The 109,889-nt window shown below is 65.0% G+C and carries 115 protein-coding genes, 2 tRNA genes and 3 pseudogenes (1 of these 120 only partly in view); 45 read left to right on the top strand and 75 right to left on the bottom strand.

The window, feature by feature from the left end:
- The 17 genes from OCK02_RS19435 to OCK02_RS19355 all read right to left on the bottom strand — a co-directional run.
- On the bottom strand, window positions 1-579 hold the 5' portion of the coding sequence (locus OCK02_RS19435) for a hypothetical protein (RefSeq protein WP_263814466.1). 75 nt of this gene lie to the left of the window's left edge; 579 of the gene's 654 nt are visible here — the first part of the coding sequence; it begins with the start codon at window positions 577-579; the stop codon falls past the left edge of the window.
- Between the two features lie 3 nt (window positions 580-582).
- Entirely contained in the window at window positions 583-3,741 is a 3,159-nt protein-coding gene (locus OCK02_RS19430) for a phage tail length tape measure family protein (RefSeq protein WP_263814465.1), read from the bottom strand.
- Between the two features lie 38 nt (window positions 3,742-3,779).
- Window positions 3,780-4,070, bottom strand: a complete 291-nt coding sequence (locus OCK02_RS19425) for a hypothetical protein (RefSeq protein WP_263814464.1) — start codon at window positions 4,068-4,070, stop codon at window positions 3,780-3,782.
- A 71-nt stretch (window positions 4,071-4,141) separates the two neighbouring features.
- Window positions 4,142-4,561 (bottom strand): hypothetical protein, encoded by a 420-nt coding sequence (locus OCK02_RS19420; protein WP_263814463.1) that lies wholly within the window; start codon window positions 4,559-4,561, stop codon window positions 4,142-4,144.
- Window positions 4,561-4,755 (bottom strand): hypothetical protein, encoded by a 195-nt coding sequence (locus tag OCK02_RS19415; protein ID WP_263814462.1) that lies wholly within the window; start codon window positions 4,753-4,755, stop codon window positions 4,561-4,563. Before OCK02_RS19415 ends, OCK02_RS19420 begins: the two co-directional genes overlap by 1 nt.
- Window positions 4,752-5,684 carry a phage tail tube protein gene (locus OCK02_RS19410; RefSeq protein ID WP_263814461.1) on the bottom strand — a complete coding sequence of 311 codons (933 nt, stop codon included), beginning with the start codon at window positions 5,682-5,684 and terminating at the stop codon, window positions 4,752-4,754. Before OCK02_RS19410 ends, OCK02_RS19415 begins: the two co-directional genes overlap by 4 nt.
- 29 nt (window positions 5,685-5,713) lie before the next feature.
- Complete coding sequence (locus tag OCK02_RS19405; protein ID WP_263814460.1) at window positions 5,714-6,142, bottom strand: hypothetical protein; 429 nt, start codon at window positions 6,140-6,142, stop codon at window positions 5,714-5,716.
- Window positions 6,143-6,145: 3 nt separating this feature from the next.
- Entirely contained in the window at window positions 6,146-6,823 is a 678-nt protein-coding gene (locus OCK02_RS19400; protein ID WP_263814459.1) for a hypothetical protein, read from the bottom strand.
- A gap of 35 nt (window positions 6,824-6,858) precedes the next feature.
- Entirely contained in the window at window positions 6,859-7,263 is a 405-nt protein-coding gene (locus OCK02_RS19395; RefSeq protein WP_263814458.1) for a hypothetical protein, read from the bottom strand.
- Window positions 7,263-7,928 carry a hypothetical protein gene (locus OCK02_RS19390; protein ID WP_263814457.1) on the bottom strand — a complete coding sequence of 222 codons (666 nt, stop codon included), beginning with the start codon at window positions 7,926-7,928 and terminating at the stop codon, window positions 7,263-7,265. The genes OCK02_RS19395 and OCK02_RS19390 overlap by 1 nt, the downstream gene beginning before the upstream one ends.
- Window positions 7,928-8,110, bottom strand: coding sequence for a hypothetical protein (locus tag OCK02_RS19385; RefSeq protein ID WP_263814456.1), 183 nt, complete (start codon window positions 8,108-8,110; stop codon window positions 7,928-7,930). The genes OCK02_RS19390 and OCK02_RS19385 overlap by 1 nt, the downstream gene beginning before the upstream one ends.
- A 59-nt stretch (window positions 8,111-8,169) precedes the next feature.
- Window positions 8,170-9,447 (bottom strand): phage major capsid protein, encoded by a 1,278-nt coding sequence (locus OCK02_RS19380; RefSeq protein WP_263814455.1) that lies wholly within the window; start codon window positions 9,445-9,447, stop codon window positions 8,170-8,172.
- A 50-nt stretch (window positions 9,448-9,497) separates the two neighbouring features.
- On the bottom strand, window positions 9,498-10,100 hold the full coding sequence (locus OCK02_RS19375) for an HK97 family phage prohead protease (RefSeq protein ID WP_263814454.1): 603 nt from the start codon (window positions 10,098-10,100) through the stop codon (window positions 9,498-9,500).
- Window positions 10,087-11,340, bottom strand: a complete 1,254-nt coding sequence (locus tag OCK02_RS19370) for a phage portal protein (RefSeq protein WP_263814453.1) — start codon at window positions 11,338-11,340, stop codon at window positions 10,087-10,089. The genes OCK02_RS19375 and OCK02_RS19370 overlap by 14 nt, the downstream gene beginning before the upstream one ends.
- Window positions 11,337-13,148, bottom strand: coding sequence for a terminase large subunit (locus OCK02_RS19365; RefSeq protein ID WP_263814452.1), 1,812 nt, complete (start codon window positions 13,146-13,148; stop codon window positions 11,337-11,339). The genes OCK02_RS19370 and OCK02_RS19365 overlap by 4 nt, the downstream gene beginning before the upstream one ends.
- Complete coding sequence (locus tag OCK02_RS19360) at window positions 13,123-13,554, bottom strand: P27 family phage terminase small subunit (protein WP_263814451.1); 432 nt, start codon at window positions 13,552-13,554, stop codon at window positions 13,123-13,125. Before OCK02_RS19360 ends, OCK02_RS19365 begins: the two co-directional genes overlap by 26 nt.
- Window positions 13,555-13,688: 134 nt before the next feature.
- Window positions 13,689-14,015 (bottom strand): hypothetical protein, encoded by a 327-nt coding sequence (locus tag OCK02_RS19355; RefSeq protein WP_263814450.1) that lies wholly within the window; start codon window positions 14,013-14,015, stop codon window positions 13,689-13,691.
- A gap of 104 nt (window positions 14,016-14,119) precedes the next feature.
- Between OCK02_RS19355 and OCK02_RS19350 the strand changes: the two genes are divergently transcribed.
- Complete coding sequence (locus OCK02_RS19350; protein WP_263814449.1) at window positions 14,120-14,335, top strand: hypothetical protein; 216 nt, start codon at window positions 14,120-14,122, stop codon at window positions 14,333-14,335.
- A gap of 602 nt (window positions 14,336-14,937) precedes the next feature.
- Here OCK02_RS19350 and OCK02_RS19345 read toward each other — a convergent pair.
- The gene (locus tag OCK02_RS19345; RefSeq protein ID WP_263814448.1) at window positions 14,938-15,432 is read right to left on the bottom strand and encodes a ferritin-like domain-containing protein; all 495 of its coding nucleotides are present in this window, start codon (window positions 15,430-15,432) and stop codon (window positions 14,938-14,940) included.
- Window positions 15,433-15,892: 460 nt separating this feature from the next.
- Between OCK02_RS19345 and OCK02_RS19340 the strand changes: the two genes are divergently transcribed.
- A complete protein-coding gene (locus tag OCK02_RS19340; RefSeq protein ID WP_263814447.1) occupies window positions 15,893-16,075 on the top strand; it encodes a hypothetical protein in 183 nt (60 codons plus the stop codon).
- Between the two features lie 8 nt (window positions 16,076-16,083).
- Window positions 16,084-16,335: a hypothetical protein gene (locus OCK02_RS19335; RefSeq protein WP_263814446.1), complete on the top strand. Its 252-nt coding sequence runs from the start codon at window positions 16,084-16,086 to the stop codon at window positions 16,333-16,335.
- 299 nt (window positions 16,336-16,634) lie between these two features.
- On the opposite strand, the gene OCK02_RS19330 is transcribed toward OCK02_RS19335, so the two are convergent.
- The 8 genes from OCK02_RS19330 to OCK02_RS26155 all read right to left on the bottom strand — a co-directional run bounded on the left by OCK02_RS19330 (window position 16,635) and on the right by OCK02_RS26155 (window position 22,220).
- Complete coding sequence (locus OCK02_RS19330; RefSeq protein WP_263814445.1) at window positions 16,635-17,516, bottom strand: transcription termination/antitermination NusG family protein; 882 nt, start codon at window positions 17,514-17,516, stop codon at window positions 16,635-16,637.
- Entirely contained in the window at window positions 17,516-18,532 is a 1,017-nt protein-coding gene (locus OCK02_RS19325; RefSeq protein ID WP_263814444.1) for a hypothetical protein, read from the bottom strand. Before OCK02_RS19325 ends, OCK02_RS19330 begins: the two co-directional genes overlap by 1 nt.
- A 13-nt stretch (window positions 18,533-18,545) precedes the next feature.
- Window positions 18,546-19,253 carry a ribonuclease H family protein gene (locus OCK02_RS19320; protein WP_263814443.1) on the bottom strand — a complete coding sequence of 236 codons (708 nt, stop codon included), beginning with the start codon at window positions 19,251-19,253 and terminating at the stop codon, window positions 18,546-18,548.
- Window positions 19,250-19,552: a DUF6074 family protein gene (locus OCK02_RS19315; RefSeq protein ID WP_263814442.1), complete on the bottom strand. Its 303-nt coding sequence runs from the start codon at window positions 19,550-19,552 to the stop codon at window positions 19,250-19,252. Before OCK02_RS19315 ends, OCK02_RS19320 begins: the two co-directional genes overlap by 4 nt.
- Before the next feature lie 91 nt (window positions 19,553-19,643).
- Window positions 19,644-20,240 carry a hypothetical protein gene (locus OCK02_RS19310; protein WP_263814441.1) on the bottom strand — a complete coding sequence of 199 codons (597 nt, stop codon included), beginning with the start codon at window positions 20,238-20,240 and terminating at the stop codon, window positions 19,644-19,646.
- A gap of 194 nt (window positions 20,241-20,434) precedes the next feature.
- Entirely contained in the window at window positions 20,435-21,214 is a 780-nt protein-coding gene (locus OCK02_RS19300) for a hypothetical protein (protein ID WP_263814439.1), read from the bottom strand.
- On the bottom strand, window positions 21,211-21,912 hold the full coding sequence (locus tag OCK02_RS19295; RefSeq protein WP_263814438.1) for a phage regulatory protein/antirepressor Ant: 702 nt from the start codon (window positions 21,910-21,912) through the stop codon (window positions 21,211-21,213). Before OCK02_RS19295 ends, OCK02_RS19300 begins: the two co-directional genes overlap by 4 nt.
- On the bottom strand, window positions 21,909-22,220 hold the full coding sequence (locus OCK02_RS26155) for a hypothetical protein (protein ID WP_318530144.1): 312 nt from the start codon (window positions 22,218-22,220) through the stop codon (window positions 21,909-21,911). The genes OCK02_RS19295 and OCK02_RS26155 overlap by 4 nt, the downstream gene beginning before the upstream one ends.
- Before the next feature lie 24 nt (window positions 22,221-22,244).
- Here OCK02_RS26155 and OCK02_RS19285 point away from each other — a divergent pair, with 24 nt between their 5' ends.
- The 3 genes from OCK02_RS19285 to OCK02_RS19275 all read left to right on the top strand — a co-directional run bounded on the left by OCK02_RS19285 (window position 22,245) and on the right by OCK02_RS19275 (window position 24,078).
- Window positions 22,245-22,739: an Arc family DNA-binding protein gene (locus OCK02_RS19285; RefSeq protein WP_263814437.1), complete on the top strand. Its 495-nt coding sequence runs from the start codon at window positions 22,245-22,247 to the stop codon at window positions 22,737-22,739.
- Window positions 22,739-23,974, top strand: coding sequence for a tyrosine-type recombinase/integrase (locus tag OCK02_RS19280; protein WP_263814436.1), 1,236 nt, complete (start codon window positions 22,739-22,741; stop codon window positions 23,972-23,974). The genes OCK02_RS19285 and OCK02_RS19280 overlap by 1 nt, the downstream gene beginning before the upstream one ends.
- A 30-nt stretch (window positions 23,975-24,004) precedes the next feature.
- A tRNA-Thr gene (locus tag OCK02_RS19275) sits at window positions 24,005-24,078 on the top strand.
- A 155-nt stretch (window positions 24,079-24,233) separates the two neighbouring features.
- Here OCK02_RS19275 and ureG read toward each other — a convergent pair.
- The 15 genes from ureG to urtA all read right to left on the bottom strand — a co-directional run bounded on the left by ureG (window position 24,234) and on the right by urtA (window position 36,874).
- Window positions 24,234-24,848 (bottom strand): urease accessory protein UreG, encoded by a 615-nt coding sequence (gene ureG / locus OCK02_RS19270; protein WP_263814435.1) that lies wholly within the window; start codon window positions 24,846-24,848, stop codon window positions 24,234-24,236.
- A 43-nt stretch (window positions 24,849-24,891) separates the two neighbouring features.
- Window positions 24,892-25,563, bottom strand: coding sequence for an urease accessory protein UreF (locus OCK02_RS19265; RefSeq protein ID WP_263814434.1), 672 nt, complete (start codon window positions 25,561-25,563; stop codon window positions 24,892-24,894).
- A 6-nt stretch (window positions 25,564-25,569) separates the two neighbouring features.
- A complete protein-coding gene (gene ureE / locus OCK02_RS19260) occupies window positions 25,570-26,070 on the bottom strand; it encodes an urease accessory protein UreE (protein WP_263814433.1) in 501 nt (166 codons plus the stop codon).
- Between the two features lie 103 nt (window positions 26,071-26,173).
- Complete coding sequence (gene ureC, locus OCK02_RS19255) at window positions 26,174-27,883, bottom strand: urease subunit alpha (protein WP_263814432.1); 1,710 nt, start codon at window positions 27,881-27,883, stop codon at window positions 26,174-26,176.
- Window positions 27,884-27,886: 3 nt separating this feature from the next.
- Window positions 27,887-28,534: a Urease operon accessory protein gene (locus OCK02_RS19250; protein WP_263814431.1), complete on the bottom strand. Its 648-nt coding sequence runs from the start codon at window positions 28,532-28,534 to the stop codon at window positions 27,887-27,889.
- Between the two features lie 13 nt (window positions 28,535-28,547).
- On the bottom strand, window positions 28,548-28,970 hold the full coding sequence (locus OCK02_RS19245; protein ID WP_263814430.1) for a lysozyme inhibitor LprI family protein: 423 nt from the start codon (window positions 28,968-28,970) through the stop codon (window positions 28,548-28,550).
- Between the two features lie 24 nt (window positions 28,971-28,994).
- The gene (locus OCK02_RS19240; protein ID WP_263814429.1) at window positions 28,995-29,351 is read right to left on the bottom strand and encodes a GFA family protein; all 357 of its coding nucleotides are present in this window, start codon (window positions 29,349-29,351) and stop codon (window positions 28,995-28,997) included.
- A 1-nt stretch (window position 29,352) separates the two neighbouring features.
- Window positions 29,353-29,658, bottom strand: a complete 306-nt coding sequence (locus OCK02_RS19235) for an urease subunit beta (protein ID WP_230803948.1) — start codon at window positions 29,656-29,658, stop codon at window positions 29,353-29,355.
- A 21-nt stretch (window positions 29,659-29,679) separates the two neighbouring features.
- Window positions 29,680-29,982, bottom strand: coding sequence for an urease subunit gamma (locus tag OCK02_RS19230; protein WP_263814428.1), 303 nt, complete (start codon window positions 29,980-29,982; stop codon window positions 29,680-29,682).
- A gap of 21 nt (window positions 29,983-30,003) precedes the next feature.
- Entirely contained in the window at window positions 30,004-30,816 is an 813-nt protein-coding gene (locus OCK02_RS19225) for an urease accessory protein UreD (protein ID WP_263814486.1), read from the bottom strand.
- A 79-nt stretch (window positions 30,817-30,895) separates the two neighbouring features.
- Window positions 30,896-31,591, bottom strand: coding sequence for an urea ABC transporter ATP-binding subunit UrtE (gene urtE / locus OCK02_RS19220; RefSeq protein ID WP_263814427.1), 696 nt, complete (start codon window positions 31,589-31,591; stop codon window positions 30,896-30,898).
- 181 nt (window positions 31,592-31,772) lie between these two features.
- Window positions 31,773-32,525 carry an urea ABC transporter ATP-binding protein UrtD gene (urtD, locus tag OCK02_RS19215; protein WP_263814426.1) on the bottom strand — a complete coding sequence of 251 codons (753 nt, stop codon included), beginning with the start codon at window positions 32,523-32,525 and terminating at the stop codon, window positions 31,773-31,775.
- 5 nt (window positions 32,526-32,530) lie between these two features.
- A complete protein-coding gene (gene urtC / locus OCK02_RS19210; RefSeq protein WP_263814425.1) occupies window positions 32,531-33,694 on the bottom strand; it encodes an urea ABC transporter permease subunit UrtC in 1,164 nt (387 codons plus the stop codon).
- On the bottom strand, window positions 33,691-35,322 hold the full coding sequence (gene urtB, locus OCK02_RS19205) for an urea ABC transporter permease subunit UrtB (protein WP_263814424.1): 1,632 nt from the start codon (window positions 35,320-35,322) through the stop codon (window positions 33,691-33,693). Before urtB ends, urtC begins: the two co-directional genes overlap by 4 nt.
- A gap of 259 nt (window positions 35,323-35,581) precedes the next feature.
- A complete protein-coding gene (gene urtA / locus OCK02_RS19200; protein WP_263814423.1) occupies window positions 35,582-36,874 on the bottom strand; it encodes an urea ABC transporter substrate-binding protein in 1,293 nt (430 codons plus the stop codon).
- A 223-nt stretch (window positions 36,875-37,097) separates the two neighbouring features.
- Here urtA and OCK02_RS19195 point away from each other — a divergent pair, with 223 nt between their 5' ends.
- From OCK02_RS19195 to OCK02_RS19175, 6 genes and pseudogenes are all read left to right on the top strand, one after another.
- Entirely contained in the window at window positions 37,098-40,487 is a 3,390-nt protein-coding gene (locus OCK02_RS19195; protein ID WP_263814422.1) for an ATP-binding protein, read from the top strand.
- Window positions 40,480-41,011: pseudogene (locus tag OCK02_RS26215) on the top strand (response regulator); the annotation flags it as partial. The gene OCK02_RS19195 and the pseudogene OCK02_RS26215, both read left to right, overlap by 8 nt.
- 74 nt (window positions 41,012-41,085) lie before the next feature.
- Window positions 41,086-41,397: pseudogene (locus OCK02_RS26210) on the top strand (helix-turn-helix domain-containing protein); the annotation flags it as partial.
- 81 nt (window positions 41,398-41,478) lie between these two features.
- Window positions 41,479-41,613: a hypothetical protein gene (locus tag OCK02_RS19185; protein WP_263814420.1), complete on the top strand. Its 135-nt coding sequence runs from the start codon at window positions 41,479-41,481 to the stop codon at window positions 41,611-41,613.
- Window positions 41,614-41,766: 153 nt separating this feature from the next.
- Window positions 41,767-42,111: a hypothetical protein gene (locus OCK02_RS19180; RefSeq protein ID WP_263814419.1), complete on the top strand. Its 345-nt coding sequence runs from the start codon at window positions 41,767-41,769 to the stop codon at window positions 42,109-42,111.
- Between the two features lie 362 nt (window positions 42,112-42,473).
- The gene (locus tag OCK02_RS19175; protein WP_263814418.1) at window positions 42,474-42,815 is read left to right on the top strand and encodes a hypothetical protein; all 342 of its coding nucleotides are present in this window, start codon (window positions 42,474-42,476) and stop codon (window positions 42,813-42,815) included.
- A gap of 58 nt (window positions 42,816-42,873) precedes the next feature.
- Here OCK02_RS19175 and OCK02_RS19170 read toward each other — a convergent pair whose 3' ends face one another.
- From OCK02_RS19170 to pcsA, 11 genes are all read right to left on the bottom strand, one after another.
- Window positions 42,874-43,632 carry a FadR/GntR family transcriptional regulator gene (locus OCK02_RS19170; protein WP_263814417.1) on the bottom strand — a complete coding sequence of 253 codons (759 nt, stop codon included), beginning with the start codon at window positions 43,630-43,632 and terminating at the stop codon, window positions 42,874-42,876.
- A 53-nt stretch (window positions 43,633-43,685) separates the two neighbouring features.
- Window positions 43,686-44,654 (bottom strand): galactofuranose ABC transporter, permease protein YjfF, encoded by a 969-nt coding sequence (yjfF, locus tag OCK02_RS19165; protein ID WP_263814416.1) that lies wholly within the window; start codon window positions 44,652-44,654, stop codon window positions 43,686-43,688.
- On the bottom strand, window positions 44,651-45,676 hold the full coding sequence (locus OCK02_RS19160; RefSeq protein ID WP_263814485.1) for an ABC transporter permease: 1,026 nt from the start codon (window positions 45,674-45,676) through the stop codon (window positions 44,651-44,653). The genes yjfF and OCK02_RS19160 overlap by 4 nt, the downstream gene beginning before the upstream one ends.
- Window positions 45,673-47,205, bottom strand: a complete 1,533-nt coding sequence (gene ytfR, locus OCK02_RS19155; protein ID WP_263814415.1) for a galactofuranose ABC transporter, ATP-binding protein YtfR — start codon at window positions 47,203-47,205, stop codon at window positions 45,673-45,675. The genes OCK02_RS19160 and ytfR overlap by 4 nt, the downstream gene beginning before the upstream one ends.
- Window positions 47,206-47,360: 155 nt before the next feature.
- On the bottom strand, window positions 47,361-48,323 hold the full coding sequence (ytfQ, locus tag OCK02_RS19150; RefSeq protein ID WP_230803925.1) for a galactofuranose ABC transporter, galactofuranose-binding protein YtfQ: 963 nt from the start codon (window positions 48,321-48,323) through the stop codon (window positions 47,361-47,363).
- 389 nt (window positions 48,324-48,712) lie between these two features.
- Window positions 48,713-49,783, bottom strand: a complete 1,071-nt coding sequence (locus OCK02_RS19145; protein ID WP_263814414.1) for a BMP family ABC transporter substrate-binding protein — start codon at window positions 49,781-49,783, stop codon at window positions 48,713-48,715.
- Between the two features lie 46 nt (window positions 49,784-49,829).
- On the bottom strand, window positions 49,830-50,750 hold the full coding sequence (locus OCK02_RS19140; protein WP_263814413.1) for an ABC transporter permease: 921 nt from the start codon (window positions 50,748-50,750) through the stop codon (window positions 49,830-49,832).
- Window positions 50,750-51,847: an ABC transporter permease gene (locus tag OCK02_RS19135; protein WP_263814412.1), complete on the bottom strand. Its 1,098-nt coding sequence runs from the start codon at window positions 51,845-51,847 to the stop codon at window positions 50,750-50,752. The genes OCK02_RS19140 and OCK02_RS19135 overlap by 1 nt, the downstream gene beginning before the upstream one ends.
- Window positions 51,837-53,411 carry an ABC transporter ATP-binding protein gene (locus OCK02_RS19130; protein ID WP_263814411.1) on the bottom strand — a complete coding sequence of 525 codons (1,575 nt, stop codon included), beginning with the start codon at window positions 53,409-53,411 and terminating at the stop codon, window positions 51,837-51,839. The genes OCK02_RS19135 and OCK02_RS19130 overlap by 11 nt, the downstream gene beginning before the upstream one ends.
- A 42-nt stretch (window positions 53,412-53,453) precedes the next feature.
- A complete protein-coding gene (locus tag OCK02_RS19125) occupies window positions 53,454-54,425 on the bottom strand; it encodes a quinone oxidoreductase family protein (protein ID WP_263814410.1) in 972 nt (323 codons plus the stop codon).
- 15 nt (window positions 54,426-54,440) lie between these two features.
- The gene (pcsA, locus tag OCK02_RS19120; RefSeq protein WP_263814409.1) at window positions 54,441-55,166 is read right to left on the bottom strand and encodes a phosphatidylcholine synthase; all 726 of its coding nucleotides are present in this window, start codon (window positions 55,164-55,166) and stop codon (window positions 54,441-54,443) included.
- A gap of 261 nt (window positions 55,167-55,427) precedes the next feature.
- On the opposite strand from pcsA, the gene OCK02_RS19115 reads away from it, so the two are divergent.
- Window positions 55,428-56,633: a UbiH/UbiF family hydroxylase gene (locus tag OCK02_RS19115; protein WP_263814408.1), complete on the top strand. Its 1,206-nt coding sequence runs from the start codon at window positions 55,428-55,430 to the stop codon at window positions 56,631-56,633.
- Here the strand turns inward: OCK02_RS19115 and OCK02_RS19110 are convergent.
- Both OCK02_RS19110 and OCK02_RS19105 read right to left on the bottom strand, forming a co-directional pair.
- The gene (locus OCK02_RS19110) at window positions 56,601-57,563 is read right to left on the bottom strand and encodes an AEC family transporter (protein WP_230803914.1); all 963 of its coding nucleotides are present in this window, start codon (window positions 57,561-57,563) and stop codon (window positions 56,601-56,603) included. The two genes, OCK02_RS19115 and OCK02_RS19110, sit on opposite strands and share 33 nt — an antisense overlap.
- Window positions 57,564-57,672: 109 nt before the next feature.
- Window positions 57,673-58,440, bottom strand: coding sequence for a cytochrome c biogenesis CcdA family protein (locus OCK02_RS19105; protein WP_263814407.1), 768 nt, complete (start codon window positions 58,438-58,440; stop codon window positions 57,673-57,675).
- A gap of 282 nt (window positions 58,441-58,722) precedes the next feature.
- Between OCK02_RS19105 and OCK02_RS19100 the strand changes: the two genes are divergently transcribed.
- The 3 genes and pseudogenes from OCK02_RS19100 to OCK02_RS19090 all read left to right on the top strand — a co-directional run bounded on the left by OCK02_RS19100 (window position 58,723) and on the right by OCK02_RS19090 (window position 60,405).
- Window positions 58,723-58,798, top strand: a tRNA-Lys gene (locus tag OCK02_RS19100).
- A 284-nt stretch (window positions 58,799-59,082) separates the two neighbouring features.
- On the top strand, window positions 59,083-59,856 hold the full coding sequence (locus OCK02_RS19095; protein WP_230803912.1) for an NAD kinase: 774 nt from the start codon (window positions 59,083-59,085) through the stop codon (window positions 59,854-59,856).
- 46 nt (window positions 59,857-59,902) lie between these two features.
- Window positions 59,903-60,405: pseudogene (locus tag OCK02_RS19090) on the top strand (hypothetical protein).
- A 115-nt stretch (window positions 60,406-60,520) separates the two neighbouring features.
- On the opposite strand, the gene prfB reads toward OCK02_RS19090, so the two are convergent.
- The 3 genes from prfB to OCK02_RS19075 all read right to left on the bottom strand — a co-directional run bounded on the left by prfB (window position 60,521) and on the right by OCK02_RS19075 (window position 65,756).
- Window positions 60,521-61,652 (bottom strand): peptide chain release factor 2 gene (gene prfB / locus OCK02_RS19085; RefSeq protein WP_230803908.1). Its coding sequence is split into 2 segments (ribosomal slippage): window positions 60,521-61,582 and window positions 61,584-61,652, totalling 1,131 coding nucleotides; the frame shifts between segments, so codons are not numbered across the junction.
- A 123-nt stretch (window positions 61,653-61,775) separates the two neighbouring features.
- A complete protein-coding gene (locus tag OCK02_RS19080) occupies window positions 61,776-64,226 on the bottom strand; it encodes a penicillin-binding protein 1A (RefSeq protein WP_263814406.1) in 2,451 nt (816 codons plus the stop codon).
- Between the two features lie 273 nt (window positions 64,227-64,499).
- Window positions 64,500-65,756 carry an N-acetylmuramoyl-L-alanine amidase gene (locus OCK02_RS19075; RefSeq protein ID WP_412178864.1) on the bottom strand — a complete coding sequence of 419 codons (1,257 nt, stop codon included), beginning with the start codon at window positions 65,754-65,756 and terminating at the stop codon, window positions 64,500-64,502.
- A gap of 710 nt (window positions 65,757-66,466) precedes the next feature.
- Here OCK02_RS19075 and OCK02_RS19070 point away from each other — a divergent pair.
- Window positions 66,467-69,352: an Rne/Rng family ribonuclease gene (locus OCK02_RS19070; RefSeq protein WP_263814404.1), complete on the top strand. Its 2,886-nt coding sequence runs from the start codon at window positions 66,467-66,469 to the stop codon at window positions 69,350-69,352.
- A 133-nt stretch (window positions 69,353-69,485) separates the two neighbouring features.
- Window positions 69,486-70,250 (top strand): SDR family oxidoreductase, encoded by a 765-nt coding sequence (locus OCK02_RS19065; RefSeq protein ID WP_263814403.1) that lies wholly within the window; start codon window positions 69,486-69,488, stop codon window positions 70,248-70,250.
- Between the two features lie 34 nt (window positions 70,251-70,284).
- Here the strand turns inward: OCK02_RS19065 and OCK02_RS19060 are convergent, their stop codons facing one another.
- Window positions 70,285-71,436 (bottom strand): pyridoxal phosphate-dependent aminotransferase, encoded by a 1,152-nt coding sequence (locus tag OCK02_RS19060; protein ID WP_263814402.1) that lies wholly within the window; start codon window positions 71,434-71,436, stop codon window positions 70,285-70,287.
- Window positions 71,437-71,654: 218 nt separating this feature from the next.
- Here OCK02_RS19060 and OCK02_RS19055 point away from each other — a divergent pair, with 218 nt between their 5' ends.
- From OCK02_RS19055 to OCK02_RS19030, 6 genes are all read left to right on the top strand, one after another.
- Window positions 71,655-72,419: a DsbA family protein gene (locus tag OCK02_RS19055; protein ID WP_263814401.1), complete on the top strand. Its 765-nt coding sequence runs from the start codon at window positions 71,655-71,657 to the stop codon at window positions 72,417-72,419.
- Window positions 72,420-72,629: 210 nt separating this feature from the next.
- Entirely contained in the window at window positions 72,630-73,067 is a 438-nt protein-coding gene (gene aroQ, locus OCK02_RS19050; protein WP_263814400.1) for a type II 3-dehydroquinate dehydratase, read from the top strand.
- Between the two features lie 24 nt (window positions 73,068-73,091).
- On the top strand, window positions 73,092-73,547 hold the full coding sequence (gene accB / locus OCK02_RS19045; protein WP_263814399.1) for an acetyl-CoA carboxylase biotin carboxyl carrier protein: 456 nt from the start codon (window positions 73,092-73,094) through the stop codon (window positions 73,545-73,547).
- A gap of 10 nt (window positions 73,548-73,557) precedes the next feature.
- The gene (gene accC, locus OCK02_RS19040; RefSeq protein ID WP_263814398.1) at window positions 73,558-74,901 is read left to right on the top strand and encodes an acetyl-CoA carboxylase biotin carboxylase subunit; all 1,344 of its coding nucleotides are present in this window, start codon (window positions 73,558-73,560) and stop codon (window positions 74,899-74,901) included.
- Window positions 74,902-74,910: 9 nt separating this feature from the next.
- Window positions 74,911-75,525, top strand: a complete 615-nt coding sequence (aat, locus tag OCK02_RS19035) for a leucyl/phenylalanyl-tRNA--protein transferase (RefSeq protein ID WP_263814397.1) — start codon at window positions 74,911-74,913, stop codon at window positions 75,523-75,525.
- 250 nt (window positions 75,526-75,775) lie between these two features.
- Complete coding sequence (locus tag OCK02_RS19030) at window positions 75,776-76,654, top strand: GGDEF domain-containing protein (RefSeq protein ID WP_263814396.1); 879 nt, start codon at window positions 75,776-75,778, stop codon at window positions 76,652-76,654.
- Between the two features lie 90 nt (window positions 76,655-76,744).
- Here OCK02_RS19030 and OCK02_RS19025 read toward each other — a convergent pair whose 3' ends face one another.
- The 5 genes from OCK02_RS19025 to gatB all read right to left on the bottom strand — a co-directional run bounded on the left by OCK02_RS19025 (window position 76,745) and on the right by gatB (window position 80,350).
- The gene (locus OCK02_RS19025; RefSeq protein ID WP_412178863.1) at window positions 76,745-77,164 is read right to left on the bottom strand and encodes a DUF2155 domain-containing protein; all 420 of its coding nucleotides are present in this window, start codon (window positions 77,162-77,164) and stop codon (window positions 76,745-76,747) included.
- Between the two features lie 108 nt (window positions 77,165-77,272).
- Window positions 77,273-77,671, bottom strand: coding sequence for an NADH:ubiquinone oxidoreductase subunit NDUFA12 (locus OCK02_RS19020; RefSeq protein ID WP_230803865.1), 399 nt, complete (start codon window positions 77,669-77,671; stop codon window positions 77,273-77,275).
- Window positions 77,672-77,777: 106 nt separating this feature from the next.
- Complete coding sequence (locus OCK02_RS19015) at window positions 77,778-78,242, bottom strand: GNAT family N-acetyltransferase (RefSeq protein WP_263814395.1); 465 nt, start codon at window positions 78,240-78,242, stop codon at window positions 77,778-77,780.
- Window positions 78,243-78,345: 103 nt separating this feature from the next.
- Window positions 78,346-78,843, bottom strand: coding sequence for a GNAT family N-acetyltransferase (locus OCK02_RS19010; protein ID WP_263814394.1), 498 nt, complete (start codon window positions 78,841-78,843; stop codon window positions 78,346-78,348).
- 4 nt (window positions 78,844-78,847) lie between these two features.
- On the bottom strand, window positions 78,848-80,350 hold the full coding sequence (gatB, locus tag OCK02_RS19005; RefSeq protein ID WP_230803858.1) for an Asp-tRNA(Asn)/Glu-tRNA(Gln) amidotransferase subunit GatB: 1,503 nt from the start codon (window positions 80,348-80,350) through the stop codon (window positions 78,848-78,850).
- Between the two features lie 170 nt (window positions 80,351-80,520).
- Here gatB and OCK02_RS19000 point away from each other — a divergent pair, with 170 nt between their 5' ends.
- Both OCK02_RS19000 and OCK02_RS18995 read left to right on the top strand, forming a co-directional pair.
- The gene (locus OCK02_RS19000; RefSeq protein WP_263814393.1) at window positions 80,521-80,829 is read left to right on the top strand and encodes a DUF1294 domain-containing protein; all 309 of its coding nucleotides are present in this window, start codon (window positions 80,521-80,523) and stop codon (window positions 80,827-80,829) included.
- A 197-nt stretch (window positions 80,830-81,026) separates the two neighbouring features.
- Window positions 81,027-81,284 (top strand): YjhX family toxin, encoded by a 258-nt coding sequence (locus OCK02_RS18995; RefSeq protein WP_263814392.1) that lies wholly within the window; start codon window positions 81,027-81,029, stop codon window positions 81,282-81,284.
- A 64-nt stretch (window positions 81,285-81,348) separates the two neighbouring features.
- Here OCK02_RS18995 and OCK02_RS18990 read toward each other — a convergent pair whose 3' ends face one another.
- Entirely contained in the window at window positions 81,349-81,861 is a 513-nt protein-coding gene (locus tag OCK02_RS18990; RefSeq protein ID WP_263814391.1) for a GNAT family N-acetyltransferase, read from the bottom strand.
- Between the two features lie 136 nt (window positions 81,862-81,997).
- Between OCK02_RS18990 and OCK02_RS18985 the strand changes: the two genes are divergently transcribed.
- Together OCK02_RS18985 and OCK02_RS18980 are read left to right on the top strand one after the other, a co-directional pair.
- A complete protein-coding gene (locus tag OCK02_RS18985; RefSeq protein ID WP_263814390.1) occupies window positions 81,998-82,315 on the top strand; it encodes a type II toxin-antitoxin system RelE/ParE family toxin in 318 nt (105 codons plus the stop codon).
- Window positions 82,299-82,601, top strand: coding sequence for an addiction module antidote protein (locus OCK02_RS18980; protein ID WP_263814389.1), 303 nt, complete (start codon window positions 82,299-82,301; stop codon window positions 82,599-82,601). Before OCK02_RS18985 ends, OCK02_RS18980 begins: the two co-directional genes overlap by 17 nt.
- 12 nt (window positions 82,602-82,613) lie before the next feature.
- On the opposite strand, the gene gatA is transcribed toward OCK02_RS18980, so the two are convergent.
- The 4 genes from gatA to OCK02_RS18960 form a co-directional block, all read right to left on the bottom strand.
- Window positions 82,614-84,095, bottom strand: coding sequence for an Asp-tRNA(Asn)/Glu-tRNA(Gln) amidotransferase subunit GatA (gene gatA, locus OCK02_RS18975; protein WP_263814388.1), 1,482 nt, complete (start codon window positions 84,093-84,095; stop codon window positions 82,614-82,616).
- 18 nt (window positions 84,096-84,113) lie between these two features.
- The gene (locus OCK02_RS18970; protein ID WP_263814387.1) at window positions 84,114-84,593 is read right to left on the bottom strand and encodes a GNAT family N-acetyltransferase; all 480 of its coding nucleotides are present in this window, start codon (window positions 84,591-84,593) and stop codon (window positions 84,114-84,116) included.
- Between the two features lie 4 nt (window positions 84,594-84,597).
- Window positions 84,598-84,885, bottom strand: coding sequence for an Asp-tRNA(Asn)/Glu-tRNA(Gln) amidotransferase subunit GatC (gene gatC, locus OCK02_RS18965; RefSeq protein ID WP_230803840.1), 288 nt, complete (start codon window positions 84,883-84,885; stop codon window positions 84,598-84,600).
- Window positions 84,886-85,033: 148 nt separating this feature from the next.
- On the bottom strand, window positions 85,034-85,738 hold the full coding sequence (locus tag OCK02_RS18960) for a metal-dependent hydrolase (protein ID WP_263814386.1): 705 nt from the start codon (window positions 85,736-85,738) through the stop codon (window positions 85,034-85,036).
- Between the two features lie 191 nt (window positions 85,739-85,929).
- Here OCK02_RS18960 and OCK02_RS18955 point away from each other — a divergent pair, with 191 nt between their 5' ends.
- Together OCK02_RS18955 and ruvX are read left to right on the top strand one after the other, a co-directional pair.
- On the top strand, window positions 85,930-86,235 hold the full coding sequence (locus OCK02_RS18955; protein WP_263814385.1) for an alkylphosphonate utilization protein: 306 nt from the start codon (window positions 85,930-85,932) through the stop codon (window positions 86,233-86,235).
- A gap of 7 nt (window positions 86,236-86,242) precedes the next feature.
- Window positions 86,243-86,716: a Holliday junction resolvase RuvX gene (gene ruvX / locus OCK02_RS18950; RefSeq protein WP_230803824.1), complete on the top strand. Its 474-nt coding sequence runs from the start codon at window positions 86,243-86,245 to the stop codon at window positions 86,714-86,716.
- Here ruvX and OCK02_RS18945 read toward each other — a convergent pair.
- Window positions 86,674-87,012 (bottom strand): DUF6105 family protein, encoded by a 339-nt coding sequence (locus OCK02_RS18945; protein WP_263814384.1) that lies wholly within the window; start codon window positions 87,010-87,012, stop codon window positions 86,674-86,676. The two genes, ruvX and OCK02_RS18945, sit on opposite strands and share 43 nt — an antisense overlap.
- Window positions 87,009-87,167, bottom strand: a complete 159-nt coding sequence (locus OCK02_RS18940) for a hypothetical protein (protein ID WP_263814383.1) — start codon at window positions 87,165-87,167, stop codon at window positions 87,009-87,011. Before OCK02_RS18940 ends, OCK02_RS18945 begins: the two co-directional genes overlap by 4 nt.
- A gap of 232 nt (window positions 87,168-87,399) precedes the next feature.
- On the opposite strand from OCK02_RS18940, the gene OCK02_RS18935 reads away from it, so the two are divergent.
- Window positions 87,400-88,332 (top strand): AEC family transporter, encoded by a 933-nt coding sequence (locus OCK02_RS18935; protein ID WP_263814382.1) that lies wholly within the window; start codon window positions 87,400-87,402, stop codon window positions 88,330-88,332.
- Here OCK02_RS18935 and OCK02_RS18930 read toward each other — a convergent pair.
- Window positions 88,317-89,966 carry an acyl-CoA dehydrogenase family protein gene (locus tag OCK02_RS18930; protein WP_263814381.1) on the bottom strand — a complete coding sequence of 550 codons (1,650 nt, stop codon included), beginning with the start codon at window positions 89,964-89,966 and terminating at the stop codon, window positions 88,317-88,319. The two genes, OCK02_RS18935 and OCK02_RS18930, sit on opposite strands and share 16 nt — an antisense overlap.
- A gap of 171 nt (window positions 89,967-90,137) precedes the next feature.
- On the opposite strand from OCK02_RS18930, the gene OCK02_RS18925 reads away from it, so the two are divergent.
- The 4 genes from OCK02_RS18925 to dprA all read left to right on the top strand — a co-directional run bounded on the left by OCK02_RS18925 (window position 90,138) and on the right by dprA (window position 94,379).
- Window positions 90,138-91,091 (top strand): aspartate carbamoyltransferase catalytic subunit, encoded by a 954-nt coding sequence (locus OCK02_RS18925; RefSeq protein WP_263814380.1) that lies wholly within the window; start codon window positions 90,138-90,140, stop codon window positions 91,089-91,091.
- On the top strand, window positions 91,088-92,380 hold the full coding sequence (locus OCK02_RS18920; protein ID WP_263814379.1) for a dihydroorotase: 1,293 nt from the start codon (window positions 91,088-91,090) through the stop codon (window positions 92,378-92,380). The genes OCK02_RS18925 and OCK02_RS18920 overlap by 4 nt, the downstream gene beginning before the upstream one ends.
- Window positions 92,381-92,610: 230 nt before the next feature.
- Window positions 92,611-93,225: a glycerol-3-phosphate 1-O-acyltransferase PlsY gene (gene plsY / locus OCK02_RS18915; protein WP_263814378.1), complete on the top strand. Its 615-nt coding sequence runs from the start codon at window positions 92,611-92,613 to the stop codon at window positions 93,223-93,225.
- Between the two features lie 14 nt (window positions 93,226-93,239).
- A complete protein-coding gene (gene dprA, locus OCK02_RS18910; protein WP_263814377.1) occupies window positions 93,240-94,379 on the top strand; it encodes a DNA-processing protein DprA in 1,140 nt (379 codons plus the stop codon).
- Here dprA and OCK02_RS18905 read toward each other — a convergent pair.
- On the bottom strand, window positions 94,311-94,565 hold the full coding sequence (locus OCK02_RS18905; protein ID WP_263814376.1) for a hypothetical protein: 255 nt from the start codon (window positions 94,563-94,565) through the stop codon (window positions 94,311-94,313). The genes dprA and OCK02_RS18905 overlap by 69 nt on opposite strands.
- A gap of 264 nt (window positions 94,566-94,829) precedes the next feature.
- On the opposite strand from OCK02_RS18905, the gene topA reads away from it, so the two are divergent.
- The 6 genes from topA (at window position 94,830) to rpmG (ending at window position 102,514) form a co-directional block, all read left to right on the top strand.
- A complete protein-coding gene (gene topA / locus OCK02_RS18900) occupies window positions 94,830-97,520 on the top strand; it encodes a type I DNA topoisomerase (RefSeq protein ID WP_263814375.1) in 2,691 nt (896 codons plus the stop codon).
- Complete coding sequence (gene rnr / locus OCK02_RS18895; protein ID WP_263814374.1) at window positions 97,517-99,862, top strand: ribonuclease R; 2,346 nt, start codon at window positions 97,517-97,519, stop codon at window positions 99,860-99,862. Before topA ends, rnr begins: the two co-directional genes overlap by 4 nt.
- A 54-nt stretch (window positions 99,863-99,916) precedes the next feature.
- On the top strand, window positions 99,917-100,375 hold the full coding sequence (locus tag OCK02_RS18890; RefSeq protein ID WP_263814373.1) for a DUF983 domain-containing protein: 459 nt from the start codon (window positions 99,917-99,919) through the stop codon (window positions 100,373-100,375).
- Complete coding sequence (locus OCK02_RS18885; RefSeq protein ID WP_263814372.1) at window positions 100,372-101,043, top strand: NUDIX hydrolase; 672 nt, start codon at window positions 100,372-100,374, stop codon at window positions 101,041-101,043. The genes OCK02_RS18890 and OCK02_RS18885 overlap by 4 nt, the downstream gene beginning before the upstream one ends.
- A gap of 16 nt (window positions 101,044-101,059) precedes the next feature.
- Window positions 101,060-102,244, top strand: a complete 1,185-nt coding sequence (locus OCK02_RS18880) for an MFS transporter (RefSeq protein ID WP_263814371.1) — start codon at window positions 101,060-101,062, stop codon at window positions 102,242-102,244.
- A 102-nt stretch (window positions 102,245-102,346) separates the two neighbouring features.
- Window positions 102,347-102,514, top strand: a complete 168-nt coding sequence (gene rpmG / locus OCK02_RS18875; protein ID WP_097138867.1) for a 50S ribosomal protein L33 — start codon at window positions 102,347-102,349, stop codon at window positions 102,512-102,514.
- Window positions 102,515-103,294: 780 nt separating this feature from the next.
- Here rpmG and OCK02_RS18870 read toward each other — a convergent pair.
- Both OCK02_RS18870 and OCK02_RS18865 read right to left on the bottom strand, forming a co-directional pair.
- Window positions 103,295-104,662 (bottom strand): PleD family two-component system response regulator, encoded by a 1,368-nt coding sequence (locus OCK02_RS18870; protein WP_263814370.1) that lies wholly within the window; start codon window positions 104,660-104,662, stop codon window positions 103,295-103,297.
- A gap of 16 nt (window positions 104,663-104,678) precedes the next feature.
- Window positions 104,679-105,050, bottom strand: a complete 372-nt coding sequence (locus tag OCK02_RS18865; protein ID WP_097138872.1) for a response regulator — start codon at window positions 105,048-105,050, stop codon at window positions 104,679-104,681.
- A gap of 141 nt (window positions 105,051-105,191) precedes the next feature.
- On the opposite strand from OCK02_RS18865, the gene OCK02_RS18860 reads away from it, so the two are divergent.
- The 4 genes from OCK02_RS18860 (at window position 105,192) to OCK02_RS18845 (ending at window position 109,020) form a co-directional block, all read left to right on the top strand.
- Window positions 105,192-105,491 carry a DUF3572 domain-containing protein gene (locus OCK02_RS18860; RefSeq protein ID WP_263814369.1) on the top strand — a complete coding sequence of 100 codons (300 nt, stop codon included), beginning with the start codon at window positions 105,192-105,194 and terminating at the stop codon, window positions 105,489-105,491.
- Window positions 105,488-106,162 (top strand): hypothetical protein, encoded by a 675-nt coding sequence (locus OCK02_RS18855; protein WP_263814368.1) that lies wholly within the window; start codon window positions 105,488-105,490, stop codon window positions 106,160-106,162. Before OCK02_RS18860 ends, OCK02_RS18855 begins: the two co-directional genes overlap by 4 nt.
- A gap of 138 nt (window positions 106,163-106,300) precedes the next feature.
- A complete protein-coding gene (locus OCK02_RS18850) occupies window positions 106,301-107,587 on the top strand; it encodes a DNA polymerase IV (RefSeq protein ID WP_263814367.1) in 1,287 nt (428 codons plus the stop codon).
- A gap of 86 nt (window positions 107,588-107,673) precedes the next feature.
- A complete protein-coding gene (locus tag OCK02_RS18845) occupies window positions 107,674-109,020 on the top strand; it encodes a L,D-transpeptidase family protein (RefSeq protein WP_263814366.1) in 1,347 nt (448 codons plus the stop codon).
- 34 nt (window positions 109,021-109,054) lie between these two features.
- Here the strand turns inward: OCK02_RS18845 and hutC are convergent, their stop codons facing one another.
- Window positions 109,055-109,804, bottom strand: coding sequence for a histidine utilization repressor (hutC, locus tag OCK02_RS18840; protein WP_263814365.1), 750 nt, complete (start codon window positions 109,802-109,804; stop codon window positions 109,055-109,057).
- Window positions 109,805-109,889 lie beyond the last annotated feature (85 nt).

Below are 109,889 nucleotides of genomic sequence, written 5' to 3'. Positions count from 1 at the left end.
GGGAACAATCCTCATCCGCGCGACCGGGCTTGTGAAGTCGAGGGCGATCCCCGTGGCGACGCCCGGCCTGAAGTGGGGCCGGACCTCGACCCCGCTTGCGACACCCGCGCCGTTCGCGGTGACCGGCGAGACAATTCGATGGAGCGCGAGCCGTTGCGTGCCGGAACCGTATGGGAAGAAGAACATGTCTCCGCCCGAGAGCTTGTAGCCGGCCGGAAGGTCCGAGATCTCCAACACCTTGTTGTTGCTGCTCAGCGACGAAATGATCGGCGTGGAGCCTGCGATCATAGTTCCGTTCGGGTCGGCGCGGGGGTAGCGATTGCGCGGGTCGTAGAGGTTGAAGGCGTTAATTGAGCCATCAAGGCTCTCGATAAGCGCCTGCACCTCAGCCGCGTCATCATGGCTCATGCGGATAAGCGTGACATCGGCACGCCACAGGCGCGGCGCGAGATCGGCAACGAGGAAATCGCCGCCGCCAGTCATCGAGCTTTCCTGATACTCCTGCAGCCACCAGCGAACGGTCTGGATGCGGAGCTTGTTGGCGAACTCGGACGCATTAAGGGGGTGGCTTAAGGCCATAGCTTATGCTCCCCGCGCATACGGATCGTCGTTGTACCGCTTGATGTCATCCTGCACGCCATTCCGGCGGTACTCGCCAAGCCCCTGCTGGACGGTGCTGGTGCTTTCCTCTCGAGAGATTTTCCTGACATGCGCATCCAGCGTGCCATCCTTTTTCATGAAGACCTCCACGTCGACCTTGACCGAGCCGCCGCCGTTGCTGTTCGCCGCGGACGAGAGCAGGTGTTCGGTCTTGTGGTTGGGGACCACCTGCGACCCACGCGGCAGATTGACGAGCTCGCGGCCACGCTCGCCGACGATCGCCAGGCCACCAGGTGCCGATTGCGTTCCGTCGGCAAACAGACCGGGCAGCAGGCTTCCGGAAACGGCCGCCGCCCACTGCGTTCCTGCGCCGTTGGTCAGGTTGCCCGCGAGATTTCCAAGCCATGTGCCAAATCCGCCGCCGCTGACGCCCCCGCCCGGAGCCGCCGGGAAGAGGCTGGCGAGATTGCTTCCCAGCGCACCGAGACCAGATCCGAACTGGCCGAGCCCCTGCGTCGCCCCGGTGGAGGTCGCCGTAAGACTTGCCAGCGCGTCCGAGGCTTCGGTTGCGCGGCGCACCTGCAGATCCACGGCGTTGAACCACCCTTTACCCACGCCGCCGCTGTAGTTCCCGGACAGCATCTCGAGCTGGGACTGTCCGTTGGACATTCGCGTCGCGCCGGTCGCAAAGCCGACATGACCGCCGGGCTGCGAGGCAGAAAGGCCGTTTGCCTTGAGGAGCACGTCGCCACGCAGCACTTGGCTCGGATCGATCTGACTGCCCCAGTTCTGGAATGAGTTGGCAACCAGCGAACCACTGCCGTCGACCCCGATCTGCTGCAGCGACGAGTTGACGAAAGCCGCACACCAGGCAGTGCGCGCGGCATCGATATCGACGCCGCCCTGCTTCAGGAAGCTGTTGATCTGTGACGCGTTCGTGGACTCGGTCGAACCCAGCAGCGTGCCAGCCAGATCGACGGCGGAGCCCGCACCGGAGACGTTCGAGTTTGCCGGGTTGAACATGCGCGTTGCGCCGGCCGCCGAACCGCGCGATCCGAAGATCGAGCCCACGAGCGAACCTGTGACACCACTGCCGCCACCACTACCGGCAGAGCCACTGCCGAACAGCGCGTTGGTGATGGCGTTGCCGACAGCCTCGAATGCCTTGTCCGCCCAATTGTTCAACTGATTGATGAGGGCGTTTTTCAGGGCATCGCCAAGCGCCTCGCCGATATCACCGCCGTTGCTCTCCAGCGCGCTCTTGAAGTCGGAGAAGAACGAGTTGACGGCGTCCTTCGTCTCCTGGATGCGCGCGTTCTCGCGCATCATTTGCGCTTCCTGCGACTGGAGATCGACCGGAAGACCAGCACCGCGCAACCTGACTGCGATGGCCTGGTCGGCACTCGACCGGAACATCTGTTCGCGCTCGAACATCAGATCCTGCTGCAGCTTTGCCTTCGCGGCAGCCTCGGCGGCAATGCGGTAGTCCTCGGCAAGCCCCTTGATCTCTTCGCGCTGCTGCGCCGTGACCTCGCGGCCCTTGTCCTGCGCCTTCTGCAAGAGATCGAGTTCAAACCGCAGCGCCTGCGCCGCAATGCCTGCCTGTCCCGAGACGTCGGCCTCAAGCCGCATCTGCGCCACGCGGTCGTTGGCGGTCTTGATCAGATCGCGATAGGCGTTCGCGGCGCGCTGTGCCTCGCTCTCGGCCTTCCTGTCCGGATCGCCGGCAAGCGGAGACGGCTTGCGCTCCGGAACAGGCACGCCGACCGTGACGCCGTCCGAGTTCGTGATCGTTGCAGGATCGGGATCGCGGTCGAGTTCGTAGAGCGGCCGGCGCTCCGGGACCGGCGTGGAGCCACGAGGACGGAAGGCATCGCTTTGGTAGGTGCGCCCGTCCTCGGAGAAGGTCGAGCCCGCAAGGATGTCCTGAACGGTGGAGCCACCAGCAGTCGCAGCGATCCACTCGTCGCGCGCCTTCTGGGCTGCCTCAAAGCTTCGATAGAACGCAGACGTGACATCGTCGACGCCGGCGCTGAAGTCCTTGAGCGCCTGAAGTCCGAACTTGGCGATGGCATCGTCGAGCGTGTTCCTGGCCCTGTCGAAGTCGGTAACCGTCGCTGTGCCGGCGGCGACGCGCTCCCTCAGATCGTCCCAGGCATAGCCCAGCGCACGCACGGTGTCGTCTGAGCCCGGTCGCGCCCGCAGCGCGGAGAAGGCCGAGACGGCCTTGTCGCGCAGTGCGTCCAGTTTCGGAGACATCTCCTCCAGGATCTTGGTGGCGAGCACCCCGCCGGCCTCGCGGCCCTGGTTCAGCTTGTCGGCGCGATCAAGTTCATCCACATAGGCCTTGAGCGCAGGCGTTGCGTCACCCCAGAGCTTGGCAGCGTTGCGGATGATGTCGTTCTGCTCCTTTAGAAGCTTGTTCGCCTTCTCGCTGGCGCTCTCCGCGGTCATGAAATACTGGATCAGCGCGGCGCTGCCCGCCACAAGACCAATCGTGATGAGTGAGAGCGGACTTATGACCGAGGCAAAGGCGGTAGCCAGAGCCGAGCCAGCGCTCTGCCCGCTCGCCTTCATCTGCTCGAATACCATCGACAGCTGCGTGCCCTGCTGCAGGGCGATTTGCAGCGGCGCCATGCCCATTGCCGCGGTGACGCCAATGTCCTGAAACTGCGCGGCGATGTTGGCGGTCTGGAAGCTCCCAGCGTTCATGTTTGCCGGTCGCTGGCCGAGGGCACCATTCTGGTTCGCAGGCGTGATCTTCTGCTGCGCCGCCAACCGGGTATTGGCCTGCTCGACAGCGCGGGCAAGATCCAGTTGGCCGCGCTGCGCGATCTGCGCAGCATCAGCCATCAGCCCGTATCGTTTATAGATGCCGTCGAGGATGACGGTCGCCTGCGTCATCTCGATCTTGCCGAGCTCGACGCCGCGCGTCAGCTGGTTGATGGCGGCATTGAAACGCTGCGCGGAGGCGAAGCCGTCGACATACTGCCGCGACAGCCGCGCAAGCACGTTGCCGGTCTGGCTGACCTTCTGGTCGGTTTCCGTGAACTGGAAGACGACCTCTTTGCCAGACGCGGCCATGGCCTTGTCTGCCGCGACCTTGCGGGCGGCGCCGGCGGTATAGCCGCTTTCGTCCATGCCGGCGACGACGCGAAGACTGCGAACCTCAGTGACCATTACCGCTTCGCCTCATCTTGCCTTTTCTGGCGTTCGTCGGCATCGGTCTTCTCCTTCTGGAGCTTCAGCCATTCGCCGTCGACGGCGTTCATGAACAGGTGGAAGTGGCGAAGATCGTCACCGTGGATTTGGTGATCGCGCGCATACTGGCTGAGGGCGAGGTAGCTGATCGGCCCCTCGCCCCCGAATGCCCCATAGAAGCGGTCGTATTGAAGCGCGTCGAAGGCGCGGAAATAGAGTTCGTGCCAAAGCTCCGGCTCGAACTCCTCGTCGTCTCCCTCCGGCTGCAACCATTCCTCGTCGGGAAAGGCTGCGGCCAGTTCGTCGAGCCATTCAAAGAAGGCGACCGCCCCCGCCCGCTTTATGCGACTGCGGAAGGCTTTGCGGAGTTTCCCACTTCGTCCTCGACGAACTCGATATCCGTCTCGGAGACCCTGCCGGCGCAGTATTCGACGGCGGCGACCACGTTGCGGTATTCGGGGTCGGTCATGATCTCCAGCGCCATGTCCATCGAATAGGCGACGTCCAGACCGCGCCAGCCGTGCAGGATGTGCTTGGCGTAGAGTTTGCCCAGTTCCGTCGTCATGACCGCAGACGGGATCGCCGTCTTCTTGTGCTGCCGCGACAGACGCTTGAAGAGGATATCACGGGCGGTCTGGTAGGCCGGCAGGTGGAGCGACGAGACATTGAATTCCACGCCGGGCCAGTCCGGAAACTCGATCCAGTCGCCTTTTTCTTCGCGCTTCAGATCTGCCTTGAGAGAGGAAAGCTTTACGACCATCAGAGATTACCTTTGGGGATGGAGACGAGGCCCTTCTCACGCATCAGCTGCGCGAAGCCGGCCGGGACCGGGGCGCTTTCCACCCCGGCGATGAACTGGACCGGCGTTTTCCCATCCGGGTAGCCGGTGAAGGAAACCGCCGGAACAAAGGTTTCGGCAGGCGTCGAGGACGGAAGTTCACGCTTTCTGGTCATGCCGGCGTCCGCGTGATCGTGATGGAGGCGCCCGATGTGCCGTCGTAGCGCGCCTGGAATGGCACTTCGAGCAGCACAGCCCGCCCGTTGCCGCCCACGGTCGGCCCGCCGTCGAGAAGCTTCACCTTCGGCAAGGCGATGGCGTAGGAATTGCCCAGTTCGTCGGTGAGCGTCGTGGAAAGTGCCACGTCGTCATGATCGAGAATGGCCTTGTAGGTGTCCATGTTCTCGAACAGCGTCGTCAGCGAACCCGTCACCTCGAAGCGACCGAGGCCGTGCGAATAGGGCTCGTAGGAGCCGATGACGTCGTTCGCATAGATGTTGTTGCGGATGCTGACGTTCATCGCCTGCACCTTCGGCGCATTGGCGATCCCGGTGAAGGACATGGCGGAGACGTTGAGGCCAGCATTCATGACCGGCGTATCGGTCGCAGCCGTATACGTGGCCCCAGACAAGATCGCGCTCGTCGGAGCGGGCGAGCGGAGGCCCATGATGCCCCAGTTCGCGCCGATCGACTGCCTCGAAGAAAGGCGAAGGTCCAGCGTGTTCCAGCGGCAGCCGACGTAGCGAATGAACGTGTCCGTCGCGCCCTGCTCGAACATCTTTTCCAGCGTGCCCGCCTGGTGCAGAACGCCGTTCTTCAGGACGTTGGTCGCCCAGTTGGCGCAGAGCAGCCGTTCGAACCATGTGTCGTAGGTTCCGTAGGACAGCAGCGTGTTGATGGTGCCCTGAACCATCCGGCCGACGTCGACGATCGAGGCGACGTTGCGGTCGGCGCGGATCTCGTCGGGAATGTCCGTCTGCTTGGAAATGCGGATGTCCGACGACACATAGCGCATGGTCTGGAACGTGGGAGTGGCCGGCGTGGTGCCGATGACGGCTTCCGTCACGTCGGCAAGGCGGACCTGTGAGCCGTCAGCTACGGTCATGGTAAGCTCCTGTGGTTGAGAGTGCCGCGTTACGGCGTGGGAAGGCTGGTGATGTCGCGGCGATACCAGCGGATGGTCGCTGCGATGGAGAAGTAGCCGGGGAAGTCCTGGCCGGGCTCACCCGCTCCGATCGACATTTCCGGCATGAACAGCGAGCCGATCGGCTGCTCGCGAAATAGGTTGAGGAGGTCATTCGCCCAGACGCGTGCCTGGCGGCTGCCTTCGCCCGATTTGGTCATGACATGCAGGTAGGTCACGCCCTCTTCGAGGAACTGGTTCGCCTGCGGTGCTCCGAATGTCTCCTGCGCGTAGCTGTCTCCGTAGATCTCGACGAAGACGAACGGCGCGCCGGCATCGAGCAGGTGTTGCGCGAACTCGTTTTCGAAGACGAGCGCGGTTGCCGCCCAAGCCGTCTTCAAACGGTTCTCGAAGGCGTCGAACGTTGCGGGGCTTGCCATGTGTCAGACCTGATTGATGACGACGGCGGGATAGGTGATCGGCATGTCGGCTTGCCTGTCCCTGCGCGGGGCGAGCGTGGTGCGGCCGGCCCGGAAGGCGCTGGATCGGTTGCTCGTCTTCGCGGCGACGCCTGCCCCGCTTCCCTTCAGGATGTACGGCATGGCCGGATGAAGGCCCGACCCCATTTCCAGCCAGCGCGTCTCGAAGCTGAACGCCGATGAATTGCGCCCCTCGTTGCCGAAAGCTCTTGCCAACGCCCGCTTCGTGCCGTCGAAGATGGCAAAGCGTTTCGTGCTGAGGACGCCGCCTTCTGCCTTGCGGATGTACGGCTGGAAGTTCGTGATAATCACTTCGTCCTCAGCCCCGATGCCGTCGAAATTGGTGACGATGGCGCCCCGGACGATGACGATGAAGGAATTCCGGAACCGGCCACTCTTGACGGGTGACCGCTTACGCAGTTCCTCGAGCGCAAAGGTGATGATCGGCTCCCATAGCGAAAACTCGTAGACGATCGGTCCGGGAAGCTGCACCGCCTCCTCAGGCAGGCCGCGCCGGCTGTTCACGTACCGCTCAAAGCGAGGGCTCGCCCTTCCCGAGGCGATGATCTCGGAGACGCTGCGTTTGGCAAACGCGGCGAGCGCGACGCGGATGGCCTCCGGTTCCAGTCCCTCGGTCGCCATCCGCAGCTCCCGGTCGAAAGCATCGAACCCAGCCATCAGCCGGCCACGATCATATCGGTTCGAACCCAGACGTTCGCCATCAGGATCGGCTTGGAGACTTTCACCTGGCGATGCCGCCCTTGAATGACGACCTTGTCAGTGGTTCTCGGTACCCGCGGATCAACAACGCTGCCAGACACAATGTTGTCGTCCTGCCCCGGCCAGCCAGCGGCGGCGATCTCTGTTGGCGACAGCGTGACGCTGAGGTCGTTTTGCGTGATGGTCCCTGCTATCTGATCGGCGGAGACGGCTCGCACAAGTGCCCGACACGCTACCTCAACCTTGACGCTCGCCGCGCTGCGCTTCACCATGCGGCTGATCACGATGTCCTCGCCGCGACGCGAGAGCGCAGCGTCCAGGCGGGCAATGGAGCCGGCCGGAGTGTCGGAAAGCTGAAGCATCAGGCCACCGGATTGAAGAAGCGACCCAGACGGGCCATGAATTCGGGCGGCAGGCCAGCAGTATCAGCGCCCGGCGTGGAGCCGACCCACCGGTCTGTTTGGACGGTCTCGACATCGACGATCTCGACCCTCGTCGACTTCACAAGAGGATCGATCGAGGCTTGCGAGAGCCGGAGGCGGACGAGGTCCACGGCCACGCCGGCCAGGCTGAACGGCACCGTTTCAAAGCCGGCCTCGTACTCGACGACAATTTCGCGCGCGCTCCAGAACGACTGATGCCCATCGACCCACCGATAGAGAAGGCCGGGCTCGGAACGCAGTGCCCGCGCATCCAGCGTGACCGGCCTACCGTCTTCCGTGATGGTGAGGATTTTCACGTTGTGGCGGCGCGCGAGGACGAGAACGTCGCGACCGTAGCCGCAGAACGTCTCCTTGACCGTCTCGCGTCGCAATGTCGGTTCGGCGCCCTCTTCCTCCTCCGTTTCCCCGACCGAAATCCGGCAGGCCTCGACGATCTCGGCAGACACGCGTTTGCCAAGCTCCGTCAGCTCCGCGTCCCGGCTCGTGTCATTGGCGGCGAGGCCGGCGGCGGAGCGAAGGGCCTCGATCGGCGCAAGCAACAGATCCTCTGCCGGCGTGCTGATCTGGAGGAAGGAGGTAGCCATCAGCCGCGTTTCTCGTTCGCACGCGGCTTCACGGCGCGCTCAGTCGGCTTTTCGTTGACGGGAACGGCATAGCCTGCCTCGACAAGACGCGACGCCTCCTTGCTGTCGAAGCGATCGGTCTCCTCGTTCGGAGAAAGCGCGAAGTTGATGCCGGCCAGGCCGACAAGCATCCTGATTTTCATGATCGCCTCCATGGGAGATAGGCGAGCGGCCCGAAAGCCGCCCGCTTCTGTTTCGCCGCTTACGTGGCGGCCGTGATGAGGTGCTTGATGGCGGCGGTATCACCGAGCTCACCGTCGAACCGGATCAGGCCGGCAATGCCGAGATCCGGCCAGAAGCGTTCGCGAAGAACGCCGATGACCGGAGACCCGACCTTGCGGACGAAGTACTTGGAGAAGTCGCCGAACAGCATGACCTTCTTGGCCGCTGCCAGCGCGTCCATGTCGTCGTTGATGCTGTAGGCGTAGCCAAGCAGCGTGCCCGGCTGCGACGTCTTCACGTCACCCATCTGCCAGAGGTAGTTGCCCTGGCCGTCCTTCAGCTTGCGGATGGCGGCGAGCGTGGTATCGGCGAACATGAACCGAGCCTTCGGTGAACGGCGGTATGCCGAATTGACCGAGTGCAGCAGATCGATGATCTCGTCGGCAGTGATCGCACCCGTTGCGGCTGCAGTTCGGCCGAGCGAGGACGCCGTCGCAACGCCGTTCGGATCACCGGTGCCGTCGCCGACCGTCAGTTCCTTGTTGGCGATGCGGGCGAGACGTTCGCCGAGGAGCGAGCCGATCAGGCTTTCCATGTTGAAGACGGAATCATGTGCCAGCTCCATCGAGAACTTCACGAACTCGGTGTCGTACACGTAGGCATCGAGGCGCTTCTGCGCGAAGGTCGCATCCTTGCCGCCGTCGTCGGTCAGCGCAGTGCCTTCCGTGTGCTTTTCCGCGGTGACGGCGGTGTCATCGACGGTCGGAAGGTTGATCTGGTTGCCGGATGCCGTGTTGAGGACGGTGCAGATGTCCTCGTCGTACATCGGGCCCCAGTCCTTCATCGTCTTGATGATCTGGTCGGCGAGTTCCACCGGCACGGTATAGCCGCCGGGGCCGCCGCTGGTCGTGACCTGCGTGCGGAACTCCTCCTTGGCGACGACACCGGCCTTCAGAACGGCGCGTTCCTCGCTGGTGAGTTCCATGGGATCGGCGCCGCAGGCAAGGAACTTGTGGAAGACATGCCGGTATTCCAGCTTGTCGCCCTCGTCCTGGCCACGGCCCTCACCGTCATTGGTGGAGACGGGACGCTTTTTCGCCCGCTCCTCCTCCGAGCGCTTTTCGAGGCGGGCAAGGTTTTCCTCGCGCTCGATCTGCTTTTCGAGGCGGTCGTGTTCGGCCATGGCCGCGTCATGCGCCGTTTCCAGTTCCTTCGCGCGCGCCTCATCGGTCGCCGCATTGATCTGGTCGAGACGTTCGCGAGCTTCGGTGACGATGGTCGCCTGTTTCTCGCGCAGTTCCTTGATCCGATTGCTCATCGGTTCATCCTTTCAACGATGTGTTGTGGGATTGGGCTTCGGCGCGAGGCCTAGGCTTTACTCCTCGCCCGCGTCTGCAGGTCGAGGGAAACTTTCATGCCGACGCGATGGGCGGCGGCGTTGAAATTCTGCTGGCGCTTTTCCTTGCGCGCCGCATCCAGGGAGCGCATCGCTACGCTCGTGCCTTCATAGGCGGGCTCGGAAACGATGCTGACCTCGCCGATTTCGACTTCGAGCAGGGTGCGAAGGGGCTTTTCGCCGGATTCGTCCCACATCTCCCTGACAACATTGAACCGGAACGACATTCCCGAGACGTCGCCGCGCTCGATCAGCGTGCGGACGTCGCGGCCGTCAGAGGTGTCCGGAAGGTCGATCTCAACGGCGAGGCCCTTGGCATCTTCCTTCACCCGCAGCGTACCCGCCGACACTCGGCCGAGGACGCGCCCCCGGTCGTGGTTGAAATAGGCGCGCACATCGGCAGTTTTCAGCGAGTTCGTGAAGGCACCGCGTGCGATGACCTCGTCGAAGTATCCCGCAATGTCGGCGACCTCACCGAAGATCACGGCGTAGCCGGTAGCTGTCGTCTTTTCACCATCGGCGCGATGCTCGACCGGTGAGACGAGCGACCGGACTTCGGTCTCAGGCATTGTCATCGTTCTTGTCTCCGTCGATGTCGTCGGCTGATTTGGCAGGGCCCGCCGGCTGCTGGCCGAGCACGACCGTTGCGCCCTGCACCAGAAGCTCGTCCGCGGACGGGTTCTTGTGCTTCGGACGGTTCTCCAGCGCACGCGCCTCGTTCGGCGTAAGCTGTCCAGTCTGGATGCCGCGTGCGATGCCCTCGATCCGGCTCTTGAAGTCCCCGCGCATCAGGCCGTCCAGATTGTGTTCCACGTACTGGCGGCCACTGAACCGCCCGAACAGCTTCAGGTTCATTTCGCCCTCGTAGGCCGACACCCATTGGCCGATCAGATGCTTGACGAGATGCAAATCCTGCTGCTCGGCATTGTTCAGTGTCGCCCGGGTAAGATCCTGCAGGAACACTGGCGGCAACTGCCAGCTGCGGGCGATTTCCTCGACCTGAAACCGGCGCGCGTCCGTCATCTGGCCTTTTTCCGGGTCGATCCCGACCGCATTCAACTCGTGCCCCGGCGGAACCGGGAAGATCGGTTTGCTGCTCTTCTTGGCCTCCTGGATGGCGTCGTGGACGTCGGCAAGTGCACGCTGCACGTTCTTACCAGTGGCGCCGGCCCCGGTGAGTGCCAACGGCGGGACGCCGCCGCCTGCAAAGAAGGTGCTGCCATAGTCGTTCATGGCGATGGCAAGCTGGATCGCCTTCGTTGCCATGGCGATCGGGCCGCGGTGCGAAATCTGGTCCTCTTTCAGCATGAACGGGACGTCGATCACGTCCTCGGCCGGGTATTCCTTGTTCTCGTACTTGTAGACCAGCGAGAAACCGGAGCGCCGGATCGTCGTCTTTCGCGGGTTCATCGGCCAGAGTGCTTCGATCTGGTTGCCGTTCCGCTCGATCCAGGCCAGCCCGCGGCCGCCGGTAAACACCTGCTGCCAGAACCACTGGTCAAACTTGAACTTGTCCATCAACGGGTTCGGGTTCTCGTGGAGAACCATGGCCGTCCGGCCGCTCATCCGCTCGGCACCGTCCTTCGTCCGCCGATAGGCGTGGCGGGGGATCGCCGCCATGGTGCGCGATAGGAAGGTAACCGCAGCCAGCACGGCCGGCACCGTCAAGGCGGATTCGATCGTGACGCTCGGAAGATTGACCGACTGGAGACCGAAGAACGCGAGGAAGTTGCTGTCACTCACCGGAACGGACGGGTTTTCCGGCGAGTTCGCAGAGCGGGTTTCCCTGCTGATGTTGAAGCCTAGGAGTTTCATCGTGCCACCAGTGAGAAGTTAGGATCATCCCAGGGCGACACAGGCGCCTGATACGTCTCCACGACCTCGCTGGCGCCGGCGAGCATCGCCAGCACCACAAGGCCGTCAATTCTGCCGCGCTGCGCCTTCTTGACGAAGAAGCGGTTGTTCTGCGGGTCCGCCTGAATGGCCGCGTTGCCGGAACACCATTTTGTCACCGGGCTTTCGTCGATCGCGATCTGCTTCGTCAGGATCATGTCTTCGAGCTGCTGGAGGCTGCGCGGCATCCAGAGTGCCTTTTTCGACTGCATGCCCATCCGGCCTTGGCCATGGATCATGATCTTGAGACCGGAGCCGTACTCCTCTTCAGGCGACCACACCCAGGTTTCGAGGCCGATACGGTCGCACGCCTGGCGGAAATCAGTCAGGAATGCGGGGTCCACGACCATGACCTCGACGTCGAAGTCATTGACCAGTTTCTGCACCTCGGCCGCCACGAAATCGTACTCGATCGAACGGCCGGGGACGGCATTGATCAGCTTTGCCGCTGCCCACTCGACATATTGGGCGTGATCCTCTTTGGCCCGCTCGGCGAGCTTGTATTCGGGCTTCCAGTATCGGATGCTGGCATGAAGCACCTCGTCATCGTCCCGGAAGCCGATGCCAAGCGCGGTAAGGTCGTTCTTCTTTGACAGATCGAGCGACAGGAACACCGTCCGGTGCTTCGCCTGCCTCATGTCGACTTTCTGCTGAACCCCTTCCCAAGCATCCAGATCGATCCAGTATTCCGACGAGCCGACCGGCACGCCGAAGTAGAGCCTTTCCGTCTGCAGCCGCGTCCCCACAGAATGCCGAGAGGAGTTGACCTCAATCCGGACGTTCTCGATCGGAAACGTGATGCCGAGGCACGGCATGGACTTCGGCCAGCAGCTTTCGTCCTCGAACGGTTTGTCCTTCGCATCCACCCTGGCGATGAATGCGAATGCTGAATCGTCATCCGCCTCGCCGCGCAAGATGCGCTGATGCGTCTCGCTCCATTCGGTGGCGATGACCTGGTCGGCGGCCGGCGTGTTCGTGCTCATCCAGAGCAGGAAGTCGCCCGGCATCTTCGCGCCTGCAGAGCGCCAGGTCTTCAACGGGCCGTCCGACTTCCATTCATGGATCTCGTCCGCCGCGACAAACGATGGCCGCGGGCCGTTCACCTTCTCGTCACCTGCAAGCGCCCGAAACTTGGACCCGCTGGCCGGATGCTCCAGCATCCATGTCATGTCGCCAGTGCCGCGCGGCAGGACGTCGCCGCGGCCAACGAGCGATTCACCTTCATATGCCGCGTCTGGCATCTCGGCGTTTGCCATCGCGACGGCATCACCGAATAGGACGTTCGCCTGGTTCCGGTCCTTCGCGATCGCGTAGCATTCGGCGCGCGGGATGCCGCGATAGGCCAGCGTGTAAAGGCCGATGGCAGCAGCTACCGGCGATTTGATCTGGCCCTTCCCCGCCTCGACCCAAGCGGTGCGGAACCGGAGCCGGCTGCTTTCCTTCCGGAACCATCCGAACAGCGATCCGACGACGAACGTGGTGTAGCTCGGCAGGTTGAACGGCTCGCCAGCCTTGGCGCCGGCCGTCACGGTCAGCATCGCCGGGAAGAAGCCAAGCGCATGGGCTGCCTTCTCCGGACGCCACACCAGGCCGCGCTTGTGGCCGTTCTCCAGATCGTCGAGGTGGCGCCGGCAAGCGCGTACCGCAAACTCGCCAGCAACAATCCGCCCTTCCACGACATCGCGTGCCCAGGCGGTCGTCGGATCAGCCGGCGCGGCTGGTGTAGGCATCTGCTGCCCTCGGCTTGGCCTTCTTCCGTTTGACGGGCACCAGCTTGCCGCGCCGCGTCGGTGTAAGCCCCAGTTCTCCCTCCGCAGTCGCGATGATCTCAGCGCTCTGCCGGAGGACCGTCCAATAAGCGGAATGCGACGGCACCTTTGTCTTCCTTGCTGGAACGACGGCCCCCTGTTCGGCGACAGTATCTGCCGTGCGATCGTAGATGATGCGGAACACAACAAGCCTTTTGATCGCATGGCCATTGGCAACGGTCAGCGCCTCGGCCTCCTTGAGTTCCGTGACAATCGCTGTCCATTCCTCATGGGCGCGGATAACCTCGGCAGCATCCGAGAATGTCAGGGACCAATCCGGCTCTGGGGGCGTCCCTGCCCCACCATCGATAGCGGTCAGAATGCTCATGGGGCGAAACTCCCCCTTTCCAAATTTCTTGCCACTGCAAACGATGGCCCCGGATGGTCGGGCCCCCTAGCCGCCCTTGAAGGCGACCCTCCCCCTCCCCGATGTTTCACGCGATGTGTTTCACGGGGTCCGCATCAGGTCCGGTGCCATGGGTGGTTCGGGTCGAGCGGCGTCCCGTCCGATCGGGCACCCTTCACTATCAGTCTGCCGTCCTGCCTGCGCTTCCCTGCGGCCGTCTCCTTCACGAGGGCGTCGTGGTAGCCGCAGAGCGTCCGGGTGTTGCCCAGCACGTCATAGGCGGTCGGGTGATCGACGTTCGGGCGACGCTTGATGTGGTCGCAGGTGAGACGGTGTGTCGGTGTCTGGCAGCCAGGTACGATGCAGCGCCATCCGTCCCGCTCGTGTGTCGCTTTCTTCAGCGCTCTCCAGTGGGTGGAGCGGTAGTAGGTGTTACGTGCCACGAAATGGATCCTCAAGACCGGCCAGCACCGATCCTCTTGCCGCCTCTCGACATGTTTGATTTCCTAATGCAAGCTTTGATTGTTTTTCAAAGGAGCACGGCAGCATGACCGAAGATGAAGAGCGGGAGTTCGACGCATTGGCGGCTCGCCTCAACGAGATCAACCGCGAGGTCGCATCCTACGTACCTTCGTTTCGACAAGCAGGCGGCGGCATGGCGCAAGCGCGAGCGGACGCAGCTACATGGTTGGGCGTTTTGGACCCGCTGTTTGAGGAACATGCGCGGGTTGTTGATAGGCTTCGTGAATTGAGTAGCAAATAGAAGAAAGTCATTCTCCGCCCGCTGCCGTCAATACTACGGATAGAACAGGGCGGGCTCAGGCGCTACCCTTGGGTGGCGGGGTGCAAACTTCGAGGCTGGGGCTTCCCCACTCCGCGCCGTAGACCGGTATGTTGACCCGTTCCGCGCCTCGCTATCAGGCTTGTGGCCTCCTGTTGGAGCACCTTGCCTGCCGGTCTGTCGATTCATCATAGGCCCGGTTGACCGGAAGCGAACCTATGACTAGCCGGGGTTAACCCGGCGCTGGGTAACTGATCAGGACGGGACGACTGGGCACATCCCCCCGGTCTTCACGAACAACTGTCCGCCGTCCTGAATGGTTGCGCCGTATGCATCCGACGACTTCGCGGGAACCGGACGAACCGAAGGGCCGCGCGCCCCGCCGATGAGAAATTCCCATCAGCAACCTATGCCGGGAGGCTGGGCATTACGCGCCGGTCACTGGCTTCCCAGCTTCCGCTTCTACCCGACGCGCTGCTCCAGAACTGTGAACTGCTGCCGGGCTACCCTCCCGGCTTGGCCGCTGGCGATCGTGCATGCCGATCGTTCTCTATAGCGGGGCGCAGCGGCTTCCCCTGGCATCATTAAGCTGCCTTCGTCGCAGGCGACACCTTGTTGATTGACGTCACTGCGAGGTTGGTGAGCTTGTTGTTTGTCGCCTTCTCCTGGTCGAGGATCTCGCTCAGGAGCGTATGTGCCTCTTCGTGGCCGAGATCCTTCGCCCATTCACGGAGCGAACCATACCGTGCGATCTCGTAGTGTTCGACGGCCTGGCATGCTGCGAGAAGACCGGCATCAAGCGCGGTTCCTTCGGCTTCCTGCATGAGCCCATCGGCTTCCTTGATCAGCCCTTCAATCGCATCGCACTTCTCGCCCGATGCCTTCTTGCCGATTGACTTGAAGACCTGATCCAGCTTCTTTATTTGATCCTTCGTTTCCGCGAGATGCTCTTCTGCGGCCTTCTTCAGTTCCGCATTTTTGGCGGCCTTCGCGACCTTCGGCAGCGCCTTAGTGATCGCATTTTCCGCATAGTAAACGTCTTGCAGGGTGTGCTCGAAAATCTCAGCCAGCGATTTCATAGGGTTCCTCCTTCACAATGAAATGCGATCGAGAAACCCATTTGAACCCGAATCGTTCCAATGACGAGGCTTAACCCAATTGGGTGAGACAGGGCGGGTTGGCCCTCGGACCATGGGTTGCAGGAAACAAAAAAGGCCGGGGCGTAGACGCACCGACCTTCCTTACCAATCGCTATTCCTCCAGTGCCAGTACATCCGTGGTCAAAGTCAGACTGCGATTGCGGCATTCGCGAGCGGCAGATGCATCCAGCGCTCTTAGCGGTACCGATAGTGGTCATATAGAGGACCATTGTGCTCGAAACAAGTCCGGCTCGCAAAAATGCGGCCTTCATTGAGACGCAATTGTTTTCTTGCTAATCAACTCACTTGCGCGCACTGTTCGGTCTTCAGCAGCCAATTCCCAGGGCGCTGCTGCTTAAGGGCCCTCACACCCTAGCCCCCCACGCGAAAGGAGGACTTCATGTCTTCCAACGTGCAGCATGTCGAGTTCGCGGCAAGCGACCTTCGAATTCTTCAACGAATGCTCAAACACGCCTCTTATCTCACGGCCAACCTGCGACCTTTGGAAGGGCCGCTGTTTTTCCGGTCGAACAAAGTTCTTAGGCGCTTCCTGACGACGGTTGTCCAGGTTCCTGCCGAATGAGGGCCCCGATGACCAAGACCCATTATGAGTCTCGACAGGAGTCCAACGGAACATGGAGCGTATTCGACCTCCGGTCGGGCATGCCCGCAACCCAGTCACTTCTGCCCGTCTGCGATCTCACAGAGCTCAAGGCCAACGATATCGCGATGGCGATGAACCGAGCTCCTTCGGTCTCACCGTCACGCTTGCACCGCTACGCGATCCAAGGACTGCCGCCGCAATTCCTGCCTTCAGATCAAAGCCGCGGCCGAGTGTCCTAACCGGGATGCGGTTTTGGGGGCAGGAGCAGGCTGTGGTGAAAGCCCACACTCTGTTCGCGGATCAAACCGCCGTGTTGGCGAGGTACCCCACGCCAGCATGCTGCCCGTGCTTATGTACGGCGTGCCCGGGCGCGCCGGGGTTCGATTACTCGTAGCGATGCAAGAGCAGGCTCAAACCGTTCGCCTATAGGCACACCTCTTCCTTCGCGCCGAATGCCATTGTTCAGCATTTGGGACCGGCAGCAGCCCAGCGCGAGGCATGGGGAGCGCAAAGGAATTCTGTCATCCCGCGTAGGAATTTATACCGCTTCGCGATATTCATCAAGGACTTTGTCGTCCTCGATCGCGTCCAGAGCGGACATTATTCCCAGAACTCTTTCGCGTACCCGATCCGGAAGCATCTCAATGCAGGCGTCGGCATGGGACCGCAAGGATACAGTTCTGCTCCGGCCACGAGGCAGGAGGCGGCCGAGCTCGCCGTGCAGGTTCTGCCGCCTCTTGAAGCGCGCCGTTTCGATCTTGTGCTGCCGGTGAAGGCGGTAGTCCTGGTGCCGGTGGAACATCTCCATCATCAGGAACTGAATGTCCTCCTCGTTCAGGTCGGCCGGCGCCCGACCGTTGGTCACGACGTCGAGGACACCGTCAACATCTCGCACGGCCGCGAAGCCGCGCGAAGGATCTCGCCTGATGAAGACGTAGCCAACCAGAAGCGGGAAGCGCCTTTCGCGAAGCTTCCGGCTGCGGTGAGCCCGCTGCTCACGCCAGAAGGCAGGCATATATACGTCGATGCCGGCCTCACGCAGATTGCGCTCGATGATGGTCTCGCCTCGCCGATGAGGGAGAGGGTCGGGCAGTTGCCGCGCCATTGCCTGCGCGCCCGGCTTCGTTCGCACCGCATACCACTTCTCGCCAGTGGCGCGGGCGGTCTCAAGGAAGGCCCAGTCGACGAGGACGACACGACGAGCAGAAGGACGCCGGCCGGGAGCGCAGAGCTCCTGTTCTTCCTGGACGGCCGGAAGGACGCGTGCGCGATCGATGCCGGCGGCACGAACCAAGGCATAGGATCGGTCTTCTGTGAAGCTGTCCGGCACAAGGCGCCACCCGGCCATGCGGTCCTGAGTGACGATCGCGTATCCGGCGGCCGATTTCTTCACGGTCACTGTCTCGTTGGGCGCGAGCATCAAATTTCCAGTCCTTTTGTGAACGTCGGCACGGCAGCATCGTAGTCAGGGTGGACCAACAATTCGCAGTAGTATCTATCCTTGTAGCTCGTGCAGCTCAGCATCACTTTCGTTCCCTGCCATCTGAAAATCATGTCCGCAAAAGGAGACTGTCCACCGGCGACCCAGCGCTCAAGCGTGCGGAGGTTTCGTGGGGCGAGGAACTTCTGCGCGTCGACGACCCGGTCACGGATCGACCGGAGTTGCTTCAATGCTTTCTCTGCGCCCCGGCCGCGGCGGATGATTTCCTTCGATGCCTCGCATTCGCTGTCCTCGACTACCCACGCCGGCAGAGGCCTTCGTAGGTCTCGGCATGCGTCCAGAGCCTTCTCCAGTTGGCGAGCGGGGTCGAAATCTGGCGTCAGGAACACGAGGCCATGAAGATCCTTACTTGCGGCCCTGTGTCCTTGTCCGAACGCCAGCTGTCCGGTGTTGTGCATCCGGTCCTTAAACAGGAACTCGGCAAAGCCCTTGGCCCGCAGATCCAGGTATTCGCGCGTGAACTGAAGCGCCTTTGCGGGGGTCAACAGACCTTTGATGAATGCCTCCAAGGCGTTGAGCTTGTCCGCGGTTCGTACCCACATGGCCTGGTATTCGAGGCATTTCGTTTCGATCGCGAAGACGCGCTCCGCGGCCCGGTAGTTTTCGCCGAGATAGTGCTTCGCGCATTCGTGCCCGATAAACCGGACGTCCATGCTTTCGGGGAAGTAGGCCATCCTGCCGGTCCCGAACTTCGGTGCGGTGGGAGAACACAAAGGACAGGACACGCGCTCGCCACCTCGTTTGCCGAGAGGCACCTTGATCTCCTCGGACAAGAGCTGGACCTGAGCATTGCGGGGCGGCTGATTGGTGGAGACGTTCTTGAAGGTCTCCGGGAAGCCTGTCTTTTCTATGTGTTGACGCCAACGGCTGATGTATTCAGCGCTCGGCCTGGACGCAAATACGGGGAAATTTCTGAGAGCGAATTGCTCCATCACCTAAACCCTCGTTCTAAATCCTAGGTGGCAAGTATACCGCAGTTGCTCCTGATCTGTTCGTGTCTCGTTCCAGTTTCCCCAAACTATCGGTTGAATTAGCTTGGCGTCCGATCTCAGCGAGCTCATCAGCACGCTCGTTGCCGACGATACCGGCATGGCCCTTGACCCAACTGATGGTGATGCCGCCAGACCTGGACGCATCTACGAGAGCCGCATCGATGGCCTGCCAGAGCTCGGCATTCTTGACGAACTCGGTCGCTCGCGGGGATTTTCGCCAGCCGTGGCGCTTCCACTTATGCCGCCAGTCGTTCGCGCCGTTGACGCAATACTGGCTGTCCGACCAGATCGTGACTGGTGCGCCAAAACCCTGGGCGGTCTCGATGGCAACGAGGAGGGCCGTCATCTCCATTCGATTGTTTGTGGTAACGGGGTCACCACCGCTCAGAGCCTCGACCTCGATGCCGTCCAAGTAAACGACGACACCCCAGCCGCCTTCGCCCGGGTTCGGCACTGCCGCTCCGTCAGCGAAGATGTGATAGCCGCGACATCTATCGGGTCGGTCTTGGAACGTCTCCGTAACGTTACCGTAACGCGTTACATCACGTGACGTCACGTGAAGCGGTTCGAGATATCGCGGTTGTGGTGTTTCCGCAGATTCCGCGGAATTCCGCAGACGGTTGCGCACTCGGTGAGCGCGGTTCGCATCGAAGCCCTTGGTCAAGCTGCACCTTTTGGATTGTTGCTGCCGGCCGCGCAATGCGTTCTGCGGGTCATTTCGTCCTGAACCTTCTGCCAGAAAGCTCCGAGCTGCTCGTCCACCTCATTTTCGGACAGGCCAATGCGGTCCAGATGTTTGATCAGCGCCTCTGTGACCTGATTGCGGTAGTGTTCGGCATGCCGCTCGGTGCTCTTGTCCAGCATCTTCACTGCGACATCGCGGATCTTGCCGACACGGTTCACCATTGGGAATGCGAGCAGCTTCCGGGGTGGTTCCCAAGAGAAGAGGGGAAGGTCAGACATCGCGGCCTCCCACCATATTATGTATATCACTTCGGAATCCCGAAATTGGCTGGAGCATTGATTTCATGATGTTTTTCTCCATTGCAAAACCTCACGAAGCCCTTCGAATTTCGGAATCCCGAAGTGGGCGAATTTCGGAATCCCGAAGTGGGGATTTTTTCTTACGGCCGACAATTCCGCGTTTCTCGGCCGCAATCTTACGATCGATGTCAGACCACTTCCGGCACCGCTCGGGAGTGCACTGCTTCCACTCGTTCGTAGGTGGCGCGCCTTCGTGGTCGCCAACGAAGGTCAGCGTGAACCTGTTGGGATGGGCAACGCCCGATCCCGCACGTCCGCGAAGCACCTTGATCAGCCCCTTGTATTCCAGCTCGTCCAGGGCGTCGGCAACGTACTCACCCGTCACCCCATATGCGACGAACTGAGGATGAGTTACGACCAGCTTGCCGTTCTCCAAGGCGGCGTGCGCCGTATGTTGGATAAGCAGGCGGAAAAATGCCCTGATGGCGTTTCCGCTCAGACTAGTGAATGCTGGCGACTCCATCAGTTCAATAGTCAGCCATTGCCAGCGCTGCTTTCCGTCAACACTGCCGTGCTCCGATCGGGGAGGCGAAGTGAATTTTCGGACGTTCGCGCGGGTCTTCCCTGGCGAGGTTCGGCTCTTGTCGCGTGGGTTGAACTCAGCCATTTATGCGTGCGCCTTTCTCAAAACACGGAACCGATCGGCCATGGCGATGGCTTCGCATGCCTGTAGTGCTGAGAGCGAGAACCGCTCTTTCAGCGCTGGGACGGCTAGCCTCGGCGGTGGGACTTGTTCGGCCAGCCACTGGGCGGCCGCTAGGACCGCCTCGCTGGAGTTGCCTGAGTTTCTGGGGGCGACCGTCATGCCTCGCCTCCCGGAAGCTCGTAGGCATAGATGCACGCCGACGTGTATTCCTCGGACATCGTGAACCAGAGAGACTTCCCGCTGACGTCCCGCATGGCATGAGCGGCCTTCTTGAGGTGCCAGTATGCGCGGTCCTTCGCCTCAAGCCGTTCGACTTCGATCGGGATCGTCACGTCGTTGCATTCAGCGGTGGCGAGAAAGGCGATGGCGTACTCTCGCTTCTGGGAGGGATAGACGACGGCATGGAAGCGCTTGTCGGCGTGTTCGTTCAGCGCCTCCGACAGCTCGGCTGCCAAACGGTTTACGCGCTCGGTCGGATGCTCTGCTTTTCTCCACTCGTCGGAGTGTCGGACGAACGCAGCTGCCGCAGCATATCTGTTGATGATCGAGAAGAACCCGACACGATGGCCGTTCGTCGCACCGTTCGCCTCCATCGCCGCAACGATCTCGGTCAAAAGAGACGAGACCCCCGCGGAGCGGTTCGCCGCCATGAAGAGGGCAAACTCCTCCGCCAGGGCATTGCCGGTATCGCAGTCGCGGACGTAGTCGAGCGCAGGCACGTCGGCCCAATAGTTGTAGCCGCGCCCTCGGCCAGGATTGCGCTTGATGAACGAGAGGTCATCGAGGCGGACGACGGCACCTCCTTCACTTTTCACTTCCACGGTGGTATTAGCTGCCTTGTTCATTTTCGTATCCTTCTCGGGATTGTTTGAACCGTGGCTCGGAGAGGTTGCCGCCTCTGCCGGGCCTTTTGCATTCAAGCTGGACGTGATCATGCCACCCTCGCGATTGCTGGTTTGATGAGGCTGGCAAGTTTCGTCAGGCCTTTGGGCGTGATCCGGACCTGCTCGGTCACCTTCTCTGAGCCGTCGGCGCGAAGGACCGTCGTCACCTTGTGCTCAAGGAGACCCGCGGTCGTCTTCGACTGATAGCCGAGGTCATGACCGGCGCCGGGGCGGCGATAGATCCAGCCATTTTGCCGAAGCCACTGGAAAAGGTCCTTCGGCCGGAGCTGCAGTACCTTTGCTGTCTCTGTGATGCAGAGAGAGCCATCGGCCGTAGCGATGCGCTCCAGTGCTTCCTGGGCCGGGCGAAGTTGGCTGACCTCAGCCTCCAGCGCGATCACCTTCTCCACGTTCTGCAGAAGGATGGTCCGAAGCACGGTCGGATCGGTCAGGGCCTTGGCCGGGTCTGCGAGAATGCCCTCAAGCTCCCGCAAACGTGCGAGCACTTTGCGGCGAAGTGTTGCGCTGTAGCCGAGAAGGAGGATTTCAGTCAGTTCCCGGTCAAGGCGATACTCTGTCTGCTCCCGGTTCATGCTGTCGAAATAGATGCCCTGAAAGTTCAGGACATCTTCACCAAGCTCGTTGAGCATCTTTTTGATGTCTGCAACGACGTTGTCGTGGCGCTTTCCGGTCAGTTCCGCGATCTCGCGGCTCGACATAGTGATGGTTGAGAGGGAGAGCGCGGTCACGTTGCAGTCTCCATGAAGAAACGCACGAGAGTGTTGCGTTCGGCAACCCAGCGACCACCGACTTTCTTCGCAGGCAGCGCTCCGGTGTTGAGAAGGTGGAACGTCACCCGCGGTGTGCGGCCGATCACCGTCGCAATGTCTTCCGCGCCCCAGACGAGGTCTATTTTTTCAGCTACCGCTTCCATTGGTAATCCTCTGTTAATGGTCGGTGTGCCATTGGTGTGGCATGCAATGTGTGGCATGCGTGCGGCATTGCTGTCAACATAAATGTGTGTCATTGGTGCGGCATGGCTAGAGAAGATCTGCATTTCCGGCTTCGGATACCCGAAGACTTGAAGAGGAAAGTCGAAGAGGCGGCTGAAAAATCCGCGCGCAGTATGACGGCGGAGATCGTTGCCCGCCTCGAAGAAACCTTTTCTGAGCCAAGCAGGCTGGAACAGCTTTTCGACGCCTACAGCGACCTTGGCGACGAAGTCAAAGAGCTAAAAGGGACAATTAAGTATCTCGAAGAAGTTCGAAAGACGCTCGAAACTGAACTGCAAAATAAAGAGAACGATCGCGAGTCAGGCAAAGCAACGGAAGAAGATGAACCCATCTTTAACATCGTTCTTGACGCGAAGGGGCATCCTCTTGATTGGCCGAATATAGCAGCACACATTCACAGGACTGCCAAGGCGGCGGGCCTTGATAGCGTTGGCTTCCGCGCGGCTATATTCGATACAAAGAAGCTCGATGACCCGTACGACCAAGAGTATCGTCGGCTCGTCCGGTGGTACCAGGAACAAACACGCAAGCACAAAGCCGAAATACGCGGTGAGGAAGACTGATGTCCGTGCGCAAGCGCGAGTGGACGACACCAAATGGCGTGCAGAAATCCGCCTGGGTGGTCGACTATACCGACACCACCGGCAAGCGCCGGCTGAAGACATTCAAGCTGAAGAAGGCAGCAGACGCGTTTGCCGCAACGGCAAGCGTAGAGGTCAGGGAAGGAACGCACGTCGCCGATCGGGAGACCGTGACGGTCGAGGCGGCGAGCAAGCTCTGGATCGCGTCGACGAATGCGGCGGGGCTGGAACGATCTTCGATCGAGGACTACGAGCGCACGCTGCGCCTACACATTATCCCGTTCATCGGGACCCAGCGCCTGAACGCGCTGACGACGGCTCGGCTGAGAGCGTTCGAAGATCAGTTGAGGGAGAACGGCCGATCGGCATCGATGACGAAGCGGGTACTGACGTCGCTCGGTACGATGCTGGCAGACTCGCAGGAGCGAGGCCTCGTGGTGCGCAATGCCGCCCGGGAGATGCGCGCTCGTCGAGGACGGGGCGCGGATCGGCAGGAGAAGCGCCAGAAGGGCCGATTGAAGGTCGGGGTAGATATTCCCACGCGAGATGAGGTGAAGGCGCTCCTGGCGGCTGCTGATGGCCGCTGGCGCCCTCTCCTTCTGACGGCCACGTTCTGCGGCCTTCGGGCTTCGGAACTGCGCGGGCTGAGGTGGAAAGACGTCGATCTGCAGAAGCGCGAGATCAAGGTCCACCAGCGGGCCGATCGCTTTAACGATCTGGGCCAGCCTAAATCGATCTCAGGGGAACGTACCGTGCCGGCCCCTCCCCTGGTCATCAACGCCTTGCGGGAATGGAAGCTGGCGTGCCCGAAGAAGAGCACAGCGAAAATGGATGACGAGGGTAAGCCGGTGATGGTTCACGACCTCGTCTTCCCGAACGGTAGCGGAAAGGTCGAACAGCTCAACAACATCCTGAGGCGCGGCCTGCACCCGACATGGGTGGCGGCCGGTGTAGCGGTAGAGACCGGGGAGTTCGACAAGAAGGGCAAGCCAGTGCTCGTAGCGAAATACTCAGGCTTGCATTGCCTGCGGCACTGGTTCGCGTCGTGGTGCATCAATCGTCGGGAGGATGGCGGGCTCGGGCTGCCGCCGAAGGTGGTTCAGGAGCGCATGGGGCACTCGACTATCGCAATGACGATGGACACCTATGGCCACCTCTTCCCGCGGGATGATGATGGATCAGAACTTGCGGCAGCGACGGACTTTGTCCTCGCTTGATGCGACATGACTGCAACATGGACGGCCGAAGCCCCTCATTTTCAAGGCTTCGGCCATGATTTGTAATCAGGGGGTCCCGGGTTCGAGTCCTGGTGGGGGCACCACTTCGATTTTTCAGCATTGATTTTGCTGAATTTTTTTCGCTCTTTTTGCCCCACTTTCTCCAACCCTGCTCGATGCGGGGACACAGTTTGTCGCCCGATTGTTCCTGCCCTTGAGGGAGGCCCCGGAAACGGGCTTCCATCCGGTCGTGCGCGGCTCAGGCCAGGCCGCCCTCGATCGTCAGGAAGTCGACGATCCGTTCGATCCCCTCGCCGCGCTTCATGTCGGTGAAGACGAAAGGCTTGGTCTCGCGCATGCGGGTTGCGTCGCGGTCCATCACGTCGAGATCGGCGCCGACATGGGGGGCGAGGTCCTTCTTGTTGATCACCAGAAGATCGGAGCGGGTGATGCCCGGGCCGCCCTTGCGCGGGATCTCCTCGCCCTGGCAGGTGGAGATGACATAGATGGTGATGTCGGCAAGGTCGGGCGAGAACGTCGCCGCCAGGTTGTCACCGCCCGATTCGATGAAGACGACGTCGAGATCGGGGAATTTCCGGTTGAGGTCGGCGATCGCCTGCAGGTTGATAGTGGCATCCTCGCGGATCGCCGTGTGCGGGCAGCCGCCGGTCTCCACGCCGATGATGCGGTCCGACGACAGCGCCTGCATGCGCACGAGCGCCTCGGCGTCCTCGCGGGTATAGATGTCGTTGGTGACGACGGCGACCGAATAGCGCTCGCGCATCGCCTTGCAGAGCTTCTCCGTCAACGCCGTCTTGCCCGAGCCGACCGGTCCGCCGATACCGACGCGCAAGGGGCCGTTTGCCGATTTCATGTGCTGTCCCTTTCCATGGTCGAAGCGCAGCTTAGACCCGCCCTCAGGAGCGGAAAAGCCGCGAATTCTGTGTTTCGTGTTTGAGCGAGGCGATCTCCGCGTGGATCGCCGCACCGCCGAGATCGTCGAGCGTGGACCGGCCGGCGCGTTGCGCCGTCCCGGCCAGTGCGTCCTCGAGGGCGGCGAGGATGGCCACCCCTTCCGCCTGCCCGCAGACGCCGAGCCGGATTCCGGCCGAGACGGACTGCGAGATCGCGGCGTGCAGGTAGGCGGCGAGCGCATCGTCGACGGGTACGCCATGTGCGGCGGCCACAGCCCCCACGGCGACGGGGAAATTCACCGCCTCCGGCAGGCGATCGAACACCGGATCCGGCCAGGCCGACGCCGCCGCAACGAAGGCCGTGCCGAGCGAGAGGGTTTCGGCATGCCGCTCCGCCGAGCCGGCCAGGGCCAGCCCGAGTTCAGCGACCTCCTGCAAGGCTTCGCCGTCTTCGAACACCCGCCAGGCCTCGGCGAACAGCACCGCATCGTTCCACAGTGCACCATGCGAAAGCAGCGTTGCAAGCCAGCCCGACAGGCCGGCCGCATCTTCGATCTGCCCGTCGTGCACCGCCCGCTCCAGCCCGCCGGACCAGGCAAAGCCGCCGATCGGGAAGGCCGGCGACAGCCACGCCATCAGCCGCAGCAGCGCGCGGGTATCGAGTTCCCCGCTCATCGAGGATCAGTCATGGGCGTGATGATGGCCGTGCCCGTGCCCATGATCGTGACTGTGGCCGTGATCGTGGCTGCCATGCGCGTGATAGGCCCCCCGCGCCGGCTGGAACGGCTCCTCGACCTCCTCCACCGTCGCCCCCAGTCCCTCTAGCATGCCGCGGATCACGTGGTCGCGCGGCACGAGGATGCGCGTCTCCTCGATCTGCGCCGCGAGATGCCGGTTGCCGAGGTGCCAGGCGAGTTCGATCAGATGCAGCGTGCCGAGGCCCTTGATCGCGAAGAGCTTCTCGGGGGCAGCATGGATTTCGACCGTGTCGCCGTTGTCGAGCACCAGCCGGTCGCCGTGATGGAACAGCACCGCTTCCTTGAGGTCGAGCATCACCATGTCGCCATTGGACAGGTGCAGGACCTTGCGGCGCAGGTGGCGCAGGTGCGAGGGCAAGGTGACGGTGTCCACCGGCGGGTCGGATATCTCGCCGGCCGGGCGATAGGAATGGACGTGCTGCATGGAAATCTCCGGTCGAATGGCATGGGTCGGGGATAAGGTTACGCGGCCGCGGATGCAGTTTCCAGAGGCTGGCGACCGCAACACGGCGCCGCCCGCAGCCGCCTCAGAACAGGAAATAGCGCTGCGCCATCGGCAGCACCGTCGCCGGCTCGCAGGTGAGCAACTCGCCGTCCGCGCGCACCTCGTAGGTCTCCGGATCGACCTCGACATGCGGGGTGGCGGAATTGTGGATCATCGAGGCCTTGGAAATGCCGCCGCGGACGTTCCTTACCGCCACCAGCTTCTTGTCGACGCCGAGGCGGCGCGCCAGCCCGCCGTCGAGCGAGGCCTGGGAGACGAAGGTGACCGACGAACTGGTCCTGAGCTTGCCGTGGGCGGCGAACATCGGCCGGTAGTGCATCGGCTGCGGTGTCGGGATCGAGGCGTTCGGGTCGCCCATGGGGGCCGCCGCGATCGAGCCGCCGAGCAGCACCATTTCCGGTTTCACGCCAAAGAAGGCCGGGTTCCAGAGCACCAGGTCGGCGCGCTTGCCGACCTCGACCGAGCCGATCTCGTGGGAAACGCCGTGCGCGATCGCCGGGTTGATCGTGTATTTGGCGATGTAGCGGCGGACGCGGAAATTGTCGTTGTCGCCGGTCTCTTCCTTCAGCTTGCCGCGTTGGCGCTTCATCTTGTCGGCCGTCTGCCAGGTGCGGATCGCCACTTCGCCGACGCGCCCCATCGCCTGGCTGTCGGACGAGATGATCGAAAAGGCGCCGATATCGTGCAAGATGTCTTCCGCCGCGATCGTCTCCTTGCGGATGCGGCTTTCGGCAAAGGCGATGTCTTCGGGGATCGACGGCGACAGGTGGTGGCAGACCATCAGCATGTCGAGGTGCTCGGCCAGCGTATTGACCGTGTAGGGTCGGGTCGGGTTGGTCGAGGACGGAATGACGTTCGGATGACCGCAGACCTTGATGATGTCGGGCGCATGGCCGCCGCCGGCGCCTTCGGTATGGAAGGCATGGATGGTGCGGCCCCTGATGGCGGCGACCGTGTCCTCGACGAAGCCGCTCTCGTTCAGCGTATCGGTGTGGATCATCACCTGCACGTCGAAGGCATCGGCCACCGTCAGGCAGTTGTCGATCGCAGCCGGCGTCGTTCCCCAGTCCTCATGCAGCTTCAGCGACGAGGCGCCGGCGAGGATCATCTCCTCCAGCGGCGCCGGCAGCGAGGCGTTGCCCTTGCCGGCGAGCGCGAGGTTCATCGGGAAGGCGTCGAAGCTCTCGATCATCCGCTCGATGTGCCAGGCGCCGGTGCAGGTGGTGGCGAGCGTGCCGTGCGCCGGGCCGGAGCCGCCGCCGAGCATGGTGGTGACGCCGCTCATCAGCGCCTCCTCGATCTGCTGGGGGCAGATGAAGTGGATGTGCGCGTCCATGCCGCCGGCCGTCAGGATCCTGCCCTCGCCGGCAATGGCTTCCGTGGACGGACCGACGATGATGGTGACGCCCGGCTGGGTATCGGGATTGCCCGCCTTGCCGATCGCGTGGATGCGCCCGTCCTTGAGGCCGACGTCGGCCTTGTAGATGCCGCTATGATCGACGATCAGCGCGTTGGTGATGACGGTGTCAACCGCACCCTCGCCGCGCGTCGCCTGGCTCTGGCCCATGCCGTCGCGGATGACCTTGCCGCCGCCGAACTTCACCTCATCGCCATAGGTGGTGAAGTCCTTCTCCACCTCGATGAAGAGCTCAGTATCGGCAAGCCGCACCCTGTCGCCGGTGGTCGGGCCGAACATGGAGGCGTAAGAGGCGCGGGACATCCTGTAGGACATGGATCAGGCTCCTTGGGAGGGAGAGAGCGAAGGCGAAGAGGTAGCCAGGAGGCGCAGGCGCCCCTCGGCGGCGAGGCCGGCGACGAGGCGGCGCTCGGCGGCGAAGGGATGACCGTCCCAGCCCTCGTGGCCGAAACCGGCGAGCACGATCTCAGAACCGGAAAATTCGGTTGCGGAGAGGACATGAAACAGCGTGACGAGGCCGCTGCTCGGCACCACGTAGGCGCCGGGCGAATGCGCCGCCAGCGCGGCATCGGCCGCCTCGTGCGCGGCTGCGGGAACGATCCGGTGCAGCTTGCCGCTTGCGGTCGCGAACCGGGCAAAGTCGTCGGTGCGGTCGTCGCAGAAGTCGTCGAGTTCGGGGTGGGTCACGGCCAGATGCGGACGCAGGCGCGCGAATTTCTCCGGGTCGCGCACCGACCAGATCTCGCGGCTGGCCAGGACCGGGGCGCTCTCGCGCCATTCGGGACCATCCAGCATCTCGTTCGCCGGACGCCCGGTGTTGCAGACGGCGACCGCATCGGTGCGCGTGCCCGATTGCCCGGCATTGCGGCTCAGGTTGAAGCGGACGACGAAATCGGCAGCGTCGATCACCGCGTCCGCGCCCTCCGCCACCTGCCCGTTTCCCACGATCACAATGCGCCGCCCCATCCCGTTCCGCCCGTCAGTTCCCGAAGCTGTCCGCAAGCGTCGCGAGTTCCTCGGTCCGCTTGCGGGTCAGGTCGGCCAGGCAGGCGGAGACGACCATCGGCTGCATCGATCCGCCCCCGACCATGAAGCCCGCCGCCGCGCACTGGCTGTCGCGATAGGCGAGCCAGGCACGCTGGGCCTTCAGCAGGTGTTCCTCGGCGCCGCGCGGCTGCTCTTCGGACCTGGCATCCCATGCGGCCGCGGCCTTTTTCGTCGCCAGCCACCGCGCGTTCAGGGCCTTGTCCGCCTTCTCGTAGTCGGCGGCCGCGCAGGCGTTCATGTCCATCTGCGTCATGGCGTCATTGCAGTCGGCGGGCAGTGTGTCCTCGCCCGAGGCCGGGGCGTCCATCAAAAGGACGCAGCCGCACAGCATCGTCAGAATTCCGGCCTTCGTCATCGCCTTCTTCCCTTCATGCGACGCTCACGCCGAAGCGCCGTCGTGGGCGTGGGAGGCGAGTGCGCGGGGGTCCACGCCTTCCAGGCAATTGACGTTGATCGCGACCATGGACGCGCCGTCCGGCTTGTCGCCATAGGCGAAGCCCTGGATGCCGCAGGTCCTGCAGAAAAGGTGATGCACCGTCCTGTTGTTGAAGAGATATTCCGACAGGTTCTCCTCGCCCGACGTCAGCGTGAACGCCTCGCGCGCCGTGAAAGCAAGCACGGAGCCGAGCCGCTTGCAGCGCGAGCAGTTGCAGACGATCGTCCGGTCGAGATCGACATCGGCCTCGAACGAGACGGCGCCGCACTGGCAGCTGCCGCGGTAGTGCGCCATTCCCATGTCACAATCCTCCCATGACCTGTTGGCGGAAACCGTAGATCTCGCGCTTGCCGGCAAAGGGGACCAGCCGCACCGTGCGGGTCTGGCCCGGCTCGAAGCGCACCGCCGTCCCGGCCGGGATGTCGAGCCGCAGGCCCCGGGCCCTGTCGCGGTCGAAGGCGAGGCCGGCATTGGTCTCATAGAAATGATAGTGGCTGCCGACCTGGATCGGCCGGTCGCCGGTATTGGAGACGTCCAGTTCCGTGACCGGCAGGCCGGCATTGAGTTCGATATCGCCGCTTGCGGCGATGACTTCACCGGGGATCATCGTTTTCCTCCTCCGTGCCTGTCAGCGGATCGGTTCGTGGACGGTCACGAGCTTGGTGCCGTCCGGAAAGGTCGCCTCGACCTGGATGTCGTGGATCATCTCGGCGATGCCTTCCATAACCTGGTCGCGCGTGACGACATGAGCGCCGGCCTCCATCAGGTCTGCGACCGAGCGGCCGTCGCGCGCGCCTTCCACCACGAAATCGGTGATCAGCGCGATCGCCTCGGGATGGTTGAGCTTCACGCCGCGCTCCAGGCGTCGGCGGGCGACGATGGCCGCCATCGAGATCAGCAGCTTGTCTTTTTCGCGGGGGGTCAGGTTCATGGAGGGTTCGTCCGTTTCATCTTACAGAGTCCAGACTTTCGGCAGGCCGGCGCCGTTGCGCAAGTGCGAAATGACGGGGATCAGGGTTTTTCGCATGGCGAAGCCGTGAGGCGCAGTCATGCGCACAACCAGCTTGTCCTGCCAATGGCTTGCACCGGCGAATGCCCCGCCGAGCAGCGCGCGGGTTCCGGCAAGCATCGCTTCCGCCCGCACGCCGCAATAGAGGAGCGTGGCAAAGGCCCCTGCCCCGGCAAGGACCGCAGGCTGCAAGACCTGCTCCGCGATGGCGCCGGACAGCAGAACCTCCTCGGCATGGATCAGCCGGCCGGCGCGGCGGATCCGCCAGCGGTCGCGGAAGAGGCCGTTCGCCATCGTCTCCCCCATCGCCCTGCGTCCGAGCAGCACCGCCTCGACGGCGACGAATTCGGCATCCGGCGCGAGATCGACCGTCAGCGTCCGGGAAAGCGCGGCGCGGTCGAACAGGATCGTCTCCTGCGGCAGCCAGTCCACGCGCGCGCCGGCGCCGACGACAATGCGCGTGCCGACCGAAGCGGTTCCCGCGGCGGCCTTGTAGATCTTCTCGCAGGCCTGCGTGGTCAGCGTCAGTTGCGTCGCCTCGCCCGCCTCGAACGACCAGTCGACGGCGTCGCCGCCCGTAAGCCCGCCGGAGGTGTTGATCAGCACCGCCTCCATCCCCGCATCGAAGGTTTCGGGCAGCCGGATCTTGGCGCAGCCTTCCTGGTAGAACGTCTCGAGACGTGTGCGCCCGTCGCGGGCCCTCGTCGAAAGACGTCCCGACCCGCGGGCGCGCTGGGGAGCGATCGTCGCTTGCATCGTCACGTCGGCTCTCCGGCTGCATCCTGCGGCCTCTGCGATGGCGGCTGTTCCGTCGACCATGTCGATACGCAAGCCGTCAGACCGTCATGTGCCGCCGTGCCTCGGGCGTATCCAGCGTCTCGGCCGGCCCCTCGTGCACGATTTCGCCACGATCCATGATGTAGACGTGATCCGCAAGCTCACGGCAGAAATCAAGGTATTGCTCCACAAGCAGAATTGCCATGCCGGTGGAATCGCGCAGGTATTTGATCGCCCGGCCGATGTCCTTGATGATCGACGGCTGGATGCCCTCGGTCGGCTCGTCGAGCACGAGGATCTTCGGCCGCGTCACCAGCGCCCGGCCGATCGCCAGCTGCTGCTGCTGGCCGCCGGAGAGGTCGCCGCCGCGGCGGCCGAGCATGGTCTGCAGAACCGGGAACAGGCTGAAGATATCGTCGGGGATGAACCGCTCCGCCCGCTTCAGCGGCGCATAACCGCTTTCCAGGTTCTCCTTGACCGTCAGGAGCGGGAAAATCTCGCGCCCCTGCGGCACGTAGCCGATCCCCTGCTTGGCGCGATTGTAGGGCGCCAATCCGTCGAGTGCCACGCCGTTGAAGCTGACAGATCCAGACGACAGCGGATGCTGGCCGGTGACGGCGCGGAGCAGGCTCGACTTGCCGACACCGTTGCGGCCGAGCACGCAGGTGATCCTGCCCATTTCGGCGTTCAGCGAGATGCCGCGCAGCGCCTGGGCGGCGCCGTAGTGGAGACTGGCGTTTTCGACTGTCAGCATGGCACTTCTCTTCTCATCGTTCGTTTGCCCCTCATCCGGCTGCCGCCACCTTCTCCCCGCAAGCGGGGAGAAGGACATATGCCGCACCGCCCCACCCGGATCGTGAAGGCGGGACTGCGTCCCCTCTCCCCGCTTGCGGGGAGAGGGTTAGGGTGAGGGGCAAGTTCCGCCGGCCGAACCCTCATCGCCCCAGATAGTTCTCGATCACCTTCTGATCGGCACTGACGAAATCGATCGAGCCTTCCGCCAGCACCGAGCCTTCCGCCAGGCATGTCACCTTGACACCGAGTTCGCGGATGAAACCCATGTCGTGCTCGACGACGACGACCGAGCGCGTCTTCGCGATCTCCTTCAACAGCACCGCCGTCTCGGCCGTCTCGGCGTCAGTCATCCCGGCCACCGGCTCGTCGACCAGCAAGAGTTCCGGCTCCTGCGCGAGCAGCATGCCGATCTCCAGCCACTGCTTCTGGCCATGGCTTAGGCTCGCGGCGAGGTCGTTCTTGCGGTTCGACAGGCGCACCGTCGATAGGATCTCCTCGATCCGGGCGTTGTCTTCCGCCGTCATGCGGTAGAACAGCGTGGCGAAGACGCCGCGCTTGCGGTTCAGCGCCAGTTCCAGATTGTCCCAGACGGTGTGGCTCTCGAACACCGTCGGCTTCTGAAACTTGCGGCCGATACCGAGCTGGGCGATGTCGGCCTCGTCGCGCCGGGTCAGGTCGATATCACCCTTGAAGAACACTTCGCCGCTATCAGGTCGGGTCTTGCCGGTGATGATGTCCATCATCGTCGTCTTGCCGGCGCCGTTCGGGCCGATGATGGCGCGCAACTCGCCCGGCTCGATGACGAAAGACAGTGAATTCAACGCCTTGAAGCCGTCGAAGGAGACGGAGACGCCGTCGAGATAGAGCAGGCTGGTGGGTTTCTTCTCGTTCATGTCGGTCACTCCGCCGCCACAGGTTCGGCCACGGTCTGGCCCCTTGCCGCCTCGTCGGCTGCGGCCTTGCGATAGTCCTTCCGCTTTGCCCGCCACGCCTGCACCGTGCCGACGATGCCCTTCGGCAGGAACAGGGTAACGAGGACGAACAGGCCACCGAGCGCAAACAGCCAGAACTCGGGAAACGCCGCAGTGAAGACGCTCTTGCCGCCGTTGACGAGAATAGCGCCGATGATCGGGCCGATCAGCGTGCCGCGGCCGCCGACCGCCGTCCAGATGACGACTTCGATGGAATTGGCCGGATCGAACTCGCCGGGATTGATGATGCCGACCTGCGGCACGTAGAGCGCGCCGGCGATGCCCGCCATCATCGCCGAGACGGTGAAGGCGAAGAGCTTGAAGTGCTCGACTCGGTAGCCGAGGAAGCGGGTGCGGCTCTCGGCGTCGCGCACGCCGACGAGGATCTTGCCGTACTTGGAGCGGACCATGCCCGAGGTGAGGATCAGGGCGGCGGCCAGCGCCACTGCCGATGCAGCGAACAAGGCGGCGCGGGTGCCGTCGGCCTGGATGTTGAAGCCCAGGATGTCCTTGAAGTCGGTCAGGCCGTTGTTGCCGCCGAAGCCCATGTCGTTGCGGAAGAAGGCGAGCAGCAGCGCGAACGTCATCGCCTGGGTGATGATCGACAGATAGACGCCGTTGACGCGCGAGCGGAAGGCGAACCAGCCGAAGACGAAGGCGAGCAGGCCCGGCACCAGCACCACCATCAGGGCGGCGAACCAGAACATGTCGAAGCCGTACCAGAACCAGGGCAGTTCCTTCCAGTTGAGGAAGACCATGAAATCGGGCAGCAGCGGGTTGCCGTAGGAACCGCGCGCGCCGATCTGGCGCATCAGGTACATGCCCATGGCATAGCCGCCGAGCGCGAAGAAGGCTGCATGGCCGAGCGAGAGGATCCCGCAGAAACCCCAGACGAGATCGAGTGCGAGCGCCAGCAGCGCATAGGTCAGGTACTTGCCGAACAGCGAGACGAGATAGGTCGGCACATGCAGCGGATGGTCCGGCGCCGTCAGCAAGTTCAGCGCCGGCACCAGCACCGCGAGCCCGAGGATGATGGCGACGGCGATGAAGATCGTGCGGTCGAAGGACTTGAGCAGAAACGAGGTGATCATGCTTCGACCGCCCTTCCCTTGAGTGCGAACAGCCCGCGCGGCCGCTTCTGGATGAACAGGATGATCAGCACGAGGACGAGGATCTTGCCGAGGACGGCGCCCGCATAGGGCTCGAGGAACTTGTTGAGGATGCCGAGCGTGAACGCACCGACCAGCGTGCCCCAGAGATTGCCGACGCCGCCGAAGACCACGACCATGAAGCTGTCGATGATGTAGCCCTGGCCGAGGTTCGGCGAGACGTTGTCGATCTGCGAGAGCGCGACGCCGGCGATGCCCGCGATGCCGGAGCCGAGCGCGAAGGTCAGCGCATCGACCCAGGGCGTGCGGATGCCCATGGAGGAGGCCATGCGACGGTTCTGCGTCACCGCCCGCATCTGCAGCCCCATCGGCGTCTTCTTCAGGAGGAACAGCAGGGCCGTGAACACGGCAAGCGAGAAGACGATGATCCAGAGCCGGTTCCAGGTGATCGTCAGGCCGCCGAGCTCGAAGGCGCCGGACATCCACGAGGGATTGCCGACTTCGCGGTTGGTCGGGCCGAAGATGGTGCGCACCGCCTGCTGCAGGATCAGCGAGATGCCCCAGGTGGCGAGCAGCGTCTCGAGCGGCCGGCCGTAGAGGAAGCGGATGACGCCGCGCTCGATCGCAAGCCCGACCACGCCGGTGACGAGGAAGGCGAGCGGCAGGGCGATCGCGAGCGACCAGTCGAACAGGCCCGGAAAGGAAGTGCGGATCACCTCCTGCACGACGAAGGTGGTGTAGGCGCCGAGCATCACCATCTCGCCATGGGCCATGTTGATGATGCCCATGACGCCGAAGGTGATGGCAAGGCCGATCGCAGCCAGCAGCAGGACCGAGCCGAGCGACAGGCCGTACCAGACGTTCTGGCCGGCCGACCACAGCGCCTGCCGCTCCTTGATGCTCGAGATCGCGGCCTCGAGGTCCGGGCGGAGATCGTCGTCGGCGGAGGAAAGGGCTGCCGACAGGAGCGACAGGGCATCCTGTCCGCCGGCATCGGCGATAACGGCGACGGCCGCCTTTTTCTCGTCGTCCGGCCGGTCGGAGACGAGCAGGGCCGCGGCGCGGGCGCGCTCCAGCACCGGTTTGACCCTGGCATCGGTTTCGGCGGCGAGCGCCGCCTCGACCTGTTCGAGCGCGTCTGCGGATGGCGTGCGCAGCATGGTCTGTGCCGCCTGCAGGCGGACGCCGGCGTCGGGGCTCATCAGCGTCAGGCCGCCGAGGGCGGAGCGCACCGCGCGACGCAGGCTGTTGTTGACGCGGATCTTCGTGAGTGCGCCTGCGGATTCGGTGCCGACCTCGGCGCCGGTGAGCGGATCGACGACGGTCAGGCTGCCGCCGGCCGGCTTCGTCAGGAACACCTGCCTGTCGGATTTGCGCAGGTAGAGGTCGCCCGCGGCCAGCGCCTCCAGCGCCGGGACGATCCTCGGATCGCCGGTTCTTGCCAGCGCCTCCACCTGCTCGATGGTCTTTGCAAAACTGCCTTCGCCGAGCGCGTCGATCATCGTGCGGAGGTCTTCCTGCGCCCGCAGATCGGTCGCAAACACGGTAATCAGGAGGCAGAAGGTCACCAGCAGGGACTGGAGCGATCGATAGGCTAGCCGCGTCAACATGAGATCATCCTTGCCAGCCGGGCCTTGCCGTTTCCGGAGGCCGGCATGTGCAGTCAGGGTCGCACCGCGAACATGGCCACGGCGAGGACGGGCGGCCGGTGGCCGGCCCGGCAGTTCGGATCCGCTGCGACCCTCCGCCCAAGGGACGGGACAAGGGAAGCAGCCTCAAGCCCGGATGCATCCCGCCACCGGAGATGACGGGACGCATCCGGCCGGCCGCGCAGGACATCCCGCGTGGCCGACCGACCCATCAGGCAGATCAGGAGCCCTTGCCGCCGCACTTGCCGGTGGCGACGTTGAAGTTGCCGCACGACATTGGCGCGCGCCAATCGGAGATCAGGTCCTTGGAGTCCGGCAGGTAATCCGACCATTCGTCACCGACCACGAGGCCGGGGGTCTCCCAGACGGTCTCGAACTGGCCATCGGCCTGGATCTCGCCGATCAGCACCGGCTTGGTGATGTGGTGGTTCGGCATCATCGTCGAATAGCCGCCCGAAAGGTTCGGCACCGAGACGCCGATCATCGCGTCGAGGACGGCATCGGTGTCGGTGGTGCCGGCCTTCTCGACCGCCTTAAGCCACATGTTGAAGCCGATGTAATGCGCTTCCATCGGGTCGTTGGTCACGCGCTTGTCGTTCTTGGTGTAGGCCTTCCAGGTCTTGATGAACTCGGCATTGGCCGGGTTGTCGACGGACTGGAAATAGTTCCAGGCGGCGAGATGGCCGACGAGCGGCGCGGTGTCGAGACCGGCGAGTTCCTCTTCACCGACGGAGAAGGCCACGACCGGGATGTCCTCGGCCTTGACGCCCTGGTTGCCCAGTTCCTTGTAGAAGGGAACGTTGGCGTCGCCGTTGATGGTGGAGACGACGGCCGTCTTCTTGCCGGCCGAGCCGAAGCCCTTGATGTCGGAGACGATCGTCTGCCAGTCCGAATGGCCGAACGGGGTGTAGTTGATCATGATGTCTTCGGGCGCGACACCCTTGGAGATCAGATAGGCCTCGAGGATCTTGTTGGTCGTGCGCGGATAGACGTAGTCGGTGCCGGCGAGCACCCAGCGCTCGACGCCCTCGTTCTCCATCAGGTAGTCCACGGCCGGGATCGCCTGCTGGTTGGGGGCGGCACCGGTATAGAAGACGTTGCGCTGGCTCTCCTCGCCCTCGTACTGGACGGGGTAGAACAGGATCGAGTTCAGTTCCTCGAAGACCGGGAGCACGGACTTGCGCGACACCGAGGTCCAGCAGCCGAACACGGCCGAGACCTTGTCGACGGAGACGAGCTCGCGCGCCTTTTCGGCAAACAGCGGCCAGTCCGAGGCCGGGTCGACGACGACGGCCTCGAGCTGCTTGCCGAGCAGGCCGCCCTTCTTGTTCTGCTCCTCGATGAGCATCAGCATGGCGTCCTTCAGCGTCGTCTCGGAGATCGCCATGGTGCCGGACAGCGAATGCAGGATGCCGACCTTGATCGTGTCATCGGCGGCAAAAGCGCCGTTGAGCGCCGTGGTGGAGAGAACGGCGGCGACAAATGCGCCGGTCAGGCGTGCCTTGATAGTCATTGTTGTGAACCCCTCTAGCTCTGACGGACAACGGACGGTCTGGCCGCTTAGCCGTTGCTCAAGGGATCATCGGACGATCGCGTTGCAGTGCACATACGTCATTCTACGTAGACGCCGGGGTAAAGAACGGCACCTCTGCCGCAGCGCACCAATTCTCGCCGCCGCCGCGATGTGCTAGGACCGGGTCACGGGCAGGGTCTGCCCGCCCGCTCGAAGGAAGCCCATGGCCGCACGCCAGCGCATCATACCGGTCCGGCGCCAGTACAACCGTTGGGTCGCCGACCAGACGCTGGAGGACTATGCGCTGCGGTTCACCGCCAAGAGTGCGCGGCGGTTCTCCTCGGAGCGCATCTCGCAGACGGCGATCGGGGCGATCTCGTTTCTGGCGCTGGAGGCGATCGGCGGCACGATCACCATGTCCTACGGCACGACGAACGCGATCGCCGCGATCCTCGTCGCCAGCCTGATGATCCTGCTCGTCGGCCTGCCGATCAGCCGCTACGCGATCCGCCACGGCGTCGACATCGATCTCCTCACCCGGGGCGCGAGCTTCGGCTATATCGGCTCCACCATCACCTCGCTCGTCTATGCGAGCTTCACCTTCATCCTGTTTGCCATCGAGGCCTCGATCATGTCGGGGGCGCTGGAGCTGGCGCTCGGCATCCCCTTGTGGATCGGCTACATCATCAGCTCGGTCGCCGTCATCCCGCTCGTCACCTACGGCGTGCGGCTGATCTCGAAGTTCCAGCTGGTTACCCAGCCGTTCTGGATCGTGCTGAACATCCTGCCCTTCGTCTTCATCGCCTTTGCCGACTGGAACGCCTTCGGCGAGTGGCTCGCCTATTCCGGCATCCACCATGCCTCCGGACCATCAGGTACCATCGCGCCGTTCCACCTGGTCGAATTCGGCGCGGCGTCCGCCGTCATCTTCGCGCTGATGGCGCAGATCGGCGAGCAGGTCGACTTCCTACGCTTCCTGCCGCCGGACGGGCAGCGCAAGCTCAGCCACCGCATCGCCGTCTTCCTCGCCGGTTCGGGCTGGGTCGTGGTCGGCGCGCCGAAGCTTCTGGCCGGCTCCTTCCTCGTCGTGCTGGTGCTGAATTCGGGCGTGCCCTCGACCCGGGCGGCCGACCCGGCGCAAATGTACTACACCGCCTTCGGCTACATGATCCCCTGGGAGACGGCGGCGCTGCTGCTGATGGTCGCCTTCGTCGTCGTCTCGCAGCTGAAGATCAACGTGATGAACGCCTATGCGGGCTCGCTCGCTTGGTCGAACTTCTTCTCGCGGCTGACCCACAGCCATCCTGGCCGCGTCATCTGGCTCGTCTTCAACGTGGCGATTGCGCTGCTGCTGATGGAGCTCGGCATCTACCGGCTGCTGGAGGAGACGCTCGGCATCTTCTCGATCGTCGCCATGGCCTGGCTGTGCACGATCTCGGCCGATCTCTTCATCAACAAGCCGCTCGGGCTATCGCCTCCCGGCATCGAGTTCAAACGCGCCCATCTCTACGACATCAATCCCGTCGGCCTCGGTGCGATGTTCTGCTCCGCGAGCCTGGCGTTGATCGCCCATTTCGGCGCCTTCGGCGACATCGCCGCCTCGCTCGCGCCCTACATCGCCGCCGGCGCCGCCTTCGTCGCCTCGCCGTTGATCGCCTGGAAGACGGGGGGCAGATACTATCTTGCCCGCAAGCCGCGGCGGAACTGGCACCTGGAAAACACCATCACCTGCTCGATCTGCGAGCATCCCTTCGAGCCCGAAGACATGGCCTGGTGCCCCGCCTATGCCGCGCCGATCTGCTCGCTCTGCTGTTCGCTCGACAGCCGCTGCCACGACATGTGCAAGCCGAAGGCGCGCTTCCATGCGCAGGCCGCCCATGTCGCTCGCGCCGTGCTTCCCGAGCCCGTGGTCGACAAGCTGAAGACTCGGCTTGGCCGCTACGCGCTCTCGGCCGCACTCTCGATCGCCGGCATCGGCGTGATCCTCGCGATGATCGCCCACCAGGCGGGCGGCGCCTCGCCGGAAACGGCGGCCGTGGTCGAGGGCACTGTCGCGATCGTCTTCTTCGTCTTCGCGGTCGCAGCCGGCGTCGTCTGCTGGTTCTATGTGCTCGCCCATGACAGCCGGGTGGTGGCAGAGGAGGAATCGTCCCGCCAGAACACGCTGCTCCTGAAGGAAATCGCGGCGCACAAGAAGACGGACGCAGCCCTGCAGGAGGCGAAGGAGGCGGCCGAGGCGGCCAACCGCGCCAAGAGCCGCTATGTCGTCGGGCTCAGCCACGAGTTGCGCACGCCGCTCAACGCCGTGCTCGGCTATGCCCAGTTGCTGGAACGCGACGAGACGATCCCTGCCCCGCGCCAGCCGGCGGTAAAGGTGATCCGGCGCAGCGCCGAGCACCTGTCCGGCCTGATCGACGGGCTCCTGGATATCTCGAAGATCGAGGCCGGCAAGCTGCAGGTCTATTCCAACGAGATCAACATCCACGATTTCCTCGACCAAATCGTCGACATGTTCAGGCCGCAGGCGCAGGCCAAGGGCGTCGCCTTCGAGCACGTGCGCAGCCCCTCCCTGCCCCAGTTCGTGCGCACCGACGAGAAGCGGCTGCGCCAGATCCTCGTCAACCTCGTCTCCAATGCGCTGAAATTCACCGACAGCGGCCATATCCGCCTCGACGTCGGCTATCGCAGCCAGGTTGCGACCTTCACCGTGGAGGACAGCGGCCGTGGCATCGCGGAGAAGGACCTGCCTCGCATCTTCGATCCCTTCCAGCGCGGCGCGGCGGAACATCAAAGCCGCATGCCCGGCCTCGGCCTCGGGCTCACCATCACCCGGCTTCTGACCCAGACGCTCGGCGGCGAGATATCGGTGACGAGCGCCAAGGATCGCGGCACCGCCTTCCGCGTCCGGCTGATGCTGTCGGCCGTCGACCGCCCGCAAACCCTGCTGGAGCCTGCCAGCCGCATCCGCGGCTATGGCGGGCGGCGGCGCAGCATCCTCGTCGTCGACGACAACGAGGACCATCGCAACCTGATGGGCGAGACGCTCGCCCCGCTCGGCTTCAACGTCATGACCGCCGGCGACGGGGGCGAATGCCTGGCGCTGACCGAGGCGCTGCGGCCGGACCTGTTCCTGATCGACATCCAGATGCCGGGCATGAGCGGCTGGGACCTCGTGGACCGGCTGCGGCAGGCCGGGCAGACCGCGCCGATCATCATGCTGTCGGCGAATATCGGCGACGGCTCGACACAGGGCGGCAGCGGCGGCCACGACGACGCCATCGCCAAGCCGTTCGACCTCGGCCAGCTCTGCGACAAGCTGGCGCTGCACCTGAAGCTCGACTGGATCACCTCCGACGCGCAGCCGGGCCAGCCCGTTCCGGCAACGCTGCGGCGGATCGTCGATCCCGGCCCCGCCCACGTCGCCGAACTGATCCGGCTCGGCGAGATCGGCTATGTCCGCGGCATCGAGGCCAAGCTCGCCGAGATCGCCCGGGCGCCCGAACACAAGCCGTTCGCCGATGCGCTCAGGGACTATGTCCAGGCCTTCGACCTTTCGGGCTACGATGCCTTCCTGAAGAACATTTCCGCAGAAAGGACCGAACCGCGTGACTGAGATAGCCGGCCCGCGCGACATCGTACTCCTCGTGGACGACAGCCCCGAGGCGCTCGGATTTCTGACCGAGGCGCTGGAACAATCGGGATTTTCGGTGCTGATCGCCACCTCGGGCACCTCCGCGCTCGGGATCGTCGAGCGGATCACCCCCGACATCATCCTGCTCGACGCCGTCATGCCGGGCCTCGACGGATTTGAAACCTGCGAGCGGCTGAAGGCGAACCCGGCCGTCAGCCAGACGCCGGTGGTGTTCATGACCGGGCTGACGGAGACGGAGCACGTCGTGCGCGCGCTGGAATCAGGCGGCGTCGACTATCTGACCAAGCCGATCAACATCGACGAGTTGCGGGCGCGCATCCGCGTCCACCTGACCAATGCCCGCTCGGCCCAGAGCGCGCGGGTGGCGCTCGACGCCGCCGGCCGCCACCTGCTCGCCGTGCGCGGCGACGGGCGGGTGCGCTGGTCGACGCCGCAGGCGACGCGGTTGATCAATGCCGCCACCGGCTCCGACGACGGGCTGGAAACGCTGACCGCCCATGTCGGCCGCTGGATGAAGGAGAGCGAGACGACGGGCAAGGACGGCAGCTTCACCATCCGCCAGAGCGGCCAGGCCACCCTGCAGCTCTCCTATCTCGGCGCGATCGGGGCGGACGAGTACCTGTTTCGCCTCAGCGCCGAGAACAGGCTCAGCGACGACGAGATCCTGCGCCAGCATTTTTCGCTGACGCAGCGCGAATCCGAGGTGCTTCTGTGGATCGCCAAGGGCAAGGCCAACCGCGACATCGGCGAGATCCTCGGCCTCAGCGCCCGCACCGTCACCAAGCACCTGGAGCAGATCTACGTGAAGCTCGGCGTCGAGAACCGCGCTTCGGCGGCAGTGAAGGCGGCGCACGTCCTGCACGCGGTCTGAGACGTGGCAGAAACCATAGATTTCGAACCGGTTTCCGACTTCCGCCTACCCATGCTATCCTTCTTGCGGGGAGGAGCTGTGATGGAAAACTTTTTTGCATTGTCTGCCATAGTCCTTGGAACCGCCGTGCTGGGCTTCGTGCTCGCACAGGCGATGCGCCGCCAGCGCGAGCACCAGAGGCCGCACCATCATGACGAGATCACGCCGCCGTTCTGACGGCCGTTCTCCATGCCGAAGACCGCCGGCCGTTGCGACGGGCCTTGCCAACGGCAGGCTTTCGGGACCAACATGTGCGCAGCGGGCCGGCCAATATGAGTGACACATGACCCGGCTACGCTAACGGGCAACCGTTCGAGACCGGGAGACGGCATGGATACGAGCGAAGACCACAAGGGCGAACCGGAAGTGGGCGTCCTGTTCCGCAACGGCAACCTCACCGTGTTCGGGATCGTCCTCTCCTTCTCGCTCGGTTTCCTGAACACCTGGGCCAGCAATCCGAACGAGTGGCAACTGACCGACCTGCCGACGCTCATCCTGATCTCCACCGGCATCGTCTTCCAGGCGCGCGCGCTCTGGCGGCTGCTGCGTCCCAATTCGCTGCAGAAGACGGTGTTCGAGGCCGGCAACCGGCTGTTCGCCGTCGGCCTGCTTTTGACGGCGGTCGGCGTCATCATGTCGATTGCGATCGACCTGGCGCGGATGGCGGTCGACTGATACCAACCTGCACTGATATTGACCGATTGCGCCGGAGCGATTTTGACCTGCGGCCAGGAGAAAACCGCAGTCGGACCTGCGGTCCGGCGAGGATTTTCGACGCCGTCCGTAGGTCAATATCGCCCGGCCCTCCGGGTGGGCCGTCTGTCGGCCACCGGCAGCGTCGCAATCCTCGACCGATGCCAAGGCATCGCTCTGCGGTATGCTCCTTGCCGGATGACCGCAGGCGGTCCCACGCAATCGGTCAATATCAGTGCAGGTTGGTATGACGACCGGAACCAAAGGCTGATGGCGGCGTTGCCCGTCCGATGCCCGCGCCAAGAGCGCTCGACAGTCCACCCACGCTATGAGAAACTCCGGCCATGATCGAAAGCAGCGATATCGAAGTCGAGGACGAGCGCCTCAAGCTGATTGCCGAACTGGCGCAGGCGAAAGGCACCTCATCGGCCGAATTGCTGGCGCGCAGTGCCGCGGGCACGCGATCCTGTCATGAGGCGACGCACACGGCGTCCATCGTCCTCGACCTGGTCGACCAGCACCTTTTGCACCATCCGGCGATCGCCGCCAATCCGGAATGGTTCCGCTACGTCTCGAAGGCGAGCGAGGCGCTGTTCAACCTCTACCAGTCCATGGGCGAGGCACAGCTGGAACATCACGGCGACGGGCTGCGGCCCGAGGAACTGAACGCCAGCAACGACGACTGAACGGGCGCGCATCCGGCGGAACCGGATGGCTGCGGCGCTTCGTCGACAAGCCGCCTTCTCACGGCGACGACGCGCGCCGGCGTTCGTTCAGCGCTTCCACCACACGGTCGCGGCCGACGCGGATGACGTTTTCCATGGCGCGGCGCGCGCCTTCCTCGTCCCGCTTGCGGATCTCCTCGACGATGCGGATATGCGTCGCCGCCACGTCGTCGATCTTGCCGCGGTCGCGGGCCGGCGAACTGAGGCGGAAGACGCCCACCAGCGCTGCCTCGATCAAACTGCCGATGGTGCGGAAGAAGGGGTTGCGCGAGGCGTCGAGCACGCTGAGGTGAAACCGGAGGTCGGCCAGCGCCAGCGTCTCGGCGGTGTGTTCCGGGTCGCCCATCGCCACTGCCAGCCGCATCATGTGGCTGATGTCGGCGTCCGTGGCGAAGCGGGCCGCAAGCACGGCGGCGTGTGGCTCGAAGGCCAGCCGGACTTCGCTGAGGTCGAGCAGGAAGACCTCGTCCACGCCCTTGGCCAGCTGCCAGGTGAGAATGTCGCTGTCGAACAGGTTCCATTGCGAGCGCGGGGTGACGCGGGTGCCGATCCGCGCTCTCGGAACGATCAGCCCCTTGGCCGCGAGCGTCTTCATCGATTCCCGGAGCACCGTCCGGGAGACCTTGAAGCGCGCCGCCAGTTCGGCATCGCCCGGAAGGGTCGCGCCGACCGGAAACTCGCCGGCGACGATCGCGCGTCCGAGCTCGTTGACCACCTGGGCATGACTGGTGCGCGTGTTGGCGCCCGTGATGACGGTTTCGAGAAGTCCCTTGCGCAATCGACCCGTTCCTCCCCCATCCGGCCACTCCCGACCGGTTGCATTCCATCTCGTCACGCCAGCCGCCTGCCACCCTTCGACAGATAGAGAAATCCCTTCTGCATCAGGATGAATCCGAACAGAAGTAGCCCAATCAGGATCTTCGTCCACCAACTTGAGAGCGAACCGTCGAAGGTGATGTAGGTCTGGATCAGCCCCATGATGAGGATACCGATCAGCGTGCCGCCGACGAAGCCGGACCCGCCGGTCAGGAGCGTGCCGCCAATGACCACGGCCGCGATCGCGTCCAGTTCGACGCCGACGGCGGCCAGCGAATAGCCGGCAGAGGTATAGAGGGAGAAGACGATGCCCGAAAGACCGGCCAGGAGCCCGGAAAACGCGTAGATCGCGATCGTCGTGCGCGCCACCGGAACACCCATCAGCCGCGCGGTCTGCGCGCCGCCGCCGAGCGCATAGACATTGGCGCCGAAGCGGGTGCGGTGGGCGATGAGGATGCCGGCGGCGAAGACCAGCAGCATCAGCCCGCCGATCAGCGTGATCCGCCCTCCTCCCGGCAACCGGTAGTAGAACGCCTTCATCGTCGCATAGAACGGATGCTTCACCGGCACCGAATCGATCGACAGGACGAAGGCCATGCCGCGGGCGAGGAACATGCCGGCGAGCGTGACGATGAAGGGCGGCATCTCCAGATGGTGGATGATCGCGCCCATCAGTGCGCCGAACAGCGTGGCGATCCCGAGCGCCAGGACGAAGACGACGAGCGGATGCAGGCCGGTGCTCTCCAGCACCACGGCGATGAAGACGCCGGTAAAGGCGATCACCGCGCCGATCGACAGGTCGATGCCGCCGGAGAGGATGACGAAGGTCATGCCGACGGCGGCGATGCCGAGGAAGGCGTTGTCGGTCAGGAGGTTGCCGATCACCCGTGTCGACAGCATGTTCGGGTACTGCAGGATGCAGAGCGCATAGGCTGCGAGGAAAATCGCGACGGTGGCGGCGAGCGGTACGTAGCGCGGGTTCATTTCGCCTCCTGCTTGACGGATGCCTCGGCGCTGTCGGCCCGGCCGAACAGGGTGGCGAGATCGCGGATCCGCGGCGACTGGATGACGAGGATCAGGACGATGATCGCCGCCTTGATGATGAGATTGAACTCGGGCGGGAAGCCCGACAGCAGGATGCCGGTGTTGATCGACTGGATGATCAGGGCGCCGAGCAGCGAGGCTGCGATGCTGAAGCGACCGCCGAGCAGCGAGTTGCCGCCGACGACGACGGCCAGGATCGCGTCGAGCTCCAGCCAGAGCCCCGCATTATTGGCGTCCGCACCCCTGATGTCGGCGGCGGCGATGATGCCGGCGATCGCCGCGCACAGGCCGCTCAGCACATAGGCCGCAATCAGCAGAACGCCGGTCGATACGCCCGAAAGCGTGCTGGCGCGGCGGTTGATGCCGAGTGCCTCGACCAGCATGCCGAGTGCCGTGCGCCGGACCAGCAGCGTGACCGCGATGCCGAAGACCAGCCAGATGACCACCGGCATCGGCAGGCCGAGGAACGCGCCGCTACCGATGAAGATCAGGCCGGGATCGTTGAAGGTCAGGATCGCGCCCTCGGTAATCAACTGCGCGATGCCCCGGCCGGCGACCATCAGGACGAGCGTGGCGATGATCGGCTGGATGTCGAGGACGGCGACGAGGATGCCGTTCCACAGGCCGCAGAGCAGGCCGACGGAAAGCGCCAGCGCCAGCGTATAGACGAGCGAATGGCCCGACGTGATCGAGGCGGCCGCGACCGCGCCGCAGATCGCCATGACCGCGCCGACGGAGAGGTCGATGCCGCGGGTGGCGATCACGATCGTCATGCCGATCGCCAGCAGCGCCACCGGCGCGCCGCGGTTCAGAACGTCGATAAGGCTACCGTAGACACGGCCGTTCTGGATCTGCAGCTTGAGGAAATCGGGGAAAGCCAGCGAGATCAGCGCCACGACGGCGACGAGGACGGCGAACTGCGGCAGGAGCCGGATCAGGTGGGGCTTCAGCGCACTCATCAGGCGGCCCCCTGCTTTTCGCCGGCGGCGATCGCCTCGACGATGTGCGCAGTGGTCACCGCATCGCCGACCAGCTCGGAGACATGGGCGCGGTCGCGCAGGACGATGACGCGGCGGCTGTAGGCAACGAGCTCGTCGAGCTCGGAAGAAATGACAATCAACGACATGCCCTGTTCGCAAAGGTTCTCGATGAGGCGGATGATTTCCGCGTGCGCGCCGACGTCGATGCCGCGCGTCGGCTCGTCGAGGATGAGAAATTCCGGATTGGTGGCCAGCCAGCGGGCGAGGATCGCCTTCTGCTGGTTGCCGCCGGACAGAAGCCGGATCGGCTTTTCCCGGTCGGTGGTGCGGATGTCCAGCGCCTTGATGTACTGGTCGGCCAGCCGGTCCTGCTCGGCGCGCGGGATCGGCCGCGCCCAGCCGCGCCGGGCCTGCAGGGCGAGAGCAATGTTCTCGCGCACCGACAGGTCGCCGACGATGCCGTCGACCTTGCGGTCCTCGGGGCAGAAGCCAAACCGATGGCGGATGGCGGCGCGCGGCGAGGTGAGCTCGGCCGGCTTGCCGTCGATCTCGGCCGTGCCGCTGTCGGCCTTCTCGGCGCCGAAGAGGATTTCGGCGGTCTCGGTCCGCCCGGAACCGAGCAGGCCGGCAATCCCGACCACCTCGCCCTTCCTGACCTCCAGGTCGAACGGCTCGATATGCCCCTTGCGGCCATAGCCCGCAAAGCGGTAGCGCACGGGACCCTCGGCGGCTTCCGCACGGGCGACGGCCTTGATCTCGTCGCCGAGCTCGCGGCCGAGCATCATGGCGATCAGCTCGCGCCGCGGCAGCGCGGCCGCCTCGCGGGTGCCGACGAGCTGGCCGTTGCGCAGCACGGTGATGCGGTCGCAGATCGCGTAGACCTGCTCGAGGAAATGGGTGATGAAGACGATGCCGAGACCCTGCGCCTTCAGACGGCGGACGATGGAGAACAGCATCTCCACCTCGTGGGCGTCGAGGCTGGCGGTCGGCTCGTCGAGGATCAGCACCTTGCCGGAGAGATCGACGGCGCGGGCGATCGCCACGACCTGCTGCACGGCGACGGAGCAGCTGGAAAGCTCGGCCCTGACGTCGACGTCGAGGTCGTATCCGGCGAGCAGCGCTTCGGCGCGCCGGTTCATTTCGCGCGCATCGACAAGGCCGAAGCGCTTCGGCTGGCGGCCGAGGAAGAGGTTTTCGGCAACCGTCAGGTTCGGCAGGAGGTTCACCTCCTGGTAGACCGTGCCGATGCCGAGACGCTGCGCCTCGAAGGTGTCACGCGGATCGATGTCGGCACCGTCGAGGACGAGGCGGCCGCCGTCGCGGCGATAGGCGCCGGTGATGCACTTGACGAGCGTCGACTTGCCGGCGCCGTTCTCGCCGAGAAGCGCATGCACCTCGCCGCGGGCGAGCTGGAAATTGACCTTGTTCAGGGCCTTGGCGCCGGGAAAGACCTTGTCGATCCCCGTGGCGGAGAGAATGATGTCGTCGCTGCCGAATGTGTTTCCTGGCATTGTCCCTGCCCGAATTGGATGCCGCTCCGTGGCGGCGCGGGGTACAAGGAGGCTCCCTCACCCGCCTGCCGGCACCCTCTCCCCGAAGCGGGGAGAAGGATAAGCGCGAAAAAGCCCCGCATCCGCATTGGCGCGGATGCGGGAGCCGGGAGAGATCAGTAGCCGAGGCCCTTCTTTTCCTCGTAGACCTTCATCGGATCGTCGGCCTGGGTGTAGAGCTTCGATTCCGTCTGGATCCACTTCGGCGGCAGCGTGCCGTCCTTCTGGAAGGCGGCGAGCGCGTCGAAGGCGGGACCTGCCATGTTCGGCGTCAGTTCCACCGTGGCGTTGGCTTCGCCGGCGGCCATGGCCTGGAAGATATCCGGAACGGCGTCGATCGAGACGACGAGGATATCGGTGCCGGGCTTCAGGCCGGCTTCCTTGATCGCCTGGATGGCGCCGACGGCCATGTCGTCGTTGTGGGCGTAGAGCGCGCAGATGTTCTTGCCGCCGTCTTCCGCCTTCAGGAAGCTCTCCATGACTTCCTTGCCCTTGGTGCGGGTGAAGTCGCCGGTCTGGCTGCGGATGATCTTCAGGTTATCATTGCCCGCCAGAGCCTCTTCGAAGCCCTTCTTGCGGTCGATCGCCGGCGAGGAGCCGGTCGTGCCCTGGAGCTCGACGACGTTGCACGGCTTGCCGGCAACCGTGTCCACCAGCCACTTGCCGGCGACGTTGCCCTCGTGGACCAGGTCCGAGGTCACAGCGGTCATGTAGAGGTCTTCGGACGAATCCACCGTGCGGTCGAGGAGGATGACCGGGATCTCGGCGTCCTTGGCCTCGGTCAGGACGTCGTCCCAGCCGGTCGCCACGACCGGGGCGACGAGGATCGCGTCGACGCCCTGGGCGATGAAGGAGCGAAGCGCCTTGATCTGGTTTTCCTGCTTCTGCTGGGCGTCGGCGAATTTCAGGTCGATGCCGCGGCTTTCGGCCTGCTGCTTGGTCAGCGTCGTCTCAGCAGCGCGCCAGCCGGATTCCGAGCCGATCTGCGAGAACCCTACGGTCAGGTCGGCGGCGTGAGCCGAACCGAACATGCAGGCAGCCAGAATCGTGGCACTCGCGAGTGCGGTCTTCAAAGTCATGATATCCTCCCAAAGAAAGCTGCTCCTCAGCAGCCATGCAAGAAAAATCATATTGTATGACTATTGTAAACTCCAAATTCCGGGCGCGCACAAAATTCGCAAAGCACAAAAATTCGCGCCATCATCTTGCGGTGCAACATCCGCCCCTCGCCGACAAAGCGCACGGACTGCCGGATCGTGCTCCACCCGTTCAAGGGATCTGGTGCCGGTCTTCGAAGTGTCAAGGATGGCCGACCTGAAACGCCCGCCGAGGTGGCTAGGTCGCCCGGACCGGCCCGAGGAATAGGGAGCAAGGGCCGGCTTCCTCATGCAAGCAGGCCCCGGAGCGTTTCCGCTGCCGGGGCCTCCGTTTGTCGCCTTTCAGCTCCACCGATCCTAGACGATCGGGCTTACTGCGGCAGCTTGTCGTCGACGCCGGCGATGTAGAAGTTCATGCCGAGCAGCACCTTGTCTTCCGGCTTCTCGCCGTCCGCCAGCCAGTCCGAGCCGTCCTGCTTCTTGATCGGGCCGGTGAAGGGGTGCAGTTCGCCGGAGCGGATCTTGGCCTCGGTGTCCTCTGCCATCTTCTTCACGTCGTCGGGCATGTTGGTGTAGGGCGCCATGGTCAGGATGCCGTCCTTCAAACCGTCCCAGACCTGTTCGGACTTCCAGCTGCCGTCGAGCAACTGCTCGGTGCGCTTGATGTAGTAGGCGCCCCAGGTGTCGACGATCGCCGTCAGCTGGGTTTCCGGGCCGGCCTTGATCATGTCGGAGGCCTGGCCGAAGGCCTTGATGCCGCGTTCGGCCGCGACCTGCATCGGCGCGGTCGTGTCGGTGTGCTGCGTCAGGATGTCGACGCCCTGGTCGATCAGCGCCTTGGCGGCATCGGCTTCCTTGCCCGGGTCGAACCAGGTGTTGGCCCAGATGACCTTGACCTTGAAGTCCGGGTTCACCGACTGGGCGCCATGGACAAAGGCGTTGATGCCCATCACGACTTCCGGAATCGGGAAGGAGGCGATGTAGCCGGCGACGCCCTTCTCGGACATCTTCGCGGCGATCTGGCCCTGGATATAGCGGCCCTCGTAGAAGCGCGAATTGTAGGTGGCGACATTGGCGGCCGACTTGAAGCCGGTGGCGTGCTCGAACTTCACGTCCGGGAACTTCTCGGCGACCTTGATCGTCGCGTCCATGAAGCCGAAGGAGGTGGTGAAGACCAGCGCGCAGCCGGAACGGGCCATGCGCTCGATCGCGCGTTCGGCATCGGGACCTTCCGGCACGCTTTCGAGGAACGGCGTCTCGATCTTGTCGCCGAAATGGTCCTGCAGCGCCTGGCGGCCGATGTCGTGCGCCTGCGTCCAGCCGCCGTCGGTCTTGGAGCCGACATAGATGAAGCAGATCTTGGTCTTGTCCTGGGCGCTGGCGGAGGCTGCGAAGCCGAGCATCGCCGCCGAGGTTGCGAGTGCGAGAAGCAGTTTTTTCATTTTGACCCCTGTAGGTTTGAGACTTGGTTTTCCCGTCGCTTCTTCTTCATCGGTCGGGCACGAACGGCTTTCCGAGCGATGCGGGCGTGTTGATCAACGTCGTGCGCCGATTGTGCGATATCAGGACGAGGACGACAACCGTGGCCGCATAGGGAAGCGCCGACAGGAACTGGGAGGGGATGCCGAGGCCGAGCGCCTGGGCATGCAACTGGCTGATCGAGACAGCCCCGAAGAGATAGCCGCCGGCGAGCACCCGCCACGGGCGCCAGGAGGCGAAGACGACCAGCGCCAGCGCGATCCAGCCGCGGCCGGCCGACATGTTCTCCACCCATTGCGGTGTATAGACGAGCGACAGTTGCGCACCGGCGAGACCAGCGCAGGCACCGCCGAACATCACGGCCAGATAGCGGATGCGGATGACGCCAATGCCGAGCGCATGCGCGGAGGCATGGTTGTCGCCGATGGCGCGGATCTTCAGCCCGGCCCGGCTTTTGAACAGGAACCAGTTCACCCCGATGACCAGCGCGATCGACAGGTAGAAGATGAGGTCCTGCCGGAACAGCAGCGGCCCGACAAAGGGGATGTCCGAGAGCAGCGGGATTGGGATCTGCGGCAGCTTGGTGCCGGACATGCCGACATAGGCCTCGCCGATCTGGCCGGAAATGCCGAGGCCGAGGATGGTGAGCGCCAGGCCGGTCGCCACCTGGTTGGCCACCAGCGTCAGCGTCAGGAAGCCGAACAGGAGCGAGAACAGCGCGCCGCCGCCGATGCCGGCGAGAATGCCGAGATAGGGCGAGCCGGTCGCATGCGTGGCGGCAAAGGCCAGCACCGCGCCCATGATCAGCATGCCCTCGACGCCGAGGTTGAGCACGCCGGCGCGCTCGGTGACGAGTTCGCCGAGCGCTGCCAGCACCAGCGGCGTCGCGGCGGTGATGACGGTCAGCAGGATCGCTTCGACGATGCCCATCATTCGGCTCCCTGCTGCGCTGCCGGCACCGCCCGGCCCGGGAAGACGAGCCTGATCCGGTAGAGGATCAGCGTGTCGCAGGAGAGCACGAAGAAAAGCAGCAGCCCCTGGAAGACGCGCGTCACCTTGTCGGAGACGCTGAGCGTCAGTTGCACCGCCTCGCCGCCGACATAGGTCAGCGCCAGGAACAGGCCGGCGGCAATGATGCCGAGCGGGTTGAGGCGACCGAGGAAGGCGACGATGATGGCGGTGAAGCCGTAGCCCGGCGAGATGACCGGCTGGAGCTTGTTGATGTTGCCGCTGACCTCGGCGATGCCGGCAAGCCCCGCGAGCGCGCCGGACAAGAGCAGCGAGAACCAGATCATCCGGCGCGAGGAGAAGCCGGCGAAGCGCCCTGCCCGCTCCGACTGGCCGAGCACGCTGATCTCGAAGCCCTTCAGCGTATAGCGCATCATGAACCAGACCAGGACGGCGGCGACAATGGCAAAGACAAAGCCGAGATTGGTTCGGCCGGAAGCGAGGATCTCCGGCAGGATGGCTTCGGGGGCGAAATCGCGCGTGACGGGGAAATTGTAGGCTTCCGGGCTGCGCCACGGACCGCGCACCATCCAGTCGAGGAAGAGCTGGGCGATATAGACCAGCATCAGGCTCGACAGGATCTCGTTGGTGTTCATGTTCGCCTTGAGGAAGGCCGGGATCGCCGCATAGAGCGCGCCGCCGATCATGCCGAAGACCAGCATCAGCGGCAGCACCAGCGGCGAATGCCATTCGTGGAAGACGACCGGCACGATCGCACCCGCGATCGCGCCCATGATGAACTGCCCCTCGGCGCCGATGTTCCAGTTGTTGGAGCGATAACAGACCGAGAGGCCCACGCCGATCAGGATCAACGGGGCCGCCTTGATCGCGATCTCGTGCAGCGACCAGACGTCGAGCAGCGGCTCGACGAAGAAGCTGTAGAGGGCGGAAACCGAATCCTTGCCGAGCAGCCAGAACATGATGCCGCCTGCGATCACCGTCAGCACGAGCGCGATGAAGGGCGACAGGATGGCGTAGAGGGCCGAGGCGCGGGGCCGCCTTTCCAGTTCAATGCGCATGCGCGGCCTCCGGCATTCTCGTCTCGCCGTGCATGCCGCCCATCAGAAGGCCGATCTTCTCGCGCGTCAGCTCGCGCGCCGGATAGGCGTCCGACAGCCGCCCCTCGCTGATCACGGCGATCTCGGTCGCCACTTCGAAGATCTCGTCGAGGTCCTGGCTGATGACGAGCACGGCCGAGCCGGATCTGGCCAGATCAACCAGCGCCTGGCGGATGCGGCTCGCCGCCCCCGCGTCGACGCCCCAGGTCGGCTGATTGACGACGAGGACGGAGGGCTGGCGGTCGAGTTCACGGCCGACGATGAATTTCTGCAGGTTGCCACCCGAGAGCGAGCCCGCCGGCGGGTCCTCGCCGCTCTTGCGCACGTCCATCGCCGCGGAAATCCGTTTCGCGGCCATGTGCACGGCCGAAGACTTGATGATGCCGAGCACACCGCCGCCGAGAAACGCCTTGCGGTCGGACTGGCTGCGGGCGAGCACGAGGTTGTCCGACAGCGACATGGCGGGGACGGCGGCGTGGCCGTGGCGCTCCTCGGGCACGAAGCCCGCCCCCATCAGCCGGCGCGCGGTGATGCCGAGGCTGCCGACGGGACGGCTGCGGATCAGCACGGCCTCGCCCTTCGCTATCGGGTATTCGCCGGAGAGCGCGTCGAAGAGTTCGCCCTGGCCGTTGCCGGCGACGCCTGCGATCGCCAGCACCTCGCCGCCATGGACCTTCAGCGACACGTTCTTGAGCGAGACCGCAAAGGGCGTGCGGGCGGCGACGTCCAGGTCGCGCGCCTCCAGCAGCACCTCGCCCTTCGTGTTCGTTCCTTCCGCCGAGACGGCCGCGACATCGCTTCCGACCATCATGCGGGCGAGCGAGGCCGGCGTCTCCCGGCGCGGGTCGCAGGCGCCGGTGACCTTGCCGTGGCGCAGCACGGTGGCGCGGTCGCAGATGCGCTGCACCTCCTCCAGCCGGTGGCTGATATAGAGGACGGAGCGGCCCTCGCCCTTGAGCTTGGCCAGCGTCTCGAACAGGCGGTCGGCCTCCTGCGGCGTCAGCACCGAGGTCGGCTCGTCGAGGATAATCAGTTGCGGATCCTGCAGCAGCGCGCGGACGATCTCGATGCGCTGCCGCTCGCCGACCGAAAGATCGGCGACATGCGCCTTCGGATCGAGCGGCAGGCCGTAAGCATGCGACAGGCGGGCCGCCTCTTCGGCAACCCTGGCAAGCGAGATGCCCGGCGGCAGCGACAGGGCGATGTTCTCGGCCACCGTCAGCGCCTCGAACAGCGAGAAATGCTGGAAGACCATGCCGATGCCGAGCCTGCGGGCAGCCCCCGGGCTTGCGATCGAGACCGGCGCGCCCTGCCAGAGGATCTCGCCGGCCGTGGGCGCCAGAACGCCGAACAGCATCTTCACCAGCGTCGACTTACCGGCGCCGTTTTCGCCGAGAAGCGCGTGGATCTCCCCCGGCCGGATGTCGAGATCGATGCCGTTGCAGGCGGCAAAAGTGCCGAAAAGCTTCGTCAGGTTGCGCACAGCCAGCAACGGGCTGCTTGCGGACGCTCCAGCAACTGACACTATGCCCCTCTCCTCTCGCGGCCCTTTTCGCGACGTCGCCCTTCAGGGAATGAGCAACGTCGCTCCGCTTGTTTTTCTGGTTTCCAGATCCGTGTGCGCGCGCCCCGCCTCAGCCAACGGATAGGTCTGGTTGATATTGATACGCACTTTGTTGCTGCGCACAACATCAAACAGCGAGTTTGCACACGCATCGAGTTCAGGCCGCGTGGCGATGTACCGGAACAGCGTCGGGCGCGTCGCATAGAGCGAGCCCTTCTGTGCCAGAAGGCCGAGGTTGAAGGCGTCGACCGGGCCGGAGGAATTGCCGAAGGAGACGAACATGCCGCGCATCTTCAGGCAGTCCAGCGACTTCGGGAAGGTGTCCTTGCCGACGGAATCGTAGACGACGTCACACTTCTTGCCGCCGGTCAGTTCCAGCACGCGGGCGACGAAGTCCTCCTTCGTGTAGTCGATGACGTGGTCGTAGCCGTGCGCCAGCGCCAGCTCGATCTTCTCCTTCGACCCCGCCGTACCGATGACGGTGGCGCCCAGCGCCTTGGCCCACTGGCCGGCGATCAGGCCGACGCCGCCGGCCGCCGCGTGGAAGAGGATCGTCATGCCGGGCTTGACCGGAAAGGTCTGCAGCAGCAGGTACTGCGCCGTCATGCCCTTCAGCATCATCGCCGCCGCCGTCTCCAGCGAGATCCCGTCCGGCACCTTGACCAGATGGGCCGTGTCGATATTGCGCTCGGCCGCGTAGGCCCCTTCCCCCGCGGCATAGGCGACGCGGTCGCCGACGGCAAAGTCCGACACCCCGTCGCCAAGCGCCGTCACCGTGCCTGCGCCCTCCTTGCCGGGAATGAAGGGAAGTTCCGTCTTGTAGAGGCCGGTGCGGAAATAGACGTCGATGAAATTCAGCCCGACGGCCGCCTGCTTGATGCGGACCTCGCCGGGCCCGGGCGGCGAAAGCTCGACCTCCTCGACTTTCAGAACCTCGGGGCCGCCGAGCGACCGGACGACGATTGCCTGTGTCATTTCATTCCTCCCGGATCAATGCTTGCCGAGGCGCGGGAACATCTGAAGGATCGCGCCGATGAGATAGAGATAGAGGCCGGTGCCGACCACGCCCAGCACCACCCATTGCGGCGTCTCGAAATGCAGAAGCAGCGCATAGCCGCCGAGCGCGGACCAGGCGAAGAAGACGATCAGGTTGAGCGTCCGCAGCCGCTCGACGCGCACCGGATGCAGGAAGTTGATCGGCATGAAGGTCAGGAGTACCGAGACGAACACGACGATCGAGGCCGTCACCTCGCTCGCCTTGATCACGAACAGGGTAAAGACCACCATGTTCCAGACGACGGGAAAACCGGAGAAGAAGTACTCGTCCGTTTTCATGCCCATGTCGGCGTAATAGATCGCACTCGACACGACGATGGCGCCGGCGGCGACGAAGGACCAGGGCTCGCCGATCATGCCGCTCTGGTAGAGCGCGAATGCCGGCAGGAGCACGTAAGTGACGTAGTCGATGACGTTGTCGAGGGTATCTCCCGACCAGTTCGGCAGCACTTCCTTCACCCGCACCTTGCGCGCGATCGGGCCGTCGATGCCGTCGACGAGCAAGGCGAGCCCCAGCCACCAGAACATGTCGACGAAACGGTGCTCGGCTGCGGCGACGACGCCGAGGAAGGCCAGGAACGAACCCGACGCCGTCAGGATGTGGACGGAAAAGGCACGGATCTCCGCATAGGGAACGCGCTTGTAATTGAAGAACTTCATCGCTTGCCCTTGTCTTCTCCCAAGCGCCCCGGCCACCGCGCCGCATGGCAAGACCCGCCGTCATCGCAGGATTTGCCCGGTAATATGCACCGATTGGCTGCCGCTTCCAGCGGAAATCCGGCACTTCGCCCCTCATGGCGGCCGATGCGGCGCCGCCGCGGCATTGGAACCCATGGATTTTGGCCGGTTCCGGGCGTAGTTTGCGGTTTCAGCCCCGCAGGCATTTCTGTGGGAAAGCATGAACGGAAAGCAAGACGTCGCATGGAAGCCTTTGATATCGCTATCGTCGGGGCCGGGCTCGCCGGCAATATCGCAGCCCTCGCCCTTGCCGATTCGGGCAAGCGGGTGGCGCTCGTGGCACCGGCGGGCCGCAGCACCGACGGTCGCACGACGGCGCTGATGGCGCAGTCGATGGACTTCATCCGCAATCTCGGGCTGTTCGAGGAGATCGCCGCCGTCGCAGCTCCGCTGGAGACGATGCGCATCCTCGACGGAACCGGACGGCTCTTCCGCGCGCCGCCGGTCAGCTTCCGGTCCAGCGAGGTCGGCCTGCCCGCCTTTGGCTACAACATCCCGAATGCGCCCTTCCTGACCGAACTGGAGACGCGGATTTCCGCCCATCAGGCGATCACCCGCCTCGAGGCGAAGCTCGAACGGCTCGTCCTCACCGAGAGCGCCGTCGAACTGCACCTTTCCCACCAGCGCTCGATCGTCGCCGGGCTGGTCGCCGGCGCCGATGGCCGGCAGTCCGAGGTGCGGCGCCAGAGCGGCATTGCGGTGCGCGCCTGGACCTATCCGCAGACCGCGCTGGTCCTGAATTTCGCCCACGACCTGCCACATGCGAACACCTCGACCGAGTTCCATACCGAGCACGGGCCGTTCACGCAGGTGCCGCTGCCGGGCCGCCGCTCGAGCCTCGTCTGGGTGCTCTCTCCCCGGGAGGCGGAGGCCACCCGTAGCCTGGCGCTCGAAGCACTCGGCCGCGCGGTCGAGGAGCGCATGCAGTCGCTGCTGGGCAGGGTCACCGTCGAGGCCGCGCCGCAGGCCTTCCCTCTTTCCGGCATGCAGGCGGAGCGCTTCGGCAAGGGGCGCGTGGTGCTGCTCGGCGAGGCCGCGCACGCCTTCCCGCCGATCGGCGCCCAGGGCCTCAATCTCAGCCTGCGCGACGTGATGGCGCTGCGCGACCTGCTGGCCGATCCCTCCCGGCCGGCCGCCACGATTGGCGAGGCCTTCGACCGCAGCCGCCGCGCCGACATCCAGAGCCGCACCATGAGCGTCGACCTGCTCAACCGTTCGCTGCTTTCCGGCTTTCTGCCGGTGCAGATCCTGCGGACGGCCGGGCTGCACATGCTCTCCGCCATCGGGCCGCTGCGCAGCGTGGTCATGCGCGAAGGCGTCGAGCCGGGCGGGTCGTGGAAGGCCGTCCGCGATACCTTAAGGGAACGGGTCTCCCGGAAGCAGGCCTGACTTGATCGCATAGAGCAGGAGCGTGACGGTCGCGACCGAGAGCACGGTGGTGATCAGGATCGTCGCAGACGCGCGCTCGGGCCAGACGCCGTATTGCTGGCCGATGACGAAGACGTTCGTCGCCGTCGGCAGTGCTGCGAGCAGGACTGCCGTCTGCACCCAGACCGGATCGAAATTGCCTGCGGCTCCCAGCAGCAGATACATCGTCAGCGGCAGCAGCAGGAGCTTTGCCGGCACGATGTAGCCGATCTCGGCCGGCACGCGCTTCAGCGGCCGCAGCGCCAGCGTCACGCCCATGGCAAACAGCGCGCAGGGCGCCGCCGCCTGCGCCAGATAATCGATCAGCCGCTGCGCCGGCGCCGGCGCCTCGAAATGCCAGAAGGCTGCGAGGAAGCCCACCGCCGTGGACAGGATGAATGGGTGGGTGACGATGCGGCGGACCACATCCCTGACGATCGCCGGCGTCCCCCGCCGGTCGCCGCCGGAAAACGACATCAGCGCCGGCGCGACCATGAAATGCAGCATGTTCTCGAAGCAGAAGACCAGCGCCACCGGCACCGCCGCCGGCTCGCCGAAGGCCAGCAGCGCCAGCCCGGGCCCCATGAAGCCGATATTGCCATAGGCGGCGGCCAGGCCGTGCATGGTCGCCTCGGCGACGCGGGCGCGCCGGAACGCGATGCCGATGGCAAAGATCAGGCCGAAGACGAGGTAGGTGGCGCTGACATTGGCGAGGATGAAGTCGACGCGCGTCAGCTGCTCGATCGGCGTCCGTGAGATGATCTTGAAGAACAGCGCCGGCAGGGCGATGTAGATGATGAAGGTGTTGAGCCAGCCGAGCGCCTCGGCCGGCTGGCGCGTGATCTTCGCGGCAACATAGCCCAGCAGGATCATGCCGAAGAACGGCAGGACCAGTCCCATAATTTCTGCCATGCCGTCCGCCGATACCCGTGCTTCGAATTGCCTTCGAATGCCTCTAGCGCAAGTCGGCGCCGACCGGAACCGCCGGTTGGAAAGAAACAGGCCCGCTCACCTGATCTGCTCAGCCGATCTGCGACAGGATCGGGAAGGTCTGCTGGAACCAGATCGCCACCGAACTGATATAGCCGAACATGAAGGCCAGCCCGGTCAGGACGAGCAGCACGCCCATGATGCGCTCCACCATGCCGAGGTGCTTGCGGAAGCGCATCAGGAACCGCATGAAGGCGCCGGAAAAGCCTGCGGCGATCCAGAAGGGCACGGCGAGCCCCAGCGAATAGACGGCCAGCAGGGCTGCGCCCTCGCCCACCGTCTCGCGGGCGGCAGCGACGCCGAGGATCGCGCCGAGCACCGGGCCGATGCAGGGCGTCCAGCCGAAGGCGAAGGCCAGGCCCATCACATAGGCGCCGGACAGCGTCGCCGGCTTGCCACCGCCCTGGAAGCGCGCCTCGCGGGCGAACAGGCCAATCCGCAGCACGCCCAGAAAATGCAGCCCCATCAGGATGATGACGAGGCCGCCCACCTGCGCCAGGATATCCATTTGCCGCCTGAGCGCCATGCCGATCGTCGACGCACCCGCCCCAAGCGCGACGAAGACGGTGGCGAAGCCGAGGGTGAAACACAGGGCGGAGAACAGGACGGCCCGGCGCGCGCGGCCATCGTCCACAGCGACGGCACCGGCGCCGGCGACCGAACCGTTGCGGAACTGCTCGACGGAAATGCCCGCCATATAGCAGAGATAGGGCGGCACCAGCGGCAGCACGCAGGGCGACAGGAACGACAGGGTGCCGGCCAGAAGCGCGCTCAGCAGGGATATTTCGGCAATCGACAACTACTTCTCCACGGGAGGGCCGCGCCCGCCTTGGCGTCCGGCCCGCCTCTTCCCGGTCTCACCCGGATACCATGTACGACCGTTCGACGCCGGTTGCAGTCTTCTGCTTGCGGCGCGACGTCCATGGCATCCATAAACGCCCGGCCGGGCCGCGCCAAGCACGTTTCTCCGTGCGCGGCGAAATGCAGCAAAAGCCCGATTCGACGCGATTTTACGGGTTGACCGGAAAAAGACGCCTGCTATATGTCCGCCCACTTCCAGGGGGCCTGCGCCCGCTTTCGGGAGCGCGTAGCTCAGCCGGTAGAGCAACTGACTTTTAATCAGTAGGTCCAGGGTTCGAATCCCTGCGCGCTCACCAATAAAATCATTCATTTCGACGCAAGACCTGATGTTTTACTTCAGGAACGGCTCCCCTCATCCCGTCAAACCGGACGTCATTCTTTGCGCAACTGACCGAATGCAAACCGGTGGTCTCCTGTCGGCGGGCGCTTCGTCGGCTTTCCGGCAAGCGTTTGAAAAACATGATGCGCTTGCCGGCGCGGCGTGCCAAATAGACGTGCCTGCAGGCGTGCTCCTGCCGGCCCGGCCCGGGGAGCGGCCGGAGGGGCAGGACAGTCGGGCAGGAAGGCAGAAGCACAGAAGATGAGCCGCAAGATACGATCGCTATCGTTCGTCGCCTCGCAGGCACCGGAGGCGGAGCAGGCCCGCGACCAGCTGGTCGAACGCTACGGAGACGCCCTGCCGGAGGAGGCCGACGTGATCGTCGCGCTCGGCGGCGACGGGTTCATGCTGCAGACGCTGCATACGACCATGAACTCCGGCAAGATGGTCTACGGCATGAACCGCGGCTCGATCGGCTTCCTGATGAACCGCTTCAGCCTGGCGGACTTGCCCGCCCGCATCGAACGGGCGGTGGCCAACATCTGCCGGCCGCTGGAAATGCGCACGGTCGATGCCGACGGCCAGGTCAGCGAGGCGCTGGCGATCAACGAGGTCTATCTCTTCCGCCAGTCCTACCAGGCGGCCAAGCTGAGGGTCGACATCGACGGGCGGACGCGGCTGCAGGAACTGATCTGCGACGGCCTGCTGCTGGCGACGCCGGCCGGCTCGACCGCCTACAACCTGTCGGCGCACGGCCCGATCCTGCCGCTCGAGGCGCCGCTTTTGGCCCTGACGCCGGTCAGCCCGTTCCGGCCGCGGCGGTGGCGCGGGGCGCTGCTGCCGAACCGGGTCACCGTTGACATCGAGATCCTCGAGCCCGAGAAGCGGCCCGTCAACGCCGTCGCCGACTACACCGAGATCAAGTCGGTCCGCTCGGTGCGGATCGCCCAGTCGGAGAGTTCCACTGCCATCATCCTCTCCGATCCCGACCACTCCTGGTCGGAGCGCATCCTGTCCGAGCAGTTCCAGTACTAGCCCGGATCGAGCGCGAAGAACCAGCCAGGCACGAAAGGCGCAACAGATGTCCCGTCCCTTCCCCGCAATCATCGCCCTTACGGCCCTGCTTGCCGTCGCGCCTGCCGCGGTGGCGCAGGAACCCTCGCCGCTGCCTGCGAACGTGACCTTCGCCGTCAGCACCGGCTACTGGGAGGAACAGGCGGGCAATGAGGGCGGGAAGCAAGCCGCTTCCGCGCCGCGACGCCGGAGACGTCGGCGGTCCGGCGGGGCTACTACAAACTGTTCTCGCTGCGCCAGCCGGACGGCACGGCGCAGATCCATCTGCAGCGGATCGAGGCGACGTCCGAGGGACCGGCGATCGCCTCGTCGACGGAGCTGGAGGAATTCTCGACGATGAAGGCCTATGTCACCGATATCCGGCCGGAAAGCTCCGACGGCGTGAAGGGCCAGCCGGGCATGTTCGCCACCGTCCACCTCAAGACGGACCCGCAAGCGGCGGAATCGACCGCCTGGACGGTGCTGATCGACGATATCGGCGAACTGACGGTGGAGAAGGCCAGCAACTGAGCGGGACGCGGGGTGCTATCGCGTCCCCTGCAGGCCACCGGCATCGGCGCCTCCCGCTTCGGGAAACAGACGGCGCCTTGCGGCGCCGTCCTCTATCATTGGACCCGTATGTCGGTCAGGCCAGGTCGTCCACGACCGCGTCGGCGCCGCCGCTCACGCGGTGGGCGAGTGCGGCTTCCATGAAGTCGTTGAGTTCGCCGTCGAGCACGTCCGAGGGCGACGTGCTTTCGACGCCGGTGCGCAGGTCCTTGACCAGCTGGTAGGGCTGCAGGACGTAGGAGCGGATCTGGTGGCCCCAGCCGATGTCGGTCTTCGACGCGGCCTCGGCATTGGCGGCCTCCTCGCGCTTCTTCAGCTCGGCCTCGTAGAGGCGGGCGCGCAGCATGTCCCAGGCCTTGGCCCGGTTCTTGTGCTGCGAGCGTTCCTGCTGGCAGGCCACCACGATGCCGGACGGGATGTGCGTGATACGCACCGCCGAATCGGTAGTGTTGACGTGCTGGCCGCCGGCGCCGGACGAGCGGTAGGTGTCGATGCGGCAGTCGCTCTCGTTGATGTCGATGCTGATCGAATCGTCGACGACCGGATAGACCCAGATCGACGAGAACGAGGTGTGGCGACGGGCGTTGCTGTCGTAGGGCGAGATGCGCACCAGCCGGTGCACGCCCGATTCGGTCTTCATCCAGCCATAGGCATTATGGCCCTTGACGAGGATCGTCGCGGACTTGATGCCGGCCTCTTCGCCGTCGTGGATCTCCAGCAGCTCGACCTTGAAGCCCTGGCGCTCGGCCCAGCGGGTGTACATGCGCAGAAGCATGTTCGCCCAGTCCTGGCTCTCGGTGCCGCCGGCGCCGGAATGGACCTCGACATAGGTGTCGTTGCCGTCGGCCTCGCCGGACAGCATCGCCTCGACCTGACGGCGGTTGGCTTCCGTCCGCAGTTCCTTGAGCGCAGCCTCGGCATCCTTGACGATGTCGGCGTCGCCCTCTTCCTCACCGAGCTCGATCAGCTCGATGTTGTCCTTCAGCTGCTGCTCCAGCCCGCGCAGGCCGTTGATGCCGTCGTCGAGCTGCTGGCGCTCGCGCATCAGCTTCTGCGCTTCGGATGCATCGTTCCAGAGGCTCGGGTCCTCTGCCTTGTTGTTCAACCAGTCCAGTCGTCTTACCGCCTGATCCCAGTCAAAGATGCCTCCTCAGCAGGCTTATGGCCTGCTTGATTTCGTCGACTACGTTCTCGATTTCCGCGCGCATATCCGTTTTCTTCTGTGGTTTGCGAGTTGGCCCGTGAGATAGTCACATGGCCGAAAGATGTAAAGGCGGGCGTCGGAGAACGCCCGCCTTTTTCATTCTGTCTGTCCGGTCAGGACGAGTGGCTCAGAACAGGCCGCTCTGGCCGCCGGTGACGGCCTGGTTGGCCTGCGGCGAGCTGCGCAGGATCTCCTCCGGCTCCATGAACTCGTCGCCGCCGATGACCGAGAAGACGTCGGCCGGGCCGGTTCCGGGCTTGAAGGCTTCCATGATGGTGTCGGGATCGCCCTCGGATGCGGCCATGCCGGTCTTGCGGTCGACCGCGATCATCTGCATGCCTTCGGGCACGAGGAACTTGGTCGGCTGGGTGCCTTCGATCGCCGCCTGCATGAATTCGTTGAAGAGCGGCGCCGACAGAGAGCCGCCGGTCGAGCCACGTCCGAGCGGGGCCGGGCTGTCGAAGCCGATATAGAGGCCGGCGACGAGGTCCGGCGTATAGCCGACGAACCAGGCGTCCTTCTCGTCGTTGGTGGTGCCGGTCTTGCCGGCGACCGGGCGGTCGAGCTTGATCTTGCCGGCGGCGGTGCCGCGCATGACGACGCCTTCCATCATCGAGGTGATCTGGTAGGCGGTCATCGGATCGAGAACCTGCTCGCGGTTGTCGATCACGTTCGGCTCTTCCTGGTTCTCCCAGTCCTGGGCATTGCAGCCCTCGCAGGTCCGCTCCTCATGGCTGAAGATCGTCTTGCCGTAGCGGTCCTGGATGCGGTCGATCAGCGAGGGCTTGATCTGCTTGCCGCCGTTGGCGAGCACGGAATAGGCCGAGACCATGCGGAGCACCGTGGTCTCGCCGGAGCCGAGCGACATGGCCAGCACCGGATTCATCTTGTCGTAGACGCCGAAGCGTTCGGCATATTCCGCCACGAGGCCCATGCCCATGTCCTGGGCAAGGCGGACCGTCATCAGGTTGCGCGACTTCTCGATGCCGAGCCGCAGGGTCGAGGGGCCGGCCGAGCCGCCGCCGTAGTTCTGCGGGCGCCAGACCTCGCCGCCGGAAACGATCTCGATCGGGGCGTCCATGATGACGGAAGCGGGCGTGTAGCCGTTGTCGAGGGCTGCGGCGTAGACGAACGGCTTGAACGAGGAGCCCGGCTGGCGCATCGCCTGCGTCGCGCGGTTGAATTCGGACTGGCTGTAGGAGAAGCCGCCGACCATGGCGAGCACGCGCCCGGTATGCGGGTCCATCGCCACCAGCCCGCCCTGCACGCGCGGCGGCTGGCGAAGCCTGTAGCTGCCGTCGGTCTCCGTCGGCTCGACATAGACCACGTCGCCCGGTGACAGTACGCCTTCCGGCGAGCGGGCCGTCTTGCGGTCGCCCGTGGCCGAGCGGTAGGCCCATTTCATCGCGTCCGCCGCGATGCGGCCGGTGACACGCTCCTCGGCCACCTTGCCGGACGGTTCCTTGCGCGGCTGCAGGCCGATGTCGGCGCCCTCGGCGTCGGTCGCGAGCACCACGGCGAGCTTCCATTCGGGCACGTCGCTGTAACCTGCGACCTTGCTCAGCTCGATGCCCCAGTCGCTGCCGATCTCGACGGTCTTGATCGGGCCGTGGAAGCCTCGGCGCTCGTCATAGCTGATGAGGCCGCCCTGCAGGACCCTGCGGGCGATGACCTGCAGGCGCGGGTCGAGCGAGGTGCGCACGGACAGGCCACCTTCGTAGAGCGCGTTGTCCCCGTAGCGCTCGATGATCTGCCGGCGCACCTCCTCGGCGAAATAGTCGGAGGCGAAGAGATAGGAGCCGCGGTTGCGCGGCGTCACGCCGAGCGGCTGCTTCTTGGCTTCGTCGCCTTCGCTGCGGGTGACGTAGCCGTTCTCGACCATGCGGTCGATCACCCAGTTGCGCCGCTCGATCGCAGCCTCGGTGCGGCGGAAGGGATGATAGTTGTTCGGCCCCTTCGGCAGGGCCGCGAGATAGGCCGTCTCGGCGATCGAAAGCTCGGTGACCGACTTGTCGAAATAGGTGAGCGCTGCGCCGGCGATGCCGTAGGAGTTCATCCCGAAGAAGATCTCGTTGAGATAGAGCTCGAGGATGCGGTCCTTGGAATAGGCCTGCTCGATGCGGAAGGAGAGGATCGCCTCCTTCACCTTGCGGTCGATGGTCTGGTCGGAGGAGAGAAGGAAGTTCTTGGCGACCTGCTGGGTGATCGTGGACGCACCGACCGGACGGCGCCCGGAGCCCATCTGCTGGAGGTTGGTGACGATCGCGCGGAAGAGGCCCGTCACGTCGACGCCGGGGTGGTTGTAGAAGTTCTTGTCCTCGGCGGAGAGGAAGGCCGCCTTCACCCGGTCGGGGATGGCCTGGATCGGCAGATAGAGCCGCCGCTCGCGCGCATATTCGGCCATCAGCGCGCCGTTCGTCGCGTGCACGCGCGTGGTCACCGGCGGGGCGTAGCTGTTCAACACCTCGTAGTCGGGCAGATCCTTCGTGACATTGGCGAGATAGACCGCGACGATCGCGGCCACACCGAGGAAAAAGACGGTGCCAATCCCGAAAAAATATCCAATCAATCTGACCATGTGCCGTTACCGGTATCCTATCATTTCATCAGCCAGGACGATGAAGGCGCACCGCATCATGCGCGGGTACTGGCGACCTCGGCCATCGCGGCAGGCGACCAGAGAATTCGCCATCGAGTCGTCCGGATACATGACCCCGACTAGAGCCCCGAATGTGAGGAAAATAGGGCTTACTGCAAACAACGCGCGAAGGCCACGAAACAATTGCCCGTGCTGTCACTTTTTCGGCACATGCATGCAAACTGACAGAGCGGCGAACGGTTTCCCGGCGGATCAGCCGCCATTGGCAATGACGACCGAGCGATAGCGCTGCACCGCCTCGGCGATCAGGCCCGCAACCTTCTTCTGCCAGGCCGGGTCGAGCAGAAGCTGCTCGTCGTCCTTGTTCGACAGGAATCCGAGCTCGAGCAGGACGGAAGGCACGTCCGGCGCAGTGAGGACGCGGAAGCCGGCGTGGCGATGCGGATTGTTGATCAGCTTCACCTCGCCCTCGAAGGCGCCGACCACCTCCCTGGCGAGGCTGATGGAGAAGGCCTGGGTTTCGCGGCGGGTGAGATCGATCAGGATATCTGCGACCTCGGCCGGCTCGCCCTGCAACGGCATGCCGGCGATCTCGTCGGACAGGTTCTCGCGCGCGGCGAGGTTCGCGGCAAGGCTGTCGGAGGCCTTGTCGGAGATCGTATAGACGGTGGCGCCGCGGATATCCTTCTGCCGCAGGGTGTCGGCATGGATCGATATGAGCAGGTTGGCGCCCTGGTTGCGGGCGAGCTGGACGCGCTGCGACAGGGAGAGGAATTCGTCCTTGTCGCGGGTCAGCACCGCCCTCGTCGCGGGCGAAGCGTTCAGGGCAGTGGTCAGCTCCCGGGCGAAGGCGAGCGTCACCGCCTTCTCGTGGGTCCCCGTCGCCGCCCCTTGCGCGCCGTTGTCGATGCCGCCATGGCCGGCATCGACGGCGATCACGAACGTCCCGCCGTCGCCGGTCGCCGCTCCCGGCAGGACCGGCCGGGTCTCTGCCACCGCGGCGGCGTCCTTCCAGCTCTGGCCGCTGAGGAGCTTCGCAAACGCGTCCTCCGTCACGATCGCGGTGTCGACCACGAGCCGATAGCCCCCCTCCTCCTTGCGCACCTCGGAAGCGACGACGCTTGCGGGACGGTCGGCGGTGAGGACGATGCGGGACTTTCCAGCGGCCATGCCGCCGTAGCGGATGTCGGAGAAAAGCCCGCGTGCGGCGACGTCGTCCTTCTTCAGGGCGAACACCGTGTCGGGCAGATCGATCAGGATGCGGTAGGGATTGGCGACATAGTGCACCGAAATTTCCGGCCGCTTGTCGAAGTCGAGGATCAGTCGCGTGCGGGCGTCGTCGCCGGCGACCCGGCCGGAATAGGCGACCAGCGGCATCTTGTCGGCCGGAATGGAGGCGTCGGCCGGGATGGAGGCCGTCGGCACGTCCGTCCCCGCCGCTTGGGAGGGCGCGGGAACGAAGGCGAGGATGCCGGCCAGAAGGCACGCGACACCGGAAAGCCGGTGCATCGCAGAACGCCGCTTCGCCGCTTCGACCCTCACCCGGTCACTCCCTCGTCAAGAAACTGAACATCATGGCGCCGGGATCCAACCGCGATTCGGCCGCGCGCGCCAGCGGCGACACATCGGGCCGCCCGCGCACCAACTTGCATTCGCAGGGTTAACCAAAGCTTACCACCCGCCCGCACTCCATCCGGACCGGGGCCATTCCATCCGGCCGGATTCCATCATAATTGTGACGGCCAGGGCTTTTTCCTTGCCATTGTGACATATTGAACATAAAAGCGATTTCAAGGAAAAAGTACAGACGGGATAGAAGCCGCAGGCGGGCAGCCAACCATTTGGATTTGGCGCCGAAACTGGCCTTCATCCGCCGTCGCAATGCTTCTTCCCGAGCAATGGAATCGCGGTAATCCGGCGGTGGCCGGACCAAATTCAACGGTGGATATCCACCATGGGCACTCACGCCCGCTTCATCGGACCTTTTGGGTCTATGGCATTGGCATTCTCGTTTGGACGTTGATGTTGTCGCTGCGGTATTTGTCAGAGGTTAACAGGCTCCGGTGCGTGATCGTACCAGCCGTTGTCTGGCCGCGGCCCGCTCATCCAGCCCCGACGGGGAATCACTTATCCGGCGCAGCGCTCCCTCCCTCCGGTCCCCCGCCCTTTGGCGGGCGGTCGCCAGACAGGCTTGACCTGCGCCGAGGAGCAGAACTTTCATGGCAGACAAAATGCTTATCGATGCGTCTCATGCAGAGGAGACGCGCGTCGTTGTCGTACGCGGCAACCGCATAGAAGAATTCGATTTCGAATCCCAGCACAAGAAACAGATCCGCGGCAACATCTACCTTGCCAAGGTGACCCGCGTTGAACCGTCGCTGCAGGCGGCGTTCGTCGACTACGGCGGCAACCGGCACGGCTTTTTGGCCTTCGCCGAAATCCACCCCGACTACTACCAGATCCCGCTGGCCGACCGGCAGGCGCTGTTGCGCGCCGAGGCCGAGGAAGCCCGCCGCGACGACGACATCGAGCATGTCGAGACCGCACCGGTCCCCGCCCAGCCGATAAAGGTCAGGCAGGAAGCCGCAGACGAGCCGGAAACGGCGGTCGAGGCCGTCGCCGTCGAGGAAACGGTTGAAACCGCTCCCGCCGCGGAAGCTGCCGTCGAAGCCGAGGCTGCCCCCGTCGAAGAAGAAGCCAAGCCGAAGGCGAAGAAGCCCCGCAAGCCGCGCGCCAAGAAGGCCGCCGCGAAGGACGAGGCGACTGAAACGGCCGAGGCCGCCCCTGCCGACGACGAGGACGGCAAGACGCCGTCCGGCGACATGGCCGCCGCCGTCGACACCGACGTGATCTCCGAGGACGTGCGCAAGCGCCCGGACGACGACGACGATGACGACGACGATCACCACGAAGAAAAGGAAGTGATCGAATCGGTCGGCGCCGAGGACGCGATGGAAGAGGTTCCCGACCGCGCGGCGCGCCGCCCGCGCAAGCAGTACCGCATCCAGGAAGTGATCAAGCGCCGGCAGATCCTGCTGGTGCAGGTCGCCAAGGAAGAGCGCGGCAACAAGGGTGCGGCGCTGACCACCTATCTCTCGCTCGCCGGCCGCTACTCGGTCCTGATGCCGAACACCGCCCGCGGCGGCGGCATTTCGCGCAAGATCACCAACCCGCAGGACCGCAAGCGCCTGAAGGAGATCGCCCGCGACCTCGAGGTTCCGCAGGGCATGGGCGTGATCCTGCGCACCGCCGGCGCCAACCGCACCAAGGTCGAGGTCAAGCGCGACTTCGAATACCTGATGCGCCTGTGGGAGAACGTCCGCACGCTGACGCTCAACTCCACCGCCCCCTGCCTCGTCTACGAGGAAGGCTCGCTCATCAAGCGCTCGATCCGCGACCTCTACAACAAGGACATCGGCGAGATCGTCGTCGCCGGCGAGGAAGGCTACAAGGAAGCCAAGGGCTTCATGAAGATGCTGATGCCGAGCCACGCCAAGGTGGTTCAGCCCTATCGCGACATCCACCCGATCTTCTCGCGCTCGGGCATCGAGGCCCAGCTCGACCGGATGCTGCAGCCGCAGGTGACGCTGAAGTCGGGCGGCTACATCATCATCAACCAGACCGAGGCGCTCGTCTCGATCGACGTCAACTCCGGCCGTTCGACCCGCGAGCATTCGATCGAGGAAACGGCGCTGCAGACGAACCTCGAGGCGGCCGAGGAAGTGGCGCGGCAACTGCGCCTGCGCGACCTTGCCGGCCTCGTTGTCATCGACTTCATCGACATGGAGGAGAAGCGCAACAACCGCGCCGTCGAGAAGCGCCTCAAGGACCACCTGAAGAACGACCGCGCCCGCATCCAAGTCGGCCGCATCTCGCATTTCGGCCTGCTCGAAATGTCGCGCCAGCGCATCCGCGCCTCGGTGCTCGAAAGCACGATGCAGATCTGCTCGCACTGCAACGGCACCGGCCATGTGCGCTCGCAATCCTCCGTGGCGCTGCACGTCCTGCGCGGCATCGAGGAGTACCTGCTCAAGAACACGACGCACAACATCACCGTGCGCACGACCCCGGACACCGCACTCTACCTGCTCAACCACAAGCGCGGCACGATCGGCGACTACGAGACCCGCTTCGGCGTCCATATCGTCATCGACGCGGACGCCCATGTCGGCGCGCAGCACTTTGCGATCGACCGCGGCGAGCCGGTGGAGAACCCGGTCAGGATCGACCAGTTCGTCCAGTTCGCTCCCGAGCCCGATGAAGACGACGACATCGTCATCGAGGAGGAGATCGACGAGGAAGCCGAGGCCGTGAAGCCGGCGGCAGCCGCTGCCGCCTCCGACGACCAGGCCGGACGCAAGCGCAAGCGCCGCCGCCGCCGCCGCGGCCGTGGCGGCCAGGACGGCGCCGAGGGCAGCGACACCGCCTCCTTCGGCGGCGAACAGGCCGGCGACGAGGACGAGGACGGCGAGGATGCCGAGGGCGAGGCCGGTGAAGCCGATGGCGAGGGCGATGCCGCCCGCGTCGCCGCCGACGGCGACCAGTCCAAGCGCAAGCGCCGCCGGCGCGGCAAGCGCGGCGGACGCCGCAACCGCGGCGACGAAGGCGACATCACTGCAGACGCGGATGCGGCCGACGGCTTCGAAGACGAAGGCGAAGCAGCGGTAGAGGCAGAGGCCGAAGTCGCGGCAGCCGTCGACGACAACCTGGACGCGGCCGCCGAAGCTGCGATCGAGGGGCAGCCCGCCCCCGTCGAGGTCGTGGCCGAGGTGGCGGAAGCCCCGGCGCCGAAGGCCCGCCGGACCCGCAAGGCGAAGGCAAAGACCGGCGACGAGGCGGTTGCCGCAGAGCCCGTAGAGAAGGCTGCAGCGGACGCGGCGGCCCAGACCGCGGTCGAGGAACAGCCGGCGGAAGCGGCGGTCGAGCCTGCCGTCGAGGAAGCGGCAGCCGTGCTGGATGAGGCCAAGCCCGCCCGCGCCAACCGCGACCTTTCGACGATCGCAAGCGCGCCCGTCGTCAAGTCCTCGGCCAAGCCGGAAACCGAAGGCGACGAACCGGAAAAGCCCAAGAAGGGCGGCTGGTGGCAGCGCCGCGGCTTCTTCTGAGACGCCTGACATCACTGGAACAGAGGACCCGGCCTTCGCGCCGGGTCTTTTCGTTTTGCGCCGGAATCGGGTGGTTCCCCAATCGTGCGTCTGCGACACCGGCGCTCATCAGGAACCGGCAAGGGAGCCACCCATGACCCGCCTCACCAACAAGATCGCCATCATCACCGGCGCCAGCTCCGGGATCGGCCGCGCCGCCGCGCTACGCTTCGTGCGAGCAGGCGCAAAGGTCGTACTGTCCGCCCGTGGACGCGAACGGCTGGAGGCGGTCGCGCAGGAAATTCGCGCCGAGGGTGGCAGCGTGATCGCCGTTCCCGGCGATGTCGGCGAAGAGGTCCATCACAAGGCCCTTGTCGAAGCGGCGATGGCCGAATTCGGAGGCCTCGACATCGCCTTCAACAATGCCGGCACGACTGGCCCTGTCGGCCCCCTCCCCGAACTGTCGATGGCAGACTGGCAGGACGTACTGGCCGTCAACCTGACCAGCGGCTTCCTCGCCGCCAAGCATCAGTTGCCGGCCCTGGAGGCTCGGGGCGGCGGCGCCCTCGTCTACACCTCCACCTTCGTCGGCTACACGGCCGGTTTTCCGGGGCTCGCCGCCTATGCCGCCTCGAAGTCGGGCCTCATCGGCCTCGTGCAGGTGCTCGCATCGGAATATGGGCCGAAAGGCATTCGCGTCAACGCGCTGCTGCCGGGCGCGACCGACACGCCCATGGGGCGGACTGTCGCGAACACGCCGGAGGCGCGGCAGTTCATTGCCGGGCTCAATGCCTTCAAGCGCATCGCCGCGCCGGAGGAAATCGCCGAGGCCGCCCTGTTCCTCTGCTCCGACGCTTCCAGCTTCACCACCGGCACGGCGATGCTGGTCGACGGCGGCGTGTCGATCAACCGTGTATGAGACGGCAGGCCTGTTTGCTGAGAACGATGCCGTCTCAACCCAGCCAGCTTGCGAGGCGGTCGACGGCCTCGCTCATCTCCTCGAAAGAGCCGGCAAAGGAGAAGCGCATGGTGCGATGGCCGCCCACGGGGTCGAAGTCGTGCCCCGGCGTCGCCGCCACGTCGATTTCCGCCAGCATGCGCCTGGCAAAGGCCATGCTGTCGTTGGTGAAGCGGCCGGCGTCGACATAGGCGTAGAAGGCGCCATCCATCGGCGAGGCGATCGAAAAGCCGATCTCGGGCAGCCGGGTGGCGAGCAGGTCGCGGTTGCGGCGGTAGGCGTCGCGATGGAGGTCGAGCTCGTCGCGCGCGCCAAGTGCTGCAAGGCCGGCGAGCTGCGAGATTTCCGGCGCCGAGATATAGAGGCTCTGCGACAGCCGCTCGATCGAGCGGACGACGCCCTCGGGCAGCACCATCCAGCCGATCCGCCAGCCGGTCATGCAATAGTATTTGGAAAACGAGTTGATCACGACCACGTCGTCGGTCAGTTCCAGCGCGCTGGTCTCCTCGCCGGAAAACGTCAGCCCGTGATAGATCTCGTCGGAGATGAAGGCGATGTCGTTTTCCGTGCAGTAGTGCGCAAGCGCCTTCAGGTGGGCGCGGTTGGTGATGGTGCCGGTCGGATTGGCCGGGCTGGCGAGGAGCACGCCGGATAGCCTGCCGAACACGCTCTGCGCCGCCTCCAGGCTTTCCGGCGTGATGGTGAAGTCGTTCGCAGCGCTCACCTCGATCTCGATCGTCTCGATGCCGAGTGCTGCCAGGATGTTGCGGTAGGCCGGATAGCCCGGCCGCGCGATCGCGACCCGGTCGCCGGGGTCGAACAGCGTCAGGAAGGCCAGGTTGAAGCCGGCCGACGAGCCGGTGGTCACGGCGATGCGGGCCGGGTCGACCTCGACGCGGTGATGGCTGCGGTAGTGGTCGGCGATGCCGCGGCGCAGCGCGGCAAGGCCCAGCGCCTCGGTATAGCCGACCCGCCCGTCGGCAAGGGCTGCCCTTGCGGCATCGAGGGCGGCGCGCGGCGCCGGACAGGCCGGCTGGCCGACGGCCATCGAAATGACCGGGCGCCCCTGCGCACGCCGGCGCGTCGCGTCCGCCAGCACATCCATCGCATGGAAGGGTTCGACTGCGCTTCGTCGGGAGACTTTCATCTTCGCACCTGTCCTCGCTATTGCATGGGGCGACCGGGCTTCTTCGATGCCATATGCACTAGCCGCAAGAAAGGCCTGTTCACAATCCCGGGATGACCGGATTTTCGCCGTCTTTGCGGTTTCGTTTGCGACAACCGCGCCATATGGTGGCCGCGATGCGCCGAAAGGCGCGACGGATAACGGCCGCGGCATCCGCCTGACGGCACTACGAGGACAAGATGTTTCGCACCAAAGCCAAATCGTTCGCTGCCGCGCTCGCACTCGCCGGCGCCGTCTTCCTGCCGCTTCAGGCGCAGGCGCTCGACGACAAGCAGAAGGAAGAGTTCGGCGCCTATATCAAGGAATATCTGCTCGCCAACCCGGAAATCCTGATGGACATGCAGGAGGCCCTGCAGCAGAAGCAGGCCCAGCAGCAGCAGGAACAGGCCACGGCCGCGATCACCGAGAACAAGGCCGCCATCTTCAACGGCAAGGACGACATCTCGCTCGGAAACCCCGATGGCGACGTCACGATCGTGGAGTTCTTCGACTACAATTGCGGCTACTGCAAGCGGGCGCTTTCCGACATGGAAGCGGTGCTGGAAAACGACAAGAACGTGCGCTTCGTCCTGAAGGAACTGCCGATCCTCGGTCCTGATTCGCTGGCCGCCCACAAGGTCAGCGCGGCCGTGCGCGATCTGGCCCCGGAGAAGTATGGCGAGTTCCACCGCACCCTTCTCGGCGGCGAGGAGCGCGCGACGGAGGAGACGGCGATCGCGGTGGCGACCGGGCTCGGCCTCAGCGAGGCCGACATCCGCAAGCAGATGGAGACCAAGCCCCACGACGACGCCGTGCGCCAGGCCTATTCGCTGGCCCAGAGCCTCGGCATCACCGGCACGCCCTCCTACGTCATCTCGAACGAGGCGGTGTTCGGCGCAGTCGGCGTCGACGAGCTGACCGCGAAGGTGGCCAATGTCCGCGCCTGCGGCAAGGCTGTCTGCTGAGCCGGGGGGCGCAGCCCGACCAGAAAAACGATCCGCATGGTCCCGAACGACCCGCCCTGCCCCGGGATCATGCGCTTCCGCCATCTTTCCGCCATTCCCTTGCGGTTCAGCCTTCTTGGTTGTGGACAAGACGCGCGTGATTCCTTGGGGCTTTTCCTTGGGGAACCGGCGGTTTATAGGTAGCCCACGATCCAGCAAGCGGAAATCCGAATGGCATCCACCATCTTCGTCCTGAACGGCCCGAACCTCAATGCGCTCGGCAAGCGCGAGCCCGGGATCTATGGCGGGCATACGCTGGCCGATATCGAGGTCCTCTGCCGTGCCGAGGGCGAGCGGATCGGTCTTGCCATCGATTTCCGCCAGTCGAATCACGAGGGCACGCTGATCGACTGGATCCACGAGGCGGGCGACACGGCCGCCGGCATCGCCATCAACGCCGGCGCCTATACGCACACATCGCTTGCCCTGCACGACGCCATCAAGGCGATCAGCATCCCGGTCGTCGAACTGCACATTTCCAACGTCCATGCCCGCGAGGAAGTCCGCCACAAGTCCATGATCGCACCGGCGGTCAAGGGCGTGATCTGCGGGTTCGGCGAGCAGAGCTACATCCTGGCGCTCCACGCGCTGAAATCCATCACGAAATAAGAAGAGAATAAGAGGCTTACTCCTATGGCTGACAAGAAACAGGGCATCGATCAGGTGCTGATCCGCGATCTCGCCAACATCCTCAACGAGACGGACCTGACCGAGATCGAAGTCGAGCAGGACGACCTGCGCATCCGCGTCTCGCGCGCCGGCACGCCGCAGTACGTCAGCGCCCCTGTTCCGACCGCGGTCGCGGCCGCGCCGGTGGCCGTGGCGGCAGCCCCCGTCGCCGCCGTGCGCGACAACAAGAACGCGGTCACAGCCCCGATGGTCGGCACCGCCTACCTCGCACCCGCACCGGGGGCCCGCCCCTTCATCGAAGTCGGCTCCAACGTCCAGGAAGGCCAGACGATCCTCATCATCGAGGCGATGAAGACGATGAACCAGATCCCGGCGCCCCGCTCCGGCAAGGTCACCGAAATTCTCGTGGCAGATGCCGCGCCGGTCGAATATGGCGAACCGCTGATCGTCATCGAGTAAGGTCAGCCCGATGATCTCCAAAGTCCTCATAGCCAACCGCGGCGAGATCGCGCTCCGTGTCCTGCGGGCCTGCAAGGAACTCGGCATTGCCACGGTTGCCGTGCATTCGACGGCGGATGCCGACGCCATGCATGTCCGCCTCGCCGACGAGAGCGTCTGCATCGGCCCGCCGCCGTCGCGCGAAAGCTACCTCAACATCCACCAGATCGTCGCCGCCTGCGAGATCACCGGCGCCGACGCCGTGCATCCGGGCTACGGCTTCCTGTCGGAAAACGCCAAGTTCGCCGAGATCCTCGACGCGCACGGCATCACCTTCATCGGCCCGACCGCCGAGCACATCCGCCTGATGGGCGACAAGATCACCGCCAAGCAGACCGCTCAGGAACTCGGCATCCCCGTCGTTCCCGGCTCCGACGGCGAGGTGAAGCCCGAGAACGCGCTGGACGTCGCCCGCAAGATCGGCTTTCCCGTCCTCATCAAGGCGACCGCCGGCGGCGGCGGGCGCGGCATGAAGGTGGCTAGGACCGAAGCGGACCTCGACGAGGCCATCAACACCGCCCGCTCGGAAGCTGCAGCCGCCTTCGGCAACGACGCCGTCTACATGGAGAAGTACCTCGGCCACCCGCGCCACATCGAGATCCAGATCGTCGGCGACGGCTTCGGCAACGCGATCCATCTCGGCGAACGCGACTGCTCGCTGCAGCGTCGCCACCAGAAGGTCTGGGAGGAGGCCAACTCCCCTGCCCTGAACGTCGAGCAGCGGATGAAGATCGGCCAGGTCTGCGCCGACGCGATGAAGAAGATGAAGTATCGCGGCGCCGGCACGATCGAGTTCCTCTACGAGGACGGCGAGTTCTATTTCATCGAGATGAACACGCGCCTGCAGGTGGAGCACCCGATCACCGAGGCAATCACCGGCATCGACCTGGTGCACGAGCAGATCCGCGTCGCCTCCGGCGCCGGGCTGTCGGTCACGCAGGAGGAGATCGAGTTCTCCGGACACGCGATCGAGTGCCGCATCAATGCCGAGGATCCGCGCACCTTCGTTCCCTCGCCTGGCACGATCACGCATTTCCACGCCCCCGGCGGGCTCGGCGTGCGTGTCGATTCCGGCGCCTATCAGGGCTACAAGATCCCGCCCTACTACGACAGCCTGATCGGAAAGCTGATCGTGCACGGGCGCACCCGCGTCGAATGCATGATGCGGCTCCGCCGCGTGCTCGACGAATTTGTCATCGACGGCATCAAGACAACGCTTCCCTTGTTCCAGGATTTGATTTCCAATCAGGACATCGCCAACGGCGACTATGATATCCATTGGCTGGAGAACTATCTGGCCAAGACCAAGGCCTAGGGGAAGCGCATGGCAGGGCGACGCGGCAGGTCCCCGGAAGTTACACCGGATCTCTTGCTGCGCGCCTATTCCATCGGACTGTTTCCGATGGCCGATTCGGCGGACGACCCGGAACTCTTCTGGGTCGAGCCCGACATGCGCGGCGTCATCCCGCTGGAGCAGTTCCACGTCTCGCGCAGCCTCGCCAAGAGGATCCGCCAGAAGCCCTTCGACGTCCGCGTCGACACCGCCTTCGAGGCGGTGATCGCGGCCTGCGCCCAGGCAGCACCCGACCGGCCCTCCACCTGGATCAATTCCAAGATCCGCACGCTCTATGCCACCCTGCACCAGATGGGGCATGCCCACAGCGTCGAGGCGTGGGAGGGCGACGAACTGGTGGGCGGCCTCTACGGCGTGTCGCTGGGGGCGGCCTTCTTCGGCGAAAGCATGTTCTCGCGGCGCACCGATGCCTCGAAAATCTGTCTCGTGCATCTGGTCGAGCGGCTGAAGGAGCGCGGCTTCCGCCTGCTCGACACGCAGTTCACCACCGAGCACCTGAAGACCTTCGGCGCGATCGACGTGCCGAAGGCCGACTATGAATGCATGCTCTCCAAGGCGCTGGCCTCGCCGAACCTGCCGTTCTGATTTTCGGCACCCGGGACAGGGCGCCCGGTCATGAGAACATCCGCCTGGCGCCAGTTGCGGCTCGAAGGCTGTTGTGGGTGGTCACATGATTGGGGATTGTCATCCTTGCTTTTCACTTCGCAAGAAATGCACATTTAGAGAAATGAAATGCCGACGTGGCAGGTTGGCAATGAACGTGCGTGTGCCTTGTGGCCGGACCGCATCGCCAGGCAGTGTGGGAAAGTGTGATTACTTGTTTACGCAACCGCAATTGACGTCGATCCTCTCCTCCCTTCCCGACCCCGCCTTCATCCTCACCCGCAGTGGCCGGTATGCAGCTATTTTCGGCGGCAAGGACCTCAGGCACTATCATGACGGCAGCAGCCTTGTCGGGCGCAGCATGTTTGAAGTGCTGAAGGAGGAGAAGGCACGGTGGTTCGCTGACCATATTGAGAAGGCGCTGGATAGCGGCGTACTCCATATCGTCGAATACGAACTCAGCGGCAGCGACGTCAAGGGAGCGAGCGACGACGGCCCCAGTCATCCGATCTGGTTCGAAGGCCGCGTCCAGGCGCTGAATTTTCAGGTCGAGGGCGAGGCTGCCGTCGTCTGGGTCGCGAGCAATATCACCGAGAAGCACGCGGTTCAGCAAAAGCTGCAGAAACTGAGCGAAACGGACGCCTTGACCGGGCTATACAACCGGCGGAAGCTGATCGAGACCCTGGATCACCGGCTGGCGATCTTCGAACGGGAGAAGTCGCAGACTTCGGTGCTCGTCTTCGATCTCGACAATTTCAAACGGCTGAACGACGAGATGGGGCATCACGCGGGTGACGCGGCCCTCGTGGAAATTGCCCGCCTGTGCCGCCAGCACCTGCGCCAGAACGATGTCATCGCCCGTTTCGGCGGTGACGAATTCGTGGTCGTCATGCCCGGCACCCATCGTGACGATGCGCTGGAAATCGCGGAGCGGCTGCGCGCGCACGTTCCCATCGTCCTCAGGGAAAACCTGCGCTACGAATCCACGATCAGCGGCGGCGTCAGCGAATTCGACCCGCCGGATCGCTTTTCCAGCGACATCCTGAGGCGCGCCGACGAGGGGCTGTATCTGTCGAAACGGGCCGGCCGCAACCGTGTATCGGCTCGATAGGTAACGCAATGCCAATGACGATCTGGGGCGGGAGCGAACAGGCGCCAGCTCTTGAAAACGATCGCCGCTCTCGTGGCCGGGCCACAGCCCCTACTGCGCGCTCGTCGTTTCCGGCGGCGGCACGTCGGACTGCATCTTGCACTCGGTCAGCCAGACGTCATAGACGGGGTGCTCGACGGCGTTGAGGCCGGGGCTTTCGGCGAACATCCAGCCGGTAAAGATGCGGCGGATCTTGCGGTCCAGCGTGATCTCGTCGACCTCGACGAAGGAATCGACCTTCTGCGCTTCGGTGTCGTCGCGGTTGTAGCAGACGCGCGGGGTGACCTGCAGGGCGCCGAACTGCACGGTCTCGCCGACATAGACGTCGAACGAGGTGATGCGGCCGGTGATCTTGTCCAGCCCGGAGAAGACGGCGACGGGGTTGGAGATGCGGGCTGCCTCGGCGGGGGTGCCCGTGGCAAGCGCCGCCGCACCGAGGGCGGCGAGCACGCATGCCCGGCGCGAAGCGATTGTCAGCCTGCCTGCCAAGTCCGTCCCCTTCAAGTCTTCCGCATGTGAATCGGCCCGGCGCACTGCCCGGGCCCGTCTGCGCTAGCGGTCAAATGTGGCGAAAGCGGTTCAGCCGCGCGGGGTCCAGGCGTCGTAGTCGCCTGTGACGCGAGGGCGTTCGCCGCGGGCGGCGAGCGAGCCCGGCGGACGATAGGCCTGCGCCGTTCCGGTGCCGTTGGGGCGATGGTTCTTTTCCCACTCGCGCGGCTTGTAGTCCTCGTCGGCGGGCGAAACATCGGTGCGGTGGTGCATCCAGCCGTGCCAGCCGGCGGGGATCGCCGAGGCTTCGGCATAGCCGTTGTAAATCACCCAGCGACGGGTGCGGCCCTCGCTGTCGGTGCCGCCGCCCTGGTAATAGACGTTGCCGAACTGGTCCTCGCCCACCTTCTTGCCGAAGCGCCAGGTATGGAAACGCGTGCCGATGGTCTGTCCGTTCCACCAGGTGAAAATCTGCTTGAGAAGGTTCATGATGCCGTCCCTGACCGGTCGAGCAGAGGGCCGACCGGATACCAATACCATGCCCGCTTATGCCCCGCCGGACTTTTCTTGTCCAGTGATTCCGCCGCGTTCGCCCTCATTTCAGCGGCATGCGAAAGCCGAAATGGCTGCGCTCGAACCCGAGGCGTTCATAAAAGCGGTGGGCGCGCACGCGCGCCATGCTCGAGGTGAGGTAGAGCTTGGCAGCGCCCCTGGCCTTCGCCTGCTCGATCGCCCATTTGACCATCCGTTCGCCGATGCCGCGCCCGCGCATGTCCTCGCGCGTCTGCACGGCCTCGAGCAGCAGGCTGGAACTGCCGCGGCCGGGCAGCGAGGTCAGAAGGGCTATCTGGAAGGTGCCGACGACCTCGCCTTCGCAGGTCGCGACATAGAGCGTCTGCAACGGCGAGGCGGCGATCTGCTCGAAAGCGGCGGCATAGTCGGGGAACGCCTCGGCGGCCGTCGTGTCACCGTGTCCGCCGACCGTATCGCTTGCAAAGAGCGCGATGATTTCGGCAAGGTCGCCGCGCCCGGCTTCACGGATCGTTATGTCGCTCGTCACCACGGTTCCCCCGGTCAGATTGCATTACCGGCGATGCAACAATCATCCGAAGACAACAGCGCCGTGACGGTCGCGACTTTTCCACAGGAATGGGCAGGCCGCGTCAGCCCAGCGGCTTCTCGTAGACCAGCGCCGGCAGGCCGGACTGGTCCTGGCCGCAATGGGCGGTCTCGCCCGTCCGGGCAAAGCCGTGCGCCTCGTAGAACGCGATCGCTGCGGCATTGCCGGGCTCGACTTCGAGCCGCATCACCTTCGCATCGGGGAAGCAGGTCTCGAGTTCGGCGAAGAGGTCGCGCCCGATCCCCTGACGCTGGAACTGCGGCAGGACGTAGAGCTGGTGCAGGAGTGCGACCTTCGGTTCGCTCTTCGACATGGCCGCATAGCCCATGCCGCCCAGCACCTTGCCGTCGTCGGCGACGACGAACTCGGCATCCCTGCGCTTCAGCTTCTCCGCAAGCGCCGGCACCGAATGCCACTTTCCGGTGATCTCGGCCACCTTGTCGGCGCCGTAGACTGTGTCATAGGTCGCATGCCACGTCTGAGCCAGGAGCGCGCTGACTTTTGCCAGATCACGCTCCGAGGCCGTGCGGACGAAGAACACGGGCCTATTCCTCGATGCCGAGCTTGGCCTTGACGAGGGCCTGGACGGCCTGCGGGTTGGCCTTGCCGCCGGTCGCTTTCATCACCTGGCCGACGAACCAGCCGGCGAGCGTCGGCTTGGCCTTGACCTTCTCGACCTGGTCCGGATTGGCGGCGATGATGTCGTCGACGGCCTTCTCGATCGCGCCGGTATCGGTCACCTGCTTCATGCCCCGGCTTTCCACGATTTCCGCCGGCACGCCGCCTTCCGCCCAGACGATCTCGAACAGATCCTTGGCGATCTTGCCGGAGATGGTGCCGTCCTTGATCAGGTCGATGATGCCGCCGAGCTGGCCGGGCGAAACCGGAGTCTCTTCAATGGCTTTGCCGGCTTTGTTCAAGGCACCCAGCAGGTCGTTGATGACCCAGTTGGCCGCAGCCTTGCCGTCGCGGCCGCTTGCCACGGCCTCGAAATAGTCGGCGATCGCCTTTTCCGAGACGAGCACCGAAGCGTCGTAGACCGACAGGCCGAGTTCGCGCACGAAGCGCTCCTTCTTGTCGTCGGGCAGTTCCGGCAGGTGCTGCTTCAGTTCCTCGACATAGGCGTCGTCGAATTCGAGCGGCAAGAGGTCCGGATCGGGGAAGTAGCGATAGTCGTGCGCGTCTTCCTTCGAGCGCATCGAGCGGGTTTCGCCCTTGCCCGGATCGAACAGGCGGGTCTCCTGGTCGATCGTACCGCCGTCCTCGAGGATGCCGATCTGGCGGCGGGCCTCATATTCGATCGCCTGGCCGATGAAGCGGATCGAGTTGACGTTCTTGATCTCGCAGCGCGTGCCGAAGCCCTCGCCCGGCCGGCGCACGGAGACGTTGACGTCGGCGCGCATCGAGCCCTCGTCCATGTTGCCGTCGCAGGTGCCGAGATAGCGCACGATCGAGCGCAGCTTGGTCATGTAGGCCTTGGCCTCGTCAGACGAGCGCATGTCCGGCTTGGAGACGATCTCCATCAGCGCCACGCCGGAGCGGTTCAGATCGACATAGGACATCGTCGGATGCTGGTCGTGCATCGACTTGCCGGCGTCCTGCTCCAGGTGCAGGCGCTCGATGCCGATCTCGATGTCCTCGAAATTGCCCTGGCGGTCGGGGCCGAGCGAGATGACGATCTGCCCCTCGCCGACGATCGGGTCCTTGTACTGCGAGATCTGGTAGCCCTGCGGCAGGTCCGGATAGAAATAGTTCTTGCGGTCGAAGATCGAGCGGTTGTTGATCTTCGCCTTCAGCCCGAGGCCGGTGCGGATCGCCTGGCGCACGCACTCCTCGTTGATGACCGGCAGCATGCCGGGCATGGCCGCGTCGACGAGCGAGACGTTGGCATTCGGGGCATTGCCGAACACGGTCGCAGCGCCCGAGAAGAGCTTGGAATTGCTGGTGACCTGGGCGTGCACCTCCATGCCGATGATCACCTCCCAGTCGCCGGTGGCGCCGGGGATGAAGCGTTTCGGATCGGGGGTGCGGACGTCGACGATGGTCATGGACAAGCTCTTGAATATCGCTACGGATGGCTGATTTTCGAACTGTGTCGGTAGACCATATGGGCAGGCGGCGCAAGGCTTTCGCCTGATGCCGGCGGCGGCCCTGACAACAGCACCCTCGTCAAAACCCCAAGCGATGCGTTAACCGGCATCGGGTAAGCACTTACGGCATGAGTGCCCTGTCTGTTGCCGCCGTCCTTGGTGCGATCAATGTCCTGACGTTCCTTGTCTTCTGGCGGGACAAGCAGGCGGCCCGCGCCGGCGGCTGGCGGGTCCGGGAAAGCACGCTTCTGGGCCTCGCCGTGATCGGCGGTAGTCTCGGGGCGTTCGCGGCCCAGCGCATGTTCCGGCACAAGACCCGCAAAGAGCCGTTCCGGACGGCGTTGCCGGTGCTCCTCGCCCTGCATGTTGCCCTCGGTATCGCCCTGATCGCGAACCCGGATCTCGTGCCCGATATGCTCCAGTCGCTCGGCCATTGACGACGTCGGCCCGGTTTCCTAGAAATCGACCGTCCTATCGGAGCCTTTATGTTCTCTATGTCTGAGACCCGCTGAGGGCCCTGCCCGCAAACTTCGCTTGCGCGCACGGGCCAGAAAAACGTTTCAGCCTCGCCGACCTTCGTCTGGCGGCAACGTTTTTTCGCGTTCTCTCGAACGCCTCTCGGACTTCAACGACAATGGATATTTCACGCGCCGAACAGCGCATTCTCCACCTGCTCGCCCAGGGCGGCAGGATCGAACTCGAACGGGACCAGACCCGGGCCATCCTCAATGTCCACTGCATCACGCGGGACGGCTGGCGCGCCGGCGGCCTGGACATGGAGCTCTTCCGAAAGCTGAAGCGGCGCAAATGCATCGCCTCGCAAGGCGGCAGGCCGTACCGCATCACCCAGCGCGGACTGGTGCTGGTGCGCGCGCAGCCGGACAACCGCTGACGACGGCATGCGCGGCCTCGGCCGCGCATGCCCGCTCACTCACTGCGGCGTTACCGGGAGGTGCCTAGAATCCGCCCGGCCCGTAGCCGATCGGCTGGTCCTCGATGAGTTGCCGCCGCAGGCCGACCGATTCAACGTCGCGGTCCAGCTTGGGCGAATAGGCGACCGACAGCCAGTTCACCGAATAGCCCCGGGTGCGGAAGAAGGCGAGCGCGGGCGCGTTGCGGGCATGGGTCTGGAGGTCCGCGGTCTCGACATCCGATCGGCGCATCTCGTCCTCGATCGCGACAAGAAGGGCCGACCCGACGCCGCGGCGCTGCAGCGCGGGATCGACCCAGAGGTCGGTGATCTCCTCGTCGAGTTTCTCGCGCGCGGCCCAGCCGGCGATGCGCCCGCCGTCCTCGGCGACGATCACCTTGACCCAGTTCGCCGACAGGAACTGCAGGAAGGCGTTGCGGGCATTGTCGCGCAGAGCATTCAGGTCGGCGACCCCCGTCACCGCCTGTTCCCAGGACCGCATGCCGACTTCGGCCAATGCGGGCACGTCTTCGCTATGCGCATATCGAATGGTCGTCATCCAGCCTGCCCCTGTTCGGCTGCATCAAAGCATTCGAATCGATGGTTGGCGAGGGAGAAAGCCTGGGGCGCCCCACAAGGCCCACGTTTCACGACAGCGGCTTGAGGATGTGTACCGTATAGGATACACATGTGAAGTGTTCGCCATCCTTACGACCGATGTCTTCGATGCTTGGCTGAGACGCCTGCGCGACCGTCGCGCGGCGGCTCGTATCCTCGATCGCATCGTCCGTGCCGAGGCGGGCAATCTCGGCGACGTAAAGCCGGTCGGCTCCGGCGTCTCGGAGATGCGTATCACGTATGGCCCCGGCTATCGCGTGTATCTGATCCAGCGGGGCAGCGTGTTGATCGTACTTCTGTGCGGCGGCGACAAGTCGACGCAAAAGGCGGATATCGCTGAAGCGAAGCGGCTGGCAAGACAGTGGAAGGAAGAGACCGATGGCTCAGAAGACTAAGGCATTCGACGCCGCGGCGTATCTCGAAAGCGAAGAGGACATTCGCGAATTCATGGCCGCCGCCTTTGAAAGCGGCGACGCTGCACATATCGCTCGGTGCGTCGGCATCGTGGCGCGTGCCCGCAACATGAGTCAGCTTGCCCGCGACGTCGGCATGTCGAGGGCCGCTCTCTACCGAGCCCTCAGCGGCGACGGCAATCCCGAGTTCGCGACGATCGTCAAGGTCCTGAATGCGCTTGGCATCGGCATCGCGCCGGTGGTCAAGTCCACCGACGCCGCCGCGTGACCGAAAAGGCTCTCACCACCACTTCTTCGGCGAGAACCGGCCGGCGGCCTGCTCGATGACGTGGGCTGTCTTGAACAGGGTCTCTTCCTCGAAGGGCTTGCCGATCAGTTGCAGGCCGAGCGGCAGGCCCTTGTGGTCGAGGCCGGCGGGGACGGCGATGCCGGGGAGGCCCGCCATGTTCACCGTCACCGTGAAGATGTCGTTCAGGTACATCTTGACCGGATCGGCAGCGAGGTCCTCGTCGGCGATGCCGAAGGCCGACGACGGGGTCGCCGGCGTCAGGATCGCATCCACGCCGGCGTCGAAGGCAAGGTCGAAGTCGCGCTTGATCAAGGTGCGGACCTTCTGCGCCTGCAGGTAGTAGGCGTCATAGTAGCCGGCCGAGAGCACATAGGTGCCGATCATGATGCGGCGCTTGACCTCGGTGCCGAAGCCGGCGGCGCGGGTCTTCTCGTACATGTCGACGATGTCCTTGCCGTCGACGCGCAGGCCGTAGCGGACGCCGTCGTAGCGGGCGAGGTTCGAGGACGCCTCGGCAGGCGCGACGATGTAGTAGGCCGGCAGCGCGTATTTCGTGTGCGGCAGGGTGATGTCGACGATCTCGGCGCCGGCCTCCTTCAGCCAGGCGATCCCCTGCTGCCACAGCGCCTCGATCTCCTCGGGCATGCCGTCGACGCGGTACTCCCTGGGAATGCCGATCTTCATGCCTTTCACCGACTGGCCGATCGCCTTCTCGTAGTCCGGCACCGGCAGGTCGACGGAGGTCGTATCCTTGGCGTCGACCGATGCCATTGATTTCAGCAGGATCGCCGCATCGCGCACGTCGCGGGCGATCGGGCCGGCCTGGTCGAGCGAGGAGGCGAAGGCGACGACGCCCCAGCGCGAGCAGCGGCCGTAGGTCGGCTTGATGCCGACGGTGCCGGTGAAGGCTGCCGGCTGGCGGATCGAGCCGCCGGTATCGGTCGCGGTCGCCCCGGCGCAGAGGAAGGCTGCGACGGCCGCAGCCGAGCCGCCCGAGGAGCCGCCGGGCACGAGGTCGAGGTTGGAGCCTTCGGCGCGCCAGGGGTTCTTCACCGGGCCATAGTAGGAGGTCTCGTTGGACGAGCCCATGGCGAACTCGTCCATGTTCAGCTTGCCGAGCATGACCGCGCCGTCGTTCCACAGGTTCTGGGTAACGGTCGATTCGTATTTCGGCCTGAAGCCGTCGAGGATGTGGCTGCAGGCCTGGGTGTGGACGTCGCGGGTGCCGAACAGGTCCTTGATGCCGAGCGGGATGCCTTCCAGCGCGCCGGCCTTGCCCTCGGCGATGCGCGCGTCCGACGCCTTGGCCATCCCGCGCGCCTTCTCGGGCGTGACCGTGACATAGGCGTTCAGCGTCTCGTTGGCCGCGTCGATCGCCGAAAGATAGGCGTCCGTCAGTTCGACGGCGGTGATCTCCTTGGCGCCGAGCTTCTCGCGGGCTTCGGCAATGGTCAGGCGGGTCAGGTCGGTCATGGCTCTATCTTTTTCGGGTCACGCAGCGCTGGAGGAACGTCCAAGCTGCTTCTGGTAGAATATCGAATAGGGGCTTTCCGGATAGTCGAGGACGGGGCCGCAGCGGGTGAAGCCGGCCTTCTCGTAGATCGCCCAGGCGGCTGGATGCCGATCGCCGGTCTCGAGCACGAGTTCGCCGATCCCGTCCGCTTCGGCGGCGGCGACGATCTCGGCCAGGATCGCCCGGCCGATACCCCTGCCCTGCCATTGCGGCCGGGTGTACATCCGCTTCACCTCGCCGGTCCCGGCCGAATGCCGCTTCAGCGCGCCGCAGCCGATCACGCCACCGTCCTCGTCGCGGGCGATCCAGACGGTCACGCCGGGCTCGGCCATCTGCTCCACGCTCAGGTGGTAGCAGGCCTCGGGCGGCGACAGCGTCAGCAGAACCGCGTTGAGTTCGGCAATGAGCGCGCGCACCTCTTCCTGAAGCGGGCTTTCGACGGCGATCGTGAAGGCCAAGGGCTTACTCCACGACCTTCGGCACGAGGAAGAAGTTGCGGTCGGACACGGGCGCATTGGCGACGACGTCGTCGGCCTTGTCGCCGTCGGTGACGCGGTCGTCCCGTTCCTTCATGGCCATCGGCATCACCGAGGTCATGGGCTCGACGCCTGATACGTCGACCTCGCCCAGTTGCTCGACGAAGCCGAGGATGCCGTTCAGTTCGCCCATCATGCGCTGGGCTTCTTCTTCGCTGACCGCGATACGGGCAAGGTGGGCCACCCGCTTGACGGTGGCAAGATCGACAGACATCGGCATTCTCCGGTCGGAAATTTCACTCCCGCTATAATGAGAGTGCCCCGGCTGCGCAACGGGGGAATGTCGGCTGCCGGCGGCGGGAGCGCCGGAAGCTCCTTGCAGAGACGTTTCTCGAAGGCACGCGATCGGGGCGGCGCTGTCTCTATCGCGACACGACTTCGCCGACCTTCGGCACCTCGACCTTGGTCTTCGCCCCGTCCATCGCGGTCACGAAGGTGTCGGCCGTCTGGTCGATGATCGGGAAGGAGCCGTAGTGGCAGGGGATGACGGTGCCGAACTTGAAATAGCGCTGGCAGGCAAGCGCCGCCACCGCACCGCCCATGGTGAAGCGGTCGCCGATCGGCACCAGGCCGATCTCCGGTCCGTGCAGTTCATGCACCAGCGCCATGTCGGAGAAGATGTCGGTGTCGCCCATGTGGTAGAGCGTCGGCTCGTCCTCGAAATGCAGGACCAGGCCGTTGGCGCTGCCGAGCGAATGGGAGACGCCATCCTCGGTGACCTGCGCGGAGGAATGCAGCGCGTTGACGAAGGTGGTCGAGAAGCCGTCGAAATGGATGGTGCCGCCGGTATTGCCCGCCTCGAGCCGCTTCACCCCCTTCGTGCCGAGCCAGGATGCGAGGTCGGCATTGGCGAGTACCGTGGCGCCCGTCTCCTTGGCGATCGCGACCGTATCGCCGACGTGATCGCCGTGGCCGTGGGTGAGCAGGATATGGGTCAGGCCGGCGGTCGCCTCCTTGCGCCTTCCGGTATCGAAGGAGGGATTGCCAGTGAAGAACGGATCGATCAGGATCTTCGCCTTGCCCGTCTCGATCCGGAACGCGGCGTGGCCGAGCCAGGTGATCTTCATGATATTCTCCCGTTGTACTTCTGCCATCAAATGACATAGAGCATGGCGCGCATGTCGACAGCCCGGTTGCGCAGAAGACCCGCTTTGGGTCGAGGAAGCCGTATCGGTGGCGGGCACACGACGATCATGGAACCCGGTCCGGACAATGCGCCTGGCTCCAGCAATAACCAAGCTTCTTGACGGAGACAAGCATGGCCACGGATGACGACGAGTATGTCTACGACGAAGCAACGGGAGATTGGCGCCCGGCCTCCGAAGTGGCCGCGGCGGCTGCCGCGAAGCAGCCGGTAGCGCGCGATTCGGCCGGCAACCTGCTTGCCGACGGCGATGCCGTCACGCTCGTCAAGGACCTGAAGGTCAAGGGCACCAGCACCACCCTCAAGCAGGGCACGGTCATCAGGTCGATCCGCCTCACCGACAATCCCGAGGAGATCGACTGCCGCCACGAGGCGGTCAAGGGCCTGGTGCTGCGCACCGAATTCGTCCGCAAACGGTGAGCCCGCCATGGCGACGGTGACGATCGAAGAACTTGCGGCCATCCTCGAACCGCGCCAGCCGATCGCAGGCCTCGACCTCGGCACGAAGACGATCGGCCTTTCGGTCTCCGACCTCGGACGCCGGCTGGCGACCCCGCGGCCGGTGCTGAAGCGGGTGAAGTTCGGGATCGACGCGGAGACGCTGCTTTCCTTCGCCGAGCAGGAAAAGGTCGCAGCCTTCGTCATCGGCCTGCCTGTCAACATGGACGGCAGCGCCGGTCCGCGCGTGCAGGCGACACGCGCCTTCGTGCGCTCGATGAGCGAGCGAACCGACATCCCCTTCGTCTACTGGGACGAGCGGCTTTCCACGGTCGCGGCCGAACGGACCCTCATAGAAATGGACGTGTCGCGGAAGAAGCGGGCGGAGCGGATCGATTCGGCCGCAGCCTCCTTCATCCTTCAGGGCGCGCTCGACAGGCTCTCGGCACTCGGCAGGTCCTGAGCGGACGCCGCGTGCCCGGCCGCACGACGGCGGCGCCACCATGCGGCGATCTGCCTGCGCCTGCGGAAGGCGATGATGGCGAAGACGAACAGGCTGTCGACGGCGATGGCGCGCGCGACGAGCGGCGGGATCGTCTCCGGCGGCAGGCCCAGAACGTTGCCGTAGATGCGGAAGACGAGGTCGTGGGCGTCGCGGGTCAGCATGAAGACGCCGAAGCTCATGTCGTAGTAGGACAGCCCGTACCAGCTGCCGAGCAGCGCGATCGGGCCGGCCCAGAGGATCAGGAACCACTTCATGCCGTTCTCTCCTCGCCGATGAAGACGTCGCCGAATTCCAGCCCGAGTTCACGAACGGCGACCAGGCCGAGCAGCACAGCCGCCGGCACGGCAATGTCCAGCGCCAGCGCTGCAAAGAAGGCCGTCATGGCCGCGGTCAGGACCGATTTCGGCATCGTGCCGTCCCCGATGGTTAACAAGACATTAATAACGGCACCTTCCATCGATCGCCGCGGGCGCGCAACGGAAACCCCGGATCAAGGTTAATTTCCACATCGATGCCCCTGCCCGGCCGCAGCGCCGGCGCCCATCAGAGAGAGGCCGCCGTCGACAAAGCCGAGCTTCAGGATTGCCGTTTTCGCCCGTCCGTGAAATGAGAGGCCGATTGTCTCGCATACCGGTCCTGCCATGCTCGTCATCTTCGAAAGCATCATCTCTGTCTTCCTGCTCGTCATGCTCGGCACCGTGCTCAAACGATGGCGGAAGATCGACAACGGGCTGTGGCTGGGACTGGAGCAGCTCGGCTTCTACGTCCTGTTTCCGGCGCTCCTGTTCGCCACGCTCGCGCAGGCCGATTTCGCCGGCATGGAAGCGGGCGCGCTCTCCATCGCCTCGATCGGCGCGGTGACGCTGATGTCGGCGGCGATCCTTCTCGCCTGGCCGCTGTTTCGCAGGGCGGGCGTTTCCCGCGCCTCCTTCACCACGGTCTTCCAGACCTCGACGCGCTGGAACGGCTTCATGGCGCTCGCCGCCGCGGGCAAGCTCTACGGCCAGGAAGGTATCGGGATGCTGGCGCTGATCATGACGCTGATCATCATCCCGATCAATTTCTACAATATCGGCATCCTCGTCTGGTTCGGCGGCGGCGCGCGCGACGTGCGCAGCTTCCTCGTGCGGATCCTGACGAACCCGCTGATTCTCTCGTCCGCGCTCGGAACGCTCTTCAACCTGCTCGGCATCCATCTCTATGCGCCGGTGATGGAGACGATCAACCTGATGGCGGAAGCCTCGCTGAGCCTCGGCCTGATCATGGTCGGCGCGGGCCTGCATGTCGGCGATGCCCTGCGGCCGAGCGGGCCGGCCCTGATCTCCGTCGCCCTGAAGCTGTTCGCGATGCCGCTCGTCATGGTGAGCGCGGCGTGGCTTCTCGGGATCGAGGGCAATGCGCTGCTCGTGGTCGCGCTCGGCGCCAGCGTGCCGACGGCGATGAACGGCTATCTCCTGGCCAAGCAGATGGGCGGCGACGCGCCGCTCTATGCCTCCGTCGCGACGCTGCAGACGGCGGCGTCGTTCCTCACCATTCCGCTGGTGCTGACGCTGACCGCCTACGCCGCCGGATAGAGCAGGTCGACGATGTAGGCCGAATCGAAGCGCGAATCGAGCATGCCGTAGGTCGAGCGCCAGCCCGCGGCCAGCCGCGTCTCGAGGAAGGCGTCGGCGATGCGTCCGGCGCCGATGCGGTTCAGTTCGGCAGCGGCGGCCGAAAGCGCCAGTTGCTCGACCAGCATGCGCGCCGCACCCTCGTCGCGCTCGCACAAGGAGGTCGCCGCGCGCAGCACCTCGACCGTCTTGCGCCCCGAGGGGCCGAGGTCGCGGGCGATGCCGGCGAAGACGGATTCGAACAGGTCCTTGCCACGCGACAGCACACGCAGCACGTCCAGTGCCATCACGTTGCCCGAGCCCTCCCAGATCGCATTGACCGGGGCCTCGCGGTAGTGGCGGGCAATCGGGCGCTCCTCGACATAGCCGCTGCCGCCGATGCACTCCATCGCCTCGTAGATCAGCGCCGGCGCGATCTTGCAGCACCAGTATTTCGTCACCGGCGTCATCACCCGGGCGTAAGCCGCCTCGTCGCCGCTGACCGGCGCGCGGTCGAAGGCCTCGGCGAGACGCAGCGACAGGGCGGTGGCGGCGGCGACGTCGAGCGCCATGTCGGCGAGCACGCGCGTCATGATCGGCTGTTCGACGAGCGTCTTGCCGAACACCTTGCGCCCGCGCGCATGGTGCACGGCCTCCGCCAGCGAGGCGCGCATGATGCCGCTGGAAGCGAGCGCGCAATCGAGCCGGGTCAGTGTCACCATGTCGAGGATGGTGCGGATGCCGGCATCCGGCGCGCCGAGAAGGAAGCCGAAGGTGTCGGTGAACTCGACCTCGGACGATGCGTTGGAGCGGTTGCCGATCTTGTCCTTCAGCCGCTGGAAGCGCAGCCCGTTGGCGGTTCCGTCCTCCAGCAGGCGCGGGACGAGGAAGCAACCGATGCCGTCGCGCGTCTGCGCCAGCATAACGAAGGCGTCGCTCATCGGCGCCGACATGAACCACTTGTGGCCGCTGAGACGGTAGATGCCCTCCCCCACCCGCTCGGCGGTCGAGGTGTTGGCGCGCACATCGGTGCCGCCCTGCTTCTCCGTCATGCCCATGCCGATGGTGATGGCGCTCTTCTGCATGGCCGGACGGTTGGTGCTGTCGTACTTGCGCGACAGGATACGGCCGGCCCATTCGCGCTGCACCACCGGCGAAGCGGAAATGGCAGCGACCGAGGCGCTCGTCATCGTCAGCGGGCAGAGATGGCCGCATTCGAGCTGTGCCGAAAGATAGAAGCGGACGGCGCGCGCCTTGTGTGCCCTGCCCTTTTCGTCGGGAAGGTTCTCCCAGATCGACGAATGCAGGCCGTTGCCCATCGAGCGGCGCATCAGCGCGTGCCATGCCGGATGGAAATCGACCACGTCGAGGCGCTCGCCGCGCGGGCCGTGCGTTCGCAGCTGCGGCGGCGATTCGTTGGCCATCCGCGCCAGTTCCTGCGCCTCGGGGGCCGTCACGTAGCGGCCGAGCGCGTCGAACTCGTCCCGCAGGCCCTTGGGCAGCGCGGCCGTGCCGTCGACGAGCAGCGGATCGGACCGGTAGGCGTTGATGCCCGTCCACAGCTTCGGCTGGTTCAGGTCTGCAAGAGCTTGTTCGGTCCGGGTCATCTGAGTCATGCTGGCGTTCTATCCTAACTGCGCGGCCCGCGAAACGGGGACGCAACCGCCGTACCCCGAAAGAATGCTTGAAAACAAACGCGATCCGCCGGCCGGGCGGTGCGGCCGCCTTGCCGCATGGCGGCATAGCCTCTATAGACCCCGCGTATTCACGACATCGAGGCGACCCCCATGGATTCCTTTCCGCATCGCCACCTGCTCGGCATCAAGGGATTGACCGAGCCGGAAATCAACTTCCTGCTCGACAAGGCGGACGCGGCCGTCGAGATCAGCCGGCAGCGGGAAAAGAAGACCTCGACATTGCGGGGCCTCACCCAGATCAACCTGTTCTTCGAAGCCTCGACGCGGACGCAGTCCTCCTTCGAACTCGCCGGGAAACGGCTCGGCGCGGACGTGATGAACATGTCGGTCGGCAATTCCTCGGTGAAGAAGGGCGAGACGCTGATCGACACGGCGATGACGCTGAACGCCATGCACCCGGACGTGCTCGTGGTGCGCCACTCGTCTGCCGGTGCGGCCGCCCTGCTCGCCCAGAAGGTGTCCTGCTCGGTCGTCAACGCCGGCGACGGGCAGCACGAGCATCCCACCCAGGCGCTGCTCGACGCACTGACGATCCGCCGCGCCAAGGGCAAGCTGTCGCGTATCATCGTCGCCATCTGCGGCGACGTGCTGCATTCGCGCGTTGCCCGCTCCAACATCCTTTTGCTCAATGCGATGGGTGCCCGCGTCCGGGTCGTGGCGCCGGCGACGCTGCTGCCGAACGGCATCGCCCAGATGGGCGCGGAGGTCTACCATTCGATGGAAGAAGGCCTGAAGGACGCCGACGTGGTGATGATGCTCAGGCTGCAGCGCGAGCGCATGTCGGGCGCCTTCGTGCCCTCGGTGCGCGAGTACTTCCGCTATTTCGGGCTCGACGCCGAGAAGCTGAAGGCGGCCAGGGAGGATGCGCTGGTAATGCACCCCGGCCCGATGAACCGGGGCGTGGAAATCGCCTCGGAGATCGCCGACGGTCCCCAGAGCGTCATCGAACAGCAGGTGGAGATGGGCGTCGCCGTCCGCATGGCGGTGATGGAAACCCTCCTCGTCTCGCAGAACGTCTCGCAAAACCAGGGATCGCGCGCATGACCCGCCCGACCGTCATCAAGAATGTCCGTATCATCGATCCCTCGCAAGGCATGGACGAGACCGGCACGATCGTCGTCAAGGACGGCAGGATCGCGGCTGCCGGCAAGGCGGCGCAGAACCAGGGCGCGCCCGAGGACGCCGACATCGTCGACGGCACCGGCCTCGTCGCAGCACCCGGTCTGGTCGATGGCCGGGTGTTCGTCGGCGAACCGGGCGCCGAGCACCGCGAGACGATCGAATCCGCATCGCGCGCGGCGGCCGCGGGCGGGATTACGACCTTCATCATGATGCCCGACACCGATCCGGTGATCGACGACATCGCGCTGGTCGAATACGTGCTGAAGACGGCGCGCGACAAGGCGCTGGTGCATGTGCATCCGGCCGCCGCCCTGACCAAGGGCCTGGCCGGCACCGAGATGACGGAGTTCGGCCTGTTGCGGGAAGCCGGCGCCGTCGCCTTCACCAACGGCCGTCAGGCGATCCACGACGCGCAGGTGCTGCGCCGGGCGATGACCTATGCCCGCGAGTTCGGCGCGGTGATCGCGCTCGAGACCCGCGACGAACACCTCGGCGCCGGCGGGGTGATGAACGAGGGACTGCTCGCAAGCTGGCTCGGCCTGTCGGGCACGCCGCGCGAGGCGGAGGTCATCCCGCTGGAACGCGACCTGCGGCTCGCCACCCTGACGCGTGCGGCCTACCACGCCGCCCAGATCTCGGTGCCGGAATCGGCCGAGGCGATACGGGTGGCCCGCACCCGCGGCGCCAACGTCACCTGCGGCATCTCGGTCAACCACCTGACGCTGAATGAGAACGACATCGGCGAATACCGGACCTTCTTCAAGCTCTCGCCACCCCTGCGCGGCGAGGACGACCGCAACGCCATGGTGCAGGCGCTCGCCGACGGCACCATCGATATTATTGTCTCCTCGCACGATCCGCAGGACGTCGACACCAAGCGGCTGCCCTTTGCGGAGGCGGCCGACGGGGCGATCGGGCTGGAAACGATGCTTCCCGCAGCGCTTCGCCTGCATCACAGCGGCGAGGTCTCGCTGACGCGCCTGATCGACGCCATGTCGACCCGCCCCGCCCGGATCTTCGGCCTCGACGCCGGCAGCCTGAAGGCCGGCGCGGTCGCCGACATCGTGCTGATCGACATCGACGAACCATGGCTCGCCACCAAGGACCGCTTCGTCTCGCGCTCCAAGAACACCCCGTTCGAGGATGCCCGCTTTACGGGACGCGCGGTCAGCACCTATGTTGCGGGCAAGCTCGTGCATACCGGGCGGTAACGGCTGACGCGGATCAAGGGCAACGGCCCCTCATCCGCCCTGCCGGGCACCTTCCCCCCGTGAACGGGGAGAAGGGACGACGCGGAACCGCCGCAGTTATCTTGTGGCGAGGCGTCACCACCAGCGTCCTTCTCCCCGTTCACGGGGAGAAAATGGCGGCAGCCGGATGAGGGGCATCGCAAGGCTGCGGCAAGACACGACAGATCGGCAATCTCGGGGGAAACACTAGAGTGTCTGACATCCTGACCTGGCAGCTTGCAGCGCTGCCGACGCTTCTGAGCCTCGCCTTCGGCTATCTTCTGGGCTCCATTCCCTTCGGCCTGATCCTGACCCGGATGGCCGGGCTCGGCGACGTGCGGCAGATCGGATCCGGCAATATCGGCGCCACCAACGTACTGCGCACCGGCAACAGGAAACTCGCCGCCGCCACGCTGCTGCTGGATGCGCTGAAGGGGACGACCGCGGCGACGATCGCCTCGCGATGGGGGCTGGACGCCGGCATCGCCGCCGGCCTTGCCGCCTTCCTCGGCCACCTCTATCCCGCCTGGCTCGGCTTCAAGGGCGGCAAGGGGGTCGCCACCTATCTCGGCGTGCTGCTCGGTCTGGTTCCGTTCATGCTGGCCGTCTTCGCCGCGATCTGGCTCGCGGTCGCCTTCATCAGCCGCTACTCCTCCCTTTCCGCCCTGGTTGCAATGGTCGCCACTCCGGTTGTATTGTGGTTTTCGGGGAACGAGAAGGTTGCACTGCTGTTCGCCGTCATGAGCGCGATCTCGTGGTGGAAGCACCGCGCCAACATCGTGCGCCTGATCAACGGCACCGAGAGCAGGATCGGCAGCAAGGGCTAGGACAAGAGGGGCAAATGTCCGAGGGCGCAGGCAGGCAGGGAATCGCGCTTTCGGACAGACAGAGGATCGCCTGGCTGCGGCTGATCCGCAGCGACAATGTCGGCCCGGTCACCTTCCGCGACCTGATCAACCATTTCGGCACGGCCGAGGCGGCGCTGGAGATGCTGCCGGAGCTTTCGCGCCGCGGCGGCGCCGTCCGGGCGATCCGGATCGCGAGCCGCGCCGACGCCGAGCGCGAGCTCGACATGGCGGAGCGGCACGGTGCGGCCTTCGTCGGCATCGGCGAGCCGGACTATCCCGCACTCCTGCGCAAGATCGACGGTGCGCCGCCGCTGCTGGCGACGAAGGGCAACCGGAAGATCGCCTCGGACCCCGCCGTCGGCATCGTCGGCTCCCGCAACGCATCGATTGCTGGCGCAAAGTTCGCCGGCATGCTGGCAAGGGACCTCGGCGCCGCCGGCTATGCCGTCGTCTCCGGGCTCGCCCGGGGGATCGACACGGCCGCCCACCGCGCCAGCCTTGCCACGGGCACGATCGCGGCGCTGGCAGGCGGCCTCGACAAGCCCTACCCGCCCGAGAACGTCGGGCTCCTGGAGGAGATCGCCTCCGGCAACGGCCTCGCCGTCAGCGAGATGCCGTTCGGCTGGGAGCCGAGGGCGCGCGATTTTCCGCGCCGCAACCGGCTGATCGCCGGCATCGGCCTGGGGCTCGTGGTCGTCGAAGCCGCCAACCGCTCCGGCTCGCTGATCACCGCCCGCAATGCCGCCGATTTCGGCCGCCTCGTCTTTTCCGTGCCCGGTTCGCCGCTGGATCCGCGTGCCCACGGGACGAATGCCCTGTTGAAGGATGGGGCGATCGTGACGACGGGGGCGGCCGACATCCTGGATGCACTGGCGCCGCTGCGCGAACCGGACCTGTTTGCAGGCCCGGTCGGCGCCGACGAGCCGCCACGGGAGGACGTCACCCTGCCTCCCAGCGACGGCGACCGCGGCCGGATCGCCTCCGCGCTCGGCCCCACGCCCGTCGAGATCGACGAAATCATCCGTCACACGGAACTGCCGGCCGCGAGCGTCTACCTCGTACTGCTAGAACTGGATCTTGCCGGCCGCCTTCACCGGCACCCCGGCGGCCTTGTCTCGATCGCCGCCGATTGACAGCGGCCGCACGCCCGCATGAATGTCCCCCGCCTCGACATAGGCCATCTCGATCAGGTAGCGCAGCATCTCCGCGCCCTCCATGTCGGCGACGGCGCGAAGCTCGCCGAGCATCTGGCGAATATAGGCCACGTTCTCCTGCGTCCGTCCGGTGGGAGGCGCCGCAATGATGGGTTTGGTATTCATTTCCACATCCTGTCCGAATACCGTTGCGCAGCCGCACATCATCGCCGCAGCTTTCACTCCCTGAAGACGATACAACCTTTATTTTAAATTGCAACACACTCAAGAACCCTCTTAGGTTGCATACCCTGAACGCCAGTTATTTTGGCCCTTCCTCTTGACCGGGACGTTTTCCCTGTTCATTTCGAGGGCCAAGACAACGCCGGCGCGCATCGCTAATCAGAAGGGCCATCCCGCCGGGAACGGCCCCCGGCACAGAGAACGACGATGAATGTTGTAGTGGTGGAATCGCCTGCCAAGGCCAAGACGATCAACAAGTATCTGGGTTCGGGCTACAAGGTACTCGCCTCCGTCGGCCACGTTCGCGACCTGCCGGCCAAGGATGGATCCGTGCGTCCCGACGAGGACTTCGAAATGTCCTGGGAGGTCGACAGCTCCGCAGCCAAGCGCATGAAGGACATCGCCGACGCGGTAAAATCCTCCGACGGCCTGATCCTTGCGACCGACCCGGATCGCGAGGGCGAAGCGATCTCCTGGCACGTGCTGGACCTTCTGCGGAAGAAGAAGGTGATCGGCGACAAGCCGGTCAAGCGCGTCGTCTTCAACGCCATCACCAAATCGGCGGTGCTCGACGCGATGAAGGCGCCGCGCGACATCGACATGTCGCTGGTCGATGCCTATCTCGCCCGCCGCGCGCTGGACTACCTCGTCGGCTTCAACCTGTCGCCGGTGCTGTGGCGCAAGTTGCCTGGCGCGCGGTCGGCCGGCCGCGTGCAGTCGGTGACGCTGAGGCTCGTCTGCGACCGCGAGGCCGAGATCGAGCGTTTCGTATCCGAGGAATACTGGAACTTGTCGGCGCTCCTGAAGACGCCGCGCGGCGACGAGTTCGAGGCGAAGCTCGTCTCGGCCGACGGCAAGCGCCTGCCACCCCGCGCAGTCGGCAACGGCGAGGAAGCCAACCGGCTGAAGGACCTCCTCGAGGGCGCGGCCTATCGCGTCGAAAGCGTCGAGGCCAAGCCGACGCGGCGCAATCCGGCGCCGCCGTTTACCACCTCGACGCTGCAGCAGGCGGCCTCCTCCAAGCTCGGCTTCTCCTCTTCGCGCACCATGCAGGTGGCGCAGCGGCTTTACGAGGGTGTCGACATCGGCGGCGAGACCGTCGGTCTCATCACCTACATGCGTACCGACGGCGTGCAGATGGCGCCCGAAGCGATCGATGCGGCCCGCCGTGCCATCGGCGACCAGTTCGGCGACCGCTACGTGCCGGAAAAGGCGCGCTTCTACTCCACCAAGGCGAAGAACGCCCAGGAAGCGCACGAGGCGGTGCGGCCGACCGATTTCAACCGCGTGCCCGATCAGGTCCGCCGGTTCCTCGACCCGGACCAGGCGCGGCTCTACGACCTGATCTGGAAGCGTGCCATCGCCAGCCAGATGGCGTCGGCCGAGATCGAGCGCACCACCGTCGAGATCGATGCGGACAATGGCGGCAAGCATGCGGGCCTGCGCGCCACGGGTTCCGTCATCCGCTTCGACGGCTTCATCGCCGCCTACACGGACCAGAAGGAGGACGGCGAGCAGTCGGACGACGGCGACGACGACGGCCGCCTGCCGGAGATCAATGCGCGCGAAGCCCTCGCCAAGCAGAAGATCAACGCCACCCAGCACTTCACCGAGCCGCCGCCGCGCTATTCCGAAGCCTCGCTGATCAAGAAGATGGAAGAACTCGGCATCGGCCGGCCCTCCACCTATTCGGCGACGCTGAAGACGCTCAGCGATCGCGAATATGTCACGATCGACAAGCGCAAGCTGATCCCCGAGGCCAAGGGACGGCTGGTGACGGCTTTCCTCGAAAGCTTCTTCACCCGCTATGTCGAATACGACTTCACCGCGTCCCTGGAAGAGAAGCTCGACCAGATCTCGGCCGGCGAACTGAACTGGAAGGACGTGCTGCGCGACTTCTGGCGGGACTTCATCGCCCAGATCGACGACACCAAGGTACTGCGCGTCACCAACGTGCTGGATGCGCTGAACGAGATCCTCGCACCGCTTGCCTTCCCCAAGCGCGAGGATGGCGGCGATCCGCGCGCCTGCCCCTCCTGCGGGACGGGCAAGCTGTCCTTGAAGCTCGGCCGCGGCAGCGGCGCCTTCATCGGCTGCTCCAATTATCCCGAATGCCGCTACACCCGCCCCTTCGGCGCGGAAGCGGCCAATGGCGAGGGCCAGGTCTCCAACGAGCCGAAGGCGCTCGGTAAGGATCCGCACACCGGCGAGGAGATCACGCTGCGCTCCGGCCGCTTCGGCCCCTATGTCCAGCGCGGCGACGGCAAGGAGGCCAAGCGCTCGAGCCTGCCCAAGGGCTGGGCGCCCGACAGCATCGACCATGAGAAGGCGGTGGCGCTGCTGTCGCTGCCGCGCGATATCGGCGCCCATCCCGAGACGGGCAAGATGATCTCGTCGGGGCTCGGCCGCTACGGGCCATTCGTGCTGCATGACGGCACCTATGCCAATGTGGAAAGCATCGAGGACGTGTTCTCGATCGGCCTCAACCGCGCCGTCTCGGTGCTGGCCGACAAGCAGAGCAAGGGCGGCGGCCGCGGCCGCGGCGGCACGCCGGCGGCGCTGAAGGCGCTCGGCGACCATCCCGACGGCGGGCCGATCACCGTGCGCGACGGCCGCTACGGCCCCTATGTCAACTGGGGCAAGGTCAATGCGACGCTGCCGAAAGGCAAGGATGCGCAGGCCGTGACGCTCGAGGAGGCGCTGGTTTTGATCGCCGAGAAGGCCGGCAAGGGCGGCGGCGCCAAGGGCAAGGCCAAGACCGCCAAGGCGAAGACCGCGGCCGCCAAGACGGACGGCGAGAAGACCACGAAGGCGAAGACGACGAAGAAGGCCGCCGGCACGAAGGCCAAGGCTGCAGCGAAGCCCCGGAAGGCAAGCGCCAAGAAGGTAGACGAATGACGCATGACCCGCGCGACCGGTCGAGGCAGAGCAAGCGTCCCGGCCGCGACCTGCCGCCGGGTGCCGATATCCCGCTGATCCACGGCGAAATCCCGCCGCGCGAGGTGCTGCTGCGCTTCATCACCGAACATCCGGACAAGGCCTCCAAGCGCGAAATCTCCAAGGAATTCGGGCTCAAGGGCGAAAAGCGGGTCGAGTTGAAGCAGATCCTGAAGAGCTTCGAGGAAGAAGGCCTGCTTTCGAAGCGGCGCAAGTCGCTGGTCCGTCCTGGCGCCCTCCCCCCCGTCACCGTGCTCGACATCACCACCCGCGACGTCACCGGCGATCTCATCGGCCGGCCGGCCGAATGGCTGGACGACCTCGGCGTGGCGCCGGCCGTGACGATCCGCCAGCCGAGCGTCGGCAAGTCGGCCGGCAAGGCGCCGGTCGCGGGCCTCGGCGACCGGGTTCTGGCCAAGATCTTCCCGGCCAAGGACCGTGGCGGCCCGGCCTACACGGCCCGCGTCATCAAGGTCCTCGACAAGCGCAAGAATGCCGGCATGGGCGTGTTCCGCGCCATGCCGGACGGCGGCGGCCGGATCCTGCCGATCGACAAGCGCGGCGAGGAACTTGCCGTCGACAGCGATTTCACGGCAGGAGCCAAGGACGGCGACCTCGTCGAGATCGACGTGCTCCGCATCGGCCGCTACGGCCTGCCGCGGGCGCAGGTAAAGTCGGTGATCGGCTCGGTCGCCTCCGAAAAGGCGATCTCGATGATCGCGATCCATGCACACGGCATCCCGCACGTCTTCCCCGACAGCGTGCTGAAGGAAGCCGCCGACGCCGGTCCCGCCACCATGGCGCACCGCGAGGACTGGCGCGACCTGCCGCTGATCACCATCGACCCCGCCGACGCCAAGGACCATGACGACGCAGTCTATGCCGAGGCCGACACGGCACCCGAGAACCCGGGCGGCGTGATCGTCACCGTGGCGATCGCCGACGTCAGCTACTACGTCCGCCCCGGTTCGGCGCTCGACCGCGAGGCACTGAAACGCGGCAACTCGGTCTATTTCCCCGACCGCGTCGTGCCGATGCTGCCGGAGCGGATCTCCAACGACCTCTGCTCGCTGAAGGAAGGCGTCGACCGCCCGGCACTCGCCGTGCGCATGGTATTCTCCAAGGAGGGCCGCAAGGCGAGCCACACCTTCCATCGCATCATGATGAAGAGCGCGGCCAAGCTCTCCTATCAACAGGCACAGGCGGCGATCGACGGTGCGCCGGATGACCAGACCGGACCGATCCTCGAGACGATCCTGAAGCCCTTGTGGCATGCCTACCGCGTGCTGACGGTCGGCCGCGACCGGCGCCAGCCGCTGGAACTCGACATGCCCGAGCGCAAGATCCTGCTGAAGGAGGACGGCACCGTCGACCGCGTGGTCGTGCCGCCGCGGCTCGACGCGCACAAGCTCATCGAGGAGATGATGATCCAGGCGAACGTCGCCGCCGCCGAGACGCTGGAAAAGCGGCAGCAGTCTCTGATCTACCGCGTGCACGATGCGCCCTCGCTTTCCAAGCAGGAGACGCTGCGCGAGTTTCTCGGCACGCTCGACATCTCGCTCGCCAAGGGCGGCAACATGCGCGCCAACCATTTCAACGGCATCCTGAAGAAGGCCGAGGACAAGCCGTTCCAGCAGATGGTCAGCGAGATGGTGCTGCGCTCGCAGAGCCAGGCGATCTACAGCCCTGACAATATCGGCCATTTCGGCCTGAACCTGATGAAGTACGCCCACTTCACCTCGCCGATCCGCCGCTATGCCGACCTGATCGTGCATCGCGCGCTGGTGGCCTCGCTCAAGCTCGGCGAAGGCGGCATCACCATGGAGGAGGAGGCAGCACTTGACGACATCGCCGCCGAGATCTCCACCTTCGAGCGGCGCGCCATGGCGGCCGAGCGCGACACGGTGGACCGGCTGATCGCCCACCATCTCGCCGGCCGCATCGGCGAGGAATTCGCAGGCCGCGTCTCCGGCGTCACCAAGGCCGGGCTGTTCATCGTGCTGCCCGCCTATGGCGCCGACGGCTTCGTGCCCATTTCCACGCTCGGGCGCGACTACTATATCTACGACGAGGCGCACCAGGCGCTGTCGGGCGAGAAGACCGGGCTCGGCTACCGTCTCGGCGACGAGGTGCAGGTCAGGCTGGCCGAAGCCGTGCCGCTGGCGGGCGCGCTGCGCTTCGAGATGTTGAGCGAGGGCCGCCAGATGCCGACGGGCGTGCGCTCCTTCCACAAGGCCGGCCGGCGTGACCGCGCAGGATCCCGACGCCAGCCGGGAACGCGGCCGCCGCGCGGCAGGCGCTAGGGGCATGCCGTGCGGAAACGTGCGGCTGTTGGCAGCGAAGCAAGGATTGTGACGATGCAGACGACATTCGAACAGAAGCAGGCCGGACCGGCCACCGTATATGCGGAGGACCGGCCGACCGGCCGTTCCATCCGCCGCGGCCTGCTCTGCCGCTGCCCGCGCTGCGGCGAGGGCCGGCTGTTCCAGTCGTTCCTCAAGCCGGTCGATGCCTGTTCGGTCTGCGGCGAGGAAATGCATCATCACCGCGCCGACGACCTTCCCCCCTACCTCGTCATCACCATCGTGGGCCACCTCGTGCTCGGCGGCTACATGATGACCGACCTGATCCTGCCGTTCAGCACCTGGATGCACCTGGCGATCTGGGTGCCTGTGACGCTGCTCGGCGCGCTGGCGCTGATGCAGCCGGTCAAGGGCGGCGTCATCGGCCTGCAATGGGCATTGCGCATGCACGGCTTCGGCGGCCAGGAGGCTGCGCCGGAAGACGGCCTGCCGCCGCGCGACGCCGACGCATGAGCGGGCAGCGGCCGCTGCGTCCGGTGGATGCGGCATCGGTCCTCCTCATCGACCGGTCGGACGATCGCTTTCGCGTGCTCGTGGGCAAGCGCAGCAACCGGCACGTCTTCATGCCCGACGTCTACGTCTTTCCCGGCGGGCGGCGCGATGCGTCCGATTCGCGCGTGCCGGTGCAGGCCCCGCTCCATCCGGCCGCCACCGAGCGACTGCTGCTGCGCACGCCGGTGCGGACCGGGGCCGCGACGCTCCGCGGGCTCGGCGTCGCCGCCCTGCGCGAGCTCTACGAGGAAGCCGGCCTTGCGGTCGGTGCGGCGGCAGAAGCGCCCGGCGCGGGCGGCACCCCCTTTCGGCCGGACCTGTCGCAATTGCGCTTCGTCGCGCGCGCCGTCACCCCGCCCGGGCCGCCGCGCCGCTACGACACCCGCTTTTTCGCCCTATTTACCGACGATGTCGGGATCGACCCCCGGGCGGCCCGGGACAGCCACGAGCTTTCCGACCTGCAATGGATTGACATCTTCCAGACATTGAAAGTCGATATGCCCGCGATCACGGTCTTCATCCTCGAGGAACTGAAGATTGCCCTCCGGAACGATCCGTCGCTGCCGTTCGGCGGTCAGGCGGCCTTCTTCCTGCACCGTCGTGGAAAACTTGTCAGGGACACACTCTAGAGCGATGGATTCTCGCATGCCAGATCCCAAGTCCGGGAGTGCTTCCACGCCCGACAGCATTCACTGGCGCTCGCTGATCGCCGCCATGGCCTCGATCGCCGCCGTTGGCATCGCAATCGGCCTCGGCCTGCCGCTGCTCAGCATCATCATGGAGAAGCGCGGCATCCCGACGACGCTGATCGGGCTGAACTCCGCCATGGCCGGCGTCGCCTCCATGCTCTGCGCCCCGTTCACGGCGCGGCTGGCGCACCGGTTCAGCACCTCCACCGTCATGGTGGCCGCCATCGTCCTTGCCGCCGGCAGTTCGCTCGGCTTCTACTACATCCAGAATTTCTGGCTCTGGTTTCCCCTGCGCATCGTCTTTCACGGTGCGACCACGATGGTCTTCATCCTCTCGGAATTCTGGATCAACGCCGCCGCCCCGCCGCGACGACGAGGGCTCGTGCTCGGCATCTATGCCACTGTTCTGGCGCTCGGCTTTGCCAACGGTCCCCTGCTCTTCTCGCTGCTCGGCAGCGATGGTCCGCTTCCCTTCGCGGTCGGCGCCCTCGTCATCCTGCTTGCGGCCGTGCCGATCCTGATCGCCCGCAAGGAGAGTCCGGACATCTACGAGAAGCCGGAAATGCATTTCATGCGCTATATCCTGCTGGTGCCGACGGCGACGGCCGCCGTCTTCGTCTTCGGCGCGGTGCAGGTCGGCGGCCTGTCGCTGTTTCCGGTCTATGCCACCCGCGCCGGCTTCAGCGAATCGCAGGCGGCGCTGCTGCTGACCGTGATGGGCGTGGGCAATTTCCTGTTCCAGATCCCGCTCGGGCTGTTGTCCGACCATATGAAGGACCGGCGGCGGCTTTTGTCCATCATGGCGCTGGTGGGCATGGTCGGCGCGGCCTCGCTGCCGCTCCTGTCGCAGAACTGGCTGCTGATGGCGGTGGTGCTGCTCTTCTGGGGCGGCTGCGTCTCCGGGCTCTACACGGTCGGGCTCAGCCATCTCGGATCCCGACTGACCGGCGCCGACCTCGCGGCCGCCAATGCCGCCTTCATCTTCTGCTATGCGGTGGGGACCGTCGCGGGGCCGCAGGTGGTGGGCGTCGCCATCGACGTCGCCGGCGACGACGGCTTTGCTTGGTCGATCGCCTTCTTCTTCGGCCTTTATGTCGCGCTTTCCCTCGCCCGCATGGTGTTTCGGCCAAAACGGGCTTGACTTTTCAGGCGGGATTCGTAGTTTCGCGCCACATTTGAAGCTCCAATGCCGTGGAACCGGACTGGTCGTCCACGGCTTCGTTTTTGTAAAGGCAGGACGACCATGGCCAAGGCTACCACCATCAAGATCAAGCTGCTGTCGACGGCCGACACCGGCTTCTTCTACGTCACGACGAAGAACAGCCGCACGATGACGGAAAAGATGACCAAGACGAAGTACGACCCGGTCGCGCGCAAGCACGTCGAGTTCAAGGAAACGAAGATCAAGTAATCCTTGTCGCTTCGGAACTTTCCGTAAGGCGCTTCGCTCCGGCGGCGCGCCTTTTTCTTTGCGCGCGGTTCCTCCGTCAGGACGGCGACGGCCCCCGACGGACGGATCCCGCCGACGCCCGCCCCTGAAATGCGAAACGCCGCCTCCTTGCGGAGGCGGCGCTGATCGGGGGCCGGCTGGGGAAGACAACGGCACGAGGATTCCGTTTATGTCGTCACCAGCCGGCCAACCCCACGACCCAGGAGATGCGGCGGACCTAGCATCATGGGGTAACTCGCGGCGGACTTTTCGCCCGCCTTTCCATAAAGATCGCGCGGAATTGGAAAAAAATCAATGAATTCTTGCGCGCTGCTGCAACAGTGTCAGCCGCGATGGTTAAATCGTTTCCCCGCACCGAGAGGATTCAGGCGAGGAAAACGCTCTTTACAGCAACAGTTCCGCGTGCCCCACTCAACAACCCGCGGATGTATGACTTCCGGCAGAGATGACCTGACGTAAGGTAAGCCCCAATTACCTCGCCACCAGAAGGTCTTGAATACATTATCAAACCCGAACAATAATATAAATTGCCAAAAGTAGCCTATCCGACACTGATTTTACGGCAGACCGGAGCGGCCGAACCGGCAAGACTTGCGCATTGCCAGGCGCCTCGAAAATTGACGCTGTGTCATTTTCCACCCAAGTGAAGCGCAGAAAATCTGTGGATAAGTGAATTAGACAGGGAGACTGTGTCGATGTCGCCACGATTCGGTAGGCCGGGCTGAAACGACCGGGTGCGTTTCAGGCCGCGGCGGCGACGACGCGGTTGCGGCCGGCGCGCTTGGCCTCGTAGAGAGCGTTGTCCGCCCGCTTCAGCAGCGTGTCGGGCGCGTCTCCCTGCGGCAGCAACGAGGCGATGCCGATCGAGGCGGTGACCTTGAGCGGCGCCGCTCCCGCCGAAAGGCGGAAAGGCTCCTCCTCGATCGTGACGCGCAGACGCTCGGCCACGGCGGCCGCGGTCTCCGCCGACGTATCGGGCATCAGCAGAACGAATTCCTCGCCGCCATAGCGGCAGGCGAGATCGGCGCCGCGCACGGCGGTGCGCAGCCGGTTGGCGAATTCGCGCAGGACCGCGTCGCCGACGTCGTGGCCATAGGTATCGTTGATCAGCTTGAAGCGGTCGATGTCGGTCATGCAGATCGACATCTGCCGGCCCCGGGCCACCGAGCGGTCGATCAGCAGCTTCAGGTGGCTGTCGAGATAGCGCCGGTTGTGCAGCCCGGTCAGTCCGTCGGTGACGGCGAGTTCGATCGTCTGCTTCACGCTGGCGCGCAGGCGGTCGTTGTAGCGCTTGCGCCGGATCTGCGTCAGGCTGCGCGCCAGAAGCTCGTTGGCATCGACCGGTCGCATCAGATAGTCGGTCACGCCGAGATCGAGGGCGCGCACGATCATGTCGTCGTCGCCCTGCTCGGCGATCAGGAGGATCGGAAGGAACCGCGTCCGCTCCAGCGAGCGGAGCTGCGAGCACAGGCGAAGCGGATCGGAGTCGCTGAAATTGGCGTTGACGATGACGAGTTCGAACGGATGCTCGGCGGCATCGAACAGCGCCGCCTGCGGGTCCGACATGCAGGTGACGTCGGCGATCGGCTTCAGCGCGCGGACGATGCGTTCCTGCGAACTGGCTCGGCCGTCGACGAGCAGGACAGCCCCCGGCTCGTCGCCGATCGCGGCACCCAGCCCCGTCTCCACGCCGATCGCTTCTGCCGTGGCCGCCCGCACGCGCAATTCGTCGGTCAGCGTCTTCAGCCGGACGAGGCTCTTGACGCGCGACATCAGTTGCAGGTCGTTGACGGGCTTGGTGAGGAAATCGTCGGCGCCGGCCTTCAGCCCCCGCACCCGGTCGGAGGGCTGGTCCAGCGCCGTCACCATGACGACCGGGATATGCGCCGTGCGCGGGTTTTCCTTCAGCCGCTCGCAAACCTCGAAGCCGTCGATCCCCGGCATCATGACGTCGAGCAGGATGAGGTCCACCTGCGTCCGCTCGCAGATCGCCAGCGCATCGTAGCCGTTGTCCGCCGTCAGGACGTCGAAGTACTCCGCCAGAAGCCGGGCTTCCAGGAGCTTCACGTTTGCGGGGATATCGTCAACGACGAGGATGCGCGCGGTCATCTGTCGGAATCCAGCCTCATGCGTCACCCAGGTAGGTCTTGATGGTCTCGATGAATTTCGGAACCGATATCGGCTTGGACACGTAGGCTTCGCAGCCGCCCTGGCGGATGCGCTCCTCGTCGCCCTTCATGGCAAAGGCGGTGACGGCGATGACGGGGATGACGTGCAGTTCGTCGTCCTCCTTCAGCCATTTCGTCACCTCCAGCCCGGAGACCTCCGGAAGCTGGATGTCCATCAGGATCAGGTCGGGGCGATAGCGGCGCGCGAGATCCAGCGCCTCCATGCCGTTGCGGGTCTGGATGGTGCTGTAGCCCGAGGCCTCGATGAGGTCACGGAAGAGCTTCATGTTGAGCTCGTTGTCCTCGACTATCATCACCTGCTTCGGCATCACGTGTCCCTGCCCCTCGCTCCAGCCTTGCAACACCTCTGGAGATATATAAGTTGCCGTAATACCGACTTCACCCAGCGCGAACCTCGCGACAGTAGCGGCATTTGGTTGACTAAAAGGTAACTTTTCCGGGAAATTGCCATGCAAAGCCAAAAAGATACATCGGTCCAGGACGCCGAAACGACGGCGATCGCCGTGCTTGCCTGGCTCGCCGGCGAACCGGAACTGCTGTCCCGTTTTCTGTCGCTCACCGGCATGGATCCGGCCGGCCTGCGTGCCTCCGCCGGCGACCGTGGCTTCCTTTCCGGCCTGCTCGATTTCCTCATGGGCCACGAGCCGACGCTGATGGCCTTCTGCGAGGCGACCGGGACGACGCCCGAAAGGGTGGTGCGGGCGCATGCGCTGCTGACCGGTCCGGGTGCTGCGGGCGAATGGTCATGACCACCCGGCCGGACATGCCGCCCGGCACGGTCCCGCTCGACCATGTCCGGCTCGCCGACCGGCCGCTCCTGGTCTGCGACGTCGACGAGGTCGTGCTGGAATATCTCTCGCCGCTCGATGCCTTCCTGCGCTCGCGCGGCCACGAACTGCTGCCGCGCTCGTTCCGCCTGCACGGCAACATCATCGACAGCCGCACCGGCGAGGCCGCGCTGGACGCGGCCATCAAGGCCCTGCAAGAGGATTTCTTCGCCACCCAGGACGAATGGCAGAAGCCCGCCGAACGCGCGGTTGAAACGCTTGCAGCGCTCGGAAAGGACGCCGACATCGTGTTCCTGACGGCGATGCCGCCGCGCCATGCCGAGGTGCGCCGCCGGCTGCTCCACCGTTTCGGGCTGGATTTTCCGATGGTCGCCACGGAGACGGCAAAGGGCCCGGTGGTCCGGGCGCTGCATGGCGGGCGCCCGCTGCCGCTCGCCTTCGTCGACGACATCCCCTCCAACCACCATTCGGTGCGCGAGCACGCGCCGGATGCCCTTCTCTTGCGGCTGATGGCCAATCAGGTGTTTCTCGCCATGGCGCCGGATCCCGGCGAACACGTCATCGCCGCGCGCGACTGGCGCGATGCCGAACAGCGGATCCGCGCCCACTTCGAAAACCCTCTCGGCCGATGACGCACCCGTCCGGCACCGGCGGGCCGGTGCGGCGACAGTGCGGCATGTGACGCGGCTATCCATGCGTTCCTCGCTGGACGGGCTTGAGACTCGCAAGTTTAGAGGCTAATCTGCGAATGTTCAATATTTGTTCCAGAGATGCAGCCAGACGAGACGCGCCATCCGGGTTTCTGCCGCGACTGCCTGACGGGGCAATCCGCGGGCATTCGCCGCTGCAGGCAATGCGGCAGCCCGCGCCTTCTCTACCATGACGAGCTCTACCGGCTGACGCTCGCCCATATTGATTGCGACGCCTTCTACGCCTCGGTGGAGAAGCGCGACAATCCGGAACTCGCCGACAAGCCGGTGATCATCGGCGGCGGCAAGCGCGGCGTCGTCTCCACCGCCTGCTACATCGCCCGCATTCACGGGGTGCGCTCGGCGATGCCGATGTTCAAGGCGCTGGAGGCCTGTCCGCAGGCCGTCGTGATCAAGCCGGACATGGAGAAATACGTGGCCGTCGGCCGCCAGATACGCACCATGATGCACGACCTGACGCCGCTGGTGCAGCCGCTGTCGATCGACGAGGCCTTTCTGGAGCTGAAGGGCACCGAACGGCTGCATCACGACCCGCCGGCGCGCGTGCTCGCCCGTTTCGCCCGCCGCGTCGAACACGAGATCGGGATCACGATCTCGGTCGGGCTCTCCTACTGCAAGTTCCTCGCCAAGGTCGCCTCCGACCTGCAGAAGCCGCGCGGGTTCTCCGTCATCGGACAGGCCGAGGCGCTGGAGTTCCTCAGGACGAAGCCGGTACGGCTGATCTGGGGCGTCGGCAAGGCCTTTGCCGAGACGCTGGAGCGCGACGGGATCCGCGACATCGGCCAGTTGCAGACCATGGAGGAGACCGACCTGATGCGCCGCTACGGCGTCATGGGCCGGCGGCTCTACCATCTCTCCCGCGGCCAGGACGACCGCGAGGTGCATGCGAACGACGCCGCCAAGAGCGTTTCCGCGGAAACGACCTTCTTCGACGACATCTCCGCCTATGGCGACCTCGTCACCCATCTGCGTCGGCTCAGCGAGCAGGTGGCTGCGCGGCTGCGCAAGGCCGGCGTCGCCGGCCAGACCGTGGTGCTGAAGCTCAAGACCGCGGACTTCAAGGGCCGGACCCGCAACCGCAAGCTCGAGGATCCGACCATGCTGGCCGACCGGATCTTCCGGATCGGCCTGGAGCTTCTGAAGAAGGAGGCGGACGGCACGAAGTTCCGCCTGATCGGCATCGGAGTCAGCGACCTGTGCGACCCGCAGCGCGCCGATCCGCCGGACCTCGTCGATCCGCAGGCCGGCCGTCGGGCGGCCGCGGAGGCCGCCATCAACACGCTGCGCGACAAGTTCGGCAAGAAGAGCGTGGAGACGGGCTACACCTTCGGCAAGGACCGCCGATAGCGAGCCCTGCCGGGCATAAAAGGATTCCTTAAAATCCAGGGCCTATCCTCGGCGCCTTCCCATGTATTGCGTCAGGGACGGGAAACATGCTTTTGCGCCTCGCAGCCGGGTTCGGCCTCATCGCCCTCCTTTCCTCGACGGCACTTGCCGGAACGATCGAGGGGCCGTTGCAGATCATCGTCTCGCGCGATCGGCAGACGCTGAAGGTCTATGACGGCGAAACCGTCGTCGCGAGTTCGAACGTGTCCAGCGGCAAGGAGGGGCATGCGACCCCCACCGGCATCTTCTCGATCCTGGAGAAGAAGCGCATGCACCATTCCAACATCTACGACGACGCCCCGATGCCGTTCATGCAGCGGCTGACATGGTCCGGGATCGCCCTGCACGCATCCGGCCACGTGCCGGCCTATCCGGCCTCGCACGGCTGCGTGCGCATGCCGGACGACTTCGCCAGGATGCTCTATCGCCTGACCCGGCGCGGCGGCCATGTCCTCGTCAACAGCGCCGATGTCGCCCCGCACCGGGTGGAGCACCCTGCCCTCTTCCAGCCCGAAGGCGCCGAGCCGGAAGGGCAACTGCTCTCCGACGCCCCCCTGCGCCCGACGATCCTGGGTCCGACGATCCCGAGCCTGGCGATCCCAGTCCCGACCCTGCCGGATCCGACCGGCGACAGCGTCGAGGTGGCGATGCGCGTCGCCGCACCGCCGGCGCAGGCAAAGCCGATGCACCGGCCGGCCGGAGACCCGGTCCGCATCCTGATCACGCGGGCAACACCGCGCGATACGATGAAGGACCTGCAGGCCCTGCTCGGCGAACTCGGCCATGACGCCGGCCCGGCCGATGGCGTGGCGGGCCAGCAGACCGCTTTCGCCATCAAGGCCTTCCAGACCGCGGAAGGGATGACCGCCGACGGGACGGCGAGCCCTGCCCTGATCGACGCCGTCTTCCGCAAGGCCGGCCGCGACCTGCCGGCAAACGGGCGGCTGTCGGTGCGCAAGGACTTCGTCACCCTGCTGGAGGCGCCGGTGACGATCCGCGAGGAGAGCGCAGAACTCGGCACGCATTTCCTGCTCGCCCGCACATCCGCCGGCGGCAACGACCTCGACTGGTTCGGGGTGACGATGGACAACGCGCTTTCGACCCCGGCGCGCAAGCGCCTCGGCATCGCCGAGCCCGGATCGTTCTCGGCACGCGCGCCAGATCCGATCCTGGAAGCGCTGGGGCGGATCGGCATTGCCGCGGAGGTGCGCGGCGAGATCGAGGGCCTTGTCGGCGACGGCGCCTCGCTGACGATCACCGACACCGGCACAGAAGGCGAGACGGGCAAGGGCACCGACTTCATCACGCTGACGCGCCCGGGCCCCGCCGGATCGGGATACGCATCCTCCAGCGCCCGCTGGAAGAAGGAATCCTCGATCGTCGTGATCGAGTGAGGCGGGCGGGCACGGCAGCGCTCCGGCCGCCATCTCAGGCCTTGGGGTGGTTCGGCGCGAATTCCGCGACCAGTTCGTGGCTTTCGCCCGGATAGGTCAGCCGCACATGCGTCACATAGGCGCCGCCGCTCCAGGTCCGGCGCTCGATGACGAGGCAGGCCGCGCCGTCGGCGATGTGCAGCAGGTCGGCTACGCGCCGGTCGGCCGCCACGGCGCGGATACGATGCTCGGCAGCGCTCCACGGCACCTGGCTCAGCAGCCATTGCCCCGGCGGCGCCTGCTCGAATTCTTCCGCCGCCGCCTCCGGCACCGCCGAAAGGCTGATCGTGCGCTCCTCCAGGCAGAAGGGGCGCGCACCGGCATGGTGGACCACGACGAGATCGACGACCCGGGCGCCGGCGGGCAGGTCCAGCAGCTTGCGGTCCGCCGCCCGCACCGTCCGCTCCGAACGGGAAAGCCGCTGATAGCGATACGGCAGGCCCAGCGAACGCACTTCCGCCTCGATGTCGTGGATCTCCAGGATCGCCGACTGCGCATGCGGGCGGGTGACGAAACTTCCCGACTTGCGCCGGCGCTCGATCAGGCCGCGCTTGACCAGTTCCGTCAGCGCCTTGTTGACGGTCATGCGCGAGCAGCCGTATTGCGCGGTCAGTTCATGCTCGAAGGGGATGCGATACCCCGGCGGCCATTCGCCGGACATGATCCGGCCCTCGACGTCCTCCAGGATACGCCGGTGCAGCGACGGCTCCTTCGGCGTCAGCGCAGGATCGGTGGTGTTGTCCATGCCCCTGTTCCATCCGCATTCTTCGGGCGCGCCATGCTCGGTGTGAGATGTCCGGCGACCGCAACGGCGGACGACGCCGTCGCCG

The organism is Rhizobium sp. TRM96647 (assembly GCF_025780115.1).
Classification (GTDB): domain Bacteria; phylum Pseudomonadota; class Alphaproteobacteria; order Rhizobiales; family Rhizobiaceae; genus Mycoplana.
Note: the sequence above shows the minus strand (reverse complement) of the source record. Positions and strands in the feature narration are given on the sequence as shown.

Bases quoted from the DNA above. Each gene is read 5' to 3' on its own strand.
- OCK02_RS19430 (WP_263814465.1), bottom strand. From the start codon at position 3,741: ATGGACGAAAGCGGCTATACCGCCGGCGCCGCCCGCAAGGTCGCGGCA.
- OCK02_RS19420 (WP_263814463.1), bottom strand. From the start codon at position 4,561: ATGGTCGTAAAGCTTTCCTCTCTCAAGGCAGATCTGAAGCGCGAAGAA.
- OCK02_RS19415 (WP_263814462.1), bottom strand. From the start codon at position 4,755: ATGACCAGAAAGCGTGAACTTCCGTCCTCGACGCCTGCCGAAACCTTT.
- OCK02_RS19410 (WP_263814461.1), bottom strand. From the start codon at position 5,684: ATGACCGTAGCTGACGGCTCACAGGTCCGCCTTGCCGACGTGACGGAA.
- OCK02_RS19405 (WP_263814460.1), bottom strand. From the start codon at position 6,142: ATGGCAAGCCCCGCAACGTTCGACGCCTTCGAGAACCGTTTGAAGACG.
- OCK02_RS19400 (WP_263814459.1), bottom strand. From the start codon at position 6,823: ATGGCGACCGAGGGACTGGAACCGGAGGCCATCCGCGTCGCGCTCGCC.
- OCK02_RS19395 (WP_263814458.1), bottom strand. From the start codon at position 7,263: ATGCTTCAGCTTTCCGACACTCCGGCCGGCTCCATTGCCCGCCTGGAC.
- OCK02_RS19390 (WP_263814457.1), bottom strand. From the start codon at position 7,928: ATGGCTACCTCCTTCCTCCAGATCAGCACGCCGGCAGAGGATCTGTTG.
- OCK02_RS19385 (WP_263814456.1), bottom strand. From the start codon at position 8,110: ATGAAAATCAGGATGCTTGTCGGCCTGGCCGGCATCAACTTCGCGCTT.
- OCK02_RS19380 (WP_263814455.1), bottom strand. From the start codon at position 9,447: ATGAGCAATCGGATCAAGGAACTGCGCGAGAAACAGGCGACCATCGTC.
- OCK02_RS19375 (WP_263814454.1), bottom strand. From the start codon at position 10,100: ATGACAATGCCTGAGACCGAAGTCCGGTCGCTCGTCTCACCGGTCGAG.
- OCK02_RS19370 (WP_263814453.1), bottom strand. From the start codon at position 11,340: ATGAAACTCCTAGGCTTCAACATCAGCAGGGAAACCCGCTCTGCGAAC.
- OCK02_RS19365 (WP_263814452.1), bottom strand. From the start codon at position 13,148: ATGCCTACACCAGCCGCGCCGGCTGATCCGACGACCGCCTGGGCACGC.
- OCK02_RS19360 (WP_263814451.1), bottom strand. From the start codon at position 13,554: ATGAGCATTCTGACCGCTATCGATGGTGGGGCAGGGACGCCCCCAGAG.
- OCK02_RS19350 (WP_263814449.1), top strand. From the start codon at position 14,120: ATGACCGAAGATGAAGAGCGGGAGTTCGACGCATTGGCGGCTCGCCTC.
- OCK02_RS19345 (WP_263814448.1), bottom strand. From the start codon at position 15,432: ATGAAATCGCTGGCTGAGATTTTCGAGCACACCCTGCAAGACGTTTAC.
- OCK02_RS19340 (WP_263814447.1), top strand. From the start codon at position 15,893: ATGTCTTCCAACGTGCAGCATGTCGAGTTCGCGGCAAGCGACCTTCGA.
- OCK02_RS19335 (WP_263814446.1), top strand. From the start codon at position 16,084: ATGACCAAGACCCATTATGAGTCTCGACAGGAGTCCAACGGAACATGG.
- OCK02_RS19330 (WP_263814445.1), bottom strand. From the start codon at position 17,516: ATGCTCGCGCCCAACGAGACAGTGACCGTGAAGAAATCGGCCGCCGGA.
- OCK02_RS19315 (WP_263814442.1), bottom strand. From the start codon at position 19,552: ATGTCTGACCTTCCCCTCTTCTCTTGGGAACCACCCCGGAAGCTGCTC.
- OCK02_RS19310 (WP_263814441.1), bottom strand. From the start codon at position 20,240: ATGGCTGAGTTCAACCCACGCGACAAGAGCCGAACCTCGCCAGGGAAG.
- OCK02_RS19300 (WP_263814439.1), bottom strand. From the start codon at position 21,214: ATGATCACGTCCAGCTTGAATGCAAAAGGCCCGGCAGAGGCGGCAACC.
- OCK02_RS26155 (WP_318530144.1), bottom strand. From the start codon at position 22,220: ATGCAGATCTTCTCTAGCCATGCCGCACCAATGACACACATTTATGTT.
- OCK02_RS19280 (WP_263814436.1), top strand. From the start codon at position 22,739: ATGTCCGTGCGCAAGCGCGAGTGGACGACACCAAATGGCGTGCAGAAA.
- ureG (WP_263814435.1), bottom strand. From the start codon at position 24,848: ATGAAATCGGCAAACGGCCCCTTGCGCGTCGGTATCGGCGGACCGGTC.
- OCK02_RS19265 (WP_263814434.1), bottom strand. From the start codon at position 25,563: ATGAGCGGGGAACTCGATACCCGCGCGCTGCTGCGGCTGATGGCGTGG.
- ureE (WP_263814433.1), bottom strand. From the start codon at position 26,070: ATGCAGCACGTCCATTCCTATCGCCCGGCCGGCGAGATATCCGACCCG.
- ureC (WP_263814432.1), bottom strand. From the start codon at position 27,883: ATGTCCTACAGGATGTCCCGCGCCTCTTACGCCTCCATGTTCGGCCCG.
- OCK02_RS19250 (WP_263814431.1), bottom strand. From the start codon at position 28,534: ATGGGGCGGCGCATTGTGATCGTGGGAAACGGGCAGGTGGCGGAGGGC.
- OCK02_RS19245 (WP_263814430.1), bottom strand. From the start codon at position 28,970: ATGACGAAGGCCGGAATTCTGACGATGCTGTGCGGCTGCGTCCTTTTG.
- OCK02_RS19240 (WP_263814429.1), bottom strand. From the start codon at position 29,351: ATGGGAATGGCGCACTACCGCGGCAGCTGCCAGTGCGGCGCCGTCTCG.
- OCK02_RS19235 (WP_230803948.1), bottom strand. From the start codon at position 29,658: ATGATCCCCGGTGAAGTCATCGCCGCAAGCGGCGATATCGAACTCAAT.
- OCK02_RS19230 (WP_263814428.1), bottom strand. From the start codon at position 29,982: ATGAACCTGACCCCCCGCGAAAAAGACAAGCTGCTGATCTCGATGGCG.
- OCK02_RS19225 (WP_263814486.1), bottom strand. From the start codon at position 30,816: ATGCAAGCGACGATCGCTCCCCAGCGCGCCCGCGGGTCGGGACGTCTT.
- urtE (WP_263814427.1), bottom strand. From the start codon at position 31,591: ATGCTGACAGTCGAAAACGCCAGTCTCCACTACGGCGCCGCCCAGGCG.
- urtD (WP_263814426.1), bottom strand. From the start codon at position 32,525: ATGAACGAGAAGAAACCCACCAGCCTGCTCTATCTCGACGGCGTCTCC.
- urtC (WP_263814425.1), bottom strand. From the start codon at position 33,694: ATGATCACCTCGTTTCTGCTCAAGTCCTTCGACCGCACGATCTTCATC.
- urtB (WP_263814424.1), bottom strand. From the start codon at position 35,322: ATGTTGACGCGGCTAGCCTATCGATCGCTCCAGTCCCTGCTGGTGACC.
- urtA (WP_263814423.1), bottom strand. From the start codon at position 36,874: ATGACTATCAAGGCACGCCTGACCGGCGCATTTGTCGCCGCCGTTCTC.
- OCK02_RS19195 (WP_263814422.1), top strand. From the start codon at position 37,098: ATGGCCGCACGCCAGCGCATCATACCGGTCCGGCGCCAGTACAACCGT.
- OCK02_RS19185 (WP_263814420.1), top strand. From the start codon at position 41,479: ATGGAAAACTTTTTTGCATTGTCTGCCATAGTCCTTGGAACCGCCGTG.
- OCK02_RS19180 (WP_263814419.1), top strand. From the start codon at position 41,767: ATGGATACGAGCGAAGACCACAAGGGCGAACCGGAAGTGGGCGTCCTG.
- OCK02_RS19175 (WP_263814418.1), top strand. From the start codon at position 42,474: ATGATCGAAAGCAGCGATATCGAAGTCGAGGACGAGCGCCTCAAGCTG.
- yjfF (WP_263814416.1), bottom strand. From the start codon at position 44,654: ATGAACCCGCGCTACGTACCGCTCGCCGCCACCGTCGCGATTTTCCTC.
- ytfR (WP_263814415.1), bottom strand. From the start codon at position 47,205: ATGCCAGGAAACACATTCGGCAGCGACGACATCATTCTCTCCGCCACG.
- ytfQ (WP_230803925.1), bottom strand. From the start codon at position 48,323: ATGACTTTGAAGACCGCACTCGCGAGTGCCACGATTCTGGCTGCCTGC.
- OCK02_RS19145 (WP_263814414.1), bottom strand. From the start codon at position 49,783: ATGAAAAAACTGCTTCTCGCACTCGCAACCTCGGCGGCGATGCTCGGC.
- OCK02_RS19140 (WP_263814413.1), bottom strand. From the start codon at position 50,750: ATGGGCATCGTCGAAGCGATCCTGCTGACCGTCATCACCGCCGCGACG.
- OCK02_RS19135 (WP_263814412.1), bottom strand. From the start codon at position 51,847: ATGCGCATTGAACTGGAAAGGCGGCCCCGCGCCTCGGCCCTCTACGCC.
- OCK02_RS19125 (WP_263814410.1), bottom strand. From the start codon at position 54,425: ATGACACAGGCAATCGTCGTCCGGTCGCTCGGCGGCCCCGAGGTTCTG.
- pcsA (WP_263814409.1), bottom strand. From the start codon at position 55,166: ATGAAGTTCTTCAATTACAAGCGCGTTCCCTATGCGGAGATCCGTGCC.
- OCK02_RS19115 (WP_263814408.1), top strand. From the start codon at position 55,428: ATGGAAGCCTTTGATATCGCTATCGTCGGGGCCGGGCTCGCCGGCAAT.
- OCK02_RS19110 (WP_230803914.1), bottom strand. From the start codon at position 57,563: ATGGCAGAAATTATGGGACTGGTCCTGCCGTTCTTCGGCATGATCCTG.
- OCK02_RS19095 (WP_230803912.1), top strand. From the start codon at position 59,083: ATGAGCCGCAAGATACGATCGCTATCGTTCGTCGCCTCGCAGGCACCG.
- OCK02_RS19080 (WP_263814406.1), bottom strand. From the start codon at position 64,226: ATGGTCAGATTGATTGGATATTTTTTCGGGATTGGCACCGTCTTTTTC.
- OCK02_RS19075 (WP_412178864.1), bottom strand. From the start codon at position 65,756: ATGCACCGGCTTTCCGGTGTCGCGTGCCTTCTGGCCGGCATCCTCGCC.
- OCK02_RS19070 (WP_263814404.1), top strand. From the start codon at position 66,467: ATGGCAGACAAAATGCTTATCGATGCGTCTCATGCAGAGGAGACGCGC.
- OCK02_RS19065 (WP_263814403.1), top strand. From the start codon at position 69,486: ATGACCCGCCTCACCAACAAGATCGCCATCATCACCGGCGCCAGCTCC.
- OCK02_RS19060 (WP_263814402.1), bottom strand. From the start codon at position 71,436: ATGAAAGTCTCCCGACGAAGCGCAGTCGAACCCTTCCATGCGATGGAT.
- OCK02_RS19055 (WP_263814401.1), top strand. From the start codon at position 71,655: ATGTTTCGCACCAAAGCCAAATCGTTCGCTGCCGCGCTCGCACTCGCC.
- aroQ (WP_263814400.1), top strand. From the start codon at position 72,630: ATGGCATCCACCATCTTCGTCCTGAACGGCCCGAACCTCAATGCGCTC.
- accB (WP_263814399.1), top strand. From the start codon at position 73,092: ATGGCTGACAAGAAACAGGGCATCGATCAGGTGCTGATCCGCGATCTC.
- accC (WP_263814398.1), top strand. From the start codon at position 73,558: ATGATCTCCAAAGTCCTCATAGCCAACCGCGGCGAGATCGCGCTCCGT.
- aat (WP_263814397.1), top strand. From the start codon at position 74,911: ATGGCAGGGCGACGCGGCAGGTCCCCGGAAGTTACACCGGATCTCTTG.
- OCK02_RS19020 (WP_230803865.1), bottom strand. From the start codon at position 77,671: ATGAACCTTCTCAAGCAGATTTTCACCTGGTGGAACGGACAGACCATC.
- gatB (WP_230803858.1), bottom strand. From the start codon at position 80,350: ATGACCATCGTCGACGTCCGCACCCCCGATCCGAAACGCTTCATCCCC.
- OCK02_RS19000 (WP_263814393.1), top strand. From the start codon at position 80,521: ATGAGTGCCCTGTCTGTTGCCGCCGTCCTTGGTGCGATCAATGTCCTG.
- OCK02_RS18995 (WP_263814392.1), top strand. From the start codon at position 81,027: ATGGATATTTCACGCGCCGAACAGCGCATTCTCCACCTGCTCGCCCAG.
- OCK02_RS18990 (WP_263814391.1), bottom strand. From the start codon at position 81,861: ATGACGACCATTCGATATGCGCATAGCGAAGACGTGCCCGCATTGGCC.
- OCK02_RS18980 (WP_263814389.1), top strand. From the start codon at position 82,299: ATGGCTCAGAAGACTAAGGCATTCGACGCCGCGGCGTATCTCGAAAGC.
- gatA (WP_263814388.1), bottom strand. From the start codon at position 84,095: ATGACCGACCTGACCCGCCTGACCATTGCCGAAGCCCGCGAGAAGCTC.
- gatC (WP_230803840.1), bottom strand. From the start codon at position 84,885: ATGTCTGTCGATCTTGCCACCGTCAAGCGGGTGGCCCACCTTGCCCGT.
- OCK02_RS18960 (WP_263814386.1), bottom strand. From the start codon at position 85,738: ATGAAGATCACCTGGCTCGGCCACGCCGCGTTCCGGATCGAGACGGGC.
- OCK02_RS18955 (WP_263814385.1), top strand. From the start codon at position 85,930: ATGGCCACGGATGACGACGAGTATGTCTACGACGAAGCAACGGGAGAT.
- ruvX (WP_230803824.1), top strand. From the start codon at position 86,243: ATGGCGACGGTGACGATCGAAGAACTTGCGGCCATCCTCGAACCGCGC.
- OCK02_RS18945 (WP_263814384.1), bottom strand. From the start codon at position 87,012: ATGAAGTGGTTCCTGATCCTCTGGGCCGGCCCGATCGCGCTGCTCGGC.
- OCK02_RS18940 (WP_263814383.1), bottom strand. From the start codon at position 87,167: ATGCCGAAATCGGTCCTGACCGCGGCCATGACGGCCTTCTTTGCAGCG.
- OCK02_RS18935 (WP_263814382.1), top strand. From the start codon at position 87,400: ATGCTCGTCATCTTCGAAAGCATCATCTCTGTCTTCCTGCTCGTCATG.
- OCK02_RS18930 (WP_263814381.1), bottom strand. From the start codon at position 89,966: ATGACTCAGATGACCCGGACCGAACAAGCTCTTGCAGACCTGAACCAG.
- OCK02_RS18925 (WP_263814380.1), top strand. From the start codon at position 90,138: ATGGATTCCTTTCCGCATCGCCACCTGCTCGGCATCAAGGGATTGACC.
- OCK02_RS18920 (WP_263814379.1), top strand. From the start codon at position 91,088: ATGACCCGCCCGACCGTCATCAAGAATGTCCGTATCATCGATCCCTCG.
- dprA (WP_263814377.1), top strand. From the start codon at position 93,240: ATGTCCGAGGGCGCAGGCAGGCAGGGAATCGCGCTTTCGGACAGACAG.
- OCK02_RS18905 (WP_263814376.1), bottom strand. From the start codon at position 94,565: ATGAATACCAAACCCATCATTGCGGCGCCTCCCACCGGACGGACGCAG.
- topA (WP_263814375.1), top strand. From the start codon at position 94,830: ATGAATGTTGTAGTGGTGGAATCGCCTGCCAAGGCCAAGACGATCAAC.
- rnr (WP_263814374.1), top strand. From the start codon at position 97,517: ATGACGCATGACCCGCGCGACCGGTCGAGGCAGAGCAAGCGTCCCGGC.
- OCK02_RS18890 (WP_263814373.1), top strand. From the start codon at position 99,917: ATGCAGACGACATTCGAACAGAAGCAGGCCGGACCGGCCACCGTATAT.
- OCK02_RS18885 (WP_263814372.1), top strand. From the start codon at position 100,372: ATGAGCGGGCAGCGGCCGCTGCGTCCGGTGGATGCGGCATCGGTCCTC.
- OCK02_RS18880 (WP_263814371.1), top strand. From the start codon at position 101,060: ATGCCAGATCCCAAGTCCGGGAGTGCTTCCACGCCCGACAGCATTCAC.
- rpmG (WP_097138867.1), top strand. From the start codon at position 102,347: ATGGCCAAGGCTACCACCATCAAGATCAAGCTGCTGTCGACGGCCGAC.
- OCK02_RS18870 (WP_263814370.1), bottom strand. From the start codon at position 104,662: ATGACCGCGCGCATCCTCGTCGTTGACGATATCCCCGCAAACGTGAAG.
- OCK02_RS18865 (WP_097138872.1), bottom strand. From the start codon at position 105,050: ATGCCGAAGCAGGTGATGATAGTCGAGGACAACGAGCTCAACATGAAG.
- OCK02_RS18860 (WP_263814369.1), top strand. From the start codon at position 105,192: ATGCAAAGCCAAAAAGATACATCGGTCCAGGACGCCGAAACGACGGCG.
- OCK02_RS18855 (WP_263814368.1), top strand. From the start codon at position 105,488: ATGACCACCCGGCCGGACATGCCGCCCGGCACGGTCCCGCTCGACCAT.
- OCK02_RS18850 (WP_263814367.1), top strand. From the start codon at position 106,301: ATGCAGCCAGACGAGACGCGCCATCCGGGTTTCTGCCGCGACTGCCTG.
- OCK02_RS18845 (WP_263814366.1), top strand. From the start codon at position 107,674: ATGCTTTTGCGCCTCGCAGCCGGGTTCGGCCTCATCGCCCTCCTTTCC.
- hutC (WP_263814365.1), bottom strand. From the start codon at position 109,804: ATGGACAACACCACCGATCCTGCGCTGACGCCGAAGGAGCCGTCGCTG.